The organism is Azospirillum sp. INR13, assembly GCF_015390205.1.
GTDB lineage: Bacteria > Pseudomonadota > Alphaproteobacteria > Azospirillales > Azospirillaceae > Azospirillum.
In genome coordinates this window covers 57,112-146,722 of record NZ_VUOI01000009.1, presented here as the reverse complement: position 1 = coordinate 146,722, position 89,611 = coordinate 57,112, and the positions used below count along the sequence as shown (strand labels likewise).

The following is an 89,611-nucleotide window of genomic DNA, read 5'->3' as shown; positions in this document are numbered from 1 at the left end:
GTGTCCTACAAGCGCGCCGACGTGGCGATCGAGGCCTTCAACCGCATGGGCCGCAAGCTGGTCGTCGTCGGCGAGGGCGAGGAGTTCCGCCGTCTGAAGCAGATGGCCGGGCCGACGGTGGAACTGCTCGGCCACTGCTCCGCCGAGGAGCTGGACCGGCAATATGCCGCCTGCCGCGCCCTGGTCTTCACCGCCAACGAGGATTTCGGCATCGTGCCGGTGGAGGCCATGGCCGCCGGCCGGCCGGTGATCGCCCTGAACCGCGGCGGCGCCACAGAGACGGTGAAGGACGGACTGTCCGGCCTGTTCTTCGACCAGCAGACGCCCGAAGCGCTGATCGAGGCGGTGGAGCGGTTCGAGGCACAGGAACGCCGCTTCGACCCGGCCGTCATCCAGGCCTATGCCGCCCGCTTCGACGGGGCCGTGTTCAAGACGCGGCTGCGCGAAACCATCGACAGCTGGATGAACGGCGAGGAACCGTCCCTGGCCCCGGCCCGTCCGGCCGCCCACAGCGCCCGCGGGCGGGAGCTGGCCCCGGCATGAGCGAGACCATGAGCACCACGGCCATTTCCCGACCAATTCCGCTGGTCCCCATCGATCCCGATGCGACGGAGCGCCTCGGCGTCACCGTGATCGTCCCGACCTACCGCCGGCCGGACCAGCTGGCCGGCTGCCTCGACGGGCTGGTCCGGCAGACGCTGGCGCCCGCCCAGGTGATCGTCACCGTGCGCGACACCGACCCCGCTTCCGCCGAAGTGGCCCGCCGCTACGAGGGCGCGCTGCCGATGCAGGTCGTCGAGATCGAGGTGCCGGGACAGGTGGCGGCCATCAACCGCGGCATGGACCATGCCCGCGCCGACATCGTCGCCATCACCGACGACGATGCGGTGCCCCATCCCGACTGGGTGGAGCGCATCGAGGCCTGGTACCGCACCGATCCCAGGATCGGCGGCGTCGGCGGACGCGACCATGTCTATCACGACGGCGTGCCGGAAACCGGCGAGAGGCAGGTCGTCGGCCGGCTGCAATGGTTCGGCCGGGTCATCGGCAACCACCATCTGGGCGTCGGCCCCGGCGCAGGACGTCGATGTCCTGAAGGGCGCCAACTGGAGCTTCCGCCGTGCCGCCATCGCCGACGAACGGCTGAACACCCGGCTGCGCGGCAGCGGCGCCCAGGTCCGCAACGAGGTGGATTTCTGCCTGCGGCTGTCGCGGCGCGGCTGGCGGCTGGTCTACGATCCGCTGGTGGCGGTCGACCATTTCCCCGCCGTCCGCTTCGACATCGACCAGCGCGGATCCGACCATTTCCACCCGCTGGCGCAGGAGAACGCGACCTACAACGACACCATCGCCCTGATGGCCCATTTCAACCCGGCCAACCGCATGGCCTTCGCCGCCTGGGCCTTCCTGGTCGGCACCTGCGAGTTTCCCGGAGCGGTGCAATGGGCTCGGCTCGCCCTGCGCGGCGACCGGCATGCCGGGGCGAAGCTGCGCGCCACCCTGCGCGGCCGGCTGGCCGGGATGCGCGACTGGCGGGAGTCGCCGGCATGACCTTTGCCACTGCCGGCGCCGCCGCGGGAATCGACCAGACCCGGCCGGGCCACCACCAGGGTGGGGATGGCCTGCCGTCCGTCGCCAGGATGGCCCCCGCCCTCTTCTGGTTCGTGGTGGCGATGCCGGTGCTGATGGGCAAGGCGGGCCTGCTGGAAATCATCTTTCCGGTCGGCGCGCTCGCCACCGGCGCCCTGCTGGTGACGCGCGACCCCGCCCGCTTCGCCGCCTTCACCTGGTGGCTGTGGTTCCTGACGCCGGAGGTGCGCCGGCTGGTCGATTACCAGGCGGGATGGAGCGTCATCAGCCCGGTGATGGTGACGCCCTTCGCCGTCGGCGCCATGACCTGCCTGGTGATCGCGCAGTATCTGCCGATGCTGCGCTACCGCGCCTATTTCGGCTTCGTGCCGGTGATGGTCGGGCTGTTCTACGCCTACGTCAACGGCGTCACCCAGGCCGGCATGGCGGCGGCGACCTTCGCGCTGCTGAACTGGCTGGTGCCGGTGACGCTCGGCCTCTATGTCGCCCTGCACTGGCCGATCTACCCACAGATCCGCGACGCGGTGCTGCGCGCCTTCGTGCTGGGGATGGCACTGGTCGGCGGATACGGGCTGATCCAGTATTTCGTCATGCCGCCTTGGGATGCGCGCTGGCTGATCAATGTCGGCATGACCAACCAGGGCCAACCGCTGCCGATGCAGGTGCGGGTGTTCAGCACGCTGAACAGCTCCGGCCCACTGGCTTTCCTGCTGGTGACCGGGCTTGCCGTGCTGCCGGCGGCGCGCGGCATCCTGGTGCCGATCGCCGGCGCCCTGGCGCTGGGATCGCTTCTGCTCAGCCTCGTCCGCGCCGCTTGGTTGGCGGGGCTGTTCGTCTTCGTCTGGCTTCTGCTGACCATGCCCGGCCGGCACCGGCTGCGGCTGGTCGCGGTCGGCTGCGGTCTGGTGCTGTGTTCCCTGCCGCTGCTCAGCGTGCCGATGGTCAACCAGTCCATCGTCAAGCGGTTCGACACGCTGAACTCGATGGAGAACGACCGCAGCTACCAGGAGCGGCAGGAGTTCTACGGCCGCTTCCTGATCCAGGCGCTGACGGAGGTGCGCGGCGCCGGCCTCGGCACCGTCGACACCGCGACCAAGCTGACCAACGAGGACGGCCATCTGGGCGCCATGGCCTATTTCGACAGCGGCATCCTGCGCGTCCCCTACGAGCTGGGCTGGCCCGGCACGCTGGGCTATGTCGCGGGCATCGTCACGCTGATGGTCGGGCTGCTGCGCCGGGGCGGCGCCCCGCCCGATCCCTTCGCCCGCTGTGCCGAGACCGCCGCCCTGACGATCCTCGGCTGCATGGTGTTCGAACACACGCTGGTGAAGGTCACGGGCGTCGGATTCTGGTTCTTCCTGGGCATGGGCATGGCCGCGAAGAATTACGGGCTCGCCAGCCTCCAGCCCGCCCCGCAACCGGCGGCGCTCCCCACCGAGCAACGCCAGGAGGACAAGCCCCAGGAGGACAATCGATGGACGGAAGCCTGACCTTCCCCCCGGAGATGCGGGAGGCCAGCGTGCTCCAGCTCGGGCTGGGCTGGTTCCCGGAAACCCATGGCGGGGCGGAGAACATGTTCTACCACCTCGCCCGCCATCTGCCGCAGCAGGGCATCGCCTTTTCCGGGCTGGTGCTCGGCAACACCTCCGCCACGCTGGACAACGGCGCCCGCATCGACAGCTTCGCCCCGCCGACCGCCTCGCTGCCGCGCCGCGTGGCGGCAGCCCGCACCGCCATCGCCGCGGCGCTGCGCCGTCAGGCCCCCGACCTCGTCGCCTCGCATTTCGCATTGAACACGGTGGGGGCGCTGCCCGCCTTGCGCAACCGGCCGCTGGTCGTCCATTTCCACGGCCCCTGGGCTTTGGAAAGCGCCGCGGAGGGGGCCGGCGCCCTGTCGGTGCGGCTGAAGTTCCTGGTGGAACGGCTGGTCTATCACCGCGCCACCCGCTTCGTCGTGCTGTCCCGCTCCTTCGGCACCATCCTGGCCGAGCGCTACGGCGTGCCGCCCGACCGCATCCACCGGGTGCCGGGCGGGGTCGAGGCCGACCGCTACGACCTTCCCGACAGCCGACATCAGGCGCGGGCGCGGCTGGGGTGGCCGCAGGGGCGCCCCGTGATCCTGACGGTCCGCCGGCTGGTGAAGCGCATGGGGCTGACCGCGCTGGTGGATGCCATGGTGGAGTTGCGCCGCCGGGTGCCCGACGCGCTGCTGGTCGTCGCCGGCCGTGGGCCGGAAGCGGCGGCGCTTCAGGACCGCATCGGCGCGCTGGGCTGGAGGAGCATGTGCGCCTGCTTGGCTTCGTCCCCGACGCGCAATTGCCGCTGGCCTACCGTGCCTCCGACCTGTGCGTGATGCCGTCGCAGGCGCTGGAGGGTTTCGGCATCACCGCGCTGGAGTCGCTGGCTTCCGGCACGCCGGTTCTGTCACCCCGGTCGGCGGACTGCCGGAGGTGGTGGAAGGGCTGGACGGCGATCTCGTGCTGGCGGGGACCGACGCGCGCGCCATCGGCATCGGCCTGGCCGAGGCGCTGACCGGCGTGCGCCGGCTGCCCGACGCCGACGCCTGCCGGTCGCTGGTGCGCACCCGCTTCGACTGGCCGGTGATCGCCGCCCGCACCGCCGCCGTCTACCGCGACGCCCTGCAATGAGCCCGCCGCCATGAGCACCATCGTCATCCTCTGCGACCATGCCCATCCCAGCGGCGGGCTGGCCAAGGTCGCCATCGCCGGGGCGGTCGGGCTGGCGCGGCGCGGCCACCGGGTGCATGTCTTCACCGCCGTGCCGCCCATCGATTCCGCCCTTCTGATCGACGGCATCACCGTCCATTGCCTGGAGCAGCCCGACCTGAAGGGCAACGCCGACCGTGTGCAGGCGGCGCTCCGCGGCATCTGGAACCGGGAATCGGCCCGCGCGCTGGACGAATTGCTGGCCCGCTGCCCGGCCAACGACACGGTGGTCCACATCCATGGCTGGGCCAAGGCGCTGTCGCCCAGCGTCTTTCCGGTCTGCCGCCGCTCCGGCCTGCCGGTGCTGCTGACCCTGCACGATTACTTCCCGCTCTGTCCGAACGGCGCCTTCTTCGTCTTTCCCGAGGGCGTCAACTGTCCGCACCGGGCCTTGTCGGCCGGCTGCCTCGCCACCGACTGCGACGCCCGCGCCCGGCATCACAAATGGTGGCGGGCGGCCCGGCATGCGGCGGGCGCGTTGGCCGGCGGCTTCACCGGCGGCATGGCGCTGGTGACGCTCAGCGACCGCCAGCGCGCGGTGATCGCGCCGCATCTGCCCCCCGGCACCGTCACCCTGCCGATCCCCAACCCGGTGGAGGTGCCGGACGACATCCGCAACCGCGGCCCCGCTCCCGTCGCCGACAGCCGGCATGTGCTGTTCGTCGGCCGCCTGTCGCGCGAGAAGGGCGTGGCCCTGCTGGCCGAGGCGGCGGCCCAGGCCGGCGTCCCTGTGCGCTTCGTCGGTGACGGCGACGAGGCGGAGACGGTGCGCTGCCTGAACCCGGCGGCCGAACTGGCCGGCTGGCTGCCGCCCGACGCCGTGCTGGAGGAGGTCCGGCGGGCGCGGGCGCTGGTGGTGCCGTCGCTGTGGTACGAGACCTTCGGGCTGGCGGCCTACGAGGCGCTGGCCAACGGCGTTCCCGCGATCGTCAGCGACAATTGCGCGGCCGCGGAGGCGGTGCGGACCGGCGAGAACGGCTTCCTGTTCCGCAGCGGCGACGTCGCCGACCTTGCCCGTTCCCTGCGCCTGCTCTCCCACGACTGCGAGGTGGCGCGGATGGGCCGCATCGCCCACGCCGACTATTGGCGCGCCCCCTTCACGCTGGACCGCCATCTCGACCGGGTGGAGGAGGTCTACCGCGCCGCCCTCAGCGGCGGGTTGGCGGCAATGGCCCTTCTCGACACCAGACCGCCGCCGGGCGCGGCGCGGGCCTGCGCGCCATGACGCCCCCTCCCCCACTTGTCCCCCCCATCGGCAGGCGCCTGCTGCTGGCCGCGGCGCTGGCTTTTCCCGCCGCCGCACAGACCGCCGCGCAGGCAGCACAGGACAAACCGTTGCGCCCCCGGCCCGAACCGTCGCCGTCATCCGGCCCCGCCCTGTCGATCCGCGACCGCGGCGCCATCGGCGACGGCCGCATCCATCCCCTGTCCGAACGCTACAAGAGCCTGGAGGCGGCGCGGCGCGTCCATCCGCATGTCCGCTCTCTCGACCAGGAATGCGACTGGGCCGCCCTGCAGGGCGCCGTGCTGGAACTGTCGCGGTCGGGCCATGGCGGGACGGTGATGGTGCCGCCCGGCCATTACCGGCTGGACGGCGAGATCGTTCTGCCCAACCTCGACCGCTATGACGAGGCCTTCAACGAGGTGGAGATCGTCGGCGCCGGCATGCGCGCCTCGCTGCTGTCCTGGCCGGAGGATCTCGGCCCCGGCCGCTTCGGCATCCGCGCAGGCAGCCGGATGGCCGCGCGCGACGATGACGGCTACCAGCGCAGCCGCATCGCCCATCTCAGCCTGCAGGGGCCGAAGCCCGGCAACCGGCCGGGCGACCCGCCGCCGGGCATGGGCGGGGTGGCCCTGACCTCCCGCTTCGTGTTGGAACGGGTGGGGGTGTTCGGCTTCCATGCCGGGGTGGATGTCTGGCGCGACCATTCCTCGCTGATCTCCTGCCAGCTCACCAAGAACCACATCGGCGCCTATTGGTCGGCGGGGACGGAGAGCTTCGGCGATCATCTGTTCCTCGACACCGACCTCGCCGGCAACACGCTGGCCTCCATCGCCGTGGCGCCGGAGAACGGCATCGACCATTCAAGCTTCATCTCCTGCCATTTCGGCTTCTCGCCCTACGGAATCCTGGCGGAGGACGGCCCTCCCAAGCGCACCTTCCTGTCGAACAACAAGTTCCTGGATTGCGCCTTCGAGGCCTGCGGCAACGGCTGGATCCATGGCCCGGCGGCGGAGATGTACGGCAACAGCCTGATCGGCTGCAGCGGTTCGCTCCTGCCCCGATACCGGCTGCCGAAACAGCCGACGCCCGGCCTGATCGTGGTTCGCTCGCTGGAGCGCAACCAGTTCACCGGCGGCACCGCCAGCTTCGGCGACGGCACCAACGACCGCGCCGCCGACATCGGGACCGCCGCCATCGTCGCCGCCAGCGCCGTCGGCAACCGGTTCGACGATGCCGACCGCCTGATCCGCCTCGGCCGCGACGGGCTTGCCCCCGCATTGTCGGTCTCCGGCACCTGCCGCGCCAACCGGTTCGTGGCGATGGAGTGTTCCGGCGAGTTCCGCAAGGTCGGCACCGGCGGTATCGACGCCGGCAATCTGGTGCAGCGCGACTACGACCGCGTCCGCCGTCTGGAGCCGGACCGCCCGGTTGACGGCGTCGCCCTCACCTCCGCATCTGCCGGGGGCGTCGTCCCCATCGCCACCACCGGCACCGCCCCGGTCGGCAAGACCCGCGGCGCCATCCGCATGGGCACCGTCCTGCGCCCCGCCGGCGTCATGCCGTACCGGGCGGACCCGGCCCCCGGCCCCGCCGCCGCGGTGGGCATCGCGGTGACGGACGCCCCGGCGGGCAGCGACAGCGTGGTGGTCGATCTGCGGCTGGAGGTCAGGTGAGGCCGTCTCCCCTCAAGACGCCGACCTGACCAGCGTCCCGCTCACTCCGATACCACTGGCCAGCGGCCCCATCGCTTCCAGAAGGTCCACATACTGCCCTGCCGTCACCGGCCAATCGTGGCGTTCGGCGATGCGGCGGCCGGCTTCGCCCATGCGGCGGCGCTCCTCCGGATCGGCGGCCAGACGGCGCATCGCCGCCACCAGCGCGCCCTGCGCATCCGGGTCGTCCAGCACGACGGCCGCCCCGTCCTCCAGCAGCCGGCCGGCGCCGGCAAGCCGCGTGGTGACGACCGGCAGGCCGCTCGCCGCCGCCTCCAGCAGGACCAGCCCGAAGGGCTCGTAGCGGGTCGGGAAGACGAACAGGTCGGCCGCTCGCATCAGCGCCGCCACGTCGCGCCGGTGGCCGAGAAAGCGCACGCGCTCCTCCACCCCCAGTGACTGCGCAAGCGCCGGAAAGGGGCCGCCGCGCTCGTCCCCCACCACCGCCAGCGACAGGTCCGGCACCTCGGCGAGGGAGCGCAGCACGCCGTCCAGATTCTTGCGGTCGCTGCGGGCGTCGCCGACGAACAGCGCCACCGGACGGCCGGGCGGCAGTCCGAACAGCGCCGGGTCGGGCGCGCCGGGCCGGAATTCCGCCACGTCGACGCCGTTGTCGATCACCGCCAGCCGGGCCGGGTCGATGCCGTCCCGGCGCAGCTCCTCCGCCACCGTGCGCGACACTGCCACCAGCCGGCCGGCGCGGCGGAAGCTCCAGCGCTCGAAGCCGACATTCAGCAGGGTGTAGAGCGCCCGGTACAGCGACAGCGGCGACAGGCCCTTGCGCACGGGATGGGTGGGCGAGCGCATCCAGGCCGAATGGACGAAATGCACGGCGTTGACGTCCGACCGCGCCCAGCTGACGAAGCCGTTCACCACCACCCGGTCGATCCCCGCCCGCCTTGCCCGCGCCAGCGCCCGGCTCGCCCGCCAGGCGAACAGCTGGTCCTTGGCCAGCTGCGTCGGCACGCCGCCGCCATCGACCCGCACCCAGCGCAGGCTGGGATGGCGCGCCAGCTCGTCGGCAACTTCCGTCGCGATGGCGACCACCTCGTGCCCGCGGCGCAGAAGCTCCTCCACGACGACGGCATTCACCCGGCCCTGCCCGTCATGGCGGACGATCGTCTGCGTGACCACGGCAATGCGCATCGCGCTTCCCCTGCTCGGCTGTATCGACGGTATCGGCGGCGGTTCACTCCGGAGTGGACCACGGAGCCGCCGCGCACACCAAACAAACGAAAGAGACCAACTCCGCTCAACAGGCGTAAGTCTGCCGTTGTCGATCCAAGTCTTTCAACACCCGAAGAAATCGGCCCGACCAAATCGATATTTATGGAAGAGTCAAAGATGAGTCAAAGTCCTGTCCCATCTTTGACTCTCCAAATGACAGCGATGACCTGTCAAGACTCCCAAACGAACAGGGTAATCCAATCGATGCGATTACCTCAACCTTGCACTTATTTAAACTTTGGTTAATGGGAGTCGTGCCGATGGCGATCACCGGGTCCAATCTCATCGATGTCACCTTCGCGATCGACGCGTGGGGTCAGGCAGCCGGCGGCATCTGGCCGCATCTGTCGCTGAAGCTGGACGGCACGACCATCGGGCAGGCGACCGTGAACAGCGCCAGCGCCGGGCGCTACACCATCAGCGCCAAGGTCGCGGCGGGCACGGCGCACAACCTGCAGCTCGTCTACGACAATGACGGGGTGGTGGGCGGCGCCGACCGCAACCTGTTCGTCCGCGCCATCTCCGTGAACGGCACGCCGATCGCCTCCACCGACCCGTCGGTGACCTACGACAAGGGTGCGGTCGACGGGCGCGACGTGGTGAAGGGGCAGGAAGCGATGTATTGGGGCGGCGCGCTGAACGTTCCGCTGCCGGCGACCCTGTTCCCGGTGCCGGCCGCCGAGCCGGCCGCGACCAAGTCCTTCAGCGTCGTCGTCAACGCCTGGGGCAAGAGCGCCGGCGGCGTGCCGCCGCACTTCAAGCTGCTGGCCGACGGCAAGGTGGTGGGCGAGGCGAAGGTGTCCGCCACCACCCAGACCGCCTACAAGTTCACGGTCGACCTCGACCCGGCGTTGGCGCACAAGATCCAGGTCCAGTACGACAACGACGCCGTCGTCAACGGGCAGGACCGCAGCCTCTATGTCGGCTCCGTCGTGGTGAACGGCCACAGCGTCTCCTCCACGGCCGCCGGGGTCACCTATGACCGCGGCGCGCTGGACGGCAAGGACGTCGTCGCCGGCCAGCAGGGGCTGTGGTGGAACGGCACGCTGAGCGTCCCCGTCACCAAGGCGATGCTGGGCGGCAGCTCGACCACCACCCCGGCCGCGCCGCCGCCGGCCGCCACGCTGCCGAAGAACGAGCATACCGCCAGCGCCGGGGTCAGCAGCGACCGTCCGCCGCTGAAGTCGGACGTGTCCGCCATCTCCTGGGGCGCGGACCGCGGTCTGGCACCGCAGCACCTGTTCTGGGAATCGGTGCCGGACTATGCCAGCTCCAGCCACCTGAAGGAGACGCGCGACGTCGCCAACAGCCATCTGGCCAAGGGGGTGATGCCGCTGATCGGCCTGCAGCTGTGGGAGGACACCTTCGAATACTCGCAGGCCGGCGGCGAGTTCGCCAATCTCGGCGGACACAAGGCCTGGGTCTCCTGGGTCAAGGCGCACCAGCAATATCTGGGGCGCGACGCCGACGGCAACATCCTCAATTCCGACAGCGGCAATCCCTATGGCTGGGGCTATGTCAGCCCGCTGATGCCGCTGGACGCCAAGGACGCGCCGGCCGGCTGGACCGGCGGCACCGCCCATTACGGCGACTGGATGGCCGACAAGCTGGGCCGCCTGTCCGCCCTGACCGGCACCCGCGGCTATGAACTGGCCGACTTCTTCGACGGCAGCCCGCATTCCGGCGTGATGGACTTCTTCAACACGCGGATGATCGCGGAATTCAGCGCCAAGACCGGCATCAAGGTCTCCGGCACCACCCTGGCGCAGCAGGCCGACTACATCGTCGCCAACCATCCGACCAAATGGCTGGACTATTTCGTCGACGGATGGGCCGACAGCTGGAAGGCGCTGGACGAGGCCATCGTCAAGAACACCGGCAAGGCGGCCTGGCTGACCACGCAGGTGTCCTTCACCCCCGCGGCGATGCGCGAATTCGCGGGCGTCGACGCGCGGGTGATCGCCGAGAAGATGAACGAGGACGACATCCTGTTCAACGTGCAGACGCTCGAGCGCTTCACGATGCAGCACAAGCAGGCGCCGGCCTCCTACGAGCAGGCGATGCTGGGCATCCACGCCGCCCGCGCGCCGGACGCCCATTTCGGCCACATGATGTCCTCGTCGGAGGATGATTACTGGGGTGCGGTCGACAGCCTCTACACCGGCGTCACCGGCACGGTGCGGGAGGAACTGGGCTGGGGCCGCCTGGAACAGACCTGGCTGCAGAGCGGCTGGACGATGATCGCCGACGACCAGGGCGGCGTGCGCCGCGCGGCGGAGCAGTGGTCGCGCAGCTATCACGATTGGGGCGAGGTGAAGCAGCCCTGGCTGGACATGCTGCGCGACATCGTGCCGACCCGCCCCTTCGGTCCGGCGCTCTATTACAGCGTCAATGCCGAAAAGGCGATGAACGCGCTGGAACCGGCCGGCAACTCCATCGGCAACGCCTATCTCGGCGAGCTGCTGACGCCGATCACCAAGCTGCACGATGCCGGCGTGACCTTCGGCTATTACGTCAGCGACGCCGCCCTGCCGGCGATGACCAAGGCCGGCGCGCCCAGCGCCTGGATCATCCCGCAGGCGACCTACAACGGCAAGAACCTGTTCAGCGATGCCGAGATCGCCGCGCTGAAGGCCAAGGCCCCGGTGCTGATCGGCGACGAGGCGCTGACCTACAAGCACCCGCTGACCTTCACCGACAAGGACCCGGATGCCCAGATCACCGGCTACGGCTTCTACGACCAGAAGGACCGGCTGATCGTGGTCGCGTCCGACCGGGTGGATTTCAACGACACCGCGGCGCGCAAGTCGGTGGCGACCCATGTGGAACTGCAGCTGGCCAACGGCCACTACACGGTCCAGGACCTGATCCACAACACCACCCAGAGCTTCGACGTGGTGAACGGCATGGGCAGCTTCGACACCACCATCGACCGCTGGGACACCGGCGTCTACGCCATCACCCAGGACATGGTGGCGTAAGAGGGCGGCATAAGGCGGAACCGCACGGTTCGGGATGGGGACGGGGGCCCGCTTCGGCGGGGCTCCGTCCCCGCCTTTTTTCCGGCGCCCGAATTTTCCGGCTGGCGGCGGCTGTTTAAGAGTCTATATTATCTTCGCAGATGGGCGGTAATGGAACGGCCCCTAAAGTCGCAGTTTCTAATTGAAATTGATTTTTAAAAATGTTTCTCTTGCAGTATAGACGCGTTCTTTCAGCCGGTTCGTCTACGCCACCTCTCCACAAGTCGTCATCCACTGGCGCTCCACTCGACTTGACGGGGTTATCACTTCGCATGTCCGGTGCAAAAAAGCCCGATTACTGTTCACCTTTCAGGGCCGGGCTTCTCCTGCCGGGATGAGACTCTCTCCCTCTGAACCTAGAAGCCTTCCAAAAGTGATGAAGACAATGCCGTGAGTGCCGGATCATAGTTTGATCTAAATTCGATCGGACGAACGCGCACCCACCGATACAACGTGCATCGTCCATCGATTTCGCACATCGCGCCGGTTCGGCGCGGCGGCAGTCGACGGAGCAATCGCGACGGCTCGAACGGGGAGCCGAAGGCAAATCGCCGGACAGAGAAACCGGCAGCCCATATCGCCGCGCCGCCCTTGCCGCCCTACCGTACAGCGTCCGGGGGAGGAGCCCTTGCGGCCCGGCCGCGCGATGATGCTGCCCGCCATATCGTCCATTCCTGGGGGAGACGGACATGCCCGATCGCATCCGTGTGATTGTCCACAATCAAAGCCGATTGCTGCGTGAATCCATCCTGAACATCCTGGATGATTGCTTCGAGGTCATCGATCCGCAAAGCCGGCTTGCCACGGGGCTGTCCCCGAAGACGGCGTGGAACGGGCGGGCGAATGGGGCGGGCGACCGTTATGCCGCCGGCTTCTCCGCCAGCGGAGCGGTGGTCACGCTGGAACCGCCGGCCGGCAACGGCGGCACCGAGCGGGCCGGCGAACGGACTGCGGATATCGTGCTGTTCGATCTCGCCTCGTTGAAGACCGATGCCTGGAATTTCCGTAGCTGGTACGGCGAGGACGCCAAGCTGGCGATGATCGCGGACGAGTTCTCGGCCCACCACATGCGGATGGCGCTGCGTTTCGGCGTGCGCGGCTATCTCCTGAACCGGATGGCGCCGGCCGCCTTCGTCCTGTCCCTGCGCCTGATCCATGCCGGCGAACCGGTGGTGCCGGAGGAATGCTTCGACTATTTCTCGCCCACGGCACTCCGCCGCGGGGGCGAGGACGGGTCGGCGGCCCAGCATGAGTCCGAACTTCTGGGCTATCCCGGCCTCTACCCGCGCCATGCACGCATCCTGAAGCTGATCATGGACGGATGCAGCAACAAGGAGATCGCGCGCGAAATGCTGATGACCGAGGATCTGGTCAAGCTGCACGTGCGCCACATCATGCAGACCATCAACGTCCGCAACCGCACCCAGGCCGCCCTGTGGGCCGCCCAGAGCGGCATCATCCAGGAGATGGAGTATTTCCTGGAGCGGACCGTACCATAGGATCCGCTCCTTCGAAGCGTATCCTTGCGGGTTGGGGGCGCGTCGGCTATGCACCCTGCATGAGCGCCGACGCCTTTCCCGAATCCATCCGCCCCCATGCCTCCCCGCCCTCGGCATCCGAGGTGCGCCGTGCCACCGGCATCGGCGCCATCGCCATCCTGCTGTGGTCGACGGCGGCACTGCTGACCTCGCTGTCCAGCGCCATGCCGCCGCTGCAACTGGTGGCGGTCACCTTCGGGCTGGCCTTCCTGACCGGCAGCACCATCGCGGCGGTGCGCGGACGCAGCGTGCTGGGCGCGATGCGCCAGCCGCCGCCGGTCTGGCTGGTCGGGGTCGGCGGTCTGTTCGGCTACCATGCCTGCCTGTTCCTGGCCTTCCACCTCGCGCCGACGTCGGCCGTCGAGGTCAATCTGCTGAATTACCTCTGGCCGCTGTGCATCGTGCTGTTCTCCGCCCTGTTGCCTGGAGAAAGGCTGAAGCCCGGCCACGTCGCAGGCGCGCTGTGCGGGCTGGCCGGCACGGCGCTGATCGTCTCGGGGCGCGGCGGCGGTCTGCACCTGGATGGCGGCAATCTGGCCGCCTACGGCGCGGCCCTGGCGGCGGCGCTGATCTGGGGCGCCTATTCGGTGCTGTCGCGCCGCTTCGGCTCCGTCCCGACCGAGGCGGTGAGCGGTTTCTGTCTCGTCACCGCTCTGCTGGGCCTGACCGGGCACCTGCTGTTCGAGGAGGCGACCGTCTGGCCGCAGGAGATGCTGGGCTGGCTGGTCCTGCTGGCGCTCGGCATCGGACCGGACGGGCTGGCCTTCTTCGTGTGGGACCACGGGATGAAGCGCGGCGACATCCGGGCGCTGGGCGTGCTGTCATACGCCGTGCCGCCGGCCTCCACCCTGCTGCTGATCCTGTTCGGTCAGGCGAGCGGCGGCTGGACCGTCTGGGCCGCCTGCGCGCTGATCGCCGGCGGGGCGGTGATGGCCAGCTGGGACATGATCCGCGGCAAGTGACCTACTTCGCCGGCCGATCCCCCTGCGCTTCCGCCAGCAGCCATTGGCGGAATGCGGCGAAGGGCGGGTGGTTGGCCTTGCCGCGGGGATGGACCAGATAATAGGCCCGCGCGCTGCGGTGCGGCCGGTCGATGGCCGGGACCAGGGTGCCGTCCTCAAGCTCGGCGCGGACCAGCAGGGTCGGCAGCAGGGCGACGCCCAGCCCGGCCTCCGCCGCCTGGGCGGTCGTGGCGAACTGTTCGAACACCATGCCGGCACCGGGACGGGGCGCGAGGCCCTGGGCCGACAGCCACTCGTTCCAGGCGTCGGCGCGGGTGCTGGTGTGCAGCAGCGGCAGCGCCGGCAGGTCCGCCGGCTCCGCCACCGGGTGCGCCGCGAGGAAGGCGGGCGAGCAGACCGGCAGCACCTCCTCGTCCAGCAGATGGTCGCAGACGGCGTCGGGCCAGTCGCCGAAACCGTAATGGATGGCGGCATCCAGGTCGTGGAGGCGGAAATCGAAGGGCGCCAGCTTGGTGGTGAAGTGGATGGTCACCTGCGGGTGCGCCGCCTGGAAGGCCGGCAGCCGGGGCACCAGCCAGCGCGTGCCGAAGGTCGGCAGGATGGCGAGGTTCAGCACGCCGCCCTTGGGTGCGGCGATGGTCCGCACGGTGGCTGCCGCGATCTGGCGCAGCGCGTCGCGGATCGGATCCGCATAGAGCGCGCCGGTCGGGGTCAGCGTCACCCGCTGGCCCTTGCGGGTGAACAGCGCGGTGCCGATCTGGTCCTCCAGCGCCTTGACCTGCCGGCTGACCGCTCCCTGCGTCAGCGACAGTTCCGCCGCCGCCGCGGTGAAGCTGCCGGTGCGGGCCGCCGCCTCGAAGGCGGTCAGCATGCTCATGGAGGGGAGGAGGCGGCGCTGCAGATCCATGACCGCTTCATTACCAAAGCTCATGACGGCAGGAAAGAAAGTCGTTTGCGCTCTGGCGTGCGGCACGGCACGGTCGGTATCCTGGAGAACCGGAAAATTCCCATAGGCAGGGCGGGGCGGCATCGCGATGAAGACCGGTGGTCAGTTGATCGTCGAAGCGCTGGAGGCGCAGGGCGTACGGCGGGTGTTCGGCGTGCCGGGCGAGAGCTATCTCGCCGTGCTGGACGCCCTGCACGACAGCCCGATCGAAATGGTCGTCTGCCGCCACGAGGGCGGCGCGGCGATGATGGCGGAGGCGCAGGCGAAGCTGACCGGCCGTCCCGGCGTCTGCCTCGTCACCCGCGGTCCCGGCGCCACCAACGCCGCCTCCGGCATCCATGTCGCCCAGCAGGACGAAACCCCGCTGGTCGTGCTGGTCGGCCAGATCGAGCGCGGCATGCGCGGCCGCGACGCCTTCCAGGAGGTCGATTACGGCAAGCTGTTCGGCGGCATGTGCAAGTGGGTCGCCGAGATCGACAGCGCCGACCGCGTGCCGGAGATGATCTCCCGCGCCTTCCACACCGCGATGTCCGGCCGGCCCGGCCCGGTGGTGCTGGCCCTGCCGGAGGACACGCTGACCGAGACCGCGGCCGTCGCGGCAGCCCCGCGGGCGGAGCCGGTCGACAGCGCCCCCACCCCGGCCCAGCTGGCCTCCTTCGCCGATCTGCTGGGCAAGGCGGAAAAGCCGCTTCTGGTCGTCGGCGGCTCGCGCTGGACGGAGGAATCGGTCGCGGCGCTGCAAGTCTTCGCAGAGAAGCTGTCGCTGCCGGTGGCGGTCACTTTCCGCCGCCAGATGCTGTTCGACCATTGCCACCCCTTCTATGCCGGCGACATCGGGCTGGGCATCAACCCGAAGCTGACCGCCTTTGTGAGGGACAGCGACCTGCTGATCCTGCTGGGCGACCGCTTCTCCGAGGTGCCGTCGCAAGCTTACGACCTGCTCGGCATCCCCGATCCGGGCAAGGCGGTGGTCCACATCCACCCGGGTGCCGAGGAGATCGGCCGCGTCTATCGCCCGACCCTCGGCATGGTCGCCACCCCGGCCGCCTTCCTCGACGCGACGGCCGGCATGCCCGTGACGGCCAAGCCCGGCTGGGCCGCCCGTGCCGAGGCGGCGCATGCCGCCTACGAGGCCTGGAGCACCCCGCCCGACGCCAGTCCCGGCGACGTGCAGATGGGCCGCATCATGGCCTGGCTGGACGAGCGGCTGGAGCATGACGCCGTCTTCACCAACGGCGCCGGCAACTACGCCACCTGGATTCACCGCTTCCACCGCTTCCGCCGCTTCGGCACGCAGGTCGCGCCCGTCTGCGGCTCCATGGGCTACGGCCTGCCCGCCGCCATCGCCGCCAAGCTGCAGCACCGCACCCGCGACGTGCTGTGCTTCGCCGGCGACGGCTGTTTCCAGATGACGGGGTTGGAGTTCGGCACCGCCGTGCAGGAAGGCGCCGCCGTGATCGTGCTGCTGATCGACAACGGCATGTACGGCACCATCCGCATGCATCAGGAGCGCGAGTATCCCGGCCGCGTGTCCGGCACGATGCTGAAGAACCCGGATTTCGCCGCCTTCGCCCGTGCCTATGGCGGCCATGGCGAGACGGTGGAGACCACCGACCAGTTCGCCCCGGCCTTCGAGCGCGCCCGCGCGTCGGGCCTGCCGGCGATCATCCACATCAAGCTCGACCCCGAAGCCCTGACCCCAAGCCGGACCCTGTCCGAAATCCGTGCGGCGGGGAAGGGGAAGTGATTTAGGAACCCTAGCCCTCTCCCGCCCCGGGAGAGGGAGGGGCCCCACGAAGTGGGGAGGGTGAGGGGGCGTCCAAGAATCATGAACCGCATGGTTACTTGCACTCCCCCTCACCCTTCCCGCCGCTTCGCGGCGGGCCCCTTCCCTCTCCCGGGACGGGAGAGGGACCATCCAACGCCTCGCTTTTTCACCCAAGGAGCCACCCCGGTGCAGCACAGCGACATCCTCTCCCGTTTCGGCCTGACCTCCAGCGGAGCCGGGCTCACCGCCCGGTCGCCGGTCGACGGCGCCACGCTCGCCACGGTGGCGGAGACCGCGCCGTCGCAGGTGTCGGACATCGTCGCCAACGCCGCCCGCGCCTTCGAGGCGTGGCGCTCGGTGCCGGCCCCGCGCCGCGGCGAGCTGGTCCGCCTGCTGGGCGAGGAACTGCGCGCCGCCAAGGAGGATCTCGGCCGTCTGGTTTCGCTGGAAGCCGGCAAGATCTACCAGGAAGGCCTGGGCGAAGTGCAGGAGATGATCGACATCTGCGACTTCGCCGTCGGCCTGTCGCGCCAGCTCTACGGCCTGACCATCGCGTCGGAGCGCCCGGGCCACTCGATGCGCGAGACCTGGCACCCGGCCGGCCCCTGCCTCGTCATCTCCGCCTTCAACTTCCCGGTGGCGGTGTGGTCGTGGAACGCGGCGCTGGCGCTGGTCTGCGGCGACCCGGTCGTCTGGAAGCCGTCGGAGAAGACCCCGCTGACCGCCGCCGCCTGCCAGGTGATCTTCGATCGCGCCGTCGCCCGCTTCGGCGATGCGCCGGCCAACCTGTCCCAGGTCGTCCAGGGCGGCCGTGAGATCGGCGAGGCGCTGGTCGCCCACCCCGGCTTCCCCATCGTCTCGGCCACCGGCTCCACCCGCATGGGCCGCGAGGTCGCCAAGGTGGTGGCGGAGCGTTTCGGCCGCTCGATCCTGGAGCTGGGCGGCAACAACGCCATGATCGTGGCGCCGTCGGCCGATCTCGACATGGCGCTCCGCGCCATCCTGTTCTCCGCCGTCGGCACCTGCGGCCAGCGCTGCACCACGCTGCGCCGGCTGATCGTCCACCGCTCGGTCAAGGACCAGCTGCTGCCGCGCCTGAAGGCGGCCTATGCTTCCGTGTCGATCGGCAGCCCACTGGAGTCCGGCGTGCTGATGGGTCCGCTGGTCGACGCCGACGCCTTCAAGGCGATGCAGCGCGCGCTGGAGTCGGCGAAGGCCGAGGGCGGCACGGTGACGGGCGGGGAGCGCACGCTGACCGACCGCTTCCCCGACGCCTTCTACGTCACCCCCGCCATCGTCGAGATGCCGGCCCAGACCGACGTGGTCCGGCACGAGACCTTCGCGCCGATCCTCTACGTCCTGACCTACGACACGCTGGAGGAGGCCATCGCGCTGCAGAACGCGGTGCCGCAGGGCCTGTCTTCCTGCATCTTCTCCACCGACATCCGTGAGACGGAGCGTTTCCTGTCGGCCGCCGGGTCCGACTGCGGCATCGCCAACGTCAACATCGGTCCCAGCGGTGCGGAGATCGGCGGCGCCTTCGGCGGCGAGAAGGAGACCGGCGGCGGCCGCGAATCCGGCTCCGACTCCTGGAAGGCCTACATGCGCCGCCAGACCGCGACGGTGAACTACTCCTCCGCGCTGCCGCTGGCCCAGGGCATCAAGTTCGAGATCATGGGCTGATCGTATCTGTCCCGCGGCGTCATCGCCCCTTGCGACCGGCACCGCCCGGCGCGACACTTCCGCCATGAACGGTCGGGAGCATGGGGCGATGGCGGACGCGGCAGCTCATACGCTTCTGGCACGCCTGCAGGCCCTGCGGGCGGCGCCGGAACCGCTGGCCGCGCTGCTGGCCGATCTCCGCGGGATCGAGCATGGCGGCGATCCGCGCTTTTCCATGACACTCGACCATTATCTGGAAAGCTGGCTGGGCAGCCAGCCGCGCGAGGTGTTCCGGCTCGCCGGCCCCCGCCTGCTGATCCTTGCCCCGGCCGAAGCCGCCCCGCTGCTCGACGCCGGGGCCAGGGCGCTGGCGCACACCCTGTCGTCGCACGGTTTCGGCACGCTCCATACCGTTCGCTACGACATGGCGACGGAAGGCGAGCGCCTGTTCACCGACCTGTTTCCCAACGACGCCACCGCAGCCCTGCGCGAAGCGGCCGAACACGCGCCGACCGCGGCGCTCGCCCATCTGCTGGAGGTGGAGCGGGTTCTGCACGGCGCCGACATCGACAGCATCGTGCGCGAACAGCCGGTCTGGTCCTTTGCCGACAGCCTCGCCGATGGCCGTCCGGCGGTGGTCACCACCGAACTGGCCATATCGCTGGAAGAGCTGGAATCGCGGCTTTCCCTGTCGCTGCGCCGCGATTCCTGGCTGCGCCACGAGGTGGCGGTGCGGCTCGACCGCGGGCTGTTGCGCCATATCGCCCGTGATCGCAGCCGCGATCCCCGCCCCTTCGCCGTCGACCTGCACACCGCCACCGTGCTGGACGACGGCTTCGACGAATTGGCGCGCGCGATTCCCGCGGAGATGCGCGGCCGGATCACCGCCGAGCTTCCCTGCTGGGAACTTTCGCTGGCCCCGGCGCGGGTGGTCGCGGCGGCCGGACGGTTGGCCGACTCCGGCTTCGCGGTGGCGTTGGACCATGTGCCGATGGCGGCGCTGGCCGGGCTGGAACTCGGCGGACTGGAGCCTGCTTTCATCAAAACCCAGTGGATCCGCGGAGCCACCGGCGCCGCCGATCTGCTGACCGCCGCCGTGGAGCGTTTCGGCGCCGGGCGGCTGGTCCTCTGGCGCTGCGACGAGCCGGCGGCGCTGGAAACCGGTCACGCAGCCGGGGTCGCCCTGTTCCAGGGCCGCGCGGCGGATGCCGCCTCCGTCGCACCCTGGCACCCGAGCGAGAGCGTGCCGCGCCCCGCGGCGGAGGAGCCGGAAGAGCCGGCCCCAACCCTTGTGGAAACGGCTGACCCCGCCCCGCCCCCCGGCCTGCTCGGCCGCCTGTTCGGGCGCGGCTGACCGCCGCAGGACATTGACGCTTCCAATGAGCCGATTGTCCTGAAAGCCCCTCTCCCCTTGCGGGCTATGGGATTCACACAATTCCAGGCATCGCTAAGCTTCCGAGACAAAAGGAACTTTGCGTCATCCCCGCGAAGGCGGGGATCAAGGAAACTCCGCAGATCAGCGGCGGATGTGGCTGGATTCCCGCCTTCGCGGGAATGACGGCCGACAAGATTGCTTTATTTCAACGTCTTAAGTGACGCTGAGATGTGTGAATGCCATAGCCCCTTGCGGGAGAAGGGCTTCCTGGCCTTGCCGACCTCACCCTACGCACCCACTGCCCCCCGATTGACAGCCGGTCATTACGGGTTCCTAATAGTTAAAATGTCAATGAACGACGAAGGCGTCGGATGTCCATCCAAGCGCCCGGCCAAGCGCCCGCCAAGCCCGCGCCCTCCGCGGCGTCCTCCCGTCCCACCCGCCTGTTGAATGCGACGGCCATCGGCCTTTTCGGTGCGGTCGGCCTGCTGTCCTACATCGGCCTCGGCCATGGGATGGAGGCTCTGTGGAACCCGACCGGCGCCGTCATCATCACCGGCGGCATCGCCGTGTCCGCCCTGATGGCCTTCCGGGCGAGCGAGCTGCGCGCCGCCCTCGCCGCCCTGCGCACCATCTTCCGCGACGACGAGTCCATCGCCACCGACATCGCGGAACTGGTTGCCTTCGCCCGGCTCTACCAGCGCGGCCAGATCCAGCGGGCGGAGGAGCAGGGCACCAGGGCCGGCAGCCCGTTCCTGCGGCTGGGCCTTCAGCTGATCGCCGACGGCACGCCGGTCAACGACATCCTGCATGTGATGAACTGGCGCATCCAGAAGCTGATCGAACGGGAATCGGTTCAATCGCGCCTGTTCCGCACGCTGGCCGGTCTGGCCCCCGCCTTCGGGCTGCTGGCGACGCTGGTCGGGCTGATCGGCATGATGGCGCAGCTGGGAACCGCCACCATCGCCCAGGTGGGCGAGCACATGTCGGTCGCGCTGGTGGCGACGCTCTATGGCGTGGTGTTGGCCAACCTCGTCTTCAAGCCGATCGCCATCAAGCTGGAACAGCGCACCGCACGCCGGGTGGCGATGCTGAACGTGCTGCTGGAGGGCATCATCCTGGTGCGGCTCGGCCGCTCGCCGACGGTGATCGCCGACGCGCTGGCCGAGTTCGTGCGCGAGCGCGGGGACGAACTCCATGGCACCTCGTGACGACAGGCCCGCGAACGGCGGCATCGCGCCGGATGACACGGGGGATCTCGCCTCTCCGACCTGGGCGACCGGCTTTGGGGATGGTGGCGGGGCCGGCAACGGCATGCGCAAGCCGGCGCGGAGGAGGATCAGGAGATCTGGCTGCTCAGCTACTCCGACCTCGTCACGCTGCTGCTGTCGGTGTTCGTCATGCTGCTGGCGATCACCAGCCTGAAGGACCAGCTGCCGACCACGCCGCAGCCGGAAACTCCGGCATTGTCGCAGCCGGCCACGCTTCCCGCACCCCGGCCGCTCCCGCCCCTCTTCGACGAACCGGTCCCGCAAGCCGAGCCTGCTGCGCCGGCAGCCGATGCCGTGCCGCCCGACCCGCGGCCGCGCCTGGACGATGGCGAGGTGGCGGTGACGGCGCCCGACCGGGTGGCGGAGCGCTGGCGCGAGACGCTGGCGGGATTGGGCGTGCCGCGCAGCGTGGCGGTCGACGTGCGGCAGAACCGGGTCGGCATCGTCATCGGCGAAGGCATCCTTTTCGCTCCCGGACAGGCGGAACTCACGCCGGGCGGCGACGGGCTGCTGCGCCGGCTGGCCGCGACGCTGGCGGCCACCCGTGGCGACATCGTGGTGGAGGGGCACAGCGACTCCACGCCGATCGGCAACCGCCGCTTCCCCTCCAACTGGGAGCTGTCGGGCGGCCGGGCGGCCAGCGTGGTGCGGCGGCTGATCGAACTGGGGGTTCCGCCGGACCGGCTGTCGGCGGTGGGCTTCGCCGATACCCGGCCGCTCTCCACCGGAACCGACCCTGTCTCGATGGCGCGCAACCGCCGCGTCGCCATCACCATCCAGGCTGATGGCCTCCCGGATGGTCTCCCGGCGGCACAGGAGCCCGGCCGGGCGATTCCATAGGGGCAGGGTTTGATTTGACGCAATGCCGCAACGCAACGAAGGGGGCTATGCTGGGATCCGGTGGTCGATCTGGTTGACGCATTGCCCTCCACCCCCCACGGCGCCGCCCCACGGGAGAAATCCACGGGAGCATCCAGGCGCCCCTTCCCCCGCCCGCCGGGGAAGGCCGGGTGGGGCCTCGATGCAGTAGCACTGCCGCAGCAGTGCCGGGGCACTGCCGTAACCGCGACCATCCTGCACGGTTCCCGTTCCGCCCAATCGGCCGGAGTGACCATGTCCGTTAAACCTTCCACGCAAGCGCCTGCCGATCCGCCTGCCGCCCCGGACTCCGGCTTGGCTCCAGGCCGCGTCGTCGCGGTCCGTGGTTCCGTCATCGACATCCGCTTTCCGAAACCGCACTGCCGCCGCTGTTCGACGCGGTGGAAATCCTGTGGGACGGTCCCGAGCGGCTGGTGGCGGAGGTGCAGAGCCATCTCGACGCCGCCACCTTGCGGGCCATCGCGCTGCAGGGCACCTCCGGCCTGCGGCGGGGCACACCGGCCCGCTCCACCGGCGGCCCGCTGACCGCCCCGGTGGGCGAGGCGGTGCTGGGCCGGCTGATCGACGTCATGGGGCTGGCACGCGACGACGGGCCGGAACTGCCGCCCGAAACGCTGCGCGCGCCGATCCACCGCCCGCCTCCGCCGCTGGCCCGGCGCAGCCCGCGCCGCGACCTGATGGAGACCGGCATCAAGGTGATCGACCTGCTGGCCCCGCTGGCCCGCGGCGGCAAGGCCGCAATGTTCGGCGGCGCCGGGGTCGGCAAGACCGTGCTGGTGATGGAGTTGATCCGCAAGATGGTGGAGCGCCACACCGGCATCTCCGTCTTCGCCGGCATCGGCGAGCGCTCCCGCGAGGGGCAGGAGTTGTGGGAGGAGATGAAGCGCTCCGGCGTGCTCGACCGCACCGCGCTCGTCTTCGGCCAGATGAACGAGCCGCCGGGTGCGCGCTGGCGCGTCGGCCTGACCGCGCTGACCATCGCTGAGCATTTCCGCGACGAGGAAATGCTGGACGTGCTTCTGCTGATGGACAACGTCTTCCGCTTCGTCCAGGCCGGCGCCGAGGTGTCGGGGCTGCTGGGCCGCCTGCCGTCGCGCGTCGGCTACCAGCCCACGCTGGCCAGCGAGATCGCCGAGCTTGAGGAACGGGTGGCCTCCACCCCCGGCGCGGTGGTGACGGCGATCCAGGCGGTCTATGTCCCGGCCGACGACTTCACCGATCCCGCGGTGGCGGAGCTGTTCAGCCATCTCGACAGCTCCATCGTGCTGTCGCGCGCCATGGCGGCGGAGGGGCTCTATCCGGCGGTGGATCCGCTGAGTTCCACCTCCAGCCTGCTCGATCCGCTGGTGGTGGGGGAGGCGCATTACCGGCTGGCGGAGGATGTGCGCAAGACCATCGCCCATTACCGCGAACTGCAGGACGTCATCGCTTTGCTGGGCATGGAGGAGCTGAGCGCCGCCGACCGTCTGGCCGTGGGCCGCGCCCGCCGCCTGCAGCGTTTCCTGACCCAGCCCTTCCTGGTGACGGAGGCCTTCACCGGCCATGGCGGCGTCAGCGTGCCGCTGGAAGAGACGCTGAAGGGCTGCCGCGCCATCCTGGACGGCGAAGGCGACGACTGGGCCGAAAGCGCCTTCTTCATGACCGGCACCCTGGATCAGGTGCGCGACCGCGCCGGGAGGATGGGATGAACGAGAATCCGGGAATATCCCCCTCTCCCCCCGGGGAGAGGGTCGGGGTGAGGGGGAAGCGCTGCGGGATTTTCCCAAAGGTCCCGCCACGTATCCCCCTCACCCTAACCCTCTCCCCAGGGGGGAGAGGGGATCAAGGCGTGGGCGGGCGGAAGAGTTGTCCCTCATCGTCACCACCCCCACTTCCGTCGCCGCGCAGCTCACCGGCCTCCGTCACCTGCGGGCGGAAGATGCCAGCGGCGCTTCGGCATCTGGCCCGGCCATGCCGACCTGCTGACCGCCCTGGCGATCTCCGTCATCAGCTGGCGCACCGCCGACGGCCGCGAAGGCCATTGCGCCGTGCGCGGCGGGGTGCTGACCATCCGGGACGGCGCCCGGATCGCGGTGGCGACGCGCGAGGCGGTGGTCGGCGACGACCTCCACGCCCTGGAACGCGACGTGCTCGCCCGCTTCCGCCGCGACCCGCGAGGAGGAGGGGGATGCGCGCAGCGGCGCCCGCCGCATGCATCTGGCCGCGATCCGCCACATCCTCGCCTATCTGCGCCCCGACCGCCGCCCCAATACCCCCTTCGCCCCCACTCCCGACGGCGGGGAGGAGGCGCCATGACCGACGACAAGGATCCGCTTCCCGGCAGCGTCCGCCGCCATCGCGAACGGCGGGAGCGCTGGGTCCGCGAGGGCGAACGGCCGATGGGCCGCAACCTCGCCCTGATCGGCGCGCTGGGCTGGCTGGTGATCGTGCCGACGCTGGCCGGCCTGTTCGCCGGGCGCTGGCTCGACGAACGGGCGGGCGGCGGGATTTTCTGGACGGCGGCGCTGCTGTTCGCGGGCGTGGTGCTCGGCGGATGGCTCGCCTGGACCCGTATCGAGCAGGAGCGTTGACGCGATGACCGCCCCCCATCTTCTTCCCATCCTGGCCGGGGCGCTGGCGGGGCTGGCGTTGGGAACCCTGTTCTTCCGCGGTCTGGCCGCGACCGCCCGGCTCTATGTGGCGGGCGGAGTCCGGCGGGCGGTTCCGCTCTATCTGCTGCGGCTGGCCGCCGCCACCGCCGGCTTCACCATAGCTGCCCTGTGGGGCGGGGCGGAGGCGCTGCTGGCGATGCTGGCCGGGTTCCAGCTGGCCCGCAGCCTCGTGGTCCGGCGCGAAAAGCGGGTGGAGGCGGAAACGCCATGACGGACTCGCCCCTGACGACGCCGGTTGTCTTCCTGCTGGGACCGGTCCCGGTCACCCTGCCGGTCGTCGTCACCTGGGGACTGATGACGGTCATGACGCTGGGCGCATCGCTGGCGACGCGGCGCCTGCGGGTGGAGCGGCCCGGCCGCGTCCAAACCGTGCTGGAGTTGGTGGTGGAGACCCTGCGCCGGCAGATCGCCGAGACGATGCAGGCCGACGCCACGCCCTTCCTGCCGCTCCTGGGCACGCTGTTCCTCTATCTGGCGGTCGCCAACCTGTCCGGGCTGGTGCCGGGGCTGAAGGCGCCGACCGCCTTTCTGGAGACGGCGGCGGCGCTGGCGCTGGTCGTGCTTCTTGCCTCCCAGGCGCTGGGCATCCGCCGTCGCGGCCTGTGGCCCTACCTGAAGGGCTTCGCCCACCCCACCCCGCTGCTGCTGCCGCTGAACATCCTGTCGGAGCTGACGCGCGCCTTCTCGCTGTCGGTCCGCCTGTTCGGCAACGTGATGAGCGGGGAGTTCGTCATCGCCATCGTGCTGTCGCTGGCCGGCCTGTTCGTGCCGGTGCCGCTGATGGCGCTGGAGCTGCTGCTGGGCCTCGTGCAGGCGTACATCTTCACCGTGCTGGCCGCGGTCTTCATCGGCGGCGCGGTCGGGACAATAGAAAAGGGGTAGGAATCATGGACGTCCATTCGATCAGCATCCTCGGTGCCGCGCTGGCCGTCTCGGTCGGCGCCATCGGGCCGGCCCTGGCGGAGGGACGCGCCGTCGCCGCCGCGATGGAGGCCATCGCCCGCCAGCCGGAAGCCGCCAACACCCTGTCGCGCACCCTGTTCGTCGGCCTGGCGATGATCGAGACGATGGCGATCTACTGCCTCGTCGTGGCGCTGCTTCTGCTGTTCGCCAACCCCTTCGCCTGACCGCGGCAACTCCGGAGCCCGTCATGCACATCGACGGTTGGACGATCCTGCTCCAGGCGGTCAATTTCCTGATCCTGGTCTGGCTTCTGCGCCGCTTCCTCTACCGCCCGGTCCTGGCGGTGATCGCCGAGCGGCAGGCCGCCACCGAGCGCGTCCGCACCGAGGCGGAGGCCGCGCGCCGAGCCGCCGAAGCCGCGCGCCGGACCCTGGAGGACCAGCGCGCAACCCTGCCGGCCGAACGCGACCGCCTGATCGCCGCCGCCCGCGCCGAGGCGGAGGCCGAACGCGCCGCCCTGCTCGATAAGGCCAGGGCCGAAGCAGACCATGCGCTGGAGGAGGCGCGCGCCCGGCTGGCCGAGGAGCGGGCGCAGGCGCTGGGCGCCCTGCAACGCCACGCCGCCGATCTCGGCACCCAGTTGGCGACCCGCCTGCTGCGCGACGCCCCGGCACGCGCCCTGACCCGTCCCTTGCTGGAGGAGGCCTGCGCCGCGCTGGAGGCGCTGCCCGCCGCCCAGCGCCATGCCCTGGCGGATGGGACCGATCCGGTGCCGGTACGCATCGTCGCGGCAGGCCAGTTGCCGGACGAGGATGCCGCCCGCGCCCGCGACCGGCTGGCGGACGCCTTGGGCCGGCCGGTGGCGCTGGAACTGACCGAGGACCCGTCGCTGATCGCCGGTGTGGAGCTGCATTTCGCCCACAGCGTCGTCCGCCGCAGCTGGAAACAGACGCTGGCCGAGGCGAAGGAGGAGATGACCCGTCATGACTCCGCAAGAACCGATGCCGACCCCGTCGCTTGAGGACGCGCTCGACGCCTGGATGCCGGGCGCGCTGCGCCGGCTGGACGGGCTGGACACCGCCGCGCGGCTGGAATCGGTCGGGCGGGTGGAGTCGGTCGGCGACGGCATCGCCCATGTCTCCGGCCTGCCCGATGTGCGGGTGGACGAGCTTCTGCTGTTCCCCGGCGGGGTCGCCGGGCTCGCCATGGACCTGGATGACCGGATCGGCTGCATCCTGCTGGGCGATGCCACGCAGGTCGCCGCCGGCGGCACCGTCCACGGCACCGGAACGATCCTGCGCGTGCCGGTCGGCGACAGGCTGATGGGGCGGGTGGTCGATCCGCTCGGCAACCCGCTGGACGACGGTCCGCCCATCGAGGCCGACGGGTGGGAGCCGGTGGAGCGTCCCGCTCCGACCATTGCCGAGCGCGCGGCGGTGTCCGAACCGCTGCTGACCGGCACCGCGGTGATCGACGCCATGTTTCCGCTCGGCCGCGGCCAGCGCGAGCTGCTGATCGGCGACCGCGCCACCGGCAAGACCGCCATCGCGGTGGACGCAATCCTCAACCAGACCGACGGGGATGTGTATTGCGTCTATGTCGCCGTCGGCCAGAAGGCGTCCGGCCTGCGCGCGGCCATCGAAGCGGTGCGCCAGGGCGGCGCCGCGGCGCGCACCCTGTTCGTCATCGCCGCCGCCGATTCCGCCCCCGGCCTGCAATGGCTGGCGCCCTATGCCGGCTTCACCATGGCCGAGCATTTCCGCGACAGCGGCCGCCACGCCCTGGTGATCGTCGACGACCTGACCAAGCATGCGGCGGTCCACCGCCAGCTCTCGCTCCTGCTGCGCCGCCCGCCGGGGCGGGAGGCCTATCCGGGCGACGTCTTCTACCTGCACAGCCGCCTGCTGGAACGCGCCGCCAAGCTCAGCCCGGCCAGGGGCGGCGGGTCACTGACCGCGCTGCCCATCGCCGAGACCCAGGGCGGCAACCTGTCGGCCTACATCCCGACCAACCTGATCTCCATCACCGACGGTCAGGTCTGCCTCGACGCCAAGCTGTTCTACGAGGGTCAGAAGCCGGCGGTCGACATCGGCCGCAGCGTGTCGCGCGTCGGCGGCAAGGCCCAGCCGCCGGCCCTGCGCACCCTGGCCGAACCGCTGCGGCTCGACTACGCCCAGTTCCTGGAGCTGGAGGTCTTCACCCGCTTCGGCGGTCTGGTGGACGAGCGGACGCGCAAGGCGGTGGAGCACGGCCGGCGCATGCGGGCCCTGCTGGCGCAACGGCACCTGTCGCCCCGCCCGCTGGCAGTCCAGGCGGCGCAACTGCTGGCGCTGGCCGACGGCACGCTGGACCGGCTGCCGCTGGAAGCGATGCCGCGCTTCCAGACGGCACTGGCGGGTCTGGTTGCCGCCCGCCCGCCGCATATCGGCGAGACGCTGGACGACGACGCCAAGGCGGCCCTGCGCGACCTGATCGCGCAGGCTGTTTCGGGCTTCACCGGAGCGGCGCCATGACCGAACGGCTGGCGGAGGTCGAGGCACGCCGCGCCAGCGTGCAGGATCTGGAGGCAGTGACCGACGTCATGCGCTCTCTTGCCGCCATGCGGCTGCAGCAGGCGCTGGGCACGCTGGCCGGCACCCGCGCCTATGCCGAGGTGATCGCCGGGGCACTGGCCCAGGCCGCAGCCTTGCTGGACGACGCGCCGCCGCACTGGCCGGTCAACGGACACGGCCAGTGCGCCTGGGTGCTGTTCACGCCGGAGCACGGCTTCGTCGGCGCTTTCGCCGAAAAGCTGGTCGATGCGGCGCTGGCGGCGCCACCGGGCTGCGCATTGTGGGTAGCGGGGTCGCGCGGCGCCGTCCTGCTGGAGGAACGCGGCCGTCCGCCGGCCTGGAGCACGGCGATGGCGACCAACACCGACGCCGTCACCGCCACCGCCCGGCGCATCGCCGAGGCACTCTACCTCGCGGCGGCGGACGGGCGGCTGGGCCGGGTGGAGCTGCTCTACGGCCGGACCAACGCGGGTGCGCCGCCGGAACTGGTGCGCCGGCCGCTGCTGCCGCTCGGCCTGCCGCGGGACGGCGCCCGGACGGTGCCGCCGCTGATCAACATGCCGCCCCGCAACCTGATCGCCCGGCTGGTGGACGAGTATGTCTTCGCCCTGCTCGCCGATGCCGCGATGGAGAGCTTCGCCGCCGAGAACGCCGCGCGCCTCTCCACCATGATGACGGCCCGCCACAACATCGAAACCACGCTGGACGAACTGACCGCGACGGCACGCCACCTGCGCCAGGAACAGGTCACGAATGAACTGATCGAACTGGTGTCGGGAGCCGAGGCGATGGGGTAACGCGCGAGGTCCGCTGCCATAGTCCCTTCTTCCCCTGGAGAATCCCTTCTCCCCCTGGGGAGAAGGTTAGGATGAGGGGGTTCGGCGCAGCCGAAGAAATCCTCGAAGCGGCCCCCCTCACCCCGACCCTCTCCCCGGGGGGGAGAGGGAGACACAGGAGGGAACCGCAAACGCCACCAGCAGTTCCGCCGCCACCAGCGCCGCGATCACCTCCGGCCGCTTGTCGCCGGTCAGCGCCGCACCGATTGGGCAGGTCAGCCGCTCCAGCGCACTCACGTCCCGCCCGCGCGCCTTGAACCAGCGCTCGAACTTGGCGCGCTTCGTCGCCGAGCCGATCATCCCGACATAGGCGGCGTCGCCCCGGCGCAGCGCCGCCTCGGCAATCTCGAAATCCAGGGCGTGGCTGTGGGTCAGCACCAGATAGCCCGCCCCGGCCGGTGCCCCCGCCAGCGGGTCGAGCGGGCTGTCGGTCAGGATGCGCTCCACCCCCGCCGGATCGTCTCGGGGAACTCCTGCGCCCGGCCGTCGATCCACTGCAGGCGCAGCGGCAGCGGCGCGAAGGCTGTCGCCATGGCCCGTCCGACATGGCCGGCCCCGAACAGCAGCAGCGTCGGCCCGCGCCTCCCGCGCCCGGTTCTCCCGTTCCTGCAACGCGGCGACGGTGCCGTCGTCGGCCCGCTCCAGCCGCAGCACGACATGCCCGCCGCAGCACTGGCCGGTCGCCGGCCCCAGCGGAAGGTCTAGCGTCTCAAGGTGAGTGCCGTCCTCCAGCATCCGCCGCGCGGTGGCGATGGCGGTCCATTCCAGCCGTCCGCCGCCGACTGTGCCGGCGCAGGCCTCCCGCCCCACCAGCATGCCGGCCCCCTCCTCCCGCGGGGTGGAGCCGCGCGCCTCGGCGACGGTGACGAGGATGGCGGATGCGCCCTGGGACAGCCAGTCGGAGAGGGTGGTGGAGAGGGAGGTCATGCCGGTTCGGGGGAGAGTGGCAAGGTGTCTTGCCCCCTCCCCGACCCTCCCCCGCTTTCAGCGGGAGAGGGGGCCTTTTGCGAGGCGGCGGCAGTTCCCTCCACCGCCAACGGCGGGGGAGGGTTAGGGAGGGGGCATTCGCCGCCATTTCGCACCCGCTCCCGCAGTCCCGCGATGCAGCTCAACACCCGCTCCGGCGTGGCGGGCGCGTCCAGCCTCGGGCAAATCCGGTGCCCGGCGACACTCGCCACCGCATCGGACAGCGCGTGGAACACCGACATGCCCAGCATGAAGGGCGGCTCGCCCACCGCCTTGGAGCGGAAGATGGTGTCCTCGCGGTTCGGCGCATTCTCCAGCAGCGCGACGTTGAAGATGCGCGGACGGTCCGAACAGGCCGGGATCTTATAGGTGCTGGGCGCATGGGTGCGCAGGCGGCCCTGCCCATCCCACCACAGCTCCTCCATGGTCAGCCAGCCCATGCCCTGGACGAAGCCGCCCTCGATCTGCCCCTTGTCGATGGCCGGGTTCAGCGACCGGCCGCAGTCGTGCAGGATGTCCACCCGGTCGACGACATACTCGCCGGTCAGCGTGTCCACCGTCACCTCGGCGCAGGCCGCCCCATAGGCAAAGTAATAAAACGGCGTGCCGCGCCCCGCCGCCCGGTCCCAATGGATCTTCGGCGTCTTGTAGAAGCCGGTTGCCGACAGCTGCACCCGCGCCATATAGGCGGCACGGACCAGATCGGCAAAGCTCATGTCCTGGTCGCCGACCAGCACCCGGTTGCGCTCGAACCGCACCGCGTCCGGCGCCACGTCCCATTTCTCCGCCGCGAAGGCGACCAGCCGCTCCCTGATGGTGCGGGCCGCCGCCTGCGCCGCCTTGCCGTTCAGGTCGGAGCCCGACGACGCCGCGGTGGCGGAGGTGTTGGGCACCTTGCCGGTGCTGGTGGCGGTCGCCCGGATGGTGGAGATATCGACCTGGAACTCCTCCGCCACCACCTGGGCGACCTTGGTGTAGAGCCCCTGCCCCATCTCGATGCCGCCATGGTTCAGCTGGATGCTGCCGTCGGTGTAGACATGGACCAGCGCGCCGGCCTGATTGTAATGGCTGGCGGTAAAGGAAATGCCGAACTTCACCGGCGTCAGTGCCAGACCCTTGCGCAGGATGCGGCTCTTGGCATTGAAAGCGTGGATTTCCTCCCGGCGCGCCCAATAGCCGCTGCTGTCCTCCAACTGCGCCACCAGTTCGGGCAGGATGTTGTCGGTGACGGTCTGGTGATAGGGCGTCAGGTTGCGGCCATCCCTCTCGGGATCGGTGCCGTAGAAGTTCCGCTTGCGGATCTCCAGCGGGTCCTTGCCCAGCGCGAAGGCGATCTCGTCGATCACCCGTTCCGCCGCGACCATGCCCTGTGGACCGCCGAAGCCGCGGAACGCGGTGTTGGACACCGTGTTGGTCTTCAGCGGCAGCGATTCCAGCCGCGCCGCCGGATAGAAATAGCCGTTGTCGGCATGGAACAGCGCGCGGTCGGTCACCGGCCCCGACAGGTCGGCGGCATAGCCGGCCCGTGCGGCGAACAGCATGTCGACGCCCTGGATCAGCCCGCTGTCGTCGAAGCCGACGCGATAGTCGATCTCGAAATCATGACGCTTGCCGGTGACCTGGAAATCGTCGTCGCGGTCGGGACGCAGCTTGGCGGCGCGGCCGGTGCGCTTGGCGATCAGCGCGGTGCAGGCGGCGAACAGGTTCGACTGCGTCTCCTTGCCGCCGAAGCCGCCACCCATCCGCCGAACCTCCACCGTCACCGCGGCGTCCGGCACGTCCAGCACATGGGCGACGATGTGCTGCACCTCCGTCGGGTGCTGGGTGGAGACATGGATCAGCACCTCCTGGTCCTCGCCGGGCACCGCCATGGCGATCTGGCTTTCCAGGTAGAAATGCTCCTGCCCGCCGATGGCGAGCCGCCCCTCCACCCGGTGCGGCGCCCCGGCTAGCGCCGCATCGGCGTCGCCGACCCGCAAGGTCATCGGCGGGGTGACCAGCGTCCGTTCGCCGTCGCGGGCGGCGGCGATGGTCAGGACGGCCGGCAGCTCCTCATACTCGACCACCGCCAGCCTGGCGGCACGGCGGGCCTGATCGCGGGATTCGGCAGCGACGGCGAAGATGGGTTGCCCGACATGCTCGACCAGGGTCGAGGCGAACAGCGGCTCGTCATGCTTGCCCATGCAGCCGATATCGTTCACCCCAGGCACGTCGCCGGCGGTGAAGACCGCGACCACGCCCGGGGCCTGCCGCACCGGCGACAGGTCGATGGAGCGGATGCGCGCATGCGCCCGGCTGCTCAGCCCCAGATAGACGTGCAGCAGCCCGGCCGGCTCGGCGATGTCGTCGACATAGACCGCTTCGCCGCTGACATGCTTGTGTGCGCTTTCATGCCGGCGCGACTCATGCACGGCGCCCTCGATCCGGGCCGGGGCGGCAGGCGTGATGGGGGTCGTGACGTCAGGCGCCATGGAATCAGGCATGTGCAAGCCTCCGGTCGCCGACCAGACGGGTGTCCGCCGCCGGGTCGCTGGTCTCGACATACAGCTTCATCAGCAAATTCGCGGCCACCATGGAGCGATAGCCCGCGCTGGCCCGCCAGTCGCTCAGCGGCGTGTAGTCGCCGGCCAGCGCGTCCATCGCCTGGGTCACGCTTTCCTCGGTCCAGTGACGGCCCAGCAGCACCGCTTCGGCCCCGCCGGCTCGTTTCGGCGTGCCGGCCATGCCGCCGAAGGCGATGCGGATGTCGGCGACCCGCCCCTCGCCGTCCAGCGTCAGGCGGAAGGCGCCGCAGACGGCGGAGATGTCCTGGTCGAAGCGCTTGGCGATCTTGTAGGCACGGAACCGCATCCCCGCCTCCGGCTTGGGCAGGATCACCGCCTCGACGAATTCGCCCTCGCGGCGGTCCTGCTTGCCGTATTCGATGAAGAAGTCCTCCAGCGGCAGCTCGCGTGTCTCCCCGCCGCGCCGCAGCCGCAGGGTGGCGCCGCAGGCGATCAGCGCCGGCGGCGTGTCGCCGATGGGGGAGCCGTTGGCGATGTTGCCGCCGATGGTGCCCATGTTGCGAACCTGCTCCGCCCCGATGCGGCGGATCAGCTCGCCGAAATCGGGATAGAGCGCGGCGATCCGCTCCGCCGCGTCGCTGTAGGTCACCCCGGCCCCGATCACCAGCGCGTCGCCGCGATCCTCGATCCGCCGCAGGTCGCGGACCCGGCCGGTGTAGATGACGGTCGCCAGCACGCGCTGGAACTTGGTCACCCACAACCCGACATCGGTCGCCCCGGCCACGATGGTGGCGCCGGGATTGTCGAGCAGGAGCTGCGCCAGCTGCGGCACGGTGGCCGGCGCCAGGAACCGCCGCCCGCCGGCACCGATGCTGAGGATCTCCTCGTCCCGCAGGGCCGTCAGCTTCTCCGCCATGGCATCGCGGTCGGCGAAGCGGTCAGCATCCCGGTCACCGATCCCGTACATGGCATGAGCGGCGCGGACGATCGGCTCATAGCCGGTGCAGCGGCACAGGTTTCCCGCCAGCGCGTCGTCGATCCGCTGCCCGTCGGGCCGCTCCTCGTTCAGGTACAGCGCCAGCAGCGACATGACGAAGCCCGGCGTGCAGAATCCGCATTGCGAGCCGTGGCAATCGACCATCGCCTGCTGCACCGGATGCAGCGCGCCGTCCGGTCCCTTCAGATGCTCCACCGTCAGCAGCCGGCAACCGTCCAGCGTGGCGAGGAAGCGGATGCAGGCGTTCACCGCCTCGTAACGCAGCGTATCGCCGTCCAGCCGCCCGACCACCACGGTGCAGGCGCCGCAATCGCCCTCCGCACAGCCTTCCTTGGTGCCGACCCGCCGTTCCGACAGCCGCAGCCAATCCAGCACCGTCAGGGTCGGATCGACCGCGTCGATCTCCCGAAGCTCGTCGCCGAGATAGAAGCGGAGGCGCTGGCGCATGGCTGCTCCCGATGAACTGGTGACGATGTGACGCAGTATTTCACCGACGTCAACTCTGTCACCAGATCGGCAGCGCGGGAAAGAGTTTCAAATGAATTGCAAAGGAGGGGGGCATTCAAAGCCAACCCTCACGCACTCCCCTCCGGCGTCATCACCGCCAAACCCCCGTCCGCCCGCACCGACGCCAGCGTCAGCGCATGCCAATAGAGGTCCAGCAGCGCCGCCGGCATGCCGCCCTGCTCATGCCCTTCCATCGGCAGAACCACAGCGGCGTGGGCCAGTGCCGCGGTGGCGGCGTTCGGGCTGCGCGACACCGCATCTCCCAGCAGCCCCAGCGTCTGGCCCAGAGCCGCGGCGTCGAACCGCAGAAGCGCCGGCGGCACGGTGATCTGCGCCTCGCCGCCGCGCAGCCGGCCGACGGCGATGTAGACATGCAGCAGGTCGGGCCGCTCCTCGGGCCGCAGCAGGGCGGCGACGATGCGGTTGCCGGTCAGCGGCCCGGTGCCGTCGAACTCGTACATCGTGGCGCGCTCGCCCTGCCGGGTGGCGGCGAGGCCGGCGAGGCGGACGGTCAGCGGGTCCCCGGCACGGCGGGCGGCTTCGTCGAACAGGGTGGAATGGCTGCCACCCTCGCTCAGCACCACCAGCGGCGCGTCGGTCGCGGCGGCGGCGGCCAGCAGCCGGGCCAGAACCGCAAAGGGATCGGTCCCCGCTTCATCCGGTCCGGTTTCCAGCAGGCCGGCGCCACGGCGCAGCATCGCCTCGGCAAAGCTGATGTCGATATCCATGGCCCCAACCCTTTCACTTGCCCCGAGATCCGGCCCGTTTTTAGGACGGGGCGCCTCCTCTGCTCAATGGTAACCGAAGCTGCCCGTCACCTTTCCACGGAACACCCAATAGGAGTAGGCGGTGTAGCCCAGGATCGACGGGATCAGGAAGGCCATGCCGACCAGCAGGAAGACCTGCGTCTCCGGCGGGCTGGCCGCCTCCCACACGGTGACGCCGGGCGGGATCAGGTGCGGCCACAGGCTGATGGCGAGGCCGAGGTAGGACAGGGCGAACAGCGCCATCGACAGCACGAAGGGCGCCACCTCGCGGCTGTTGTCGATGGCCCGCCACAGGGCGAAGGCCAGCACCGCCGTGACGATCGGCACCGGCGACAGGAAGATCATGTTGGGCATGGAGAACCAGCGCTCGGCGATCTGCGGCAGCAGGAAGGGCGTCCACAGGCTGACCACCGCGACCCCGGCCAGCACCACCAGCATCAGCCCCCGCGCCATGCGATAGCACCAGTCCTGCAGCGGCCCGATGGTCCGCCAGATCAGCCACGTCGCCCCCAGCAGCGCATAGCCGACCACCAGCATCGCCCCGCAGAACAGCGCGAAGGGGGAGAGCCAGTGCAGCATGCCGCCGACGAACTGCCGCTCGTACACCGGAATCCCCTGGATGAAGGAGCCCAGGATCACCCCCTGCGCGAAGGTCGCCAGCAGCGATCCGAAGAAGAAGGAGCGGTTCCACCAATGCCGGCCCGCCCGCGCCTTGAAGCGGAACTCGAACGCCACCCCGCGGAAGATCAGCGCGATCAGCATGACCAGCAGCGGGATGTACATCGCCGGCAGAACCACGGCATAGGCGATGGGAAAGGCGGCGAACAGCCCCGCCCCGCCCAGGATCAGCCAGGTCTCGTTGAAGTCCCAGACCGGCGCCACCGTGTTCATCATCGTGTCGCGGTCCTCCTCCGTCGGTGCGAACGGGTACAGGATGCCGATGCCGAGGTCGAAGCCGTCCATCAGCACATACATGAACACCGCGAAGCCGACGATCCCGACCCAGATCAGGGTCAGAATGCTTCCTTCCGCAATCTCCTGCATGGGGGTCACTCCGCTGGTTCGATGGACTGGTCGGTGGCGGACAGCGGCCGTTTGGGCCGTTGCGCCTCCGGCGGCTGCTTGGCGTCATGGACATGCGTCGGGCCGATGCGCAGCAGGCGGATCAGGTAATAGGTGCCGGCGCCGTAGATGACGGTGTATGCGACGACGAAGGACAGCAGCGAGATCAGCGCCGCTTCCGTCGTCAGCGACGGCGTGACCGCATCGGCCGTGCGCATATGGCCGTAGACGACCCAGGGCTGGCGCCCGATCTCGGTGGTGAACCAGCCGGCCAGGATGGCGATGAAGCCGATGGGCATGCAGCCCACCAGCACGCGGAAGAACCAGTCGCTGCCGTACAGCCGCCCGCGGAAACGCAGCACCAGATGCACCACCGCCACCGCCAGCATCAGGAAGCCGATGGCGACCATCAGGCGGAAGGTCCAGAAGACGATGCGCGGGTCGGGCCGCTCGTCCACCGGGAACTGCTTCAGGCCGGGGACGCTGCCGTTGAAGTCGTGGGTCAGGATCAGGCTGGACAGCGCCGGGATGCCGACCTCCCAGTGGTTGGTCTCCTTCTCCACGTCGGGAATGCCGAACAGGATCAGCGGCGCGCGTGGTCCGCCCTCCCAGTTGCCTTCCATCGCCGCGATCTTGGCCGGCTGGTGCTCCAGCGTGTTCAGCCCATGCTCGTCGCCCAGGAAAATCTGCAGCGGCGCCAGCACGGTGATCAGCGCCAGCGCCATGCTGAGGCCCAGCTTCGCATGGTCGAAATGGCGGCGCTTCAGAAGGTAGAAGGCGCTGATGCCGGCAACCACGAAGCTGGTCGTCAGGAACATCGCCGTCACCATATGGGCAAGGCGATAGGGGAAGGACGGGTTGAACACCACCTGCCACCAGTCGGTGACGAAATAGCGGCCGTCCCGGATCTCGAAGCCGGCCGGCGTGTGCATCCAGCTGTTGGCCGACAGGATCCAGAAGGAGGACAGCAGCGTACCCAGCGCCACGAGGCAGGCGGCCATCAGGTGGATGCCGCGCGGCACCCGGTCCCGCCCGAACAGCATGATGCCCAGGAAGGCGGCCTCGAGGAAGAAGGCGGTCACCACCTCGTACTGGATCAGCGGACCCAGGACGTTGCCCACCGTGTCGGACCAGCGGCTCCAGTTGGTGCCGAACTGATAGGACATCACGATGCCGGATACCACGCCCAGACCGAAGGACAGCGCGAAGATTCGCGTCCAGAATTCCGACAGGCTGCGGTAAATGCCCTTGCCGGTGCCGACCCACAGCGCTTCCAGCAGCGCGATCCAGCAGGCGAGCCCCACGGTGAAACTGGGAAACAGGATGTGGAAGGAGATCGTGAACGCGAACTGAATCCGCGACAGGATCAGTGGATCGAGTTCCATGGCCGCCGCCTCTTTTTGTTTGGGCGCGTGGAAACGCACACGCCGGGCGGTTGCCCGGCGCCGATGTGGCAAGAGGCGATGTAGAGTGAGCGGCTGCCGTGGAAAGGAGACTAGTCTTTCAGGCTTAAACCCGACAGCACAAGGGATTCGCGGGACATACGGAGTGTTGTGGCCGGCCGGTCAGTGGGGCGGATAAACCGCCGTGATCCCGGAAATGATCGTCTGCGCCGCCAGCGCCGCCAGCACGATGCCCAGCACCCGGCTGACCGTGTGGATCACCGTACGGCCCAGCAGCCGCCCCACCCGGTCGGCGCCCAGCAGGATCAGCGTCACCCCGCCGATCACCGTCGCCGCCGCCCCCAGCACGCTGACCTGACCCGCCACCGTGGTGCCCGCGCGGTCCATCAGCAGCAGGATGGAGGTGATGGCGCCCGGCCCGGCGATCAGCGGCACCGCCAGGGGGAAGACGGCGATGTCGTGGGCGTCCTCGTCGGTCATCGCCTCGCCGGTGTCGCGCTCCTTCCGTTCGGAGCGTTTGGCGAACAGCATTTCGAAGGCGATCCAGAACAGGAGCGCGCCGCCGGCGATGCGGAAGGCCGGCATCTCGATGGAGAGAGTCTGCAACACGACCTTGCCGAAATAGGCGAAGAAGACCAGCACCACGAAGGCGATGGCGGTGCCGCGCAGCGCAATGATGCGCTTGTGGCGGTCTTCGAATCCACGGGTCAGCGCGATGAACAGCGGCACCAGCCCCGGCGGATCGACGACGACGAAAAAGACGACGAGGTTGCTGATGTAGTCCGACAAAGCCGGCTCCAGCCTGTGCGTTCATGGTTTTGTGGCGCCGATCATAGGCTTGGCGGTGCGGGGTGTCACCCCTCCGCCAGCGCATGGGCGAACGCCTCCACCCCCTGCACGCCTGCCGGGGTCAGGCCGTAGGTGCCCCGCCCCACCCGCTCGAACCAGCCATAGACGTTGCGCAGCAGCATCGGCCCGACATCCTTCGGCGCCCCCGCCTTGCGAAGCGCGGCGACGGTCAGCGGCCCGTCGCGCAGCATGCGGGCGATGCGCAGGGCATCCTGGCGATAGGCAGTGACGATGGCGACGCGGGTGGAGCCGCCGCGGTTGGGATCGCCGACCCGGCGGGCATGCTCGCCCAGCAGCCGGTGGGTGCGCTTCCTGTCCTTACGCGGCGTATAGGGAATTGGATCGAGCAGCACGGCGACGCGTTGCCCCTCCGCCAGCCCCGGATCGACCATCAGCAGGCCTAGCCCCAGCCGGCGGCAGAGCTTCTTCACGTCGCTGTCCAGCGGCGACGGCCCGGTCGCCCTGCGCCCCGGCTGCGGCACGGCAAGATAGACGCTGTCGCTGACCGCCAACCGGTCCACCCCCTGCAGCACGAGGTCGAGGGTGAAGCGCTTTTTCAACTCGACGATCACCGGCGGCTCGCCCCCACGCGTGGCGACGAGATCGCAGCCGTGGATCTCGGCCTTCACGTCATAGCCCTGGGCTTCGAGGAAGGCTTTGACGGGCGCGTAAAGGTCGGTTTCGGAGGTGACCGTCAAAAGTCGCCTGTCAGAACATCGATGGCGCGGCGGATGTCGGATTGAGCATGAAGAGCCGAGGCGATGACGACACCAATTTTTGCAACCGGAAAAGCGACAATCTGCGGCGTCACAACCACGAAGTCTTCGTTGCCGACCGTGATCGACGGCATGATCTTGGGAATTGGAGTCTCAACTTCGGACGACCGGATCAAGGGAACCACAACACGGGTTCGGTCGATGCCGACATAATCACCCTGAACGATCAGAAAATAGGGAATGGGATGGTTTTTCTTCCCCTGCGCCGCCGGATTAAGGCAAACGTCAAGAAATCTCATTCGAAATTCCGATACTCTTCACCAAAAAGGCCAAGCCTGTCGACCAATGCATCATAGGCAGCAAAAGCTGCCCGATTGTCTTCAATCCATTTCTTCTTTTCAGCTTCAACGGCCAACACACGGGATGCATTTTCCAGCGCATCGGAGACCGGCAGCTCATTCTTTTTCGCTGGATCGATCCTGGACATCGAACGGCTCCCGATCATGCGTCACTGAGCTAAGGATAGTGCCGCTGCTCCACACTGTCCAGTTCAGGGCAGCCCGAAACAGGAGCGGGAAGAGTCTTCACTCTTCCCGCTATCGTCGATCACGCCGCCGCCTTCTGCTTGCGCAGGATGCCCAGGATGTCCGACGCCGCCTTGGGGATGTTGGTGCCCGGCCCGTAGATGGCCGCGGCCCCCGCCTTGTAGAGGAAGTCGTAATCCTGCGGCGGGATCACGCCGCCGCACACGACGAGGATGTCGCCGGCACCCTGTTTGCGCAGCTCCTCGATCAGCTGCGGCACCAGCGTCTTGTGGCCGGCGGCCTGGGACGACACGCCGATGACGTGAACGTCATTCTCCACCGCTTGCCGCGCCGCCTCGTCCGGGGTCTGGAACAGCGGCCCGATGTCGACGTCGAAGCCGATGTCGGCGAAGCTGGTGGCGATCACCTTGGCGCCGCGGTCGTGGCCGTCCTGGCCCATCTTCACCACCAGGATGCGCGGCCGGCGGCCTTCCTCGGCGGCGAAGGAAGCCACCTCCTCCTGGATCTTCTTGAAGCCTTCGTCGCCCTCATAGGCCGAGCCATAGACGCCCGACACCGAACGGATGACGGCGACATGGCGGGTAAAGGCCTTTTCCAGCGCGTCGGAGATCTCGCCGACGGTGGCGCGGGCGCGGGTGGCCTCGACCGACAGGGCCAGCAGGTTGCCGGTCTTCTCGGTGGCCGCCTTGGTCAGCGCCGCCAGCGCCTCCTGGCATTTCGCCTCGTCGCGGGTGGCGCGGATCTGCTTGAGGCGGGCGATCTGCGCCTCGCGGACGGCGGTGTTGTCGATGTCCAGCACGTCCACCCCCTCGGGGTTCTCCGGACGGTACTTGTTGACGCCGACGATCACCTCCTCGCCGCGGTCGATGGCGGCCTGACGGCGGGCGGCGGCCTCCTCGATCAGCAGCTTGGGCATGCCGCTCTCGACCGCCTTGGTCATGCCGCCCATCTCCTCGACGCGGCCGATCAGCTCCAGCGCGGCGTTGGCGAGGCTATGGGTCAGATGCTCGATGTAGAAGGAGCCGCCGAGCGGATCGACCACCTTGGTGACGCCGGCTTCCTCGGCGATGATCAGCTGGGTGTTGCGGGCGATGCGGGCGGAGAATTTGGTCGGCAGGCCCAGCGCCTCGTCGAAGGCGTTGGTGTGCAGCGACTGGGTGCCGCCCAGCACCGCGGCCATCGCCTCGATGGTGGTGCGGATGACGTTGTTGTAGGGATCCTGCTCGGTCAGCGAGACACCGGAGGTCTGGCAATGGGTGCGCAGCGCCAGCGAGCGGGCGTCCTTCGGCTGGAACTTCTCCTGCATCAGGGAGGACCACAGCAGGCGCGCGGCGCGCAGCTTGGCGATCTCCATGAAGAAATTCATTCCGATGGAGAAGAAGAAGGACAGGCGCGGCGCGAACTTGTCGACCGGGAGCCCCTTCGACATCGCCGCCCGCACATATTCCAGACCGTCGGCGATGGTGAAGGCCAGCTCCTGCACCGCGGTCGCCCCGGCCTCCTGCATGTGGTAGCCGGAGATCGAGATCGAGTTGAACTTCGGCATGTGCTGGGAGGTGTACTCGATGATGTCGGCGATGATCCGCATCGAGGGTTCGGGCGGGTAGATGTAGGTGTTGCGGACCATGAACTCCTTGAGGATGTCGTTCTGGATGGTCCCGCTCAGCTTGTCCTGGGAAACGCCCTGCTCTTCCGCCGCGACGATGTAGCCGGCCAGGATCGGCAGCACCGCGCCGTTCATCGTCATCGACACCGACATCTTGTCGAGCGGGATGTCGGCGAACAGGACCTTCATGTCCTCGACGCTGTCGATCGCCACGCCGGCCTTGCCGACATCGCCGACGACGCGGGGATGGTCGCTGTCATAGCCGCGGTGGGTGGCGAGGTCGAAGGCCACAGACAGGCCCATCTGGCCGGCCTTGAGGTTGGCCTTGTAGAAGGCGTTCGATTCTTCCGCGGTGGAGAAGCCGGCGTACTGCCGGATGGTCCAGGGCTTCACCGCGTACATCGTGGCGCGCGGGCCGCGGGTGAAGGGCGGGAAGCCGGGCAGCGTGTCCAGCTCCAGCCCTTCCAGGTCGGCGGCGGTGTAGAGCGCCTTGACGTCCAGCCCTTCCGGGGTCTTCCAGGTCAGCTTGGCGATATCGCCGTCGGCGCCGAGATCCTTGGCGGCCAGCTTGTCCCAATCGGCAAGGGTCTTCTTCGGGAACTCGGTCATCGACGCCTCCTGAGGGCTTCTTATGGCGCAGGTAATGTTGGCAGTGCGTTTGCTCCCGATGCATCCCCTTCCAACGGTCGGATGAACCGCTGGAAGGGGAGCAAGGGGGTACGCTTCCTCTCGGTACTGTTCTTCTTATTATACGGTTACGCGAATTCCACGATCTTCTGATCGACCGCCAGGCTGCTGCCCGGGGCTGCGTGGATTTTCGCGACCGTCCCGTCCTGCGCGGCGCGCAGGATGTTCTCCATCTTCATGGCCTCGACCACGGCCAGCACCTCGCCGGCCTTGACCTCCTGGCCTTCCGTCACCGCCAGCGATACCAGCAGGCCCGGCATCGGCGACAGCAGGAACTTCGACATGTCCGGCGGCGCCTTGACCGGCATCAGCGCGTCGAGCGTCGCCGCCTTCGGGGTCAGCACCTTGACGATGGCCTGCGACCCGCTGTGGTGTAGACGGTAGCCAATGCCGACGCGGTCGACCTGGACGCAGACATGGTCGCCGTTCACCGTGCCGCGGAACAGCGGCTCGCCGATCTGCCAGTCGCTCCACACCGTGTGATGCCTGCCGGCGATGTCCACCGTATAGCCGATGCGCTGCGGGCTGCCTTCAGCCGGATGCAGGTGCACCGGATGCCGGGTGCCGTCCAGCACCACCACCCAGTCGTCGCGCACCTTGGCCTTGTTGCCGGCCATCTTGCCGGAGATCTGGATGTCGCGGTCGTTCAGGCTGCGGTGGATCACCGCGGCCACCGCGATCAGCACCGCCGGGTCTTCCGGCGGCAGATCGGAGGCGTGGAAGCCGGTCGGATATTCCTCGGCGATGAAGTTGGTGGTCAGCCGCCCGTCGACGAAGCGCTGGTTCGCCATCAGCGAAGCCAGGAACGGGATGTTGTGGCTGACGCCGCGGATGTAATACTGATCCAGCGCCTCGCGCATGCCGGCGATCGCCGCGTCGCGCGTCGAACCCCAGGTGCACAGCTTGGCGATCATCGGATCGTAGTACATCGAGATCTCGCCGCCCTCGAACACGCCGGTGTCGACGCGGACATGCGGGTCGGCGGCCGGCGGCCGGTAGTGGGTGAGACGGCCGGTGGAGGGCAGGAAGTTGCGGAAGGGATCCTCCGCGTAGACGCGCGCCTCGACGGCCCAGCCGTTCAGCTGCACGTCCTCCTGGCGGAGCGTCAGCTTCTCGCCGGCGGCGACGCGGATCATCAACTCGACGAGATCCAAGCCGGTGATCAGCTCGGTGACCGGATGTTCGACCTGGAGGCGGGTGTTCATCTCCAGGAAGTAGAAGTTGCGCTCGGCGTCGACGATGAACTCCACCGTGCCGGCCGACTTGTACTGCACCGCGTTGGCCAGGGCCACCGCCTGCTCGCCCATCGCCTTGCGGGTGGCGGCGTCGAGGAACGGGCTCGGCGCCTCCTCGATGACCTTCTGGTGGCGGCGCTGGATCGAGCATTCGCGCTCGTGCAGGTACAGGCAGGTGCCCTGCCCGTCGGCCAGCAGCTGGATTTCGATGTGGCGCGGCTGCTGGATGTACTTCTCGACGAAGACGCGGTCGTCGGCGAAGCTGGAGCGCGCCTCGTTGGTCGCCGAGCGGAAGCCCTCGCGCGCCTCCTCGTCGTTCCAGGCCACGCGCATGCCCTTGCCGCCGCCGCCCGCCGAGGCCTTGATCATCACCGGATAGCCGATGTCGCGGGCGATCATCACCGCCTCTTCATCGTCGACGATGACGCCGAGATAGCCGGGGACGGTGGAGACGCCGGCTTCCTTGGCCAGCTTCTTGGACTCGATCTTGTCGCCCATGGCCTGGATGGCGTGGGCGTCCGGACCGATGAAGGCGATGCCGGCTGCCGCCAGCGCCTCCTGGAACTCGCGCTTCTCCGACAGGAAGCCGTAGCCGGGATGGACGGCCTGGGCGCCGGTCTTCCTGCAGGCCTCGACGATGCGGTCGACCAGCAGATAGCTCTGGGCGGACGGGGCGGCGCCGATGTGGACGGCCTCGTCGGCCATCTCGACATGGAGCGCGTTCTTGTCGGCGTCGGAATAGACCGCGACGGTCTTGATGCCCATGCGGCGTGCCGTGCGGATGACGCGGCAGGCGATCTCGCCACGGTTGGCGATGAGGATCTTCTCGAACATGCTGCCGGCCCTCACAGCGGAATGTTGTCGTGCTTGCGCCAGGGGTTCTGGAGCTGCTTGTTCTTGAGCATGGACAGCGCCTTCGTGATGCGGCGGCGGGTGCCGTGCGGCATGATGACGTCGTCGATGTAACCGCGCGACGCGGCGACGAAGGGATTGGCGAACTTCTGCTTGTACTCTTCCGTACGCGCCTCGATCTTCTCGGCGTCGCCGATGTCGCTGCGGAAGATGATCTCCACCGCACCCTTGGCGCCCATCACCGCGATTTCCGCCGACGGCCACGCATAGTTCACGTCGCCGCGCAGATGCTTGGACGACATCACGTCGTACGCGCCGCCGTACGCCTTGCGGGTGATGACCGTCACCTTCGGCACGGTGGCCTCGGCGTACGCGTACAGCAGCTTGGCGCCGTGCTTGATGATGCCGCCATATTCCTGGCTGGTGCCGGGCATGAAGCCGGGGACGTCGACCAGGGTCAGGATCGGGATTTCGAAGGCGTCGCAGAAGCGCACGAAGCGCGCCGCCTTCTTGGAGCTGTCGATGTCCAGGCAGCCGGCAAGAACCATCGGCTGGTTGGCGACGATGCCGACCGTGGAGCCGTTCATGCGGGCGAAGCCGATGATGATGTTCTTGGCGTAGTCGGGCTGCAGTTCGAAGAAGTCGCCCTCGTCCACGATCTTGAGGATCAGCTCCTTCATGTCGTAGGGCTTGTTCGGGTTCTCCGGCACCAGCGTGTCGAGCGAGAAGTCCTCGCGGTCGAGCGGATCGACGCAGGGGCGGACCGGCGCCTTCTCACGGTTCGACGACGGCAGGAAATCGATGAAGCGGCGCAGCTGCAGCAGGGCCTCGACATCGTTCTCGAAGGCCAGATCGGCCACGCCCGACTTGGTGGAGTGGGTGACGGCGCCGCCCAGCTCTTCCGCGGTCACGACCTCGTGGGTGACGGTCTTCACCACGTCGGGGCCGGTGACGAACATGTAGGAGCTGTCCTTCACCATGAAGATGAAGTCGGTCATGGCCGGCGAATACACCGCGCCGCCGGCGCACGGCCCCATGATCAGGGAGATCTGCGGGATGACGCCCGACGCGTCGACATTGCGCTGGAACACCTCGGCATAGCCGCCCAGAGAGGCGACGCCCTCCTGGATGCGGGCGCCGCCGCTGTCGTTCAAGCCGATCACGGGTGCGCCGACCTTCAGCGCCTGGTCCATGATCTTGCAGATCTTCTCGGCATGCGCCTCCGACAGCGCGCCGCCGAAGACCGTGAAGTCCTGGCTGAAGACGAAGACGAGGCGGCCGTTGACGGTGCCGTGGCCGGTCACCACGCCGTCGCCCGGGACCTTCTGGTTCTCCATGCCGAAGTCGATGCAGCGGTGTTCGACGAACATGTCGAACTCCTCGAACGACCCTTCGTCGAGGAACAGCTCGATCCGCTCGCGCGCGGTCAGCTTGCCTTTGGCGTGCTGGCCGGCGATGCGCTTCTCACCGCCGCCCAGCCGCGCCGCGGCGCGCTTGGACTCCAACTTGGCCAGAATGTCTTGCATCGGGCGTTCCCATATCTTTGGCGTCGCAGTGACGGTCCCCGCTCCGGCGTCGAGCGACGCAATCATTCACCGGAACGCCGCGGATTATTCACAAACTTCGCAGCGCTTCAAACAGCCTCTTTGCAAAAACGTGCGAAGTTGCGAAGCCCTTTGCAAATGCGGCTTTGTGCTTGCTAAGATTGCGAAGAACGGAGGATTTCCAGGGCCGTCCGGCGGGCAGGATTTTATACGTATGCAAAAGAAGCTATTCCTTGGCTACAAGCTGCGCCGCCTGCGCGAACAGCGCGGCCTGACCCAGGCGTCGCTGGCCAAGACGCTGGAACTTTCTCCCAGCTATCTCAACCAGTTGGAGAACAACCAGCGCCCGCTGACCCTGCCGGTGCTGATGCGGATCGCCGCCACCTTCGAGCTGGAACTGTCCGCCTTCCTGGAGGATGAGGACAGCCGGCTGGTCTCCGACCTGCGCGAGGCGCTGGCCGATCCACTCTTCGCGGGCGCGCCCTTGACCACCGGGGAACTGCGCAGCGTGGTCGGCTCCAGCCCCGAACTGGCCCGCCGGGTGCTCAGCCTGCACCAGGCCTATCAGAAGCTGCACGAGCGGGTGCAGTCGCTGGCCGACAGCCTGTCCAACCGCGAACCCAGCAGTCAGGAGGGCGACAGCTTCGCCGGCCCGCAGTTCCCCTACGAGGAGGTGCGGGACTATTTCCACTACTGCAACAATTACATCGGCCCGCTGGACGAGGCGGCGGAACGGCTGTGGGACACCGAGAAGATCCATTCGGGATCGCTGCTGAACGAACTCGCCGCCTACCTGAAGCGCCGCCACGACGTGCGGGTGAAGATCGTCGCCGACGAGGCGGGCGAGACCGCCATGCGCAGCTACGACGCCTCCACCGGCACGCTGCGGCTGTCGGCCCTGCTGACCAGTTCCAGCCGGGCCTTCCACATGGCGAACCAGATCGCGTTGCTGGAGTTCGGCGACCAGATCGACGAGCTGGTGGATCAGGCGAAGTTTTCCAGCGAAGACGCGCGTTCGATCTGCCGGGTCGGGCTCGCCAATTACTTCGCCGGTGCGCTGGTGATGCCCTACCGTGCCTTCGCCGCCCAGGCCCGTGCCCTGCGCCACGATGTGGAGCAGTTGCAGAGCCGCTTCTCCGCCAGCTTCGAGCAGGTCTGCCACCGGCTTTCCACCCTGCAGCGGCCGGGGGCGCGCGGCCTGCCCTTCTATTTCGTGCGGGTCGACATGGCCGGCAACATCACCAAGCGTCATTCCGCCACCCGCTTCCACTTCGCCCGCTTCGGCGGCGCCTGCCCGCTGTGGAACGTGCACGAGGCCTTCGCCCAGCCCGGCAAGATCCTGGCGCAGTTCGCCCAGATGCCCGACCGAACCACCTACATCAGCATCGCCCGCACCGTGACCAAGCGCGGCGGCGCCTATCTGAAGCCGTCTCGCCAGTTCGCCGTCGGGCTGGGCTGCGAGGCCAGCCATGCGCCGGAGCTGGTCTATGCCGCCGGCATCGACATCACCGACGTCAAGGCCGCGGTGCCGATCGGCGTCAACTGCCGCCTGTGCGAGCGGACCGATTGCCAGCAGCGCGCCTTCCCGCCGATCGGCAGCGAATTGCGGGTGAACGAGCACCACCGCAGCTTCGTCCCCTACCTCTTCAACCAACCGGACGCCTCGCCCCGTTGATCGGATCACCGGAGGGGGAGCCCAGTTGGCCCGCCACTTGCTGAGAACGGGTCGCAAGATCGGAGAAGCTGTGCCTGCGGGCATGTCCGGCACCGATCTCTGCAAGCTGCGTTGCATTTTGCCAATGGCGGGTCATGGACGGTGACAATCTGCATCACGCCCCCGGCGGGAGGGTGACGGCCTTCGCCCCGGAGGCGCTGGCCCGCATGCTGTCGGTATCGGCCGCGGCACTGGCCCAGGCGCGCGATGTCGCGCTGGACGTCAGCGTGCTGAACGGCACGCCGCCGCGGCTGGTCGGCGATGCCGGAACCGTGGGCGCGCTCTGCACCGCGCTCGCGGCGAGCGCCATCGCCAGCACCGATCCGGGGTCCGGCCGGCTGGAGGTCCGCCTGTCGGCCCTTCCGGTGGGGCAGGAGCGGGTGACCTTGCGGGCGGAACTGGCCGGCCGCTTCGATCCCGATGGCGGCCCCAGTGGTGGCGGCTTCTGCCACGAACTCGCCCGCCGTCTGCTGGCGGCCCTGGGGGCACAGATGGGCATGGACCATGGGGTGGACGGCATGCGGCGGGTGACGCTGGACATGCCGGTCGCCCTGCCCTCCCGCACCACCGATGCCGACCGGCTGATGACCTGGGCCCGCTCGCGCGGCGGCCGGCTGCTGGTGGTGGACGACAGCGCCACCAACCGGATGGTGGTGGCCGGGCTGCTGGCCAAGGCAGGCTTTTCGGTCGAGACGGCCACCGGCGGGGCGGAGGCCGTGGTGGCCGTCGCCCAGGCGCCGGTGCCGCCCGAAGCGGTGCTGATGGACGTCGCCATGCCGGACATGGACGGGGTGACGGCCACGACCACCATCCGCTCGCTGGGCGACGAGCGCGCCCGCATCCCGATCATTGCCGTCACCGCCAACGCCCAGCCGGAGGACCGCATCCGCTGCCTCGCCGCCGGGATGAACGACTACCTGACCAAGCCGGTCCGCCGCGCCGACCTGCTCGGCGCGTTGGAACGCTGGCTGGCGCCGCAGCCGGTTTGAACCCCCTCTCCGCGGCGGGGAGAGGGGATCTCAGAAGGAAGACCCCGGCTCTTTCAGGAAGGCCTCCTCCTCCGGCGTGCTGGGGCGGCCGAGGACGGCGTTGCGGTGGGGGAAACGGCCGAAGCGCTGGATGATCTCGCGGTGACGCAAGGCGTATTGCACCGTGGTCTCGTCGCCCACCCGCTCGGTGAACAGCGCCACGGACCGTTCCTGGCTGGCGAGATCCTCGTGATGCTCATAGGGCAGGTAGAGGAAGATCCGCTCGTCCGTGGTGCATTCCAGGTCGAAGCCGTTGGCGACGGCATGGTCGCTCACGCCCCGCGCCTTGGCATCGGTCGCATAGGCGCGCGGATCGTCGCGGAACATGTTGCGCGGCACCTGATCGAGCAGGACGCACAGCGCGATGCAGCCGTCGACATCCTCCATCCAGCGATCATAGTCGCCGCGGGCCGCCGCCTCGTAATGAGGTCCCAGCGTGTCGGCGACCGCCCGGTCGAAGCTTGCCGATTTGCGGAACCAATAGGGCTTCATCGCCTCGTCGAACCAGAAATCGACGATCTCGTCGATCAGCTTGTCCACCATCCGTCTTCTCCGCAGTTGGTCCGCCGCCCGGACGACCCGTTTCCCCATAAACGAACAGGGCGCCCGAAGGGGCGCCCTGTCCAGGTCCGAATTGCCTCACCGAACCGTCGGGCTCAGTGCAGCGTGCTCCACAGCTTGCGCTTGGTGGCATACATCAGCCCGGCCAGCACCAGCAGGAACAGGATGACCTTGACGCCCATCTGCTTGCGGGCATCCAGGTGCGGTTCCGCGGCGAAGGTCAGGAAGGTCGCCACGTCGTGCGCCTGCTGCTCCACCGTCGCCTTGGTGCCGTCGGCGAAGGTGACGCCATCGGGCGAAAGGATGTTCGGCATGCCGACCTGATGGCCGGGGAACACCTTGTTGTAGCTCATGCCGTCCATCAGATGGACGTCGGCCGGCGGCTCCTCGAAGCCGGTCAGGAAGGCGTAGAGGTAATCCTCGCCGCCGACGCGGGCCTTCGCCATCAGCGACAGGTCCGGCGGCAGGGCCCCGTTGTTCGACGCACGGGCCGCCTGGTCGTTGGCGAAGGGCGACGGGAAGCGGTCGGCCGGGATGGCCGAACGCATGAACATCTCGCCCGCGTCGTTCGGGCCGGCCTGCACCTCATAGCCGGCGGCGATCGCCTTCAGCTCGTCCTCGCTGAAGCCGATGCCGGCCAGGGTGCGGATCGGGACCAGACGCATCGAATGGCAGGCGGCGCAGACTTCCTTGTAGACCTGGAAGCCACGCTGGGCCGACGCCTTGTCGATGGTCCCGAAGATGCCGCTGTGCGGCCAGCTCTGCTTGGGGATGTGCACGCCTTCCGCGGCCTGCGCGGCCCCGGCGATGCCGAGAGCCAGCGCCGCCGAGAGGATAGCAGTCTTCAACGCGCGCATCAGGCCTTCTCCATCGGCTTGGCATGGGCGCCGGCGGCGATGCCGCCCCCGCCCTTCAGAACGGACTCGGCGATGCTGTTGGGGAGCGGACTCGGCCGTTCCAGCTTGCCCAGCACCGGCAGCAGGACCAGGAAGTGGAAGAAGTAGTAGGCGGTGCCGATACGGGCGATGATCAGCCAGGCGCCTTCGGCCGGCATGGCGCCGGCATAGCCGAGAACCAGCGCGTCGAGTGCCAGGATCCAGAAGAACTGGCGGTAGATCGGACGGAACTTGCAGCTGCGGACCTTGGACCGGTCGAGCCACGGCAGGAAGGCCAGCAGCGCGATCGAGCCGAACATCGCCAGCACGCCGCCCAGCTTGTCCGGGATCGCGCGCAGCATGGCGTAGAAGGGCAGGAAGTACCATTCCGGCACGATGTGCGCCGGGGTCACCAGCGGGTTGGCCGGGATGTAGTTGTCCGGATGGCCCATGTAGTTCGGCATGAAGAACACGAACGACGCGTAGATGATCAGGAAGATCACCACGGCGAAGCCGTCCTTGACCGTGACGTACGGGTTGAACGGGACGGTGTCCTGCGGTCCCTTCGGGTCGATGCCCAGCGGGTTGTTCGAGCCGCAGACATGCAGCGCCGCGGTGTGCAGGATCACCAGACCCAGCAGCACGAAGGGCAGCAGGAAGTGCAGCGCGAAGAAGCGGTTCAGCGTCGGGTTGTCGACCGAGAAGCCGCCCCACAGCAGGGTCACGATCGGGTCGCCGACGATCGGGAATGCCGAGAACAGGTTCGTGATGACGGTGGCGCCCCAGAAGCTCATCTGGCCCCAGGGCAGCACGTAGCCCATGAAGGCGGTGCCCATCATGACGAGGAAGATGATGACGCCCAGGATCCACAGGATTTCGCGCGGGGCCTTGTAGGAGCCGTAATAGAGGCCGCGGAACATGTGGATGTAGACGGCGATGAAGAACATCGACGCGCCGTTGGCGTGCACGTAGCGGATCAGCCAGCCGTAATTCACGTCGCGCATGATGCGCTCGACCGAATCGAAAGCCAGCGAGGTGTGGGACGAGTACTGCATCGCCAGGAACAGGCCCGTGGCGATCATGATCACCAGCATGATGCCGGCGATGGCACCGAACGCCCACAGATAGTTGACGTTCCGCGGCATCGGGTAGTGGTTGTACTCGTGATCCAGCATCGTGAAGATCGGCAGGCGGCTGTCGATCCAGTTCACGACCGGATTCTTGAACTTGGTGGCTTGAACCTGAGCCATCTCGGGGTCTCCAGAACCGTTGCGCCGCTTAACCGAGCCGGATCTTGGTATCGCCCGTGAAGGCGTACGTCGGAAGGACAAGGTTGGCGGGAGCCGGGCCCTTGCGGATGCGCCCGGCGGTGTCGTAGTGCGAGCCGTGGCAGGGGCAGAACCACCCGCCATACTCGCCGCGCGGATCGGTGACCTTCTGCCCGAGCGGCACACAGCCCAGATGCGTGCAGATGCCGATGACGATCAGCCATTCCGCCTTCTGCACGCGGGCATCGTCGGTGGCCGGGTCGCGCAGGTCGCCCAGGTTGACCTGCTTGGCGGCCTCGATCTCCTCGGCAGTGCGGTGGCGGACAAAGACAGGCTTTCCGCGCCAGGTGACCGTGATCGCCTGCCCCGCGGCGACCGGAGCCAGATCAACGTCGATGGAGGCAAGCGCCAGGGTGTCGGCCGCCGGATTCAGGCTGTCGATGAAGGGCCAGGCCGCCGAGGCCGCCCCGACGACGCCGACCGCACCGGTGGCAAGATACAGAAAATCGCGGCGGGAACCCCCCTCGCCGCTGGAGGCCGCGTGGCCACCCGTCCCGGGCGGATGCGTGGTCTGAGCCATAAGCCTGTTTCTCCTCAAGGCATGCCCGACGCCCTTTGCCCGCGCCGGACGACCGATGGACCATTTTTATGCATGACACGGCAAGCCCGCCCGCCGAAGGAAAAACCCTCAGGCATGCCGCATCGGTCCGGAGTGGGTATCTCCAGCTTCTGCGCTGCGGTATACCGTCGCGTCGACATCTTGAAAAGTCCTTGGCCGGGAGACAATTTGTCGCGTGTGTCGGGGCTGGACTATTTGTATGCAAAACAAACACTTCGAGGCAAGGCCCGCGTTGCGCCTTGTGCTGTTCGAACCCGACATTCCGCAGAATGCCGGCACTTTGATGCGACTCGCGGCCGGGCTGGGGGTGGCGCTCGACCTGATCGAGCCCTGCGGATTCGTGCTGGACGACCGCCGCCTGCGCCGGGCCGGGATGGATTACCTGGACCATCTCGACTGGACCCGGCACAGCTCGTGGACCGCCTATCGCGCGGCACCGCAGACCGGGCGGCTGGTGCTGCTGACCACGCGGGCGGCGATCCCCTACACCCATTTCCGTTTCGCCCCCGGCGACCGCATCCTGGTCGGCCGCGAGAGCGCCGGCGTGCCCGACGAGGTGCATGACGCCGCCGACGCCCGGTTGGTGATCCCGATGGTTCCGCCCGCCCGCTCCTTGAACGTTGCAGTCAGCGCCGCGATGGTGTTGGGTGAAGCCCTGCGGCAGACCGCCGCACAAGATCGGATCGCGTAAAATCGGCATCGATTTGAAGCGTGAATCCGATCGCCAGACATAAGGCTAGGGCTTCCTGCGTTCTGCATTGAACGCAGGAAGCCCTAGAGACGCGGCAAACCGCCGGACAGGAAACGCCATGACCGCCGAAGCCAACGCCGACTCCAGCATCATCGAAGACCGCAAGGCCCGCGCCGCATCCTGGTTCCGGGAGCTGCGCGACCGCATCTGCGCCACCTTCGAGGCACTGGAGGACGAGCTGACCGGCACCAATGCCGACCTGCCCCCGGGCCGGTTCGAGCGCAGGAGCTGGACGCGCCCGGACCATAGCGGCGGCGAGGGCGGCGGCGGCACCATGTCGGTGATGAAGGGCCGGGTGTTCGAAAAGGTCGGGGTCAACATCTCGACCGTGCACGGCATTTTCAGCCCGGAATTCCGCGCCAACATCCCCGGTGCGGCCGAAACCGGCGAGTTCTGGGCGGCGGGCATCAGCCTGGTGGCGCACATGCGCTCGCCGCTGGTCCCGGCCACGCACATGAACACGCGCCACATCGTGACCACCCAGGGCTGGTTCGGGGGCGGGGCCGACCTGACGCCGATGATCCCCGACGACCGGGACACCGCCGACTTCCACGCCGGCCTGCGCGCCGCCTGCGACCGCCACGACCCGGACTATTATCCGCGCTACAAGGAGTGGTGCGACCGCTATTTCTTCCTGCCGCATCGCGGCGAGGCGCGCGGAGTCGGCGGCATCTTCTTCGACAACCTCGATTCGGGCGACTGGGAGGCGGACTTCGCCTTCACCCGCGATGTCGGGACCGCCTTCCTCGACAGCTACACCGCCCTGGTGCGCCGGCACATGAACCGGCCCTGGACGGCGGAACAGCGGGAACACCAGCTGATCCGCCGCGGCCGCTATGTGGAGTTCAACCTGCTCTACGACCGCGGCACCACCTTCGGCCTGAAGACCGGCGGCAACACCGAGGCGATCCTGATGAGCATGCCGCCCGAGGTGAAGTGGCCGTGATCTAGCGGCGCTCAGCCATCTTCAACCAGGGCGCCCAGGCCTGCCGCACCATCTCGCCCCACAGCCGCATCGGCGCCATCCACATCTCGGCCATGCCGGCGGCGGACGCCATCGGATTGGCGCCGAACGGGTGGGCTCCCGGCTTTCCTCCTGCGGGTCCCGCCAGCAGGAGCGGGTTCATCAGCGCGGGCGCGAGCAGCCCGGCGACCGCGTCGAAGGACGGGGTGGCGCGGAACTGGATGGCGATCACCTCCGCCCCGTCCTCACCGGCCTCGCGGTGGCGGATCTGGATTTCCAGGTTCGGCAGATGGGCGGTCAGGGTCGTCTCGTCCGGCTTGTTGTCCATGCTCGCGGCTCCCTTCTGGATCTGGCGGTCCGAGGATAGGGTTTTTGCAACTGCGAAGAAACCCTCTCCGAAGGAGGTAGCGGCAACCAACGCCCGTTCCGGCCGTTGATGCCCATATGGACAGCACCATCCCTCCGTCCGATACGGACAGCCCCTCGCCCGAACAGGAAGCCGCCTGCGCCGGGCTGACCTACAGTTCCGACGATACCCCCGGCATCCGCCGGCGGCGTTACGGCAAAGGCTTCCGCTTCCTGTGGCCCGATGGCGCCCAGGTGACGGAGGAGGAGACGCTGGCACGGATCCGCAAACTGGCGATCCCGCCCGCCTACCGCGACGTCTGGATCTGCCCCGACCCCGATGGCCATCTCCAGGCCACCGGCCGCGACGCCAAGGGGCGCAAGCAGTACCGCTACCACCGCCGCTGGACCGAACTGCGCGAGGGCACCAAGTTCGGCCGCATGCTGGACTTCTGCCGGGCGCTGCCCGCCCTCCGCGAACGGGTGGCCGCCGATCTCGGCCGGCGCGGCCTGCCGCGGGAGAAGGTGCTGGCCGCGGTGGTTCGGCTGCTGGAAACCACCCTGATCCGCGTCGGCAACGAGACCTACGCCCGCGAGAACCAGAGCTACGGCCTGACCACGCTGCGCGACGGCCACACCGAAATCGAGGGCTCCGAGGTCCGCTTTTCCTTCAAGGGCAAGTCGGGCAAGGAATGGAACGTCGCGCTGCGCGACCGCCGGCTCGCCCGCGTCGTCGCCGCCTGCCGCGACGTGGCCGGCGACGAGCTGTTCCAGTATCTGGAGTCGGATGGCCAGCGCCATGCCGTGACATCGGGCGACGTCAACGCCTACCTGCGCGAGGCGACCGGTGCCGATTTCACCGCCAAGGATTTCCGCACCTGGGCCGGCACCGTGCTGGCGGCGATGGCGCTCGGGGAGTTCGAGGCGTTCGACAGCGCGACCGGCGCCAAGCGCAACGTCACCCGCGCCATCGAACAGGTGGCCACCCGCCTGGGCAACACCCCCAGCGTCTGCCGCAAGAGCTACGTCCATCCCGAGATCCTGGACGCCTATCTGGAAGGCGACCTTCTGGAGTCGTTGAAGCGGGAGGTGGAGGCGGAACTGCGCGACGAACTGGCGGGGTTGAGTGGGGAGGAGGCCGCCGTGCTGGCCTTTCTGCGCGAAAGGCTGGAGCGGGAGACGGCGGCACGGGCGCGGGAGGGCGCGAGGGGGAAGAGGTAGGGGGTGGGGGCAACCGCCGCGACACCTCAAACCGCCTCCACCGCCTCCATCACCGGCAGCAGCCGCCGCATCGCCAGGCACACCAGATCCCCGGCGACCGCACCCTCCGCGGCATGGGCCTGGACGCTGCGCAGCACCAGCTCGGCACGGTCGCGGGCCGACATGCCGCGGCTGTGAGCCAAGGCGGCGGCAAGGCGCTCCTCGCCGAAGGGCTCGCGCTGTCCATCCACGGATTGCAGTACGCCGTCGGTGCACAGGAACAGCGTTTCGTCCTGGTTCAGCACCGTGGTCGCCTCGCCGTAAGGGGCGCCGCGGCGGATGCCCAGCGCCGGGCCGCCGGCGGCGGACAGGAACTCCACCCCGCCCTCGGCGGTGATGCGGCAGGCGCCGCGGTGGCCGGCGGCGGCATGGACCAGCGTACCGGCCACACGATCGTAGATGGCGACGAAGGCGGTGGCGAAGCCGTTGAAGGGGCTCTCGCCGCACAGCCGCTCGTTGGCGCCCGTCAGGATGGCGGCCGGGCCGACGCCCGGGCGGGCGGTCTCGCGGATGGCGGCGCGCACCATCAGCATCAGGAAGGCCGCCGGCACGCCGCCGCCCGACACCCCGGCGGCGACCAGCAGGCTGTGCCGCTCGTCCAGCTCGACCACGTCGTAGAAGTCGCCGCTGACGGCATGACCGGGCACCAGCGTGCCGAAGAACTGGCTGTCGCGGCCGACCGGCAGCTGGCGCGGCAGCAGGTTGGCCTGCACGTCGCGGGCGGCGCGCTGCTCCTCCTCGATCAGCTGTTCGGCGGCGGCCAGCTTCTCGCTCTTGGTCTCCAGCTCCGCCCCGCGCATGACCAGCTGGGCGTCCAGGGTCTCCTCGCGCGCCGTCGCCTCCATCGCCATGCGGCGGAAGACGCGGGACAGCCGGCCGAATTCGTCGTCGCGATCCGCCGCCTCGTTGAGGCTGAGCGGGTTGAAACGCCCGGCCTCCACCGCCTTGACCGCCTCGCTCAGCCGTTCCACCGGCGCCATCTGGTCGCGGGCGAAACGCATGCTGAGATAGACGCCCAGCGCCAGCACGAATACGCCGACCAGCCCGCCGATCTTCAGCTGCCGGCCCAGCATCGCCCCCGGTTCGGTGTAGGGAACGCGCACGGCCGCAACCGCAGGCAGGCCGGCCGCGGCGGCATTGGCCCCAACATTGGCAGCGGCATAGCGGATGGGCGCAAGAGCCAGCAGCCCGTCGCCCGACTCGCGCACGGTCACCTCGCCGGCGGTCGCCGCCGCCTTGGCCGCGGCGGTGTCGGCATCGGACAGCGGACCGCCCGATCCGTTGGACACCACGGCACCGCGTGCCAGCACCCGGCCGTCGCGGTCGAGCAGCCAGGCCGCCTCCACCGCGCGGGTGGCGATCAGCCCATCGATCGCTCCCTCGGCCCCCGATTTGCGCAGCAGGTCGCCCAGTCGCCGCATGTCGGCGCCGACCTGGACAATGCGCGGCCGGTCGACGCCGGTCACGCCGGCGAACTTCATCAGCCGCCCGCTTTCCATCGCCGGCTCCGACGCCAGCGACGCGGGCGAGCGGTTCAGCAGGCCGCTGTAGGCGCCGTGGCGCGGCCCGCCCTTGGCATCCTGGCCGAAGACCGGATCGGGACCGGGCACATTGTGCAGATAGGCCCGGCCGCGGTTGTCGGTGATCCACATCTCGTCCGGGCCGCCCGACTCGGCGATCTGCTTCAGCCGGTCGTTGATGGCCTTGGGCGGCAGCTTCGCCGTTTCCGCCAGCGCCACCAGATGGGCGGTCAGCGTCGCTTCCGACAGCAGCCGTTCGGACAGCATGGCATCGACCTCGCGCGGGAGGTCGCCGGCCTGGGCGGCGCCACGGGCGAGCAGGCCGGCGGTCAGCCGCGCCTCCGCCTCGATCCGCTCGGTCAGCACCGCGCGCGTGGTGAATGCCATCGTCGTGGTGACCACCACCACCGCCAGCAGCACCAGACCGGTGACCAGCAGGATCAAACGCTGTTGGAACGTCATGGGATTGCGCCCGCCCCCTCTGGCTGAAGCAAATGGCCGAAGCCATGGCCGATGGGACCGCTTCTACCGGTCCGGGGCACGCAAGTCCAGTTGCCGGGCCGCCGCACCGGTCATGGTCACGCCGGCCGCGGGCGGGGTGAAGCGGCCGGATGCGCAAGATTCCACCGCAGGCGCGACATTATCTCTTTCGTAACCACATGGTCCGTAAGACGGAAGGACCGCGGACGGTTTCGCGCCGCGGTCCTGTGCTCTTTCAAATCCGCCACCACTCAACCGCCACCACTCAACCGGTGCATGCCCATGCCGCTCAACGTTCTGGAAGTCGCCGTCTACGCGATGGTCCTCACCGCCAGCCAGCCCAGCTCCTTCGAGTGCGTGGCCGTGAAGCCGGAGGGCGTCAATTGCACCAACGGCCTGTCGGCGAAGCAGGACGGGCCGAACCTACTGTTCAGCACCGGCATCCAGGTGATCAAGGACAATCAGGGCCGGGTGCGGCTCAGCAACGGGCTGCAGACGCGCTTCGACAGCTCCGCCTGGGTGGAATTCCAGGACACCGGCAAGAAGCCGGTGGTCAGCGTCCGCAAGACCGGCCCGCTGCGTTTCAAGTTCTCCAACGGCTTCCAGTGCGAAGCGATGGGCAACCCGGAAGACATGGCCCGCTGCCACAAGCCCTGACGGCTTTCCCTACCGGTTGATGCCGCGGCGCTCCATCTCGTCCTCGATGGCGCGGCGGTTCTGCCGGATCTGGCGCTGTTCCTCGCCCAGCCGGTCATACTGGTTGCGCAGGTCGCGGTCGGAATAGTCGCCATAGGCGTTGCCGCGGCGGTTGCCCGCCGAGTTCCCTGACGAGCCTTCATAGCGGCGCCCGTCGCGGTTCATCTCGCGGTCCTCGGCCGTGCGGTCCTGCGGATAATTGTTCGGGTTGACGGCGCGGTTCAGCTGGTCGAGCGCCCCGCCCCACCCGTTCTGCGACTGGCCGCTCTGCGATTGGCCGCTCTGGGCCAGGGCCGGCGAGGAAAGGGCCAGGACGGCCGCGGCCGCGAGAATGATTGTACGCATCGGACGAACTCCCTCATGCGGTTGTCGTTTCCTTCTGACAACCGCCGGGGAGCCGATCCGTCACGCCGCCAGCGGTTCCGGTCCCAAATCGCCCCGTCCGTGCGGCGCGTCGAGATCCAGCTCCGGCCCCTTCGGCACGATGCCGGTGGGGTTGATGGTGGCGTGGCTGCCGTAATAGTGACGCTTGATGTGGTCGAAATTCACCGTCTCGGCCACTCCCGGCACCTGATGGAGGTCGCGCAGATAGCCCGACAGGTGGGGATAGTCGGCGATCCGCCGCTTGTTGCACTTGAAATGCCCGACATAGACCGCATCGAAGCGGACCAGTGTGGTGAACAGGCGCCAATCGGCCTCGGTCAGCCGGTTGCCGACCAGCCAGCGCCGGGTCTCCAGCTTGGCGTCGATGCCGTCCAGCGCCGCGAACAGGGCGTCGAAAGCGGCCTCGTACTTGTCCTGGGACGTGGCGAAGCCGGCCTTGTAGACGCCGTTGTTGACGGCGTCATAGACGAAGGCGTTCTCCCGGTCGATCTCCTCCACCAGATCCGGCGGGCAGAAATCGGTGCGCATGTCGGTGAAGGCGTCGAACTCGCGGTTGAGCATGCGGATGATCTCCGCCGACTCGTTGTTGACGATGCTGCCGGTCATTTTGTCCCACAGCACCGGGACGGTGACCCGGCCGCTGTAGCCGGGCTTGGCCTGAAGATAGACCTCATAGAGGCGGCGGGCGCCGGTCACCGGTTCCGGCTCGGCGAAGGTCCAGCCTTCCGACAGCATCAGCGGATCGACCACGCTGACGCCGATCACCTCGTCCAGCCGCTTCAGCTTGCGGAAGATCAGCGTGCGGTGCGCCCAGGGGCAGGCGAGCGACACCATCAGGTGATAGCGCCCGGCCTCCGCCGCATAAGGGGTGGAGCCGTCGGCCGACACCCGGTCGCGGAACTGCGCCCTCCGTCCGGACGAACGCGCCGCCGGATTTCTTGGTGTCGTACCATTGGTCTTGCCATTGTCCGTCGATCAGCAGGCCCACGGCTCACTCCCCCTCTTTTCAGCGTCTACCTGTCGTCAACCGTGCAGCTTCGCCGCGATCTCGGCGACATGGCGGCCCTGGAAGCGGGCGCCGTCCAGTTCGACCGCGCTCGGCCGGCGCGAGCCGTCGCCGCCGGCGATGGTGCTGGCGCCGTAGGGCGAGTTGCCCATCACTTCCGAAACGCCCATCTGGCCCTGGAAGGAATAAGGCAGGCCGACGATCACCATGCCCAGGTGAAGCAGCACGGTGTGGGTGCTGAGGATGGTGCTCTCCTGCCCGCCATGCTGGGTGGCGGTGGAGGTGAAGGCCGCACCGACCTTGCCGACCAGCGCACCCTTGGCCCACAGGCCGCCGGTCTGGTCGAGGAAGTTCTTCATCTGCGAGGCCATGTTGCCGTAGCGGGTCGGCGTGCCGATGACGATGGCGTCATACTGGACCAACTCGTCCACCGTGGCGACGGGGATGTCGCTCTCGTCCTTGTAATGGGCGGACTGGCGGACCGCTTCCGGCACCAGTTCGGGCACGCGCTTCACCGCCACCTCGGTCCCGGCGACGGAGCGGGCGCCTTCGGCCACCGCCTGCGCCATCTCCGACACATGGCCCCAGCTGCTGTAATAGAGGACCAGAAACCTTCGCCATCGTCGCCACTCCCTGTTCGGTTGGTGAATTGGCTCGCCGCGACCGGTGACGGCCCGGCGGTGACACCAGAAATAGGGCGCGGCGGCCTTTCCGGTAATGCCGGATCTTGGCACCTCATTGTTTCCGGGTGTACAACAATGCCATGGATCGCCTCGACGACATGCTCGCCTTCATCAAGGTGGTGGACACCAAGAGCTTCACCGCCGCCGCCGACCGGCTCAATTTGTCGAAGTCGGTGGTCTCCCGCCGCATCGGCGAGCTGGAGAACAGGCTCGGCGCGCGGCTGCTGAACCGCACCACCCGCAAGCTCAGCCTGACCGAGGTCGGACAGGCCTATTACGAGCGCTGCACCCGCATCCTCGCCGACCTGGAGGAGGCGGAGCAGGCGGTCGCCGACCTGCACGCCGCTCCGCGCGGCCGGCTGCGGCTGAACGCGCCGGTCAGCTTCGGCATCATGCATCTGGCCCCGGCGGTGGCGGAATTCCTGGAACGCTATCCGGCCATCGAGATCGACATGGACCTGAACGACCGTACGGTCGATCTGGTGGACGAGGGATACGATCTGGCGGTCCGCATCGGGCGGCTGCGCGACAGTTCGCTGATCGCCCGGCGGCTGGCCCCGGCCCGCATCGCGCTGTGCGCCAGCCCGGCCTATCTGCAAAAGCACGGAGTGCCGGAAACGCCGGACGATCTCGCCCGCCACAGCTGCCTGCTCTACACCAACGTGCCGACGCCCGACGTCTGGCAGTTCACGGTCGATGGCGAGACGTGCAACGTCCGGGTCTCGGGCCCGATCCGCAGCAACAACGGCGACCTGCTGCGCGAAGCGGCGATGTCCGGCGTCGGCTTCATCATGTCGCCGACCTTCCTATGCGGACAGGCGCTGTCGCGCGGCGAGCTGGTCAGCGTGCTGCACCGGCACATCCCGTCGGAACTGTCGGTCAACGCGGTCTATCCGCAGAACCGCCACCTGTCGCCGAAGGTGCGGGTGTTCGTCGATTTCCTGGTCCAACGCTTCGGCCCGCGCCCCTATTGGGACTGCGCGCTGCTCGACACGCTGCCGCAGGAGATGAGGCCGCAGGAGGCCGGCTGAAGCAGCCCCTTTACGACGAAATCCTTATGACGGAGAATTCGGCCGGCGGCGGGAGCGCAGGTTCAGCGCGGTGATGAAGTTCGGCTGCTGGCCGACCACCGGACCCTGGGAAACCGGCTTCTTCGCGGCGGTCGACAGGAAGCCGCCGACCCGGCCGCGCAGCTCGACCGCATGGTGGGCCGCCTCGTCCGCGCTTTCCGCCACCTGACGGCGGACCGACGGTCCAGCGTGTTGAAGGCGCGGGAGGCGAATTCGAAGGCCGGCTGCGACTTGGTGGCGATCACCTGACGCAGAGCCTTGGACACCAGCACCGTGTCGAGACCGCCCGGCCCCTCCACCCCGTCCAGCACGTCGGCGAGGATGCCGATGGCCTGGATGGTGCCGTTGTCGTCCAGGGAAAGGTCGTGAGCGTCCATACGGGTCTTCCGATCGTCTCAAGCGGTACGGGTCTCGCCCCTGAGGACACCCGGGTTGCACCTGCGGAATCATAGTGTTTGCACCGGCGTCTGGCAATGGACGCCCGCGGGGGACGGCGGTGAAATCGTTAAGACCCGGCTTGTCCCGATCCCAGCGATACCGGAAACGCGGCCCGCAGCGACGGCCACAGCGCCGCCCAGTCGCCGTCATGCTCCATCTCCGGCACCACCCGCACCGGCGCGCCGACACGGGTCCCGAAGCCCGCGCACCACCTCCGGCGGCACCACCCGGTCGTTGCTCCCGGCGATGTGCCATTGCGGCACCAGGGCCAGCCGTCCGGTCTCCCGTGCCGGGTCGAGCGAGCCGGTCAGCGGCGTCAGCCGCTTCGCCGCCGCCCAGGCCGCGAGGTCGAGCGGCGCCACCACCGTCACCAGCGCGGCCACGTCGCTGCGCCGCGCCGCCAGCAGCGCCGCCGCCACCCCGCCGCCGGAATAGCCGACCAGCACCAGCCGGTCCGCCCCGCTCTGCCGCTTCGCCTCGTCCAGCGCACGGCCGAGGGCGCCGATCACCTCCGGCGCGAAGCGGTGGGAGGTCCAGATGCGGGTGGAGCAGGCGGCGTCGGTCGCCACCCCGCCATACTGGCAGGGCCGGCCGAGATAGAGCAGACGCGGCGCCGGGTCGGTCAGCGCCAGCGCCAGCGCCACCGGGTTGAAGGGGGTCGGGTCGCGCGACGGCTCGGTCGGGCTGTTCCAGGCATGGCCGTCACCCTCGATATAGACCACCAGCGGCCCCGCCCCGCCGGAACGCAGCCAGCCGGCCAGGGTGAAGGGCGCCGCCGCGAAGCGCCGCGGCAGCAGGCCGGCGGCCCCGGCGGCCTCGTCCACCGCCGCCACCCGCTCCCGAGGAATTGCGGCGCAGCCGGCAGGCAGCAGCAGCAGCGCGGCGGCAAGAACGGCCCGCAAAAGGCGGGGGGCCATCGTCACGGCGCCGGCAGCCGGGTGGCGAAGGTCGGCGGCAGCAGCCGTTCGACGCAGGCCCCGGCATCGCCGGTGGTCAGCGTCTCGACGAAGCGGGCGGCGGCGGATCGGCCGCAGGGGCTGACGCCCAGCACGTCATGGCCGATGCCGCGGAAGGACATCAGCGTCGCCCGGCGCAGGCTGCGCCCCATCGCCTCGGCGCGCGCCGGGGCGGTGAAGGTGTCATAGGCGCCGGTCAGGATCAGCGCCGGCACGTCGGACTCCACCGGCCGGTAGAAGGACGCATCCACCGGCGGCAGGTTCAGCACCGGACAGGCGGCGTCGTAATCGGTCTCCACCGCGTCGGCCACCACATGGGGGCGCAGATCGGCCGCGGCGCGCCGGGCGGCGGCGGCATCGATGCGCGGACGGTTTTCCCGGCATCCCACCGTCAGGTTCAGCCCATAGGCGAGCTTGTCCAGCACGCCCCAGATGGCCGGCGGCACCACCAGCGACAGCGCCGCCGCATCCTCCAGCCGCCCCGCCCCTCGCTCCCCACCCCGCCGGCCCGCATGACGGCGCGGTCGAGACGGTCGAGCAGGGCCGGCATCACCACCATCCCGTCCGCGCTGCCCAGCCGCAGCGCCAGCACAGTCGCCAGCATCGGCCAGGACAGCTGCAGGCCGCTCTCCCGCCCGGTACCGGGATGGCGCAGGCGAAGCTCCAGCGACCGCCGTTCCAGCGCCGCCGACAGCCGCTCCACCGCCTGTCCCAGTTGCGGGAAGGCGCGGGCACAATCGGGCTGAGCGGCGCAATCCTCCACCATGCGGCGGTACGCCTGCCGGATGGCGGTCAAGCGGTCGAGGTCGAGCCAAGTCGCATCCACCGCCGCCGGGGAGTTCAGCACGAGGCTGCGCACCGCCGCCCCGTCGGCGCGCAGCAGCGCCTGGGCCAGCACCCCGCCATAGGAGGTCGCGATGACGTTCCAGCGCTCCACCCCCAGCGCGCCGCGCAGCGCCCGCAGGTCGGCGGCACTCTGTCCGCTGTCGAAATCCTCCAGCCGGTAGCCGGCGCGGCGCGGCGGATCGAGGCAGGCGAGGGCATCTTCCGCCGTCACGCCGCCGAACCAATAGCGTAGCGGGTCCAGCGCCGGGCAGCGCAAGGACGGCGCCGACCGGCCGGTGCCGCGCTGGTCCACCAGGATGACGTCACGGGTGGCGCGCATCGGCGCCAGCATCGCCGCGGTGCCGCGCGGATCGTCGCTGCCGCCCTGCCCCGGCCCGCCGGCCAGCACAACTACCGGATCGGCGGCGGGCGCGCCGTTCAGCGCCGGCAGCACCATCACGAACAGGTCGAGCGGCGGGCTGTCCGACCGCTGCCAGTCCGACGGCACCCGCAGGCTGTGGCAGCGCGGCGCCGGGCCGTCCGGCACGCCCGCCGGACATGGCACTTCGGTAAGCGCCGGTCGCGGGGCGGGCGCCGGGGTGGGGATTGCGACCGGAACGGCGCCCGGCATGGCAATGGGTGGCGGCGATTCCGCGATCACGACTGGCGGCGGCCCCTTGGGTCCGGCCAGCCAGTCGATGCCGATCCCCAGAAACCCGCCCGCCAGCGCACAGAGCGCCAGTGCGCCGCCGATGACGGCGAGACGCCGACCGCCGCTGACCATCGGCCGGGCTACTCGGCCACGGTGGTGAAGAAGGCGGACTGGACGACGACGGTCCCCTTCGCCTCGGCCTTGGCGATGGCCGCGCGCAGGGTCGCCAGATAGGCGCCGGCAGGCTCCACCTCCTCACGCTCGGCCGGGAACAGCGGCTCGCGCGTCACCAGCGCCAGGATCATCGCCGGGCCATAGGGCGGCGCGATGGTGTAGACGCGGTCGCTGGCCGACTTCGCGACCCCCAGCGTGACGGGCCGGCCGGCATCGACGCGGTCGTCGCGGCGCAGGCGCATCGGCACCATGTGGATCGCGTTGCCTTCGATGTCGATGTAATCGACGGTCAGGTAGCCGGACATGCCGGGAGTCACCGTGACCTCCAGCTTTTCGCCCTGGCGATAGACCATCGACGGACGATTGAGGCCCAGCCCCAGCGCATCGGCCCCCTGCCCCTCCGCCCGGGCCGGCAGCCCGGCGACGCCCAGCGCCTCGCACAGCGGCCAAGGGCGGACGGCGACGCGGGCATCGATGTCGACGCCACTCGGCAGGCCGGTGATCGCCGCCTTCAGCGCGCCGGCATCGGCGTCGCTGCCGACATAGCCGCCGATCCGAAGGCCCTTGCCGGTCTCCACCGCCTTGACGCCGGAGCAAGTGAAGCCGCCCGCCGCGGCCTCCACCCTCTTGCGCGCCTCGGCCGGCGTGATCGTCGGAACAGGCGGAGCGGCCGGAACCGCGGCCGGCACGACCTGGGCCGGTGCGGGGGGTGGCGTAGGTGCGGGCGGCGCGACGGTCTGGACGGCCGGGGTGACCGGCGGCGGCGGCACGGGCGCGGCGGGAGCCGGCGCCTCCGCCTTCACGGGCTCCGCAGGCGTTGGGGATGGGGATGGGGATGGCGCCGGAGTGGTGGGCGCACCCAGTGGCGCCGTCGTCATGGCCGGCGGCGGGGCGGCGGGAGTTGCCGGAGCGGGAGTTGCGGGAGCCGCGGCCTCCTTCACCGGCGCCTGCGCCGTCGATTGTTGCGCCGACGATTGGGCCGGCGGCTGCGACTGTCCGAACAGCAGGAAACCGGCGACGCCGGCCGCCACCAAACCGCCGACGCCACCGGCGATCAGCCCGACCGGCGCCTTCTTCCTCGGCACGGCCGGCGCCTGGGCGGTCTTCGCCGGCCTCTCGGCCGCCACCGGCTTCGGCTTCTCCTCCGTCGCCGGGGTCGCGGCCGGGAAGGGGGTGGCGTCGAAGGGCGTGATCTCCGCCGGGCGGCGGGTCAGCGCGCCGACCAGTTCCGTCATCGTCCTGGCGCGGTTCTGCGGGTCGGGTTCCAGCATGGAGCACAGGACCCCGCGCAGCGGCTCGTCCAGCGCCGACAGGTCGGGCACCGACATGCGCCGCTCGATCATCGCCTGCGGCGTGCGGCCCATGTCCAGCGGCCGGCCGAGTGCTGCCGCGGCCAGCACCAGACCGGCGCTGTAGATGTCCGACTGCGGCCCGACCTGCCCGCCGAACAGCCCGAACTGCTCGGGCGAGGCATAGCCGTACTTGCCGGCGAAGGCGTCGCCGATGACGGTCCCCGCCCCGCCGGCGGTCTGCTTGGCGATGCCGAAATCGATGATCTTGGCGTTGGCGATCTGGCGGCCGGGCAGGATGACGTTGTCGGTCGACATGTCGCGGTGGACGATGCCGCGCTGGTGCGCCGCCGCCAGCCCCGAGGCGATGCGGTCGAGCAGGATGGCGACGTCGTCCGGGTCCAGCGGCCCGCCCTGCAGCACCTCCTGCAGCGATGGCCCGTCCAGATACTCCATCGACAGCAGGATCCGGCCATACTCGTCGCGGAAGACGCCGTCGTAGGACACGACCGCCTCGTGCCGGATCTCGCGCAGCGCCGCCGCCTCGCGCCGCAGAAGCTCGACCATCTTGGCATCCTGCGCCAGTTCAGGCCGGATCACCTTCACCGCATGCCAGGTGTTCATGTCGACATGGCGGGCGCGGTGCACCTCGCCCATGCCGCCGCGGGCGATCAGCCCCGCCACCTCGTAGGTGTGGCTCAGCAGGGAGCCCGGCCCGATGGGCGCCGGCGACGCCCGTCCTCCCGCCGCGTCCACGCCGGAGACGGACGCCGCAGTGACCGAGGTCGATGCAACCGAAGATGCGGTCACCAACGGTTCGGGGTCCGGGGTGGCAGCAGCCGGCGGCGTGGTCAGCCTCGTCGCCTCGGCATCCACCCCCTGCCCTTCGGTCCCGGTCGCGGCCGGCAGGATGGCAGTCGGCTCGTGGCCGGCGGCGCCACGGTCGTCGGAAGTCTCGTCGGGGGTCTGGGCCATGGCGGGAAGCGGTCCGGTTCAGGAAAGGTCAGGCGGTGACAAAGGGTGACGCGGCGGCGGATCAGTCGGGCTTTCCGTCGTCCGCGGCACCGCCGGAATCGCCACGCACGAAGCGGTCGTATTCGCGGGCGATGGCGTCGCCGATGACCCGGTCGAAATCCTCTTCCAGCTCGACCACCAGATCCTTGTACAGCGTCTCGTACTGGTCCCAGTAGCGGGCCTTGCGCGCCGCCGGGACGATGCTGTCGAGAAGCCGCGTCTCCAGCCGCTGGCTGAGCGCGCCGGGGTCGAACTTGGCGACCACCTGCTTCAGCGCGGTCTGCAGCGCCGCGGCATAGGCGAGGTGGTGGACCTGCACGTCGCTCGCCGCCTCGCGCACCGCGTCGGCCATCGGCAGGAAGCCGCGCAGGCGCGGGTTGGCCAGCACCGACACCGCCTCGTCCAGCGTTTCGCAGCGCTTCAGCGGGTTTTCCCCCGCCGGGCGGAAGCTGGTCTGCTCCAGATGGAACTCGTCCTTGAAGCGGGAGCGCGCCCGCAGCGACGCATGCAGCGCCCCCAGGCTGACGCGCAACGCCTCGCCCAGGCCGCGCATCATCGCGTTCGGGCCCGGCAGCCCCTCCGGCGGCAGCGGCGCGCCGAACCCCTCATAGAAGGCGGCGACCGCGGCACCCGCATCGGCGACGGGCGCGGCGGCAGGAACGGCGACCGGCGCGGGAGGTGCCACGGGCGCGGGCGGCGGCGGCGGTACGAACTGCTGCGCCGCGTGGGGAACGATGACGGAGTCGTCCGGCAGCGGGAGCGGTTCGGCCACACGGACGACCGGCGGGGGCTCCGCCAACAGCGGGTCGGCCGCCGGATCGGGCAGCGTCTCGTCGATGTTCCAGTCTTCCGGCAACGGCTGGGCCGTCTTCGCCGCGGCGGGGAAGCCCGGATTCGGAAAGGCCGGCGCCGCCGGCTGCGGCGTGCCGAGGAGGTCGTCGTCCCAATCGTCGGGGATGCCGCTCCCTGACGGCTGCGGTGCGGCGGCCGGCGGCTGATACGAGACGCCGATCGACAGCGACTGGTTCAGCGGGTCGGAATGATCGTCCACGGTGCCGAACCGCCAGTCGTCCGCCCGCTCGCGCGCGGCGGCACCGCTGCTGGAGGCGGTCCAGGCATCGAAAGGTGCATCTTCCGACCGCAGCGGATGGTGTTCGAATGGGCGCGCCGCAGGATCGGCGAACAGTTCGTCGAACTGGTCCGGTACCGCGGCGGACGCCGGCGGCGGGGCGAAGGGATCGGGTGCGGCCTCCGTCCCGCCCAGCCGGAAGGCGCCGGAGATCTCCGTAAAGCTGGGGGCGGACAGCGTCTCCACCGTCGCCTCGATGATGAAGCGGCCGATGCGGACGCGGTCGCCCGACCTGAGGTCCGCCGGGACGTTGCGGCCGAGCGGCCGGTCGGAACCGTTGAGGAAGACGCCGTTGGTGCTGGTGTCGATCACCCGGTAACCGGCCGCGGTCTTCTCGAAGACGCAGTGCTGGCGCGACAGCAGCAGGTCCGGGTCTGGAAGAATCCAGCCGTTCTCGACCCCGCGCCCGACGGTGAGGTCGCCGCCATGCAGCGTCTTCTCGGCATTGCCGCCCAGCGACGCCCGATGGTCCGAAACGATCCTCAGCCTCAGCATTCCACGCTCTCCACCCCGCTGCCAGAACCCTCTTGCCCGGCGGTCAGCCGCCGATCACCACCGTCGGCGCCCCGGTCACGATCACCCCGCCATGGGCGGTCTGGTCGCCCAGCCGTGCCGCCGGCCGGCCGCCGACGATCACCGTCGCCGACCCCTTCACGATCACGTCGGGCGGGCCGACGCAGACGCACATGTCCGTCACCACCGCGGCCGGCAGGAACTCGATCAGGACCGCCGGCACGCCCGGGCTGACGATGGGGCCGCCGACATGCGGGACCGGGCCGGTCGTCATCGGGCAGGTGTGCATGTCGGTCAGGCGCGCGGCGGGCGGCATCGACGGTCTCCTCCGGCCTTCGGATCAGCGGATTCGGGGCGCGTCTGCGCCTGGGGTGGTCCGCAGCGGAATTTCGACGCGGCGCAGGTCGCCGTTCACCGATTCGAACAGGACCAGCGCATCGGCGCCCGCATCCTCCATCATGAACCGGATGCCGGGGCCGAACAACGCGGCGCGCTGGGCCTCGTCGCTGATCGGCAGGAAGCAGCCCAGCACCGCCGGATCGTAGAAGCGGAACAGGTAGGTCGCCCCGCCCTCGCCGTTGACGATGGTGAATTTGCGGAAATGGCGGCGCACCGCGTCGATGTCGCCGTCGGCCTGCACCAGGATGCCCCAGCCGCGTCCCCAGCCCTCCCCCACCAGCCAGTCGGCGACGGCGCTGCCGCGCGCCAGCCGGACAAGATAGGGCGCCACCTCCGCCAACTCGCTCGCCGTGTCGCCCTGGTAGAGGGAGCGCATGTCGGCCTCCTCCTCCCGCGCCAGCAGGCCGGGATAGAGGCCGGGGTCGCGCGCGGCGTCGACGATCATGTAGAGCGCGCGCGCCTCGTCCCCCGGCGGCCACAGATGATGGCCGAGACGGGCGACCACCTCCTGCGGGGAGCGGCGGGGGGAAGGCTCTGTCATCGCCCTGCCTGTGCCTGAATTCAAGCCTGGATTCATGCCTTGGTTCATGTCTGGCAGATCTCGCACAGCGGCGTGTTGGACGCGGCGGCGCTGCGCATCACCATGGCCTGGGCCGCGGTCTTCGGGGTGTGACTTTGCGCCGGGCGCGGCAGCTTGGCCTTCGGCGGGGCCGGGATCGCCCCGCCCTTGTCCTTGTCGGCCGGCGACGGCTTGTCCGGCCTGGCCGGCGAGGCGCTGAGCCCGTTGGCCGCACCGCCGCTGTTGATCAGCACCATGGTGCCGTTCATGGCGATGCCGGCCGGGCTCAGCGTGATGAAGTTGCCGCCGACCTTCAGCGTCAGCGAGGCGCCGGCCTCCAGGCACAGGTTCGCCCCGGCATGGACGGCATAGTTGGTGCCGATCTTGTCGTGCAGATCGACGCCGACGGTGCGCGACACGCCGCCGCCGACGGATTCCACATGGTCGCCGTCAACCGTGGCGTGGTGGTTCTTGCCCACCCATTCCCACAGGCCGCCGGCGACGTTCACATGCTGGCCCGACGCCACCGACGTGCGGCTGTCATGGCCGATGCGCAGGTCGTAGTCCCGCTGGGCATGGACGAAGACCTGCTCCTTGCCCGCCTTGTCCTCGAAGCGGATTTCGTTGAAGCCGCGCCCGCCGGGCGAGCTGCGCGTCTTGATGCCGGAGCGCGTCTTGTGTTCGGGCAGGGCGTAGGTCGGCAGCGCGTCGGCGTTGTTGACCACGCCGATCACCATCGGGCGGTCGGGATCGCCGTCGACGAAATCGACCAGCACCTCCATGCCGATGCGCGGCACCGTCTGCATGCCCCACTGGTGCCCGGCCCAGCTCTGCGCCACCCGGATCCAGCAGGAGCTTTTCTCGTCCGACCGGCCGCGGCGGTCCCAATGGAACTGCACCATGATGCGGCCGAACTTGTCGGTGTAGATTTCCTCCCCCGCCGGTCCGACGACGAAGGCGGTCTGGATGCCGCGCACCGACGGCTTGGGCGTGCGCCGCGCCGGCCGCACCACCGCCTTGGCCGGCAGGGCGCGGAAGCTGTTGCCGTAGGACGCCTTGCGCTTGTCGCCGGGCAGGAAGCCCTCGTTGCAGGCGTCGAACTCCAGCTCCGCCACCACGACGGGCTGGTTGTTCTCCGCCGCGGTCGGATGGTCGGTCAGGGCGAAGGTCATGCCGGGATGCAGGCTGCGGCAGGCGCCGACGCCGCGCACCCCCTCCAGCCCGCGCTCCTCCGTCTCCATCCGGCGGCGGGCGAGCGCCGATCCGGCATCGCGCGTGGCATAGCGGCCGGGATACTCGAACAGCTCGTATTTCGTCGAAACCGGCACCTTGGCGACCGATGCCTCGCCGCTGTCCAACGCCGTGCGCGGCGCCTGGAAGTCGTAGTCCTTGGTCGCCCAGCGGCCCGATGCGATGGAATAGACCCGCTCCCACCGCTCGATCTGGTCGGCATACTGGCCGCTGGGGTTGAAGCGCAGGGTTGCCGGCGACAGCTTGGCATAGCCGGCGGCGCTGTCGGACAGGATCAGCTTGTGGCGGTCGCGCTCATGCGCGAAGTAGTAATAGATGCCCTCTTCTTCCAGCAGCCGGCTGATGAAGTCGAAATAGGTCTCGTTGTACTGGACGCAATACTCGCGCGGCTGGTAGGTACCGCTCAGGCTGCGGAATTCGAAGTTGGAGAAGCCGAATTCCTGGAAGATCGTCTCGACGATCTTCGGAACCGCCATCGGCCCGCCGCCGCCCAGGCTGTGGAAGATGCGGCAATCGCTGGTGTAGGACAGCAGCGACAGCCAGGGCACCACCTCGATCGTGTAATAGCGCTGGTCGCGCCCCACCGGCACGCCGACGCCGAGCGAGCGCGCGATGCCGTTGACGTAGTGGCGCTCGCCGTCCAACTGGCGGAAGCCGATGTTGACGCTGTTGCCGACGATGGTCTCGGCCGCCAGCGGCTCGATGGGGCCGAGCGCGTCGATGCTGTAGAGGAAGGGGCTGGACAGCGCCTCGCGCCCCCGCACCCGCTCCACCAGAAGCACGTCGGGTCCGGCCGGCGTTTCCAGCGACAGCAGACGGTCGTCCTGAACGAACTGCATCACGCCTCCTCCTCGGCACGGCCGGTCAGGAATTCAGCGAAGTTCGCGGCCGGCGGCAAGCCGGCGCTGGTGAAGCCCTGCTCCGCCACGCCCTCCCCGCCCAGCGTCCACCAGCGGGCGCCGGTGGACGGCGCCTCGTCGGACGGCTGCGGCACCGACAGGGCGGTGACGGAGCCGACGAAGGCCTCCACGTCGAGCGTGTGGGTCAGGACGGACAGCGCCAGCTCTTCCGCCGCCTCGAACCATGCAGCGTCAGCCTCGGTCCCGGCGGCGGTCTGGCCGGGCGCCAGCAGGGCGACCAGCGCCAGCGGGAACTGCCGCCCGGCCTTGTCGACGCTGGGCATCATCACGCCGGCCGCCGCCTGCGGCCCGCAGACCCCGGCCTCCAGCGTGAAGCGCCAGATCGGCGCGTTGAGGTAGCGGTCCATCCACCCCTCACCCAGCGCCGCGCGGCTGGCCTGCAAGCCATCGAGCAGCCAATCGTGCCACGGGTCGGCGAAGCTGCGGGGCAACCCGCGCAGCAGGAAATCGCCCCGCGCCGGCAGCTTCCCGAAACAGCCGCTATTGCCCATCACAGACTGTCCGGGCATCGGAAGTCCTTGAGGTCGCGGATCGAGAAGGGATTGACCGCACTGGTCATCCGCACGTCGAAGCTGGCCGACTTGCCGGCGGCGCCGAAGCTCAGCGGGATGCGGTCGGGCACCGACCCCTTGCGGCCCCGGTTGGCGTCCAGCGTGCGGAACCACGCCCAGCTGCCGGTGCGCTGGGTCATCTCCGGCGGTTCGGTCGGCTGGCCGGTGAAGGTGACGCGCAGGTCGCCCGCCCCGCCCGGCTTCGGCCATTGCAGCCCCTGCGCCAGCGTGGCGTTGCGGGCGAAGGTCATGCGCTGACCGTCGATGTCGAGGTCCACCTGCTCCACCCCGGCGCCGAGATAGGTCGGGCGCAGTTCGAAGCGCAGCGACGGCACCCTGCCGCTGTCGGGGAAGAAGGCGTCGCGGATCATCGCCGCATGCTGGAAGGCCGGCAGCACCGACGACGGGATGCCGAGGTCGGCGGCCGAGGGCTGCCAGCGCCAGGGCTCCCGCGTGGTGTCGACGAAGGGACGCAGCCGGTTGGCGAAGAAGGCGTCGATCAGCCCGCCGGGGGCGAACAGCCGGGCGAAATCATCCATGCCGACATCGGCCGAGGCGCCCTTGACGAAGGATAGCGGTTGTCGAGCGCGCGGCGGCACCAGGGCAGCACCGTGCTCTGCCATTCGGCGTTGATCTGCGACCGGGCGCCGCTCAGCGTCCGCGCGGTGCCTTGCTCCACCAGTTCTTCGGTCCAGCGGCGCACCGGCTGCGGGTAATAGGCCACGTCTGTGGCGAGCTTCTGGAACACCTCGCCGCCGCCGCTGGCCGCCAGATCGAACAGCTTCTGTCCGCTCCCCGTGCCCAGCGACAGCCGCGCCAGCACCGCATGCACGCCCTCCAGCTGGCGCAGCAGCTCCTCCAGCCGGGCATTGCCGCTGTTGCGGGTGAAGTCGTTCAGCGGGCGGAACCGGTCGTCCACCATCTGGGTGACCAGCTTGGCGCCGCCGCTGTCTGCGACCGCCGCAGCCACGGCCGTCACCGCCGGAGCGGCGCCGGCCGGCGCCTCCGGCACGCGCTGCAAAGTCGTCTCGTTCGCCACCGCCGCCAGCAGCTTCTGCAGGGGGGAACTGCGGCCGGACAGGATGTTGACCTCTTCGGCCAGCGCCTGCGGGTTGGCGGCCGGCACCAGGGTGATGTCGTTCAGCAGAGCGTCCCAGCGCCCGGCATAGTCGCGCAGATACAGGGTCAGCGCCGCCGTCTCCAGCTCCGGCCCGGCCTCTTCCCCGCGCGGGGGGCCGAGCAGCCAGCTGTGGTCGCGCACCGACCGCGCCGCACCGGGCAGCCCCGGCAGCATCACGCCGGTGAAGCCCTGCTGCGTGTAGAATCCCGGAATGCCGTCGCTGAATCGCGCGCCGGAGGAGCGGCGGAACACCCGGTCGCCTTCCGGCCCGGCCTGCTCGGTCGGGCGCCATTCCTGCAGCTTGCGCGCCGCCTCGCCGTCGCGGACGGCGGCATAGACGCGGGCGGCCAGGGGGGTGCGGGCCAGCACTTCGCGCGATTGCCGGACCAGTTCGGCGTCGAGGTTAAGCTTCGGCAGCCCGGCGGGCGCACCGAGCCCGGCATCGATGTGGCCGAGCAGCGCCTTGGTCTCGTCCTCGCCCGGCGGGGGCGAGACGCGGCCCAGCCAGCCGGTGGTCCAGGCCTTGACCTCCTCGCCATTGACCGGCCCGGCGCCGCCCAGCGTCAGGTAGAGCCGCAGCAGCGCCTCCACCGCCGGGGCGTCGTCGGCGATCAGCCGGTCGCGCAGGTCGCGCTGCACCCGCACCAGCAGGCGCGGCACCAGCAGCCCGTTGACCGCGCGGCGGTAGAGCGCGTCGCCCGCCTCCTCCAGCTTGTCGCCCTGGTAGAGCCCGAAATCGAGGGCCAGCTTCTGCTTCAGCGCCAGCGTGTCGTGACCGGCCGGCAGGGCGCGCAGCTCGTTCAGCACCGGCAGCACGCGGCGGATGTCGTCGTCGGCGACGGTGCCGGCGGCCAGCGCCTCCGCCTTCGGGCGGTAGGCGTCGACCGCCTGCTGTTCGCGGTCGATCAGCCCGGCATTGCCGAGATAGCTGGCGACCCAGGCCGCGGTGGCGGCGACGGTGACCAGCCCGAACAGGCTGTAGGCGATGCGCGGAACCCAGATGCGCCGCCGCTCCGCCGCCGGGTCGAAGCCGACCAGATTGGCCTCGCGGAACACCAGGTCGTTCAGCAGCCCGCCGAGGAAATAGCTGCGCTGCTGCCCGGCGGCGACGGCGCCGCCGCGGAAGGGCGCCGCCGGCAGGCCGAAGCTCTCGGCCAGCCCGCCGATCAGCCGGTCGATCTGCGTGCCTTCCTGGGTGCCGCTGGTGAAATAGATGCCGCGCAGCCGCAGCGCCGGCTCGTACCGGTTGGCCTTGAAGGCCGCGGCGACAAAGTCGAGCAGCGGCTCCTTCAGCGAGGCCAGCTGCGAGGGGAAGGCGAAGATGGCGCCGCGGCGCTCCTGCGCATGCTCCTGCTGGATGCGGTCGACGGCGCGGGCGGACAGCCGGCCGGCGATGCCGTCCAGCTCGCTGCCCAGCGTCGCCATGCCGGCGTCGCCCAACTCGCTTTCGGCCGCCGGCAAGGTGACGCCGACGATCTGCCGGCGCTCGTCCCGGTTCAGGTCGTGGAAGAACTCGTTGAAGCCGGCGATCAGGTCGGCCTTGGTCAGCAGCAGATAGACCGGCGCCTTCACCTTCAGCGTCTCGTAAAGCTCGCGCAGGCGGCGGCGGATGGCGGCGGCATGCTGCGCCCGCTCCTCCGGCCCGGCGGCGGCGAGGTCGGGGACCGCCATCGCCACCAGCACGCCGTTGATCGGCTGGCGCGAGCGCGCATCCTTCAGCAGCTTCAGGAAGGCGCCCCAACCGGTCTGGTCGACCGCCTCGTGGCTGTCCTGGGTGGTGTAGCGCCCGGCGGTGTCGAGGAAGATCGCCTCGTCGGCGAACCACCAGTCGCATTGCCGGGTGCCGCCGACGCCCTTCAGCGGCTTGGCCCCGGTCTGGTCCGCCAGCGGGAAATTCAGGCCGCTCTTCAGCAGGGCCGTGGTCTTGCCCGCGCCCGGCGGGCCGATGATGACGTACCAGGGGGTGGAGTAGAGATAGCCGTCGCCCAGCCCCCGCTGCTTGCGCCCGGCCTTCAGCAGGGCGAGGGAGTCGGCGAAGGTCTTGCGCAGCCCGGCGACCTCGTCGGCCTGATCCATCGCGGCCATGCGGGCCGCGTCGCTGCCGCCGGTCAGCTCCGCCGTCATCCGCTCCTCGGCCTTGGCGTCGCGGCGTTTCAGCAGGATCAGCACGACCGCCAGGATCGGGAAGGGCACGGCGGCGGCCACGGCCAGCCAGGGCATCTCCAGCCCGGCCAGCGGCGCCAGCAGCGCGATCAGTGCCGCCGCGATGGCCGCACCGATGAAGCCCAGCACTGCGCGGGAGAGCAAGATGGCGGTCAGCCGACTCATTCCGATACCCCTGTCCCTGATCTTATGCTGCCGCTGGCACCGTCCCCGTCCGGGGCGGCTCCGCTCATTTCTTGAGGATGATGTCGATCCGACGGTTCGCCGCCCGGCCCTCAGGCGTGTCGTTGGACGCCACCGGTTCGGTATCGGACTTGCCCTCCGCCTTGAGGCGGGACTTGTCGGCGAAGAGCGGGTCGAACTCCGCCATCACGGATTCGGCGCGGGCCTTCGACAGGTGCCAGTTCGACGGGAAGCGCAACCGCCCGCCGCCGGTCATCGGCACATTGTCGGTGTGGCCGGTGATCAGCACCGCGCCCGGCTCCTCCGCCACGGCGCGGCCGACGCGCAGCACCGATCCGCGCACCTTGTCGTTCAGGCTGGCGCTGCCGCTGGCGAACAGGTTGCTGCCGCGCATGCGGACGGTGATCGACAGCGCGTCCTCCGTCACCTCGACCAGCCCTTCGGCGATCTCCGGCTCCAGGAACTTGCGCACGCGCTGGACCTGGGTGGTCTGCGGCGGGGGAGGCGGGGCGATCTGCGGCGGCGGCGGTGCGGCCTCCGCCAGCTTGACCGGGGCCGGCGTCTCGATCACCACGCCACCGTGCGGCGGCAGGCCGCCCATGCCGGCGAACAGCCGGTCCGACGCGCCGTTCAGCAGGAAGCTGAGGCCCAGGAACAGCAGCAGCAGGAACAGCGCCGTGCCGGCCCCGGCCACCCAGACCGGCAGCGAGCTGCGCGGCGGACGGTAGTCCATCGCCAGCGCCGCCGCGTTCGGGCAGAGGATGCGGTCGGCATAGCCGCGATGCTTGACCAGGATGTTGTAGACGTCCTCGCGGATGCGGGCATGCTCGCTGTCCTGGCGCCCGGCGACGCGGTAGCGGCCGCGGAAGCCCAGGGACAGGCAGAGATACATCAGTTCCAGCAGGTCGCCGTACTTGCCCGGATCCTGACGGGCGGAGGCGAGCCGCTCATAGAACTGGTCGCCGCCGACGACGTTCTTGTGGAACATGCTGGTGACGTTCTGGCGCGTCCAGGAACTCTGGCTGCCCCATTGCGAGTTCAGCACGATGTCGTCGATCAGGGCGCAGAGCGCGTAATGCGCGGTCGCCTGGGTCGCGGCGTCCATGCCGGACTTGGTCACCCAATGCTGGAAGTCGCGCAGGGCCGAGATCACGCGCTGGCGCAGCGATTCCAGGTCCGGAACCCCGGTGACGTCGTTCAGCCGCGCCGCCAGCAGCAGCACCGGCGAGGCGGCGGCGGCAAGCGGCGAACGGGCGGCGAAGATGCCGGCCAGCGCCGGTCCCGCAACACCGACGGCCTCCACCCGCGCCGCGGCCGGCGGTTCCCCGCCACCGGGCGTACCGGATGCGCGCCGGCCACCCGGCGTCGGCATCAGGACCGTACGTTCCGTTTCCGGTCCGGGCATGCCGCCAAACTCATCGCCGCCTTGCATGTCCACCCCAATCCGCGCGCCGTTCCGAAAGCGGTCCGGCCCCTCTTTTGAAAACACTGTGAACGAACTAACCGAACTTTATCTAGCCATTTCTGGCCGGCAAATCCGGGGTATGCGCGGCGGATGGTCCTACCGCCGCGCCTGCCCGGCCCAGGCGCCCGCTCAGGGTTGACCGGGCTGCGGCGCCGCCAGCGGGAAGGGGTTCAGTTCGTTGCCGCCGGTCTTGAAGATTGCGGACTGGCTCCACTTCTTCTCGCGCGCCAGACGCGGCACCGCACGGTTCACGTACTGTCCGAGCGTCAGGTTGTAGATCGCCTCGTCCCCCGGCAGCAGGGCCTTGCCCTTCAGCCCTTCCAGCACCGCATGGGCGAAGATGCCGTTGCGGCCGTCATAGCTGTCCAGCGCCTCCTCCTGCTCCGACGAGGCGGCCAGCAGGTAGCGCTGCCCCATGTCCTGGTACAGCTTGTCGACCGTGCCCGCCGACACCGCGCCCGAATGGCAGGTGTCGAGCATCACCAGCACGTTGCGGGCGGAAATCGCACTGACCAGCCGGTTCAGCTCCTTCTCCGACAGCCCCTGCTCGCTGATCGCCTGGGGGGTGGCGGCGGTCACGTTCTGCGTGATGAAGTGGTAGAGCTTGACCGAAGGGTCCTTCGGCGACGGCACGATCACGCCATGGCCGGCGAGATAGAGGACGACGGTATCCTCCTCCCGCGCGTTGGCGGCGAGATCCTCCAGCCCGGCGATGACGGCGTCGCGGCTCGCCTGCTCGTCATAAAGCGCCTTCGACAGAGCCAGCGACTGCTCCCGGTCGTAGCCGGCGGGAACCCGGCCGGTCAGCGTCTCGGCGAAGGAGGATGCGTCGGCGCGGGCGAAGCGCAGCTGCGTGCCCTCCGGCCGGTACTTGTCGATGCCGACGACGAAGGTGATCAGCCGCGGCTTGGCCGGCGCGGCACGTTCCGTCGCACTTCCGGCCGCGGTCGTCGCCGCCGTAACCGTCGGCTTGGGCAGCACGAAATCGACCAGCGGCGAGCGTTCATAGATCGCGTCCGTGCCGTTATAGGCGCGGATCTGCACCCGGTTGCTGCCGGGATCGAGGCGGACGGTGCTGACCCGCTCCTCCGGCGGCGGGGGCTGGTCCTTGTTGGCGTCCGCCGGCGTGGCGGCGGCCGCAGGCTGGGCTTGAACGGCCGGCTGCGGGGCCGGCTGGGGAGCGGGCGCCGGCTCCTTGGCGCGGGCGAAGGCGCGGGACTTGTCCTGGCCGCTGACGTTGCGGCCGTTGCGAAACAGATCGACCGAGCCGATGCCGCCGCCGGTGTCGGCCAGCCGGTAGCGCAGCCGCACCGATCCGACTCCCTCGGGCAGCGTGACCGACAGCCGCGGCTCCTCCGCCGCGACGTCAAGCTCCTGTCCCTGCGGCGCGGGCTTGGCGACTGCCTGGGGCACCGCCTGCGGGGCGGGCGCCGGCTCCTTGGCGCGCGCGAAGGCGCGGCTGACCGGCGTCATGTCGAGCGGATGACAGGTTTCCGCGGCCGTGGGAACCGTGGTGGCACCGACAGGCGCCGCGGCAGCGGCAGCGGGAGCGGAAGTGGACGCTGCCGCCGGAGCTGCAGCCGCCGCTTCCGTCGCGCCGGTGCCGAGCGCCAGACCGCGGCTGGCGGCGGGCACGGTGCAGTAGTCCAGCAAAGTCACCTGCGGGCGGCGCTGGGTCAGCAGGCGGATGTCGCCGATGGCGGACAGGCGCGCGGCGATCTCCGCCTGACCGGTCTGCTGCAGCTTGGCGCGCACCAGTTCGGGGGCGTTGAAGACGCGGTAGACCTGCTTGAACTCGACCCACTGGCTGCCCTTCTTCTTCGGGTCGTTCAGGTGGAAGCCGACCAGGGTCTCGCCGCCGCTTTCGGAATGGTCGAAGAAGGCCTCCGGCGTCCACAGCACCCAGCGGCGGCCGTCGCGATGCGGGAACAGAGCCGCCAACTCCTCCAGCGGCCGGAATCCTCCGGACAGCGCGTACCAGCGCAGCGTGCCGTCGCCCAGCGCGGCCACGGCAACGCGCCCGTCGGCCGACGCGACGACGCCCCACACGGCGGCCGGCACCTCGGCGCGGGCAAGCTCGGCCCCGGCGGAATCGAGCAGGCGCAGGCTGAACTCCCCGCCCAGCAGGACCCGGCGCTGCCGGCCCAGCACGGTGACGCTGCGCGCCCATTCGCCGCTGTCCAGCTTCACCGGCTGGCCGTTGACCTTGGGGTTGCGGGTGTTGCGCCAGTCGGCGACGCCGATCCCCGGCCCTTCCGCCGCCGGCCGGGCGAGGCCGGGCAGCGCGTCCGGCGCCGGGGTCAGGCTGCGGGCCAGCACGTCGAAGCGCATCGGCCGCTGGCCGCCCTGCTCCATGCCGAACTCCAGCACCAGACCGTCGTCGGACAGGCCGAAGCGGCCGAGATGGATGTCGCGGTAATCGGCGACGTCGCCCATGCGGGCGAACTGCAGCCGGCCGGCCGGGTCGATCACGCCCCATCCCGGATCGGCGGCGGCGAAGGCGACCCCGCCACCCTGCAGCGGCAGAAGATGGGTCACGGAATCGCGCGCGGCGGGCGTGTCGGTGTAGGCCCCCTTGCCGGCATCGGCCCAGCGCCGCACCACGTTGCGCTTGCCGTCCACCGTCGCGGTGCCGGCGGCGACCAGCGCCGTGCCGTCCCAGGCGACCGCGGCGAAGCTGCCGCCGGTGACCCCGGTGGCCTTGGCGCTGTGGCGCGTCTTCAGGTCGGCGGCGGCCAGCACGTCGACCTGCGCCTGATCGGCATAGCCGACCGCCAGCAGCGCTCCGTCCGGCGAGAAGGCGACCGAATAGGGCATGCCCTTGCCCGGCTTGCGCTTGGCCTTCGGCTTGAAGGCGGCGTCGTAGAGCCGGACGTTGCCGTCGAAGGACGCGGTGGCGAGCCGCCCGTCGGGCGCGAAGGCCAGCGCCGACACCCGCGCCTCATAGGCGGTGTCCTCGGCGACCAGCCTGAAGCTGGCACTGTCCCACACGCGGATGCCGGCGGTGCCGCCGAAGGCCCCGGCGACGAAGCGCCCGTCGGGCGAGAAGGCGAGATCGTTCAGCACCTGCGGCTGCCCCGGAAGCCGGGCCTTCAGCCGCTGCGCCTTGACGTCGAACAGGTAGAGCGTGACGCCGTCGCCCCAGCTCGACCCGGTGTTGCCGGCGGCGACCGCCAGAGCCCCGTCGGCCGACAGGGCCACGGCATAGAGCGCGCCCTCGTCCCCCGCCTCCATCGGCACGCGCAGGACGCCCAGCGGCTCCCCGCCGTCGCGTGCCCACAGGCGCAGGGACTTGTCGTTGGAAACGGTGGCGATCAGCCGGCCCTGGGCGTCGCTGGCCAGCCGGTTGACGCGGGCGGTGTGGCCGCCGGTCTCGATCCGCAGGAACGCCCCCGTGGACGCGTCGCCCGCCAGCGCCGGCCGGGCCGCGAACGCCCCCGCCACACCGCAGATGAGCGCGCCCAGCAGGACGACGGGAAGAGCGCCGCGCCGCAGGCGCGCGTTCAGGCGAGAGAGACAGCCGGCCATCATCCGTTCCGCTTGCACTGGTGTCGTCCGGCGGCGGTCCCGCGCATCCTCCGCGAAAGACCGCCGCCGGTCAGGTCATCTGACCGCACCGATCAGGCGGCGTCCAGCGTCGCTTCCTTCTGGGCGATCTGCTGGATGCTGCTGGTGGTGGCGTTGATGCGCTCCGACGTCTCGAAGGCGGTGTTGGTGCGCTCGACCACCTGGGCGGCCTGGGTGGTGGCCGTCTGCTTCGCCGGCTTCTTCTTGGTCTGGGCCTTGACCGCGGTCTTGGTACGGATCTTCTCGGCGGAGCCCGGCTGGATGTTGTCGGCGGCGATCAGATATTCGTCGCGGCGCTTGACGATGTTCTGGTTGATGCTGCTGGCGATGGCGTAATCCTTGTCCAGCTGGCCGCGGATCAGCGCCAGGCGCTGCTCGGCCTCCGGCTTGCCGATGCGCTTGGCCTTGTAGTCGGCCTTGACGCGCGCGATCTCGGCGCGGCGGCAGTTCACCAACTGGTCCAGCGCGACCTGGGTGCGGCTCAGGTTCTGGTTCTCGGCGTCCAGGTCGGTCATCACGCCCAGGATCGCCTGATCGCGGCCCTGCTGCGACTTGGAGTTCCAGTAGCCGCCCAGCGAGCCCAGCGCCGCACCGGCGGCGGCGCCGATCAGCGCGCTCTTCATGTTGCCGCCGGCCAGCGCACCGGTCAGCGCACCCACGCCGGCGCCGATGGCGGCACCCTTCAGCATGTCCTCGGCATAGTAGTTGCCGGTCGAATCGAGCGCGACGCGGTACTGGTAGCAGGCGTCGCTGCCGTCGTTGGCGCCGATGCGATCCGTCTGCGTGGTCACGCAGCCGCTGAGCGCCATGGCGACGATGGTGAGCGAGACGAGGCTTGCCTTGGCACGGTTGCTTCGCATGACCTGGATTCCCGTTTGCTTTTCTGTTCAAGACATATTTCGATCAGATCCAGAACTCCGGGCCGTCCGCACCACCCCCACAGTGGGCGCACGCCGTCGCCGATCAGGACCCGCCGCCACGCTGCCACAGCAACAACTGTAACGGAAGGGGGCATTACTACCAATTCGTGCGGCCTTTTATCCAATTTTTCGGCCTGTAGCCTTTAAGGCACGGCTACCCGGGAGAAGCATGATGTTCGGATTCGGGGGGATATGATGTTCGGAAGAATGCGGCGCCGGATGACCGCAAGGGTTCTCGCAGTAATCACGGCCGGTCTTGCCGCGGGGATGATCGTAACGGTCGCCGCAAGTCCGGCGCGGGCGGAAATTGCGGCGCTGGTGATCGGAATCGACCGCTACACGCGGATCAACCCGCTGCAGGGCGCCGTCAACGACGCACGCGACATCAGTGCCGCGCTGAAAGGCCTTGGCGTCAGGAAACTGCGCCTGTTCATCGACGGCGAGGCGGAACGCAGCCGGATCATATCGGCGTGGCGGGAGCTGATCGCCGAGACCTCCCCCGACTCGACACTGGTGCTGACCTTCGCCGGCCATGGCGCGCAGCAACCGGAACGTGTGCCCGGCAGCGAGGTCGACGGCATGGACGAGTTCCTGGTGCTGGCGGACTTCGCCCCGCGCGGTCCCGGCACCGCCCAGCGCCTGACCGACGACGAGATCGCCGTGCTGCTGAAGGAAGCCGCCCCGCGCCGGGTGATCTTCGTTTCCGATTCCTGCCATTCCGGCACGATGACCCGCGGCTTCGACGACCGCGCCGGCATGCTCGGCACGCGGGCGGCGCGGATCGACGGGGCGCTGGTCGACCGGATCGAGGACGACGCCCTGCCACCGCCCACCCGCGCCGCCCTGCAGGCGGAGGCGGACGACCAGCCGAACGTCACCTTCTTCGCCGCCGTCGCCGAACATGAGCTGGCGCCAGAGGTGATGATCGACCGCAAGCCGCGCGGCGCGCTCAGCTGGGCCTTCGCCAACGCGTTGCGCGGGCAGGCCGACCGCAACGGCGACGGCATCGTCACCAAGGGGGAGTTGGAGGCGCACATCCGCGGCGCCGTCCGCATGGCTCTGGAAGGCAAGCAGCATCCGCAGGTCCAGCCGCGCGGCCGTGGCGAGCTTCCGCTGATCGACCCGGTCGCCACCAAGCCGAAGCCGCCGTCCCTGCTGCCCGCTGCGGGTCCGATCCCGCTGCGCATCCTGGGCAAGCCGGCGGCGGTGAAGGGACTGGCCGCCGGCCTCTCCGGCATCGAGGTTGCCGGCAAGAACGATCCCGCCCTGGTCTGGGACAGCGCCACCGGCGAGGTGGTCAGCTCGATGGGCGACGTCCTGGCGAGCATCGCCGGCGACCCGATGGCACCGGAAACCCGGCGGCGGGTGCAGGGGGTGGTCGACAAATGGTCGCTGGTGGTGCGGGTGAAGGCGGCGGCGCAGGACCGCTCGCTGGCCCTGGCGCTGGAGCCGGGCGACCGCAACTACCGCCAGGGGGAGACGGTCTCGCTCGACATCCGCGGCAACAGCGGGACCTACTTCACCCTGATCAACCTCGCCGCCGACGGGACGGTCAACTACCTCTACCCGCTGGCGGAGCGCAACGACCCGGCGCAGATCCCGAAAGGCGGCCCCTACCGGCTGGCCCTGACGGTGGAGCCGCCCTTCGGCGCCGATCATTTCCTCGCCATCGCCTCGCCCAGGCCGATGGCGGCCCTTCAGCGGGACCTCGCCGCACTCGACGGCAAGCCGGCCGCCGCGGAGGTCGCCACCCTGCTGACCAAGCACCTCACCGGCCAGCCGGTGGAGTTCGGCATCCACGGCGTCTACAGCACGGGTCGGTGACTGGATCGCCCTCTCCCCCCGGGGAGCTATGGCATTCACACATCTCAGCGTCACGTAAGACGTCGGAATAAAGTAATTTTGTCGGCCGTCATTCCCGCGAAGGCGGGAATCCAGCCACATCCGCCGCCGATCTGCGGAGTTTCCTGGATCCCCGCCTTCGCGGGGATGACGCAAAGTTCCTTTTGTTCCAGAAGCTTACCAATGTCTGGAATTATGTGAATGCCATAGACCCGGGGAGAGGGAGAGGGCTTGCATCGCTACCCCCGCAGCGCCGCGCGGCGGTCCGCCCGCATCAGGGCGGCGCCGCGCTCGGCGATCATCACCGTCGGCGTGTTGGTGTTGCCCGAGGTCAGGGTCGGCATCACCGAGGCGTCGATCACCCGCAGGCCGCGCATCCCGCGCACCCGCATCTCGGCGTCCGTTACGGCGGTGGCGTCGTCCCTGCCGCCCATCCGGCAGGTGCCGACGGGATGGAAGATGGTGGTGCCGATGTCGCCCGCGGCATTCGCCAACTCCTCCTCCGTCTGAAAGCTTGGGCCGGGCTTGTATTCCTGCGGATGATAGGGGGCGAGCGCCGGCTGCGCGACGATGCGGCGGGTCAGCGCCAGCGCCTTCGCCGCCTTCGCCCGGTCGGCCGGGTCGGACAGGTAGCAGGGGGCGATGGCCGGATTCTCGCGATGATCGGCCGAGGTGATCCGCGTCCAGCCGCGCGACGCCGGGCGCAGGTCGCAGACGCTGGCGGTGAAGGCCGGGAAGGCGTGCAGCGGATCGCCGAACTTCTCCAGCGACAACGGCTGCACATGGTATTCCAGGTCGGCCGTCTCGATCTCCGCCGAGGATTTGGCGAAGACCCCGAGCTGGCTGGGCGCCATGGTCAGCGGCCCCTTGCGGAACAGGGCGTATTCCAGCCCCATCATCGCCTTGCCGAACAGGCTGCCCGCCCGCTTGTTCAGCGTCAGCACCCCATCGACCTTGTAGATCATGCGCAGCTGCAGATGGTCCTGCAGGTTGGCGCCGACGTCCGGCGCGTCAAGCACCACCGGAATCCCGAGGGCCTCCAGATGCTTCGCCGGCCCGATGCCGGAGCGCTGGAGGATCGCCGGGCTGCCGATGGAACCGGCGGCCAGCACCGTCTCGATCCGGGAGGTCGCCCGCGCCTCCTCCCCCTTCACGGTGAAGCGGACGCCGGTGACGCGGCCGTCGGCGATCTCCACCTTGTCGATGGCCGCCTCGATGGCGAGTTTCAGGTTCGGCCGGTCGAGCGCAGGGCGCAGGAAGGCCTTGGCCGCGCTCCAGCGGATGCCGCCCTTCTGGTTCACCTCGAAGCTGCCGACGCCGAAATTGTCGCCGCGGTTGAAGTCCTCGGACCTTGGGATGCCGGCCTGATGCGCCGCCTCGGCGAAGCGGTCGAGCAGGTCCCAGCGCAGCCGCTGCCGCTCCACCCGCCATTCGCCGCCGACGCCGTGCATCTCGTCGGCGCCGCGCCAGTAATCCTCGCTGCCCTTGAAGACCGGCAGAACCTCCTTCCAGCTCCAGCGGCTGTCGCCGGTGATGGCGGCCCATTCGTCGTAGTCGCGCGCCTGCCCGCGCATGGCGATCATGCCGTTGATCGAGGAACAGCCGCCCAGCACCTTGCCGCGGGCATAGTGGATGCTGCGCCCGTTCAGCCCGGCCTCCGCCTCCGTCTTGAAGCACCAGTCGGTGCGCGGGTTGCCGATGCAGAACAGGTAGCCGGCGGGGATGTGCAGCCACACCCAGCTGTCCTTGCCGCCCGCCTCCAGCAGCAGGACCGAGACGTCGGGATCGGCCGACAGCCGGTTGGCCAGCACGCAGCCGGCCGTGCCGCCGCCCGCTATGATGTAGTCGAAGCTGCCGAAATCGAGCACGTCCGCCATCGCTTCCCTCCCGGGGGATTTATCGATTTGTCAGACATATTAGATTGCTGACCCATCGAACGATCCAGCGAAATTTTGCCGCGCCCGACGCTTTCGCTCACTTCCGGTTCACCAGCGCCACGCCGCAGACCGCCACCGCCATGCCGGCCAGCGCCGCGACGCCCAGCTTCTCGCCGAACAGGATCCAGGCGACGAGCGCGGTGACAGGCGGGGTCAGGTAGAACAGGCTGGCGACCTTGGCCGCAGCCCCGCGGCGGATCAGGGCGAACAGCAGGAAGATGGCGCCGACCGACAGCACGAAGCTGAGCCACAGCAGGGCGAACAGGAACTCCCCCGTCCATTGCACCTGCATGGTTTCGGTCAGCGGCGCCGCGACGGCCAGCACCAGCGCCGTGGCGGCATACTGGATGGCGGTGCCGCTGCGCAGATCCATCCCGCCGCCGTGGCGCTTCTGGTAGAGCGTGCCCAGCGTGATGCCGACCAGCGCCGCGACGGCATAGCCGATGCCGATCAGATGCTCCGCATCGACCGACAGCTTTTCCCGCACCACCAGCCCGACGCCGGCAAGGCCGAGCAGCAGCCCGGCCCATTGCCGGCCGCTCACCCGCTCGCCCAGCAGCGGGCCGGACAGCGCGGCGGTCAGCAGCGGCTGGATGCCGACGACCAGCGCCGTCACGCCGGCCGGCAGCCCGTGGGCGATGGCGAGGAAGACGCCGCTGAGATAGACGCCGTGCACCAGCAGCCCGGCCAGCGCGATCCGCCCGGCGGTCGGCCAGTCCTTCGGCCAGGGCGCGCGGCTCGCCAGCGCCACCAGCGCCAGCACGACGGCGACCAGCCCCAGCCGGATCAGCAGGAAGGTCAGCGGCTCCACGTAGGGAAGCCCGTATTTCGCCCCGATGAAGCCGGTGCTCCACAGCAGCACGAAAAGACCCGGCATCAGGCGCAGCCAGGTCTGGCCGCCGCCCGTCGCGGTCTCGCTCATGAAAAAATCCCTTCCCCTGCGGTCAGCTCACCGCCGGGACGGCCGGGGACGACTGGGTCGGCTGGCGGCGCGCCTCGGCGACCGCCTGGATGTGGGATCGCAGATCCGCGTCCTTCTGCACCAGCCGGCGGAAATCCTTCTCATCCAACACCAGCAATTGGCAATAGCCGAGCGCCCGCACGTCTGCATTGCGCCGCTGGCGGGTCAGCAGCGCCATCTCGCCGAAGAAGTCGCCGGTACCCAGCTTCACCGGCTCCGCCAGATTGGGCACCAGCACCTCGACCGCGCCGGACGCGATGAAGAACATGGCGTCGCCGCGCTCGCCCTTGCGCACGATGGTCTCGCCCGGCAGGGCCAGCTGGGCGCGCAGCAGCGTGGCGATGGTCGTCACCCGCTCGGCCGGGAGGTCGGCGAACAGCGGCACCCGGCGCACCAGCTCCGCCACGTCGAAGCGGACGTCCAGCTTCGGCAGGCGTTCCAGCACCCGGCGGCGCTGCTCCAGGTCGCGCTCCAGGTCGGTCAGCACCTCCTGGCTGATGATCGATTCGGCGTAGAGGGTCCGATAGTCGGCATGCTCCAGCCGCAGGGCGGCGCGGCCGACGTAGCGGCTCTGCAGCACCACGGCATAGTCGGGATACTGCAGCTTCAGGGCCGACAGCGCCTGCTCGACGATGCCCAGCCGGCCGACCAGCATGCCTTCCAGCTCGAACGCCACCTCCTGCCCCAGCACGCGGGCCAGCCGGTCGCGGGTGAAGGCCAGCAGCTCGCGCAGCACGGTGCGCACGGCGACCAGCACCTCGAACCGCATCGACAGGCGCCGGGCCAGCGGCCGGTGGATGCCGAACCGGCGCTGCAGCCAGCTGGCTCCCCGCATCCAGGGGGAGAAGGCGATGAAGGGCTCCTCGAAGGCGCGGTAGCCGTTGCGGCCCTGGAGCTTCACGGCGTCCAGCAGCCGGCCGCTGCGCCCGGCCAGCATCTCCATCACCGCGCGCGACACCACGCCTTCGGAGAAGTGGGCGTAATAGAGTTCTTCCTCGCGGTTCACCAGGATGACGAGACCGATGGTGATGCGGTCCTCGTCGGTCAGCTTCGCCTCGTCCCGGCTGTCCTGGTCGATCTTCTTCAGCCGCTCCTCGTAGCGGGAGATCATCACGTCCTTGACGGCGCCGTCGACCTCATAGGTCTGGGCGACGGCGGCGACGCGGTCGCGGATGCTGTCGGTGGACAGCGCCAGCGCCCGGTTGCGCATGGCGCGCTCCACCGGCGTCAGTTCGTCCAGCTTCAGCACGCGGATCAGCCAGCGCAGCGTGGTGCCGTTGACGAACAGCGTGACGAAGACGAAGCCGGTGACCATCACCGCGACGAAGCTCTGGACGGGGTCCGGCACGCGGAAATTCTCGGTCACCGCCAGGGCCAGCGTCAGCGACACCGCCCCGCGCAGCCCGCCCCACAGCATCACCGACTTGTAGGAATTGCTGACCTTCTGCGCCAGCCCGGCCCAGGACAGCACCGGCAACAGGCCGAACAGCACGACCGCCCGCGCCGCGAAGGCGGCGGCGACCACCACCAGGACCAGCCCGACCTCCGCCCATCCCGCGTCGGCCATCAGCCGCGGCACCAGGATGGCGGTCAGCAGGAAGATCAGGGAGTTCGCCCAGAAGCCCAGCTGCTGCCAGACATGCTCCATGGCGCCCCAGGTGGCGGGGGAGATGCGGGTGCGTCCGACCGACCCGATGACCAGGGCCGAGGCCACCACCGCCACCACGCCCGACGCGCCGACATAATGCTCCGCCAGCACGTAGGACAGATAGGCCAGCGCCACCGTCAGCGTGATCTCCGCCATCGGCTGGTTGCGCATCGGCTCCACCAGCATGCAGACGATGCGGCCGCAGATATAGCCGGTGACGACGCCGCCGATGAAGTCGCGCAGGAAGTCCAGCGCCGCCGCCCCCGCCCCGCCATGGGAGGTGCGCGTCAGCATCTCCAGCAGCAGGGTGAACAGGGCGATGGCCGCGGCGTCGTTCAGCAGGCTCTCGCCCTCGACCAGCGTGGTCAGCCGCCTCGGCGCGCCGAGGTCGCGGAAGATGCCGATGACCGCCGCCGGGTCGGTGGAGGCGACGATCGCCCCCAGAAGCAGGCAGGCGACCAGCCCCAGCGAGGTGAACAGGCTGACCGCATAGCCGACGGCGAAGGTGCAGACGAACACCGCCACCACCGCCATCAGCAGGATCGGCCCCAGATCGTCGAACAGCCGCCGCACATCGACCGCCAGCGCCGTTTCGAACAGCAGGATCGGCAGGAAGACGTGCAACAGGATGTCGGACGAGACGTCCAGCTCGGCCAGCGAGTTCAGGAAGTCGTGGAACGGATCCTTGCCCGGCCCGGCGAAGGTCTGGATCACCGCGCCCAGCGCCACGCCGACGCCCGCCAGCAGCACCGTGTAGGGCACCTGGAAGCGGGCGGCCAGCGGCGGCAGGAAGCTGACGAGGGCGAGAAGCCCGGCAACGCCGAGGACTTGGATGACGATGTCGTGCATGTTCCCACGGGGACGGCTGCGGCGTGGGCTGCACGGTATCGCCGCACTGTGGCCGGAGCAAGACCGGGAACCACGGAGTCCTGCGGCAAAAATGGTCCCTGACGGAGAGCCCCTTCTACTGGAACGCGGCGATGTAGTCTGCTGACAGAGCCGCTCTCCCCTTGCGGGGCGGGATCGGCCAAACGCCAACGGCGTTTTGCCGACCCGCGGGTTGGGGTGAGGGGCGCAAATTGATTTCCACCGGCCTACGGCCCCACACCCCTCATCCCGCCCCACAAGGGGAGAAGGGCTTCCTAAAAGGAACCTCACCGCGGCGGCGGTGCCGCGATGCCGCGCGACTGCAGATACTGGCGGCAGCGCCGTTGCCAGTCCGAAAGCGGCGAGGACGGGTCGAGGACGGCATGGAAGATATAGTCGGCCGCCGCATCCTCCGACACCGGCGAGCGGTGCAGCGCGTCGGCGTTGCGGCCCAGCAGATAGGCCACGACGTGGAACTGGTTCATGCGGGCCAGCACCAGCGTCACCGTGCTGCCGCTCTCGTCGGTCGCCTCGATGTCGGCACCGGCGTCCAGCAGGATGCGGACGGCATCGGCGTTGCGGCGCAGGCCGGCATTGACCAGCACCGGCTCGCCGATGGAGTTGCGGGCGTTGGGATCGCCGCCGAAGGCAAGCAGCAGGCGCAGCCAGTCGGTATCCGTGCCCGACGCCACCATGGTCAGCGCCGATTCCCCGTCGCGGGCGCGGCGGTTGGGATCGGCCCCGGCCTCCAGCAGGGCCTTGGCCCCCGCCTTGCTGTTGTTGGCGATGGCGAACAGCAGCGGCGTCATCCCCTCCGTCCCGCCGGCATTCGGGTCGGCGCCTGCGGCGACCAACTGGCGCACGGCGGCGGCATCCCCCCGCCCGGCGGCGTCGGCCAGCCTCGCCGTGGCGGCATCGGGGAAGAAGTGGCTGGCAGGCGGCAGAGCGGCCATGGCGGACCTCGCGGCGAAAGGGGTGGGAAGGTGCGTCCAGCCTGCTGCGGCCAGCGCCACCAGGATCAACAGCCGGCGGAGAAAGGCAATGCCGGGCTTGGGCGCTGCGGCGCCCTCACCGGTGCAGGGCGGCACGCAGCTGCCCCTCGTCCGCGCGCTTCTGCTTTTCCAGTGCGTTGATCGGATAGTCCATGCCGTGCTTGGTGACGGAATCGGCGGCGACGCCCTTGACATACTCCATGCCCTTCTTGCCGGTGGCGGCACCCTGGAAGGCGTTGCCGTGCTCGTCGACCGCCTCAAGCGGCACATTCCTGCCGATGCTGGTCGGCATCGGCCCGACCGCGTTCTGCGCGGTGGTCAGCACCTCGCCGGCGACCTGATAATTGGTGACCTTGCCGGCGTTGGTGCGCGACTTGCCGAAGGCGGCGACCGTCTCGTCCTTCAGGCCAGCCGTGTTGAAGGTGGTGCAGGGCACGTCGGCCACCACCGCACCCGCGGTCGCCAGCCCGCCGCCCAGCGAATGGCCGGCCATCTCCAGCCGCGGCCCGACCTTGCTCTTCACCTTCTGCGCCGCCTGGATCGCCCGCTCGTAATAGTCGGAGCGCAAGCCGATGCCCTGCTGCAGGTTGTTGACCCAATCCTCCTTGGCGGTGAAGGTGGTTCCCTTCGGCACCAGAACGACCTGCGGCGGCGACCCGAACACCTTGGGGTCCGCCACATACAGCTCCGCCCGGAAGCCCGAGGCGGTGCCGGGTTCAGGTCGCTGGGGACGAGGCCGTATTTGCGCAGTTCAGCCGGGTCGTCGCTCAGCCGGGTCCAGCCGGGCGGCGGGGTCTTGGGCGAATCCGGGCCGTTCTCATGATGGTAGACGTCGGCGGCCAGCCGCGCGCGCTCCACCGCCTTGTTGTCGCGGGCGAAGCGTTCCGTCACCTCCGGCAGCACCTTCTTCTCGCGCGCCTCCTCGATCAGCGCCTGCCGTTCGGCGACGCGCTTGGCCTTGGCGTCGAT

At 69.6% G+C, this 89,611-nt stretch carries 73 protein-coding genes and 7 pseudogenes (1 of these 80 cut by a window edge); 35 read left to right on the top strand and 45 right to left on the bottom strand.

Translation table 11 applies throughout. The features are described 5' to 3' along the window. The 9 genes and pseudogenes from F1643_RS10120 to F1643_RS10095 all read left to right on the top strand — a co-directional run. Nucleotides 1-543, top strand: a 543-nt coding sequence (locus tag F1643_RS10120; protein ID WP_194912935.1) for a glycosyltransferase, incomplete at its 5' end; no start/stop codon positions are given. Beyond that, nucleotides 540-947 (top strand): annotated as a pseudogene (locus F1643_RS22820) (glycosyltransferase family 2 protein); the annotation flags it as partial. The gene F1643_RS10120 and the pseudogene F1643_RS22820, both read left to right, overlap by 4 nt. A 22-nt stretch (nucleotides 948-969) precedes the next feature. Beyond that, nucleotides 970-1,551 carry a glycosyltransferase family 2 protein gene (locus F1643_RS22815; protein ID WP_255542618.1) on the top strand — a complete coding sequence of 194 codons (582 nt, stop codon included), beginning with the start codon at nucleotides 970-972 and terminating at the stop codon, nucleotides 1,549-1,551. Next, on the top strand, nucleotides 1,548-3,080 hold the full coding sequence (locus F1643_RS10110) for an O-antigen ligase (RefSeq protein WP_194912934.1): 1,533 nt from the start codon (nucleotides 1,548-1,550) through the stop codon (nucleotides 3,078-3,080). The genes F1643_RS22815 and F1643_RS10110 overlap by 4 nt, the downstream gene beginning before the upstream one ends. Next, a pseudogene (locus F1643_RS24680) lies at nucleotides 3,065-3,580 on the top strand (glycosyltransferase family 4 protein); the annotation flags it as partial. The gene F1643_RS10110 and the pseudogene F1643_RS24680, both read left to right, overlap by 16 nt. Before the next feature lie 9 nt (nucleotides 3,581-3,589). Next, nucleotides 3,590-4,122, top strand: a pseudogene (locus tag F1643_RS24675) (glycosyltransferase). Further along, nucleotides 4,068-4,238 (top strand): hypothetical protein, encoded by a 171-nt coding sequence (locus tag F1643_RS22805; RefSeq protein ID WP_255542611.1) that lies wholly within the window; start codon nucleotides 4,068-4,070, stop codon nucleotides 4,236-4,238. Before F1643_RS24675 ends, F1643_RS22805 begins: the two are co-directional and overlap by 55 nt. A 10-nt stretch (nucleotides 4,239-4,248) precedes the next feature. Beyond that, a complete protein-coding gene (locus F1643_RS10100; protein WP_194912933.1) occupies nucleotides 4,249-5,541 on the top strand; it encodes a glycosyltransferase family 4 protein in 1,293 nt (430 codons plus the stop codon). Continuing rightward, a complete protein-coding gene (locus F1643_RS10095; protein ID WP_194912932.1) occupies nucleotides 5,538-7,214 on the top strand; it encodes a DUF2190 family protein in 1,677 nt (558 codons plus the stop codon). Before F1643_RS10100 ends, F1643_RS10095 begins: the two co-directional genes overlap by 4 nt. A gap of 12 nt (nucleotides 7,215-7,226) precedes the next feature. On the opposite strand, the gene F1643_RS10090 is transcribed toward F1643_RS10095, so the two are convergent. Further along, entirely contained in the window at nucleotides 7,227-8,399 is a 1,173-nt protein-coding gene (locus tag F1643_RS10090; RefSeq protein WP_194912930.1) for a glycosyltransferase family 4 protein, read from the bottom strand. 341 nt (nucleotides 8,400-8,740) lie between these two features. Here F1643_RS10090 and F1643_RS10085 point away from each other — a divergent pair, with 341 nt between their 5' ends. The 3 genes from F1643_RS10085 (at nucleotide 8,741) to F1643_RS10075 (ending at nucleotide 14,000) form a co-directional block, all read left to right on the top strand. Further along, nucleotides 8,741-11,461, top strand: a complete 2,721-nt coding sequence (locus F1643_RS10085; RefSeq protein WP_255542610.1) for a carbohydrate-binding domain-containing protein — start codon at nucleotides 8,741-8,743, stop codon at nucleotides 11,459-11,461. Between the two features lie 728 nt (nucleotides 11,462-12,189). Then, complete coding sequence (locus F1643_RS10080) at nucleotides 12,190-12,999, top strand: response regulator transcription factor (protein ID WP_194912926.1); 810 nt, start codon at nucleotides 12,190-12,192, stop codon at nucleotides 12,997-12,999. Nucleotides 13,000-13,058: 59 nt separating this feature from the next. Further along, complete coding sequence (locus F1643_RS10075; protein WP_194912924.1) at nucleotides 13,059-14,000, top strand: DMT family transporter; 942 nt, start codon at nucleotides 13,059-13,061, stop codon at nucleotides 13,998-14,000. 1 nt (nucleotide 14,001) lies between these two features. Here F1643_RS10075 and gcvA read toward each other — a convergent pair whose 3' ends face one another. Next, nucleotides 14,002-14,907: a transcriptional regulator GcvA gene (gene gcvA, locus F1643_RS10070; protein ID WP_194912922.1), complete on the bottom strand. Its 906-nt coding sequence runs from the start codon at nucleotides 14,905-14,907 to the stop codon at nucleotides 14,002-14,004. 127 nt (nucleotides 14,908-15,034) lie between these two features. On the opposite strand from gcvA, the gene F1643_RS10065 reads away from it, so the two are divergent. The 15 genes and pseudogenes from F1643_RS10065 to F1643_RS09995 all read left to right on the top strand — a co-directional run bounded on the left by F1643_RS10065 (nucleotide 15,035) and on the right by F1643_RS09995 (nucleotide 28,804). Then, on the top strand, nucleotides 15,035-16,693 hold the full coding sequence (locus F1643_RS10065) for a thiamine pyrophosphate-binding protein (RefSeq protein ID WP_194912921.1): 1,659 nt from the start codon (nucleotides 15,035-15,037) through the stop codon (nucleotides 16,691-16,693). A 207-nt stretch (nucleotides 16,694-16,900) separates the two neighbouring features. Next, nucleotides 16,901-18,397 (top strand): aldehyde dehydrogenase family protein, encoded by a 1,497-nt coding sequence (locus F1643_RS10060; protein ID WP_194912920.1) that lies wholly within the window; start codon nucleotides 16,901-16,903, stop codon nucleotides 18,395-18,397. Between the two features lie 88 nt (nucleotides 18,398-18,485). After that, complete coding sequence (locus F1643_RS10055) at nucleotides 18,486-19,730, top strand: hypothetical protein (RefSeq protein ID WP_255542609.1); 1,245 nt, start codon at nucleotides 18,486-18,488, stop codon at nucleotides 19,728-19,730. A gap of 392 nt (nucleotides 19,731-20,122) precedes the next feature. Beyond that, entirely contained in the window at nucleotides 20,123-20,962 is an 840-nt protein-coding gene (locus tag F1643_RS10050; protein ID WP_194912918.1) for a motility protein A, read from the top strand. A 60-nt stretch (nucleotides 20,963-21,022) separates the two neighbouring features. Continuing rightward, a pseudogene (locus F1643_RS24670) lies at nucleotides 21,023-21,121 on the top strand (hypothetical protein); the annotation flags it as partial. Nucleotides 21,122-21,151: 30 nt separating this feature from the next. Continuing rightward, on the top strand, nucleotides 21,152-21,862 hold the full coding sequence (locus F1643_RS10040) for an OmpA family protein (RefSeq protein ID WP_194912917.1): 711 nt from the start codon (nucleotides 21,152-21,154) through the stop codon (nucleotides 21,860-21,862). 273 nt (nucleotides 21,863-22,135) lie between these two features. Continuing rightward, nucleotides 22,136-23,589, top strand: a pseudogene (gene atpD, locus F1643_RS10035) (F0F1 ATP synthase subunit beta). Nucleotides 23,590-23,721: 132 nt separating this feature from the next. Beyond that, a pseudogene (locus tag F1643_RS24665) lies at nucleotides 23,722-23,931 on the top strand (hypothetical protein); the annotation flags it as partial. A 261-nt stretch (nucleotides 23,932-24,192) separates the two neighbouring features. Next, nucleotides 24,193-24,471: an AtpZ/AtpI family protein gene (locus F1643_RS10025; RefSeq protein WP_194912915.1), complete on the top strand. Its 279-nt coding sequence runs from the start codon at nucleotides 24,193-24,195 to the stop codon at nucleotides 24,469-24,471. Nucleotides 24,472-24,475: 4 nt separating this feature from the next. After that, complete coding sequence (locus tag F1643_RS10020) at nucleotides 24,476-24,763, top strand: ATP synthase subunit I (protein WP_194912913.1); 288 nt, start codon at nucleotides 24,476-24,478, stop codon at nucleotides 24,761-24,763. Next, nucleotides 24,760-25,434, top strand: coding sequence for a F0F1 ATP synthase subunit A (locus F1643_RS10015; protein WP_194912910.1), 675 nt, complete (start codon nucleotides 24,760-24,762; stop codon nucleotides 25,432-25,434). Before F1643_RS10020 ends, F1643_RS10015 begins: the two co-directional genes overlap by 4 nt. A gap of 5 nt (nucleotides 25,435-25,439) precedes the next feature. Beyond that, the gene (locus tag F1643_RS10010; RefSeq protein ID WP_014249776.1) at nucleotides 25,440-25,679 is read left to right on the top strand and encodes a F0F1 ATP synthase subunit C; all 240 of its coding nucleotides are present in this window, start codon (nucleotides 25,440-25,442) and stop codon (nucleotides 25,677-25,679) included. A gap of 23 nt (nucleotides 25,680-25,702) precedes the next feature. Continuing rightward, entirely contained in the window at nucleotides 25,703-26,476 is a 774-nt protein-coding gene (locus F1643_RS10005; protein WP_194912908.1) for a F0F1 ATP synthase subunit delta, read from the top strand. Beyond that, the gene (locus F1643_RS10000; protein WP_194912906.1) at nucleotides 26,439-27,968 is read left to right on the top strand and encodes a F0F1 ATP synthase subunit alpha; all 1,530 of its coding nucleotides are present in this window, start codon (nucleotides 26,439-26,441) and stop codon (nucleotides 27,966-27,968) included. Before F1643_RS10005 ends, F1643_RS10000 begins: the two co-directional genes overlap by 38 nt. Further along, nucleotides 27,965-28,804: a FoF1 ATP synthase subunit gamma gene (locus F1643_RS09995; RefSeq protein ID WP_194912905.1), complete on the top strand. Its 840-nt coding sequence runs from the start codon at nucleotides 27,965-27,967 to the stop codon at nucleotides 28,802-28,804. Before F1643_RS10000 ends, F1643_RS09995 begins: the two co-directional genes overlap by 4 nt. A gap of 117 nt (nucleotides 28,805-28,921) precedes the next feature. Here F1643_RS09995 and xdhC read toward each other — a convergent pair whose 3' ends face one another. The 13 genes from xdhC to F1643_RS09930 all read right to left on the bottom strand — a co-directional run bounded on the left by xdhC (nucleotide 28,922) and on the right by F1643_RS09930 (nucleotide 45,065). Then, nucleotides 28,922-29,770, bottom strand: a complete 849-nt coding sequence (gene xdhC, locus F1643_RS09990) for a xanthine dehydrogenase accessory protein XdhC (protein ID WP_255542607.1) — start codon at nucleotides 29,768-29,770, stop codon at nucleotides 28,922-28,924. Next, nucleotides 29,767-32,292 carry a xanthine dehydrogenase molybdopterin binding subunit gene (xdhB, locus tag F1643_RS09985; protein WP_255542606.1) on the bottom strand — a complete coding sequence of 842 codons (2,526 nt, stop codon included), beginning with the start codon at nucleotides 32,290-32,292 and terminating at the stop codon, nucleotides 29,767-29,769. Before xdhB ends, xdhC begins: the two co-directional genes overlap by 4 nt. Continuing rightward, nucleotides 32,285-33,757: a xanthine dehydrogenase small subunit gene (gene xdhA, locus F1643_RS09980; protein WP_194912904.1), complete on the bottom strand. Its 1,473-nt coding sequence runs from the start codon at nucleotides 33,755-33,757 to the stop codon at nucleotides 32,285-32,287. The genes xdhB and xdhA overlap by 8 nt, the downstream gene beginning before the upstream one ends. 128 nt (nucleotides 33,758-33,885) lie before the next feature. Beyond that, nucleotides 33,886-34,545, bottom strand: coding sequence for a hypothetical protein (locus F1643_RS09975; RefSeq protein ID WP_194912903.1), 660 nt, complete (start codon nucleotides 34,543-34,545; stop codon nucleotides 33,886-33,888). A 63-nt stretch (nucleotides 34,546-34,608) separates the two neighbouring features. Beyond that, nucleotides 34,609-35,628: a cytochrome d ubiquinol oxidase subunit II gene (gene cydB / locus F1643_RS09970; protein WP_194912901.1), complete on the bottom strand. Its 1,020-nt coding sequence runs from the start codon at nucleotides 35,626-35,628 to the stop codon at nucleotides 34,609-34,611. 5 nt (nucleotides 35,629-35,633) lie between these two features. Further along, nucleotides 35,634-37,031 carry a cytochrome ubiquinol oxidase subunit I gene (locus F1643_RS09965; protein WP_194912899.1) on the bottom strand — a complete coding sequence of 466 codons (1,398 nt, stop codon included), beginning with the start codon at nucleotides 37,029-37,031 and terminating at the stop codon, nucleotides 35,634-35,636. 180 nt (nucleotides 37,032-37,211) lie between these two features. Next, nucleotides 37,212-37,838: a MarC family protein gene (locus F1643_RS09960; protein ID WP_255542605.1), complete on the bottom strand. Its 627-nt coding sequence runs from the start codon at nucleotides 37,836-37,838 to the stop codon at nucleotides 37,212-37,214. 65 nt (nucleotides 37,839-37,903) lie between these two features. Further along, a complete protein-coding gene (locus F1643_RS09955) occupies nucleotides 37,904-38,596 on the bottom strand; it encodes a DUF2161 domain-containing phosphodiesterase (RefSeq protein ID WP_194912893.1) in 693 nt (230 codons plus the stop codon). Next, nucleotides 38,593-38,913, bottom strand: a complete 321-nt coding sequence (locus F1643_RS09950) for a CcdB family protein (RefSeq protein ID WP_194912891.1) — start codon at nucleotides 38,911-38,913, stop codon at nucleotides 38,593-38,595. The genes F1643_RS09955 and F1643_RS09950 overlap by 4 nt, the downstream gene beginning before the upstream one ends. Continuing rightward, nucleotides 38,910-39,101 (bottom strand): type II toxin-antitoxin system CcdA family antitoxin, encoded by a 192-nt coding sequence (locus F1643_RS09945; protein ID WP_194912890.1) that lies wholly within the window; start codon nucleotides 39,099-39,101, stop codon nucleotides 38,910-38,912. The genes F1643_RS09950 and F1643_RS09945 overlap by 4 nt, the downstream gene beginning before the upstream one ends. Before the next feature lie 119 nt (nucleotides 39,102-39,220). Next, nucleotides 39,221-41,374, bottom strand: a complete 2,154-nt coding sequence (gene scpA, locus F1643_RS09940; RefSeq protein WP_194912889.1) for a methylmalonyl-CoA mutase — start codon at nucleotides 41,372-41,374, stop codon at nucleotides 39,221-39,223. Between the two features lie 146 nt (nucleotides 41,375-41,520). Beyond that, nucleotides 41,521-43,521, bottom strand: a complete 2,001-nt coding sequence (locus F1643_RS09935; protein ID WP_194912887.1) for an acetyl/propionyl/methylcrotonyl-CoA carboxylase subunit alpha — start codon at nucleotides 43,519-43,521, stop codon at nucleotides 41,521-41,523. Nucleotides 43,522-43,532: 11 nt separating this feature from the next. Next, complete coding sequence (locus F1643_RS09930; protein ID WP_194912886.1) at nucleotides 43,533-45,065, bottom strand: acyl-CoA carboxylase subunit beta; 1,533 nt, start codon at nucleotides 45,063-45,065, stop codon at nucleotides 43,533-43,535. A gap of 232 nt (nucleotides 45,066-45,297) precedes the next feature. On the opposite strand from F1643_RS09930, the gene F1643_RS09925 reads away from it, so the two are divergent. Next, complete coding sequence (locus F1643_RS09925; RefSeq protein WP_194912885.1) at nucleotides 45,298-46,758, top strand: short-chain fatty acyl-CoA regulator family protein; 1,461 nt, start codon at nucleotides 45,298-45,300, stop codon at nucleotides 46,756-46,758. Between the two features lie 134 nt (nucleotides 46,759-46,892). After that, a complete protein-coding gene (locus F1643_RS09920; protein ID WP_194912884.1) occupies nucleotides 46,893-47,786 on the top strand; it encodes a response regulator in 894 nt (297 codons plus the stop codon). Nucleotides 47,787-47,816: 30 nt separating this feature from the next. Here the strand turns inward: F1643_RS09920 and F1643_RS09915 are convergent, their stop codons facing one another. From F1643_RS09915 to petA, 4 genes are all read right to left on the bottom strand, one after another. Continuing rightward, the gene (locus tag F1643_RS09915) at nucleotides 47,817-48,368 is read right to left on the bottom strand and encodes a DUF924 family protein (RefSeq protein ID WP_194912883.1); all 552 of its coding nucleotides are present in this window, start codon (nucleotides 48,366-48,368) and stop codon (nucleotides 47,817-47,819) included. A 113-nt stretch (nucleotides 48,369-48,481) separates the two neighbouring features. Then, nucleotides 48,482-49,243, bottom strand: coding sequence for a cytochrome c1 (locus F1643_RS09910; protein WP_194912882.1), 762 nt, complete (start codon nucleotides 49,241-49,243; stop codon nucleotides 48,482-48,484). Then, nucleotides 49,243-50,511 (bottom strand): cytochrome b N-terminal domain-containing protein, encoded by a 1,269-nt coding sequence (locus tag F1643_RS09905; protein WP_194912881.1) that lies wholly within the window; start codon nucleotides 50,509-50,511, stop codon nucleotides 49,243-49,245. Before F1643_RS09905 ends, F1643_RS09910 begins: the two co-directional genes overlap by 1 nt. Before the next feature lie 28 nt (nucleotides 50,512-50,539). Continuing rightward, nucleotides 50,540-51,109 (bottom strand): ubiquinol-cytochrome c reductase iron-sulfur subunit, encoded by a 570-nt coding sequence (gene petA, locus F1643_RS09900; protein ID WP_194912879.1) that lies wholly within the window; start codon nucleotides 51,107-51,109, stop codon nucleotides 50,540-50,542. Nucleotides 51,110-51,380: 271 nt separating this feature from the next. On the opposite strand from petA, the gene F1643_RS09895 reads away from it, so the two are divergent. Both F1643_RS09895 and hemF read left to right on the top strand, forming a co-directional pair. After that, nucleotides 51,381-51,839: a tRNA (cytidine(34)-2'-O)-methyltransferase gene (locus F1643_RS09895; RefSeq protein WP_194912945.1), complete on the top strand. Its 459-nt coding sequence runs from the start codon at nucleotides 51,381-51,383 to the stop codon at nucleotides 51,837-51,839. Between the two features lie 118 nt (nucleotides 51,840-51,957). Beyond that, nucleotides 51,958-52,845, top strand: coding sequence for an oxygen-dependent coproporphyrinogen oxidase (gene hemF / locus F1643_RS09890; protein ID WP_194912878.1), 888 nt, complete (start codon nucleotides 51,958-51,960; stop codon nucleotides 52,843-52,845). A gap of 1 nt (nucleotide 52,846) precedes the next feature. Here the strand turns inward: hemF and F1643_RS09885 are convergent, their stop codons facing one another. Further along, the gene (locus F1643_RS09885; protein ID WP_194912877.1) at nucleotides 52,847-53,191 is read right to left on the bottom strand and encodes a hypothetical protein; all 345 of its coding nucleotides are present in this window, start codon (nucleotides 53,189-53,191) and stop codon (nucleotides 52,847-52,849) included. A 116-nt stretch (nucleotides 53,192-53,307) separates the two neighbouring features. Here F1643_RS09885 and F1643_RS09880 point away from each other — a divergent pair, with 116 nt between their 5' ends. After that, nucleotides 53,308-54,429, top strand: coding sequence for a DNA topoisomerase IB (locus F1643_RS09880; RefSeq protein ID WP_194912876.1), 1,122 nt, complete (start codon nucleotides 53,308-53,310; stop codon nucleotides 54,427-54,429). A gap of 26 nt (nucleotides 54,430-54,455) precedes the next feature. Here the strand turns inward: F1643_RS09880 and F1643_RS09875 are convergent, their stop codons facing one another. Continuing rightward, nucleotides 54,456-56,450, bottom strand: coding sequence for a PP2C family protein-serine/threonine phosphatase (locus F1643_RS09875; protein WP_194912873.1), 1,995 nt, complete (start codon nucleotides 56,448-56,450; stop codon nucleotides 54,456-54,458). Between the two features lie 300 nt (nucleotides 56,451-56,750). Between F1643_RS09875 and F1643_RS09870 the strand changes: the two genes are divergently transcribed. Continuing rightward, nucleotides 56,751-57,125, top strand: a complete 375-nt coding sequence (locus tag F1643_RS09870) for a hypothetical protein (protein ID WP_149226757.1) — start codon at nucleotides 56,751-56,753, stop codon at nucleotides 57,123-57,125. Nucleotides 57,126-57,134: 9 nt separating this feature from the next. Here the strand turns inward: F1643_RS09870 and F1643_RS09865 are convergent, their stop codons facing one another. The 3 genes and pseudogenes from F1643_RS09865 to wrbA form a co-directional block, all read right to left on the bottom strand. Then, nucleotides 57,135-57,509, bottom strand: a complete 375-nt coding sequence (locus tag F1643_RS09865; protein ID WP_149226759.1) for a hypothetical protein — start codon at nucleotides 57,507-57,509, stop codon at nucleotides 57,135-57,137. A gap of 60 nt (nucleotides 57,510-57,569) precedes the next feature. Beyond that, nucleotides 57,570-58,536, bottom strand: a pseudogene (locus tag F1643_RS09860) (glutathione S-transferase family protein). Nucleotides 58,537-58,571: 35 nt separating this feature from the next. Beyond that, on the bottom strand, nucleotides 58,572-59,123 hold the full coding sequence (wrbA, locus tag F1643_RS09855) for an NAD(P)H:quinone oxidoreductase (RefSeq protein WP_206692426.1): 552 nt from the start codon (nucleotides 59,121-59,123) through the stop codon (nucleotides 58,572-58,574). Nucleotides 59,124-59,317: 194 nt separating this feature from the next. On the opposite strand from wrbA, the gene F1643_RS09850 reads away from it, so the two are divergent. After that, complete coding sequence (locus F1643_RS09850; RefSeq protein ID WP_194912871.1) at nucleotides 59,318-60,268, top strand: LysR family transcriptional regulator; 951 nt, start codon at nucleotides 59,318-59,320, stop codon at nucleotides 60,266-60,268. A gap of 62 nt (nucleotides 60,269-60,330) precedes the next feature. Here F1643_RS09850 and F1643_RS09845 read toward each other — a convergent pair whose 3' ends face one another. The 15 genes from F1643_RS09845 to F1643_RS09780 form a co-directional block, all read right to left on the bottom strand. Further along, nucleotides 60,331-60,684: a hypothetical protein gene (locus F1643_RS09845; protein ID WP_255542603.1), complete on the bottom strand. Its 354-nt coding sequence runs from the start codon at nucleotides 60,682-60,684 to the stop codon at nucleotides 60,331-60,333. A 207-nt stretch (nucleotides 60,685-60,891) separates the two neighbouring features. After that, nucleotides 60,892-61,662, bottom strand: a complete 771-nt coding sequence (locus tag F1643_RS09840) for a hypothetical protein (RefSeq protein WP_194912869.1) — start codon at nucleotides 61,660-61,662, stop codon at nucleotides 60,892-60,894. Between the two features lie 2 nt (nucleotides 61,663-61,664). Continuing rightward, the gene (locus F1643_RS24660; RefSeq protein WP_194912867.1) at nucleotides 61,665-62,150 is read right to left on the bottom strand and encodes an alpha/beta hydrolase; all 486 of its coding nucleotides are present in this window, start codon (nucleotides 62,148-62,150) and stop codon (nucleotides 61,665-61,667) included. After that, entirely contained in the window at nucleotides 62,099-63,310 is a 1,212-nt protein-coding gene (locus tag F1643_RS09830; RefSeq protein WP_194912865.1) for an alpha/beta fold hydrolase, read from the bottom strand. The genes F1643_RS24660 and F1643_RS09830 overlap by 52 nt, the downstream gene beginning before the upstream one ends. A gap of 8 nt (nucleotides 63,311-63,318) precedes the next feature. Continuing rightward, nucleotides 63,319-65,616 carry a serine/threonine-protein kinase gene (locus tag F1643_RS09825; RefSeq protein WP_194912864.1) on the bottom strand — a complete coding sequence of 766 codons (2,298 nt, stop codon included), beginning with the start codon at nucleotides 65,614-65,616 and terminating at the stop codon, nucleotides 63,319-63,321. A gap of 61 nt (nucleotides 65,617-65,677) precedes the next feature. Continuing rightward, a complete protein-coding gene (tagH, locus tag F1643_RS09820; RefSeq protein WP_194912863.1) occupies nucleotides 65,678-67,279 on the bottom strand; it encodes a type VI secretion system-associated FHA domain protein TagH in 1,602 nt (533 codons plus the stop codon). A 43-nt stretch (nucleotides 67,280-67,322) separates the two neighbouring features. Then, nucleotides 67,323-67,613, bottom strand: coding sequence for a PAAR domain-containing protein (locus F1643_RS09815; RefSeq protein ID WP_149226775.1), 291 nt, complete (start codon nucleotides 67,611-67,613; stop codon nucleotides 67,323-67,325). A gap of 24 nt (nucleotides 67,614-67,637) precedes the next feature. Then, on the bottom strand, nucleotides 67,638-68,237 hold the full coding sequence (locus tag F1643_RS09810; RefSeq protein ID WP_255542602.1) for a DUF4123 domain-containing protein: 600 nt from the start codon (nucleotides 68,235-68,237) through the stop codon (nucleotides 67,638-67,640). Between the two features lie 44 nt (nucleotides 68,238-68,281). Beyond that, entirely contained in the window at nucleotides 68,282-70,345 is a 2,064-nt protein-coding gene (locus tag F1643_RS09805; protein ID WP_194912859.1) for a type VI secretion system Vgr family protein, read from the bottom strand. Then, nucleotides 70,345-70,935 carry a type VI secretion system-associated protein TagF gene (gene tagF, locus F1643_RS09800; protein ID WP_194912856.1) on the bottom strand — a complete coding sequence of 197 codons (591 nt, stop codon included), beginning with the start codon at nucleotides 70,933-70,935 and terminating at the stop codon, nucleotides 70,345-70,347. The genes F1643_RS09805 and tagF overlap by 1 nt, the downstream gene beginning before the upstream one ends. Continuing rightward, nucleotides 70,917-71,516, bottom strand: a complete 600-nt coding sequence (locus F1643_RS21855; protein WP_219729649.1) for a type VI secretion IcmF C-terminal domain-containing protein — start codon at nucleotides 71,514-71,516, stop codon at nucleotides 70,917-70,919. The genes tagF and F1643_RS21855 overlap by 19 nt, the downstream gene beginning before the upstream one ends. Continuing rightward, nucleotides 71,477-74,425 carry a type VI secretion system membrane subunit TssM gene (gene tssM, locus F1643_RS09795; protein ID WP_219729648.1) on the bottom strand — a complete coding sequence of 983 codons (2,949 nt, stop codon included), beginning with the start codon at nucleotides 74,423-74,425 and terminating at the stop codon, nucleotides 71,477-71,479. The genes F1643_RS21855 and tssM overlap by 40 nt, the downstream gene beginning before the upstream one ends. 64 nt (nucleotides 74,426-74,489) lie before the next feature. Next, entirely contained in the window at nucleotides 74,490-75,815 is a 1,326-nt protein-coding gene (gene tssL, locus F1643_RS09790; RefSeq protein ID WP_255542601.1) for a type VI secretion system protein TssL, long form, read from the bottom strand. Between the two features lie 222 nt (nucleotides 75,816-76,037). Then, nucleotides 76,038-79,454, bottom strand: coding sequence for a caspase family protein (locus F1643_RS09785; RefSeq protein WP_194912852.1), 3,417 nt, complete (start codon nucleotides 79,452-79,454; stop codon nucleotides 76,038-76,040). A gap of 74 nt (nucleotides 79,455-79,528) precedes the next feature. Further along, nucleotides 79,529-80,335, bottom strand: coding sequence for a YMGG-like glycine zipper-containing protein (locus F1643_RS09780; RefSeq protein ID WP_194912848.1), 807 nt, complete (start codon nucleotides 80,333-80,335; stop codon nucleotides 79,529-79,531). 327 nt (nucleotides 80,336-80,662) lie between these two features. Here F1643_RS09780 and F1643_RS09775 point away from each other — a divergent pair, with 327 nt between their 5' ends. Further along, nucleotides 80,663-82,219 carry a caspase family protein gene (locus tag F1643_RS09775; RefSeq protein ID WP_255542600.1) on the top strand — a complete coding sequence of 519 codons (1,557 nt, stop codon included), beginning with the start codon at nucleotides 80,663-80,665 and terminating at the stop codon, nucleotides 82,217-82,219. Between the two features lie 257 nt (nucleotides 82,220-82,476). Here F1643_RS09775 and F1643_RS09770 read toward each other — a convergent pair whose 3' ends face one another. The 6 genes from F1643_RS09770 to F1643_RS09745 all read right to left on the bottom strand — a co-directional run. After that, nucleotides 82,477-84,114, bottom strand: a complete 1,638-nt coding sequence (locus tag F1643_RS09770) for a GMC family oxidoreductase (RefSeq protein ID WP_194912847.1) — start codon at nucleotides 84,112-84,114, stop codon at nucleotides 82,477-82,479. A 97-nt stretch (nucleotides 84,115-84,211) separates the two neighbouring features. Continuing rightward, entirely contained in the window at nucleotides 84,212-85,096 is an 885-nt protein-coding gene (locus F1643_RS09765) for a DMT family transporter (RefSeq protein ID WP_194912846.1), read from the bottom strand. A gap of 22 nt (nucleotides 85,097-85,118) precedes the next feature. Then, complete coding sequence (locus F1643_RS09760) at nucleotides 85,119-87,632, bottom strand: cation:proton antiporter (protein ID WP_194912845.1); 2,514 nt, start codon at nucleotides 87,630-87,632, stop codon at nucleotides 85,119-85,121. A gap of 305 nt (nucleotides 87,633-87,937) precedes the next feature. Then, entirely contained in the window at nucleotides 87,938-88,738 is an 801-nt protein-coding gene (locus tag F1643_RS09755) for an ankyrin repeat domain-containing protein (protein WP_370540554.1), read from the bottom strand. Further along, entirely contained in the window at nucleotides 88,719-89,276 is a 558-nt protein-coding gene (locus F1643_RS09750; RefSeq protein ID WP_194912842.1) for a hypothetical protein, read from the bottom strand. Before F1643_RS09750 ends, F1643_RS09755 begins: the two co-directional genes overlap by 20 nt. Next, a protein-coding gene (locus tag F1643_RS09745) for a hypothetical protein (protein WP_194912839.1) crosses the window boundary here: on the bottom strand, nucleotides 89,162-89,611 show its 3' portion. Its footprint extends 282 nt past the window's final position; only the last 450 of its 732 coding nucleotides appear in the window; its start codon lies beyond the right edge, outside the window; it ends in the stop codon at nucleotides 89,162-89,164. Before F1643_RS09745 ends, F1643_RS09750 begins: the two co-directional genes overlap by 115 nt.

Excerpts from the sequence above, each read along its gene's own strand:
- F1643_RS09850 (WP_194912871.1), top strand. The coding sequence starts at position 59,318 with ATGGATCGCCTCGACGACATGCTCGCCTTCATCAAGGTGGTGGACACC.
- xdhA (WP_194912904.1), bottom strand. The coding sequence starts at position 33,757 with ATGCGCCAGCGCCTCCGCTTCTATCTCGGCGACGAGCTTCGGGAGATC.
- F1643_RS09775 (WP_255542600.1), top strand. The coding sequence starts at position 80,663 with ATGATCGTAACGGTCGCCGCAAGTCCGGCGCGGGCGGAAATTGCGGCG.
- F1643_RS10020 (WP_194912913.1), top strand. The coding sequence starts at position 24,476 with ATGACCGCCCCCCATCTTCTTCCCATCCTGGCCGGGGCGCTGGCGGGG.
- F1643_RS09865 (WP_149226759.1), bottom strand. The coding sequence starts at position 57,509 with ATGCGTACAATCATTCTCGCGGCCGCGGCCGTCCTGGCCCTTTCCTCG.
- F1643_RS09825 (WP_194912864.1), bottom strand. The coding sequence starts at position 65,616 with ATGGCCCAGACCCCCGACGAGACTTCCGACGACCGTGGCGCCGCCGGC.
- F1643_RS09870 (WP_149226757.1), top strand. The coding sequence starts at position 56,751 with ATGCCGCTCAACGTTCTGGAAGTCGCCGTCTACGCGATGGTCCTCACC.
- F1643_RS10090 (WP_194912930.1), bottom strand. The coding sequence starts at position 8,399 with ATGCGCATTGCCGTGGTCACGCAGACGATCGTCCGCCATGACGGGCAG.
- F1643_RS09930 (WP_194912886.1), bottom strand. The coding sequence starts at position 45,065 with ATGCAAGACATTCTGGCCAAGTTGGAGTCCAAGCGCGCCGCGGCGCGG.
- wrbA (WP_206692426.1), bottom strand. The coding sequence starts at position 59,123 with ATGGCGCAGGCGGTGGCCGAAGGCGCCCGCTCCGTCGCCGGGACCGAG.
- F1643_RS22815 (WP_255542618.1), top strand. The coding sequence starts at position 970 with ATGTCTATCACGACGGCGTGCCGGAAACCGGCGAGAGGCAGGTCGTCG.
- xdhC (WP_255542607.1), bottom strand. The coding sequence starts at position 29,770 with ATGACCTCCCTCTCCACCACCCTCTCCGACTGGCTGTCCCAGGGCGCA.
- F1643_RS09920 (WP_194912884.1), top strand. The coding sequence starts at position 46,893 with ATGGACGGTGACAATCTGCATCACGCCCCCGGCGGGAGGGTGACGGCC.
- F1643_RS09880 (WP_194912876.1), top strand. The coding sequence starts at position 53,308 with ATGGACAGCACCATCCCTCCGTCCGATACGGACAGCCCCTCGCCCGAA.
- F1643_RS09845 (WP_255542603.1), bottom strand. The coding sequence starts at position 60,684 with ATGGACGCTCACGACCTTTCCCTGGACGACAACGGCACCATCCAGGCC.
- F1643_RS09765 (WP_194912846.1), bottom strand. The coding sequence starts at position 85,096 with ATGAGCGAGACCGCGACGGGCGGCGGCCAGACCTGGCTGCGCCTGATG.
- xdhB (WP_255542606.1), bottom strand. The coding sequence starts at position 32,292 with ATGCCTGATTCCATGGCGCCTGACGTCACGACCCCCATCACGCCTGCC.
- F1643_RS10005 (WP_194912908.1), top strand. The coding sequence starts at position 25,703 with ATGCACATCGACGGTTGGACGATCCTGCTCCAGGCGGTCAATTTCCTG.
- F1643_RS09830 (WP_194912865.1), bottom strand. The coding sequence starts at position 63,310 with ATGGTCAGCGGCGGTCGGCGTCTCGCCGTCATCGGCGGCGCACTGGCG.
- F1643_RS09805 (WP_194912859.1), bottom strand. The coding sequence starts at position 70,345 with ATGCAGTTCGTTCAGGACGACCGTCTGCTGTCGCTGGAAACGCCGGCC.
- F1643_RS10085 (WP_255542610.1), top strand. The coding sequence starts at position 8,741 with ATGGCGATCACCGGGTCCAATCTCATCGATGTCACCTTCGCGATCGAC.
- tagH (WP_194912863.1), bottom strand. The coding sequence starts at position 67,279 with ATGCTGAGGCTGAGGATCGTTTCGGACCATCGGGCGTCGCTGGGCGGC.
- F1643_RS09875 (WP_194912873.1), bottom strand. The coding sequence starts at position 56,450 with ATGACGTTCCAACAGCGTTTGATCCTGCTGGTCACCGGTCTGGTGCTG.
- F1643_RS09885 (WP_194912877.1), bottom strand. The coding sequence starts at position 53,191 with ATGGACAACAAGCCGGACGAGACGACCCTGACCGCCCATCTGCCGAAC.
- F1643_RS09810 (WP_255542602.1), bottom strand. The coding sequence starts at position 68,237 with ATGACAGAGCCTTCCCCCCGCCGCTCCCCGCAGGAGGTGGTCGCCCGT.
- F1643_RS09945 (WP_194912890.1), bottom strand. The coding sequence starts at position 39,101 with ATGTCCAGGATCGATCCAGCGAAAAAGAATGAGCTGCCGGTCTCCGAT.
- F1643_RS10100 (WP_194912933.1), top strand. The coding sequence starts at position 4,249 with ATGAGCACCATCGTCATCCTCTGCGACCATGCCCATCCCAGCGGCGGG.
- F1643_RS09965 (WP_194912899.1), bottom strand. The coding sequence starts at position 37,031 with ATGGAACTCGATCCACTGATCCTGTCGCGGATTCAGTTCGCGTTCACG.
- F1643_RS10050 (WP_194912918.1), top strand. The coding sequence starts at position 20,123 with ATGTCCATCCAAGCGCCCGGCCAAGCGCCCGCCAAGCCCGCGCCCTCC.
- F1643_RS09925 (WP_194912885.1), top strand. The coding sequence starts at position 45,298 with ATGCAAAAGAAGCTATTCCTTGGCTACAAGCTGCGCCGCCTGCGCGAA.
- F1643_RS10075 (WP_194912924.1), top strand. The coding sequence starts at position 13,059 with ATGAGCGCCGACGCCTTTCCCGAATCCATCCGCCCCCATGCCTCCCCG.
- F1643_RS10055 (WP_255542609.1), top strand. The coding sequence starts at position 18,486 with ATGGCGGACGCGGCAGCTCATACGCTTCTGGCACGCCTGCAGGCCCTG.
- F1643_RS09975 (WP_194912903.1), bottom strand. The coding sequence starts at position 34,545 with ATGGATATCGACATCAGCTTTGCCGAGGCGATGCTGCGCCGTGGCGCC.
- F1643_RS10080 (WP_194912926.1), top strand. The coding sequence starts at position 12,190 with ATGCCCGATCGCATCCGTGTGATTGTCCACAATCAAAGCCGATTGCTG.
- F1643_RS09910 (WP_194912882.1), bottom strand. The coding sequence starts at position 49,243 with ATGCGCGCGTTGAAGACTGCTATCCTCTCGGCGGCGCTGGCTCTCGGC.
- tssL (WP_255542601.1), bottom strand. The coding sequence starts at position 75,815 with ATGCCGACGCCGGGTGGCCGGCGCGCATCCGGTACGCCCGGTGGCGGG.
- F1643_RS10000 (WP_194912906.1), top strand. The coding sequence starts at position 26,439 with ATGACTCCGCAAGAACCGATGCCGACCCCGTCGCTTGAGGACGCGCTC.
- F1643_RS09915 (WP_194912883.1), bottom strand. The coding sequence starts at position 48,368 with ATGGTGGACAAGCTGATCGACGAGATCGTCGATTTCTGGTTCGACGAG.
- F1643_RS09780 (WP_194912848.1), bottom strand. The coding sequence starts at position 80,335 with ATGCGAAGCAACCGTGCCAAGGCAAGCCTCGTCTCGCTCACCATCGTC.
- F1643_RS10095 (WP_194912932.1), top strand. The coding sequence starts at position 5,538 with ATGACGCCCCCTCCCCCACTTGTCCCCCCCATCGGCAGGCGCCTGCTG.
- scpA (WP_194912889.1), bottom strand. The coding sequence starts at position 41,374 with ATGACCGAGTTCCCGAAGAAGACCCTTGCCGATTGGGACAAGCTGGCC.
- F1643_RS10025 (WP_194912915.1), top strand. The coding sequence starts at position 24,193 with ATGACCGACGACAAGGATCCGCTTCCCGGCAGCGTCCGCCGCCATCGC.
- F1643_RS09815 (WP_149226775.1), bottom strand. The coding sequence starts at position 67,613 with ATGCCGCCCGCCGCGCGCCTGACCGACATGCACACCTGCCCGATGACG.
- F1643_RS10015 (WP_194912910.1), top strand. The coding sequence starts at position 24,760 with ATGACGGACTCGCCCCTGACGACGCCGGTTGTCTTCCTGCTGGGACCG.
- F1643_RS09770 (WP_194912847.1), bottom strand. The coding sequence starts at position 84,114 with ATGGCGGACGTGCTCGATTTCGGCAGCTTCGACTACATCATAGCGGGC.
- F1643_RS09995 (WP_194912905.1), top strand. The coding sequence starts at position 27,965 with ATGACCGAACGGCTGGCGGAGGTCGAGGCACGCCGCGCCAGCGTGCAG.
- hemF (WP_194912878.1), top strand. The coding sequence starts at position 51,958 with ATGACCGCCGAAGCCAACGCCGACTCCAGCATCATCGAAGACCGCAAG.
- gcvA (WP_194912922.1), bottom strand. The coding sequence starts at position 14,907 with ATGGATCTGCAGCGCCGCCTCCTCCCCTCCATGAGCATGCTGACCGCC.
- F1643_RS21855 (WP_219729649.1), bottom strand. The coding sequence starts at position 71,516 with ATGGATGATTTCGCCCGGCTGTTCGCCCCCGGCGGGCTGATCGACGCC.
- tssM (WP_219729648.1), bottom strand. The coding sequence starts at position 74,425 with ATGAGTCGGCTGACCGCCATCTTGCTCTCCCGCGCAGTGCTGGGCTTC.
- tagF (WP_194912856.1), bottom strand. The coding sequence starts at position 70,935 with ATGCCCGGACAGTCTGTGATGGGCAATAGCGGCTGTTTCGGGAAGCTG.
- F1643_RS10110 (WP_194912934.1), top strand. The coding sequence starts at position 1,548 with ATGACCTTTGCCACTGCCGGCGCCGCCGCGGGAATCGACCAGACCCGG.
- F1643_RS09935 (WP_194912887.1), bottom strand. The coding sequence starts at position 43,521 with ATGTTCGAGAAGATCCTCATCGCCAACCGTGGCGAGATCGCCTGCCGC.
- F1643_RS09950 (WP_194912891.1), bottom strand. The coding sequence starts at position 38,913 with ATGAGATTTCTTGACGTTTGCCTTAATCCGGCGGCGCAGGGGAAGAAA.
- cydB (WP_194912901.1), bottom strand. The coding sequence starts at position 35,628 with ATGCAGGAGATTGCGGAAGGAAGCATTCTGACCCTGATCTGGGTCGGG.
- F1643_RS10065 (WP_194912921.1), top strand. The coding sequence starts at position 15,035 with ATGAAGACCGGTGGTCAGTTGATCGTCGAAGCGCTGGAGGCGCAGGGC.
- F1643_RS10010 (WP_014249776.1), top strand. The coding sequence starts at position 25,440 with ATGGACGTCCATTCGATCAGCATCCTCGGTGCCGCGCTGGCCGTCTCG.
- F1643_RS10040 (WP_194912917.1), top strand. The coding sequence starts at position 21,152 with ATGCTGCTGGCGATCACCAGCCTGAAGGACCAGCTGCCGACCACGCCG.
- F1643_RS09905 (WP_194912881.1), bottom strand. The coding sequence starts at position 50,511 with ATGGCTCAGGTTCAAGCCACCAAGTTCAAGAATCCGGTCGTGAACTGG.
- F1643_RS09840 (WP_194912869.1), bottom strand. The coding sequence starts at position 61,662 with ATGGCCCCCCGCCTTTTGCGGGCCGTTCTTGCCGCCGCGCTGCTGCTG.
- F1643_RS09760 (WP_194912845.1), bottom strand. The coding sequence starts at position 87,632 with ATGCACGACATCGTCATCCAAGTCCTCGGCGTTGCCGGGCTTCTCGCC.
- petA (WP_194912879.1), bottom strand. The coding sequence starts at position 51,109 with ATGGCTCAGACCACGCATCCGCCCGGGACGGGTGGCCACGCGGCCTCC.